The sequence below is a fragment of the Streptomyces sp. NPDC048416 genome, assembly GCF_043200435.1.
Taxonomy (GTDB): Bacteria; Actinomycetota; Actinomycetes; order Streptomycetales; family Streptomycetaceae; genus Streptomyces.
Map to the genome: position 1 here is coordinate 1 of NZ_JBICXU010000012.1, position 113740 is coordinate 113740.

Annotated in this window: 99 protein-coding genes, 1 tRNA gene and 4 pseudogenes (1 of these 104 cut by a window edge); 44 read left to right on the top strand and 60 right to left on the bottom strand. The window is 70.9% G+C overall.

Annotated elements, in window-relative coordinates:
- Positions 1 to 162 precede the first annotated feature (162 nt).
- On the top strand, positions 163 to 1152 hold the full coding sequence (locus ACGFW5_RS17395; RefSeq protein ID WP_393835089.1) for a phospholipase: 990 nt from the start codon (positions 163 to 165) through the stop codon (positions 1150 to 1152).
- 47 nt (positions 1153 to 1199) lie between these two features.
- On the opposite strand, the gene ACGFW5_RS17400 is transcribed toward ACGFW5_RS17395, so the two are convergent.
- Complete coding sequence (locus tag ACGFW5_RS17400) at positions 1200 to 2312, bottom strand: glutamate--cysteine ligase (protein ID WP_393835090.1); 1113 nt, start codon at positions 2310 to 2312, stop codon at positions 1200 to 1202.
- Positions 2313 to 2653: 341 nt separating this feature from the next.
- Here ACGFW5_RS17400 and ACGFW5_RS17405 point away from each other — a divergent pair, with 341 nt between their 5' ends.
- Entirely contained in the window at positions 2654 to 4063 is a 1410-nt protein-coding gene (locus ACGFW5_RS17405; RefSeq protein ID WP_393835091.1) for a hypothetical protein, read from the top strand.
- A 36-nt stretch (positions 4064 to 4099) separates the two neighbouring features.
- Here ACGFW5_RS17405 and ACGFW5_RS17410 read toward each other — a convergent pair whose 3' ends face one another.
- A complete protein-coding gene (locus ACGFW5_RS17410; protein WP_393835092.1) occupies positions 4100 to 5296 on the bottom strand; it encodes an acyl-CoA dehydrogenase family protein in 1197 nt (398 codons plus the stop codon).
- Positions 5297 to 5319: 23 nt separating this feature from the next.
- Positions 5320 to 6882 (bottom strand): class I adenylate-forming enzyme family protein, encoded by a 1563-nt coding sequence (locus tag ACGFW5_RS17415; protein ID WP_393835093.1) that lies wholly within the window; start codon positions 6880 to 6882, stop codon positions 5320 to 5322.
- 152 nt (positions 6883 to 7034) lie between these two features.
- Between ACGFW5_RS17415 and ACGFW5_RS17420 the strand changes: the two genes are divergently transcribed.
- Positions 7035 to 7631: a TetR/AcrR family transcriptional regulator gene (locus tag ACGFW5_RS17420; RefSeq protein ID WP_393835094.1), complete on the top strand. Its 597-nt coding sequence runs from the start codon at positions 7035 to 7037 to the stop codon at positions 7629 to 7631.
- A 26-nt stretch (positions 7632 to 7657) separates the two neighbouring features.
- Here ACGFW5_RS17420 and ACGFW5_RS17425 read toward each other — a convergent pair whose 3' ends face one another.
- A complete protein-coding gene (locus ACGFW5_RS17425; RefSeq protein ID WP_393835095.1) occupies positions 7658 to 8893 on the bottom strand; it encodes an MFS transporter in 1236 nt (411 codons plus the stop codon).
- Between the two features lie 338 nt (positions 8894 to 9231).
- On the opposite strand from ACGFW5_RS17425, the gene ACGFW5_RS17430 reads away from it, so the two are divergent.
- Positions 9232 to 9633, top strand: a complete 402-nt coding sequence (locus tag ACGFW5_RS17430) for a hypothetical protein (RefSeq protein ID WP_393835096.1) — start codon at positions 9232 to 9234, stop codon at positions 9631 to 9633.
- A 17-nt stretch (positions 9634 to 9650) separates the two neighbouring features.
- Here ACGFW5_RS17430 and ACGFW5_RS17435 read toward each other — a convergent pair.
- Together ACGFW5_RS17435 and ACGFW5_RS17440 are read right to left on the bottom strand one after the other, a co-directional pair.
- Positions 9651 to 10018, bottom strand: a pseudogene (locus ACGFW5_RS17435) (WhiB family transcriptional regulator).
- Positions 10019 to 10261: 243 nt separating this feature from the next.
- Positions 10262 to 10993 carry a ferritin-like domain-containing protein gene (locus ACGFW5_RS17440; protein WP_393835097.1) on the bottom strand — a complete coding sequence of 244 codons (732 nt, stop codon included), beginning with the start codon at positions 10991 to 10993 and terminating at the stop codon, positions 10262 to 10264.
- 255 nt (positions 10994 to 11248) lie between these two features.
- Here ACGFW5_RS17440 and ACGFW5_RS17445 point away from each other — a divergent pair, with 255 nt between their 5' ends.
- On the top strand, positions 11249 to 11899 hold the full coding sequence (locus ACGFW5_RS17445; protein ID WP_393835098.1) for an HAD family hydrolase: 651 nt from the start codon (positions 11249 to 11251) through the stop codon (positions 11897 to 11899).
- A gap of 259 nt (positions 11900 to 12158) precedes the next feature.
- On the opposite strand, the gene ACGFW5_RS17450 is transcribed toward ACGFW5_RS17445, so the two are convergent.
- The gene (locus tag ACGFW5_RS17450; RefSeq protein WP_393835099.1) at positions 12159 to 12998 is read right to left on the bottom strand and encodes an SDR family oxidoreductase; all 840 of its coding nucleotides are present in this window, start codon (positions 12996 to 12998) and stop codon (positions 12159 to 12161) included.
- A 92-nt stretch (positions 12999 to 13090) separates the two neighbouring features.
- On the opposite strand from ACGFW5_RS17450, the gene ACGFW5_RS17455 reads away from it, so the two are divergent.
- On the top strand, positions 13091 to 13462 hold the full coding sequence (locus ACGFW5_RS17455; protein WP_393835100.1) for a winged helix-turn-helix transcriptional regulator: 372 nt from the start codon (positions 13091 to 13093) through the stop codon (positions 13460 to 13462).
- 23 nt (positions 13463 to 13485) lie between these two features.
- Here the strand turns inward: ACGFW5_RS17455 and ACGFW5_RS17460 are convergent, their stop codons facing one another.
- The 8 genes from ACGFW5_RS17460 to ACGFW5_RS17495 form a co-directional block, all read right to left on the bottom strand.
- The gene (locus ACGFW5_RS17460; RefSeq protein WP_393835101.1) at positions 13486 to 15507 is read right to left on the bottom strand and encodes a TOMM precursor leader peptide-binding protein; all 2022 of its coding nucleotides are present in this window, start codon (positions 15505 to 15507) and stop codon (positions 13486 to 13488) included.
- Positions 15500 to 16921, bottom strand: a complete 1422-nt coding sequence (locus ACGFW5_RS17465) for a hypothetical protein (protein ID WP_393835102.1) — start codon at positions 16919 to 16921, stop codon at positions 15500 to 15502. The genes ACGFW5_RS17460 and ACGFW5_RS17465 overlap by 8 nt, the downstream gene beginning before the upstream one ends.
- Before the next feature lie 50 nt (positions 16922 to 16971).
- Positions 16972 to 18186 (bottom strand): hypothetical protein, encoded by a 1215-nt coding sequence (locus ACGFW5_RS17470; RefSeq protein WP_393835103.1) that lies wholly within the window; start codon positions 18184 to 18186, stop codon positions 16972 to 16974.
- A gap of 95 nt (positions 18187 to 18281) precedes the next feature.
- The gene (locus tag ACGFW5_RS17475) at positions 18282 to 19559 is read right to left on the bottom strand and encodes a thiopeptide maturation pyridine synthase (RefSeq protein WP_393835104.1); all 1278 of its coding nucleotides are present in this window, start codon (positions 19557 to 19559) and stop codon (positions 18282 to 18284) included.
- 52 nt (positions 19560 to 19611) lie between these two features.
- Entirely contained in the window at positions 19612 to 20601 is a 990-nt protein-coding gene (locus ACGFW5_RS17480; protein WP_393835105.1) for a lantibiotic dehydratase C-terminal domain-containing protein, read from the bottom strand.
- On the bottom strand, positions 20595 to 23294 hold the full coding sequence (locus ACGFW5_RS17485; protein ID WP_393835106.1) for a lantibiotic dehydratase: 2700 nt from the start codon (positions 23292 to 23294) through the stop codon (positions 20595 to 20597). Before ACGFW5_RS17485 ends, ACGFW5_RS17480 begins: the two co-directional genes overlap by 7 nt.
- Positions 23294 to 24607 (bottom strand): hypothetical protein, encoded by a 1314-nt coding sequence (locus ACGFW5_RS17490; RefSeq protein WP_393835107.1) that lies wholly within the window; start codon positions 24605 to 24607, stop codon positions 23294 to 23296. The genes ACGFW5_RS17485 and ACGFW5_RS17490 overlap by 1 nt, the downstream gene beginning before the upstream one ends.
- On the bottom strand, positions 24604 to 25989 hold the full coding sequence (locus ACGFW5_RS17495) for a hypothetical protein (RefSeq protein ID WP_393835108.1): 1386 nt from the start codon (positions 25987 to 25989) through the stop codon (positions 24604 to 24606). Before ACGFW5_RS17495 ends, ACGFW5_RS17490 begins: the two co-directional genes overlap by 4 nt.
- Positions 25990 to 26203: 214 nt before the next feature.
- On the opposite strand from ACGFW5_RS17495, the gene ACGFW5_RS17500 reads away from it, so the two are divergent.
- Both ACGFW5_RS17500 and ACGFW5_RS17505 read left to right on the top strand, forming a co-directional pair.
- Entirely contained in the window at positions 26204 to 26395 is a 192-nt protein-coding gene (locus ACGFW5_RS17500) for a thiomuracin/GE37468 family thiazolyl RiPP peptide (RefSeq protein WP_393835109.1), read from the top strand.
- 136 nt (positions 26396 to 26531) lie between these two features.
- Entirely contained in the window at positions 26532 to 27662 is a 1131-nt protein-coding gene (locus ACGFW5_RS17505; RefSeq protein ID WP_393835110.1) for a winged helix DNA-binding domain-containing protein, read from the top strand.
- Positions 27663 to 27725: 63 nt separating this feature from the next.
- Here the strand turns inward: ACGFW5_RS17505 and ACGFW5_RS17510 are convergent, their stop codons facing one another.
- A complete protein-coding gene (locus tag ACGFW5_RS17510) occupies positions 27726 to 28367 on the bottom strand; it encodes an MBL fold metallo-hydrolase (RefSeq protein ID WP_393835111.1) in 642 nt (213 codons plus the stop codon).
- Positions 28368 to 28447: 80 nt separating this feature from the next.
- On the opposite strand from ACGFW5_RS17510, the gene ACGFW5_RS17515 reads away from it, so the two are divergent.
- A complete protein-coding gene (locus ACGFW5_RS17515) occupies positions 28448 to 28867 on the top strand; it encodes a MarR family winged helix-turn-helix transcriptional regulator (RefSeq protein WP_393835112.1) in 420 nt (139 codons plus the stop codon).
- A 110-nt stretch (positions 28868 to 28977) separates the two neighbouring features.
- Complete coding sequence (locus tag ACGFW5_RS17520; protein ID WP_393835113.1) at positions 28978 to 29589, top strand: endonuclease; 612 nt, start codon at positions 28978 to 28980, stop codon at positions 29587 to 29589.
- Positions 29590 to 29877: 288 nt separating this feature from the next.
- Here ACGFW5_RS17520 and ACGFW5_RS17525 read toward each other — a convergent pair whose 3' ends face one another.
- The gene (locus tag ACGFW5_RS17525) at positions 29878 to 30315 is read right to left on the bottom strand and encodes an ATP-binding protein (protein ID WP_393835114.1); all 438 of its coding nucleotides are present in this window, start codon (positions 30313 to 30315) and stop codon (positions 29878 to 29880) included.
- A 189-nt stretch (positions 30316 to 30504) separates the two neighbouring features.
- Here ACGFW5_RS17525 and ACGFW5_RS17530 point away from each other — a divergent pair, with 189 nt between their 5' ends.
- The 3 genes and pseudogenes from ACGFW5_RS17530 (at position 30505) to ACGFW5_RS17540 (ending at position 33570) form a co-directional block, all read left to right on the top strand.
- Entirely contained in the window at positions 30505 to 31146 is a 642-nt protein-coding gene (locus ACGFW5_RS17530) for an ArsR/SmtB family transcription factor (RefSeq protein ID WP_393835115.1), read from the top strand.
- Positions 31143 to 32504, top strand: coding sequence for an MFS transporter (locus ACGFW5_RS17535; RefSeq protein ID WP_393835116.1), 1362 nt, complete (start codon positions 31143 to 31145; stop codon positions 32502 to 32504). The genes ACGFW5_RS17530 and ACGFW5_RS17535 overlap by 4 nt, the downstream gene beginning before the upstream one ends.
- Positions 32461 to 33570, top strand: a pseudogene (locus tag ACGFW5_RS17540) (GNAT family N-acetyltransferase). Before ACGFW5_RS17535 ends, ACGFW5_RS17540 begins: the two are co-directional and overlap by 44 nt.
- A 138-nt stretch (positions 33571 to 33708) precedes the next feature.
- On the opposite strand, the gene ACGFW5_RS17545 reads toward ACGFW5_RS17540, so the two are convergent.
- A complete protein-coding gene (locus tag ACGFW5_RS17545) occupies positions 33709 to 34392 on the bottom strand; it encodes a histone-like nucleoid-structuring protein Lsr2 (RefSeq protein WP_393835117.1) in 684 nt (227 codons plus the stop codon).
- A 361-nt stretch (positions 34393 to 34753) separates the two neighbouring features.
- Between ACGFW5_RS17545 and ACGFW5_RS17550 the strand changes: the two genes are divergently transcribed.
- Positions 34754 to 35284, top strand: a complete 531-nt coding sequence (locus ACGFW5_RS17550; RefSeq protein WP_393835118.1) for a VOC family protein — start codon at positions 34754 to 34756, stop codon at positions 35282 to 35284.
- 45 nt (positions 35285 to 35329) lie between these two features.
- Here the strand turns inward: ACGFW5_RS17550 and ACGFW5_RS17555 are convergent, their stop codons facing one another.
- Complete coding sequence (locus tag ACGFW5_RS17555) at positions 35330 to 35827, bottom strand: DUF1772 domain-containing protein (protein ID WP_393835119.1); 498 nt, start codon at positions 35825 to 35827, stop codon at positions 35330 to 35332.
- Between the two features lie 668 nt (positions 35828 to 36495).
- A tRNA-Met gene (locus tag ACGFW5_RS17560) sits at positions 36496 to 36569 on the bottom strand.
- Between the two features lie 497 nt (positions 36570 to 37066).
- Here ACGFW5_RS17560 and ACGFW5_RS17565 point away from each other — a divergent pair.
- The 5 genes from ACGFW5_RS17565 to ACGFW5_RS17585 all read left to right on the top strand — a co-directional run bounded on the left by ACGFW5_RS17565 (position 37067) and on the right by ACGFW5_RS17585 (position 42952).
- Positions 37067 to 37204, top strand: coding sequence for a hypothetical protein (locus ACGFW5_RS17565; protein WP_393835120.1), 138 nt, complete (start codon positions 37067 to 37069; stop codon positions 37202 to 37204).
- Positions 37205 to 37359: 155 nt separating this feature from the next.
- Positions 37360 to 39342 carry a PIG-L family deacetylase gene (locus tag ACGFW5_RS17570; protein ID WP_393835121.1) on the top strand — a complete coding sequence of 661 codons (1983 nt, stop codon included), beginning with the start codon at positions 37360 to 37362 and terminating at the stop codon, positions 39340 to 39342.
- A gap of 409 nt (positions 39343 to 39751) precedes the next feature.
- On the top strand, positions 39752 to 40192 hold the full coding sequence (locus ACGFW5_RS17575) for a GNAT family N-acetyltransferase (protein ID WP_393835122.1): 441 nt from the start codon (positions 39752 to 39754) through the stop codon (positions 40190 to 40192).
- A 139-nt stretch (positions 40193 to 40331) separates the two neighbouring features.
- Complete coding sequence (locus tag ACGFW5_RS17580; protein ID WP_393835123.1) at positions 40332 to 41372, top strand: vWA domain-containing protein; 1041 nt, start codon at positions 40332 to 40334, stop codon at positions 41370 to 41372.
- 287 nt (positions 41373 to 41659) lie between these two features.
- Positions 41660 to 42952 (top strand): MFS transporter, encoded by a 1293-nt coding sequence (locus tag ACGFW5_RS17585; RefSeq protein WP_393835124.1) that lies wholly within the window; start codon positions 41660 to 41662, stop codon positions 42950 to 42952.
- A 126-nt stretch (positions 42953 to 43078) separates the two neighbouring features.
- Here the strand turns inward: ACGFW5_RS17585 and ACGFW5_RS17590 are convergent, their stop codons facing one another.
- Positions 43079 to 43381 carry a DUF6355 family natural product biosynthesis protein gene (locus ACGFW5_RS17590; protein WP_393835125.1) on the bottom strand — a complete coding sequence of 101 codons (303 nt, stop codon included), beginning with the start codon at positions 43379 to 43381 and terminating at the stop codon, positions 43079 to 43081.
- Positions 43382 to 43581: 200 nt separating this feature from the next.
- On the opposite strand from ACGFW5_RS17590, the gene ACGFW5_RS17595 reads away from it, so the two are divergent.
- Entirely contained in the window at positions 43582 to 44151 is a 570-nt protein-coding gene (locus ACGFW5_RS17595; RefSeq protein WP_393835126.1) for a PadR family transcriptional regulator, read from the top strand.
- Complete coding sequence (locus ACGFW5_RS17600) at positions 44138 to 44956, top strand: SGNH/GDSL hydrolase family protein (RefSeq protein WP_393835127.1); 819 nt, start codon at positions 44138 to 44140, stop codon at positions 44954 to 44956. The genes ACGFW5_RS17595 and ACGFW5_RS17600 overlap by 14 nt, the downstream gene beginning before the upstream one ends.
- A gap of 259 nt (positions 44957 to 45215) precedes the next feature.
- Here ACGFW5_RS17600 and ACGFW5_RS17605 read toward each other — a convergent pair whose 3' ends face one another.
- Complete coding sequence (locus ACGFW5_RS17605) at positions 45216 to 46772, bottom strand: PH domain-containing protein (RefSeq protein WP_393835128.1); 1557 nt, start codon at positions 46770 to 46772, stop codon at positions 45216 to 45218.
- Entirely contained in the window at positions 46769 to 47287 is a 519-nt protein-coding gene (locus ACGFW5_RS17610) for a PH domain-containing protein (RefSeq protein ID WP_393835129.1), read from the bottom strand. The genes ACGFW5_RS17605 and ACGFW5_RS17610 overlap by 4 nt, the downstream gene beginning before the upstream one ends.
- 204 nt (positions 47288 to 47491) lie before the next feature.
- On the opposite strand from ACGFW5_RS17610, the gene ACGFW5_RS17615 reads away from it, so the two are divergent.
- A complete protein-coding gene (locus tag ACGFW5_RS17615) occupies positions 47492 to 48112 on the top strand; it encodes a TetR/AcrR family transcriptional regulator (RefSeq protein ID WP_393835130.1) in 621 nt (206 codons plus the stop codon).
- Between the two features lie 168 nt (positions 48113 to 48280).
- Here ACGFW5_RS17615 and ACGFW5_RS17620 read toward each other — a convergent pair whose 3' ends face one another.
- Positions 48281 to 49927 carry an ArnT family glycosyltransferase gene (locus ACGFW5_RS17620; RefSeq protein WP_393835131.1) on the bottom strand — a complete coding sequence of 549 codons (1647 nt, stop codon included), beginning with the start codon at positions 49925 to 49927 and terminating at the stop codon, positions 48281 to 48283.
- A 323-nt stretch (positions 49928 to 50250) separates the two neighbouring features.
- Here ACGFW5_RS17620 and ACGFW5_RS17625 point away from each other — a divergent pair, with 323 nt between their 5' ends.
- Together ACGFW5_RS17625 and ACGFW5_RS17630 are read left to right on the top strand one after the other, a co-directional pair.
- Positions 50251 to 50604, top strand: a complete 354-nt coding sequence (locus ACGFW5_RS17625; RefSeq protein ID WP_393835132.1) for a beta/gamma crystallin domain-containing protein — start codon at positions 50251 to 50253, stop codon at positions 50602 to 50604.
- 454 nt (positions 50605 to 51058) lie between these two features.
- Positions 51059 to 51754, top strand: a complete 696-nt coding sequence (locus ACGFW5_RS17630; protein ID WP_393835133.1) for a hypothetical protein — start codon at positions 51059 to 51061, stop codon at positions 51752 to 51754.
- 94 nt (positions 51755 to 51848) lie between these two features.
- Here ACGFW5_RS17630 and ACGFW5_RS17635 read toward each other — a convergent pair whose 3' ends face one another.
- From ACGFW5_RS17635 to ACGFW5_RS17660, 6 genes are read right to left on the bottom strand one after another with little or no spacing between them, the layout of a single operon-like run.
- A complete protein-coding gene (locus tag ACGFW5_RS17635; RefSeq protein ID WP_393835134.1) occupies positions 51849 to 52544 on the bottom strand; it encodes a formyltransferase family protein in 696 nt (231 codons plus the stop codon).
- A complete protein-coding gene (locus ACGFW5_RS17640) occupies positions 52541 to 52747 on the bottom strand; it encodes an MbtH family NRPS accessory protein (RefSeq protein ID WP_393835135.1) in 207 nt (68 codons plus the stop codon). The genes ACGFW5_RS17635 and ACGFW5_RS17640 overlap by 4 nt, the downstream gene beginning before the upstream one ends.
- Positions 52747 to 53985 (bottom strand): cytochrome P450, encoded by a 1239-nt coding sequence (locus ACGFW5_RS17645; RefSeq protein ID WP_393835136.1) that lies wholly within the window; start codon positions 53983 to 53985, stop codon positions 52747 to 52749. Before ACGFW5_RS17645 ends, ACGFW5_RS17640 begins: the two co-directional genes overlap by 1 nt.
- Positions 53982 to 55763 (bottom strand): beta-ketoacyl synthase N-terminal-like domain-containing protein, encoded by a 1782-nt coding sequence (locus ACGFW5_RS17650; RefSeq protein WP_393835137.1) that lies wholly within the window; start codon positions 55761 to 55763, stop codon positions 53982 to 53984. The genes ACGFW5_RS17645 and ACGFW5_RS17650 overlap by 4 nt, the downstream gene beginning before the upstream one ends.
- Positions 55764 to 55798: 35 nt before the next feature.
- Entirely contained in the window at positions 55799 to 57619 is a 1821-nt protein-coding gene (locus ACGFW5_RS17655; RefSeq protein WP_393835138.1) for an amino acid adenylation domain-containing protein, read from the bottom strand.
- On the bottom strand, positions 57616 to 63675 hold the full coding sequence (locus ACGFW5_RS17660; RefSeq protein ID WP_393835139.1) for an acyltransferase domain-containing protein: 6060 nt from the start codon (positions 63673 to 63675) through the stop codon (positions 57616 to 57618). Before ACGFW5_RS17660 ends, ACGFW5_RS17655 begins: the two co-directional genes overlap by 4 nt.
- Positions 63676 to 64709: 1034 nt before the next feature.
- Between ACGFW5_RS17660 and ACGFW5_RS17665 the strand changes: the two genes are divergently transcribed.
- The 4 genes from ACGFW5_RS17665 (at position 64710) to ACGFW5_RS17680 (ending at position 69062) form a co-directional block, all read left to right on the top strand.
- Positions 64710 to 66068, top strand: a complete 1359-nt coding sequence (locus ACGFW5_RS17665) for an MFS transporter (RefSeq protein ID WP_393835140.1) — start codon at positions 64710 to 64712, stop codon at positions 66066 to 66068.
- Positions 66069 to 66434: 366 nt separating this feature from the next.
- Complete coding sequence (locus ACGFW5_RS17670) at positions 66435 to 67667, top strand: sensor domain-containing protein (RefSeq protein WP_393835141.1); 1233 nt, start codon at positions 66435 to 66437, stop codon at positions 67665 to 67667.
- Positions 67658 to 68302 carry a response regulator gene (locus ACGFW5_RS17675; protein ID WP_393835142.1) on the top strand — a complete coding sequence of 215 codons (645 nt, stop codon included), beginning with the start codon at positions 67658 to 67660 and terminating at the stop codon, positions 68300 to 68302. Before ACGFW5_RS17670 ends, ACGFW5_RS17675 begins: the two co-directional genes overlap by 10 nt.
- A gap of 64 nt (positions 68303 to 68366) precedes the next feature.
- Positions 68367 to 69062, top strand: a complete 696-nt coding sequence (locus ACGFW5_RS17680; protein WP_393835143.1) for a DUF4097 family beta strand repeat-containing protein — start codon at positions 68367 to 68369, stop codon at positions 69060 to 69062.
- Here ACGFW5_RS17680 and ACGFW5_RS17685 read toward each other — a convergent pair.
- Positions 69049 to 69819 carry a TioE family transcriptional regulator gene (locus ACGFW5_RS17685; RefSeq protein ID WP_393835144.1) on the bottom strand — a complete coding sequence of 257 codons (771 nt, stop codon included), beginning with the start codon at positions 69817 to 69819 and terminating at the stop codon, positions 69049 to 69051. The genes ACGFW5_RS17680 and ACGFW5_RS17685 overlap by 14 nt on opposite strands.
- A 58-nt stretch (positions 69820 to 69877) precedes the next feature.
- Here ACGFW5_RS17685 and ACGFW5_RS17690 point away from each other — a divergent pair, with 58 nt between their 5' ends.
- The gene (locus tag ACGFW5_RS17690) at positions 69878 to 71083 is read left to right on the top strand and encodes an erythromycin esterase family protein (protein ID WP_393835145.1); all 1206 of its coding nucleotides are present in this window, start codon (positions 69878 to 69880) and stop codon (positions 71081 to 71083) included.
- A gap of 69 nt (positions 71084 to 71152) precedes the next feature.
- On the opposite strand, the gene ACGFW5_RS17695 is transcribed toward ACGFW5_RS17690, so the two are convergent.
- From ACGFW5_RS17695 to ACGFW5_RS17715, 5 genes are all read right to left on the bottom strand, one after another.
- Complete coding sequence (locus tag ACGFW5_RS17695) at positions 71153 to 71491, bottom strand: STAS domain-containing protein (protein ID WP_393835146.1); 339 nt, start codon at positions 71489 to 71491, stop codon at positions 71153 to 71155.
- Positions 71488 to 72777 (bottom strand): PP2C family protein-serine/threonine phosphatase, encoded by a 1290-nt coding sequence (locus tag ACGFW5_RS17700; RefSeq protein ID WP_393835147.1) that lies wholly within the window; start codon positions 72775 to 72777, stop codon positions 71488 to 71490. Before ACGFW5_RS17700 ends, ACGFW5_RS17695 begins: the two co-directional genes overlap by 4 nt.
- Positions 72777 to 73580, bottom strand: coding sequence for an alpha/beta fold hydrolase (locus ACGFW5_RS17705; RefSeq protein ID WP_393835148.1), 804 nt, complete (start codon positions 73578 to 73580; stop codon positions 72777 to 72779). Before ACGFW5_RS17705 ends, ACGFW5_RS17700 begins: the two co-directional genes overlap by 1 nt.
- A 450-nt stretch (positions 73581 to 74030) precedes the next feature.
- The gene (locus tag ACGFW5_RS17710) at positions 74031 to 74210 is read right to left on the bottom strand and encodes a CsbD family protein (RefSeq protein ID WP_393835267.1); all 180 of its coding nucleotides are present in this window, start codon (positions 74208 to 74210) and stop codon (positions 74031 to 74033) included.
- Positions 74211 to 74331: 121 nt separating this feature from the next.
- Positions 74332 to 75519 carry an ABC transporter permease gene (locus ACGFW5_RS17715; RefSeq protein WP_393835268.1) on the bottom strand — a complete coding sequence of 396 codons (1188 nt, stop codon included), beginning with the start codon at positions 75517 to 75519 and terminating at the stop codon, positions 74332 to 74334.
- 226 nt (positions 75520 to 75745) lie between these two features.
- On the opposite strand from ACGFW5_RS17715, the gene ACGFW5_RS17720 reads away from it, so the two are divergent.
- Together ACGFW5_RS17720 and ACGFW5_RS17725 are read left to right on the top strand one after the other, a co-directional pair.
- Positions 75746 to 76009 (top strand): GlsB/YeaQ/YmgE family stress response membrane protein, encoded by a 264-nt coding sequence (locus ACGFW5_RS17720; protein WP_393835149.1) that lies wholly within the window; start codon positions 75746 to 75748, stop codon positions 76007 to 76009.
- 296 nt (positions 76010 to 76305) lie between these two features.
- Positions 76306 to 77325, top strand: a complete 1020-nt coding sequence (locus ACGFW5_RS17725; protein ID WP_393835150.1) for a Ku protein — start codon at positions 76306 to 76308, stop codon at positions 77323 to 77325.
- A 75-nt stretch (positions 77326 to 77400) separates the two neighbouring features.
- Here the strand turns inward: ACGFW5_RS17725 and ACGFW5_RS17730 are convergent, their stop codons facing one another.
- From ACGFW5_RS17730 to ACGFW5_RS17740, 3 genes are all read right to left on the bottom strand, one after another.
- Entirely contained in the window at positions 77401 to 78804 is a 1404-nt protein-coding gene (locus ACGFW5_RS17730) for an aromatic acid exporter family protein (RefSeq protein ID WP_393835269.1), read from the bottom strand.
- Positions 78805 to 78930: 126 nt separating this feature from the next.
- Positions 78931 to 79818, bottom strand: a complete 888-nt coding sequence (locus ACGFW5_RS17735) for an SDR family oxidoreductase (protein ID WP_393835151.1) — start codon at positions 79816 to 79818, stop codon at positions 78931 to 78933.
- Positions 79819 to 80376: 558 nt separating this feature from the next.
- Positions 80377 to 80607: a DUF6479 family protein gene (locus ACGFW5_RS17740; RefSeq protein WP_393835152.1), complete on the bottom strand. Its 231-nt coding sequence runs from the start codon at positions 80605 to 80607 to the stop codon at positions 80377 to 80379.
- Between the two features lie 314 nt (positions 80608 to 80921).
- Here ACGFW5_RS17740 and ACGFW5_RS17745 point away from each other — a divergent pair, with 314 nt between their 5' ends.
- The 3 genes from ACGFW5_RS17745 to ACGFW5_RS17755 all read left to right on the top strand — a co-directional run bounded on the left by ACGFW5_RS17745 (position 80922) and on the right by ACGFW5_RS17755 (position 84820).
- The gene (locus ACGFW5_RS17745) at positions 80922 to 82550 is read left to right on the top strand and encodes a cytochrome bc complex cytochrome b subunit (RefSeq protein ID WP_393835270.1); all 1629 of its coding nucleotides are present in this window, start codon (positions 80922 to 80924) and stop codon (positions 82548 to 82550) included.
- Positions 82547 to 84250, top strand: coding sequence for a cytochrome c oxidase subunit I (ctaD, locus tag ACGFW5_RS17750; RefSeq protein ID WP_393835153.1), 1704 nt, complete (start codon positions 82547 to 82549; stop codon positions 84248 to 84250). The genes ACGFW5_RS17745 and ctaD overlap by 4 nt, the downstream gene beginning before the upstream one ends.
- 177 nt (positions 84251 to 84427) lie before the next feature.
- Complete coding sequence (locus ACGFW5_RS17755; protein WP_393835154.1) at positions 84428 to 84820, top strand: cytochrome c oxidase subunit 4; 393 nt, start codon at positions 84428 to 84430, stop codon at positions 84818 to 84820.
- A gap of 125 nt (positions 84821 to 84945) precedes the next feature.
- On the opposite strand, the gene ACGFW5_RS17760 is transcribed toward ACGFW5_RS17755, so the two are convergent.
- On the bottom strand, positions 84946 to 85338 hold the full coding sequence (locus ACGFW5_RS17760; RefSeq protein ID WP_393835155.1) for a phage holin family protein: 393 nt from the start codon (positions 85336 to 85338) through the stop codon (positions 84946 to 84948).
- A gap of 385 nt (positions 85339 to 85723) precedes the next feature.
- Between ACGFW5_RS17760 and ACGFW5_RS17765 the strand changes: the two genes are divergently transcribed.
- Together ACGFW5_RS17765 and ACGFW5_RS17770 are read left to right on the top strand one after the other, a co-directional pair.
- The gene (locus tag ACGFW5_RS17765; RefSeq protein WP_393835156.1) at positions 85724 to 85912 is read left to right on the top strand and encodes a DUF6381 family protein; all 189 of its coding nucleotides are present in this window, start codon (positions 85724 to 85726) and stop codon (positions 85910 to 85912) included.
- 258 nt (positions 85913 to 86170) lie between these two features.
- Positions 86171 to 87274, top strand: coding sequence for a glutamate--cysteine ligase (locus ACGFW5_RS17770; RefSeq protein WP_393835157.1), 1104 nt, complete (start codon positions 86171 to 86173; stop codon positions 87272 to 87274).
- A gap of 189 nt (positions 87275 to 87463) precedes the next feature.
- On the opposite strand, the gene ACGFW5_RS17775 is transcribed toward ACGFW5_RS17770, so the two are convergent.
- From ACGFW5_RS17775 to ACGFW5_RS17800, 6 genes are all read right to left on the bottom strand, one after another.
- Entirely contained in the window at positions 87464 to 89698 is a 2235-nt protein-coding gene (locus ACGFW5_RS17775) for a catalase (protein ID WP_393835158.1), read from the bottom strand.
- Between the two features lie 218 nt (positions 89699 to 89916).
- A complete protein-coding gene (locus ACGFW5_RS17780) occupies positions 89917 to 91101 on the bottom strand; it encodes a zinc-dependent alcohol dehydrogenase (RefSeq protein ID WP_393835159.1) in 1185 nt (394 codons plus the stop codon).
- A gap of 148 nt (positions 91102 to 91249) precedes the next feature.
- The gene (locus tag ACGFW5_RS17785; protein ID WP_393835160.1) at positions 91250 to 92065 is read right to left on the bottom strand and encodes a glycosyltransferase family 2 protein; all 816 of its coding nucleotides are present in this window, start codon (positions 92063 to 92065) and stop codon (positions 91250 to 91252) included.
- Positions 92050 to 93069 (bottom strand): glycosyltransferase, encoded by a 1020-nt coding sequence (locus tag ACGFW5_RS17790; RefSeq protein ID WP_393835161.1) that lies wholly within the window; start codon positions 93067 to 93069, stop codon positions 92050 to 92052. Before ACGFW5_RS17790 ends, ACGFW5_RS17785 begins: the two co-directional genes overlap by 16 nt.
- The gene (locus ACGFW5_RS17795; protein WP_393835162.1) at positions 93066 to 94133 is read right to left on the bottom strand and encodes a glycosyltransferase; all 1068 of its coding nucleotides are present in this window, start codon (positions 94131 to 94133) and stop codon (positions 93066 to 93068) included. Before ACGFW5_RS17795 ends, ACGFW5_RS17790 begins: the two co-directional genes overlap by 4 nt.
- Complete coding sequence (locus tag ACGFW5_RS17800) at positions 94130 to 95221, bottom strand: glycosyltransferase (protein WP_393835163.1); 1092 nt, start codon at positions 95219 to 95221, stop codon at positions 94130 to 94132. Before ACGFW5_RS17800 ends, ACGFW5_RS17795 begins: the two co-directional genes overlap by 4 nt.
- Positions 95222 to 95623: 402 nt before the next feature.
- Between ACGFW5_RS17800 and ACGFW5_RS17805 the strand changes: the two genes are divergently transcribed.
- The 3 genes from ACGFW5_RS17805 (at position 95624) to ACGFW5_RS17815 (ending at position 98018) form a co-directional block, all read left to right on the top strand.
- On the top strand, positions 95624 to 96079 hold the full coding sequence (locus ACGFW5_RS17805) for an SRPBCC family protein (RefSeq protein ID WP_393835164.1): 456 nt from the start codon (positions 95624 to 95626) through the stop codon (positions 96077 to 96079).
- Positions 96072 to 97661: a phytoene desaturase family protein gene (locus tag ACGFW5_RS17810; RefSeq protein WP_393835165.1), complete on the top strand. Its 1590-nt coding sequence runs from the start codon at positions 96072 to 96074 to the stop codon at positions 97659 to 97661. The genes ACGFW5_RS17805 and ACGFW5_RS17810 overlap by 8 nt, the downstream gene beginning before the upstream one ends.
- A 165-nt stretch (positions 97662 to 97826) precedes the next feature.
- Complete coding sequence (locus ACGFW5_RS17815) at positions 97827 to 98018, top strand: hypothetical protein (RefSeq protein ID WP_393835166.1); 192 nt, start codon at positions 97827 to 97829, stop codon at positions 98016 to 98018.
- Positions 98019 to 98079: 61 nt separating this feature from the next.
- Here ACGFW5_RS17815 and ACGFW5_RS17820 read toward each other — a convergent pair whose 3' ends face one another.
- The 4 genes from ACGFW5_RS17820 to ACGFW5_RS17835 form a co-directional block, all read right to left on the bottom strand.
- Positions 98080 to 98721 carry a GNAT family N-acetyltransferase gene (locus tag ACGFW5_RS17820; RefSeq protein WP_393835167.1) on the bottom strand — a complete coding sequence of 214 codons (642 nt, stop codon included), beginning with the start codon at positions 98719 to 98721 and terminating at the stop codon, positions 98080 to 98082.
- A gap of 235 nt (positions 98722 to 98956) precedes the next feature.
- Positions 98957 to 99151: a hypothetical protein gene (locus tag ACGFW5_RS17825; protein WP_393835168.1), complete on the bottom strand. Its 195-nt coding sequence runs from the start codon at positions 99149 to 99151 to the stop codon at positions 98957 to 98959.
- A gap of 31 nt (positions 99152 to 99182) precedes the next feature.
- The gene (locus ACGFW5_RS17830; protein ID WP_393835169.1) at positions 99183 to 99998 is read right to left on the bottom strand and encodes a SigB/SigF/SigG family RNA polymerase sigma factor; all 816 of its coding nucleotides are present in this window, start codon (positions 99996 to 99998) and stop codon (positions 99183 to 99185) included.
- Between the two features lie 350 nt (positions 99999 to 100348).
- Entirely contained in the window at positions 100349 to 100765 is a 417-nt protein-coding gene (locus ACGFW5_RS17835) for a CBS domain-containing protein (protein ID WP_393835170.1), read from the bottom strand.
- 277 nt (positions 100766 to 101042) lie between these two features.
- Here ACGFW5_RS17835 and ACGFW5_RS17840 point away from each other — a divergent pair, with 277 nt between their 5' ends.
- Positions 101043 to 101318 (top strand): isoamylase early set domain-containing protein, encoded by a 276-nt coding sequence (locus ACGFW5_RS17840; protein ID WP_393835171.1) that lies wholly within the window; start codon positions 101043 to 101045, stop codon positions 101316 to 101318.
- Positions 101319 to 101473: 155 nt separating this feature from the next.
- On the opposite strand, the gene ACGFW5_RS17845 is transcribed toward ACGFW5_RS17840, so the two are convergent.
- The 7 genes and pseudogenes from ACGFW5_RS17845 to ACGFW5_RS17875 form a co-directional block, all read right to left on the bottom strand.
- Positions 101474 to 103264, bottom strand: a complete 1791-nt coding sequence (locus tag ACGFW5_RS17845; RefSeq protein ID WP_393835172.1) for a glycoside hydrolase family 15 protein — start codon at positions 103262 to 103264, stop codon at positions 101474 to 101476.
- Between the two features lie 130 nt (positions 103265 to 103394).
- The gene (locus ACGFW5_RS17850) at positions 103395 to 103688 is read right to left on the bottom strand and encodes a hypothetical protein (RefSeq protein ID WP_393835271.1); all 294 of its coding nucleotides are present in this window, start codon (positions 103686 to 103688) and stop codon (positions 103395 to 103397) included.
- Positions 103665 to 103979 (bottom strand): annotated as a pseudogene (locus ACGFW5_RS17855) (ornithine decarboxylase); the annotation flags it as partial. The pseudogene ACGFW5_RS17855 and the gene ACGFW5_RS17850, both read right to left, overlap by 24 nt.
- A 144-nt stretch (positions 103980 to 104123) precedes the next feature.
- Positions 104124 to 104879 (bottom strand): DUF4239 domain-containing protein, encoded by a 756-nt coding sequence (locus tag ACGFW5_RS17860; RefSeq protein ID WP_393835173.1) that lies wholly within the window; start codon positions 104877 to 104879, stop codon positions 104124 to 104126.
- A gap of 15 nt (positions 104880 to 104894) precedes the next feature.
- Entirely contained in the window at positions 104895 to 106427 is a 1533-nt protein-coding gene (locus tag ACGFW5_RS17865) for a hypothetical protein (protein WP_393835174.1), read from the bottom strand.
- A gap of 206 nt (positions 106428 to 106633) precedes the next feature.
- The gene (locus ACGFW5_RS17870; protein ID WP_393835175.1) at positions 106634 to 107296 is read right to left on the bottom strand and encodes a chloramphenicol phosphotransferase CPT family protein; all 663 of its coding nucleotides are present in this window, start codon (positions 107294 to 107296) and stop codon (positions 106634 to 106636) included.
- 71 nt (positions 107297 to 107367) lie between these two features.
- Positions 107368 to 108012: a methyltransferase domain-containing protein gene (locus tag ACGFW5_RS17875; RefSeq protein ID WP_393835176.1), complete on the bottom strand. Its 645-nt coding sequence runs from the start codon at positions 108010 to 108012 to the stop codon at positions 107368 to 107370.
- A 262-nt stretch (positions 108013 to 108274) separates the two neighbouring features.
- On the opposite strand from ACGFW5_RS17875, the gene ACGFW5_RS17880 reads away from it, so the two are divergent.
- A complete protein-coding gene (locus ACGFW5_RS17880) occupies positions 108275 to 108922 on the top strand; it encodes a TetR/AcrR family transcriptional regulator (protein WP_393835177.1) in 648 nt (215 codons plus the stop codon).
- Here the strand turns inward: ACGFW5_RS17880 and ACGFW5_RS17885 are convergent.
- The gene (locus ACGFW5_RS17885; RefSeq protein ID WP_393835178.1) at positions 108886 to 109374 is read right to left on the bottom strand and encodes a MarR family winged helix-turn-helix transcriptional regulator; all 489 of its coding nucleotides are present in this window, start codon (positions 109372 to 109374) and stop codon (positions 108886 to 108888) included. The two genes, ACGFW5_RS17880 and ACGFW5_RS17885, sit on opposite strands and share 37 nt — an antisense overlap.
- Positions 109375 to 109470: 96 nt before the next feature.
- Between ACGFW5_RS17885 and ACGFW5_RS17890 the strand changes: the two are divergent.
- Positions 109471 to 109862 (top strand): annotated as a pseudogene (locus ACGFW5_RS17890) (nuclear transport factor 2 family protein).
- Between the two features lie 270 nt (positions 109863 to 110132).
- The gene (locus tag ACGFW5_RS17895; protein ID WP_393835179.1) at positions 110133 to 111491 is read left to right on the top strand and encodes a phosphatase PAP2 family protein; all 1359 of its coding nucleotides are present in this window, start codon (positions 110133 to 110135) and stop codon (positions 111489 to 111491) included.
- 282 nt (positions 111492 to 111773) lie between these two features.
- On the opposite strand, the gene ACGFW5_RS17900 is transcribed toward ACGFW5_RS17895, so the two are convergent.
- The gene (locus tag ACGFW5_RS17900; RefSeq protein ID WP_393835180.1) at positions 111774 to 112511 is read right to left on the bottom strand and encodes a dienelactone hydrolase family protein; all 738 of its coding nucleotides are present in this window, start codon (positions 112509 to 112511) and stop codon (positions 111774 to 111776) included.
- Between the two features lie 435 nt (positions 112512 to 112946).
- Complete coding sequence (locus ACGFW5_RS17905; RefSeq protein WP_393835181.1) at positions 112947 to 113327, bottom strand: winged helix-turn-helix transcriptional regulator; 381 nt, start codon at positions 113325 to 113327, stop codon at positions 112947 to 112949.
- Positions 113328 to 113509: 182 nt separating this feature from the next.
- Here ACGFW5_RS17905 and ACGFW5_RS17910 point away from each other — a divergent pair, with 182 nt between their 5' ends.
- Positions 113510 to 113740: the 5' portion of a carboxymuconolactone decarboxylase family protein gene (locus tag ACGFW5_RS17910; RefSeq protein ID WP_393835182.1), read on the top strand. Its footprint extends 375 nt past the window's final position; 231 of the gene's 606 nt are visible here — the first part of the coding sequence; its start codon is at positions 113510 to 113512; its stop codon lies off the right edge, out of view.

Sequence of the window (113740 nt, forward strand, 5' to 3'; positions counted from 1 at the left end):
GTGATAGCGGAGCTATCGGGGCGTTTCGGCAACGCCGCGAGGTGCCGTGCCAGGCGCCGCACCCCCGGCCATGATCCACCAGACACCCCCTAGCTGCTTGGCAGGGCGCATCCCGCGCCCGGCCGCCCGAGGGCACACCGTCCGTACGAAGGAGTAGGTTCCTTGACCGCTCATCCCCGAAAGAGCGCCGGCCTGCGAGGGTTACTGGCCCTGTTGACCACGCTGTGCGCGATCGCCGGTGCCGCCGCACTCGGTACGGCTCCGGCTGCGGCAGCCGACCAGCGCCACGCCATCTACGCCATCGCACACCGCGTAGACACCCTGGACGGCGTGGACGCCGCACTCAAGCACGGCGCCAACGGCATCGAGATCGACGTCTGCTCCTGGTACAACCCGAACGAATGGCGCGCCTGGCACGACTGCTCCTCGGCCGGTGAGACCCGGCACGGCCCCAGCTTCGACAGCATGATCGACCGCATCGTCTCCAACGCCAGGGCGGGCCGTCGGCCGGCGCTGGTCTGGCTGGACATCAAGGATCCCAACTACTGCGGTGAGGCACCCAACCGCGCATGCAGCGTCGCCGGACTGCGCGACAAGGCGCAGCGCCTGACGGCCGCCGGAATCCAGGTCCTGTACGGGTTCTACGAGTACCACGGCGGCAGCACTCCGGACGTCGGAGGCCGGGGCTGGAAGAGCCTGGAGGGCCGGCTCGGCCCGCTGGAGGGCATCACGACCACCGGGACCCGCGACCAGGCCGTCGGCGCCTTCGACCGGTCCGGCTCGGGATTCCCCACCGGCCACCGAGCGATGGACTACGGCGACACCGACATCACCAACGGCTTCGGCAACTGCACGGAGCCGAGCCGAAAGACGTGCGCGGAGCTGAAGAAGGGCGCCCAAGACCGTTCGGCCAAGCGGCTCGCGGCAACGTTGTCGTGGACGACCACGTACAACGACCCGTGGTACGTGGACAAGCTGCTCGGCGACGCGCAGGTGGACGGGATCATCGCGGGCTACGGCGCCTTCACCGGCGTACGTGAGTACGACGACACCTGGAAGTGCGCCAACGCCATCAACCTCATCCGCGACTGGGTGGGCAAGCACAGCTCCACCCACCGCATGGCCACCGGCGCCGACCGCCTCTTCAGGTAGCGGGCCCGCCACGGCTCGTTCCGTCCGGCGGGCGCGAACCGTGGTGGTCAGCCACCGCCTTGCCCCGTGCCGAGGGCTGTCTCGTCCGTGATGAAGTCGATCAGGGCGGGCATCCCTGCGCGGGCGAGGACCTCGCGCTGGCGGTCGGCTCCGGTGCCCTCGCGCAGGAGCCGGTGGATCAGCGGCTCCACATGGCGGGTGTCGCCGTGTTCGTGGAGGGCCTGGGTGATGTGTTCGGCGAGCTGGTAGAGGACGTCACCTGCGGCATGCGGACGGCCTTCGGGGTCCAGAAGGGTCGCGCTGAGGCCGTACCGTGCGGCGTGCCACATGGCGGCCTGGAGGAGTTCGGGTTTGCATTCGGGTTCGGGTACGGCGTCCTTGTGTTCGCGCAGTGCGGTGGCCGCCAGGGCGCGGACGATCCCGGCGAGCATGACCGCGTCGTCGGCGCGCAGCTGCACGTCCATGCAGCGGACTTCCAGGGTGGGGTAGCGCTCGGAGAGCCGGGCCTGCCAGTACAGCTGTCCGGTGTCGCCGATGGTCCCGGACCTGAGCAGCGCGTCGATGCGCTGTTCGTAGTCGCCGAGGCCGTCGAAGTGCGGCGGGAGACCGCTGACCGGCCAGCGGCTGAAGACGGGGGTGCGCCAACTGGCGAACGTCGTGTCGCGGCCCTCCCAGAAGGGGGAGTTCGCGGACATCGCCAGCAGCGTGGGCAGCCATACCCGCATGCGGTTCAGGACCGCGACGCCCGTGTCGCGGTCCGGCATCCCGACGTGCACGTGCATCCCGTTGATCAGCAGGTCGTCGACCAGCCGGCCGCCCTGGTGCTGCAGTTGCAGATAGCGGCGTTCACCGGTGACGGGGACCAGTCCCGTCCCCGTCACCGGGGCGGCCGCGGTCGCGGCCAGCCGGCAGCCGGAACGCTCCGCTGCGGTACTCAGCGCGTGCCGCAGCCGCAGCAGATGACCGGCCACCTCCGTCAGCTCCCCGCACACGGGGGTGGCGACCTCGACCTGGGCCTGTAGCAGTTCCGGCTGGACCTCGCCCTCCGCGGCGAGCTGCTCAAGTCCGGCGGACCGGCGCACCTCCTCGGACAGGGCGGCCGGATGCCCGGTGCCCGGATGGAGCAGCAGATACTCCTCTTCGACCCCAACAGTGATCATGGAAGGTGTCTACCCGCGCCACGCCCTGTCCTATCGGTTCCCGTGCAGAACCCCGGCCCGGGCGTCCCGGCCGCCGCGGGGCCCGTCCGGCAAAGACTGATTCAACTCCCCTTCGGCCGGGCAGCCCGCGTCCGGCCCGCCGGGGCAGGCCGGACGGTCACATCATCCGGAAAACACGGTGTCCGACGCAGAAACGTCGTATTCCCCCCGGGCGCGGGCACGGCCACACTGCTTCCACGGTGCGAGCGCGTTCGGTGTGGTGAGAGGCCTTCGGGGCTCTTGCTCCCGTCGCACCGCGTCCCGCCGGAATCGGCCGCCGGGAGCATTGATCAGGGGGATCCATGCATTATTTCAACCCCGCGGGGCCTGCGGCGCCTGCGCCCACGTACACCTCGACGTCTCCACTTGAGGCACACGCGTGGGTGGCGGACGCGGCCGCCGGTGTCGGGTACACCTTCCTGAACGCGGGTGCGCCCAACATCGTGGGGTCGACCACGACCGGGCTCCGCGTCTCGGCCAATGGCCGCTTCGCCGTGGAGGACTCACCGGTGACGCGCCGTCAGGCCAAGCACTTCTTCGCCACGGCGGCGACCGTGGCCCAGTGGAACCGCACCCTGGCCCGCCAGGGCTCCATCTTCCAGTTCTTCACCGACCCCGCCCACACGGTCACCTTCACCCTGCCCGGCGCCGGGGCGCCGACCGTCCTGGACCGCGCCCACCCCGCCAACCTGAGTGCGCCGGTCCAGCGGATCGGCAACGAGATGACCACGACCGAGAACTGCGACGGCACCGTCCGCGAAGTGATCGGCTCCGGCATCCAGCCGACGCCACGGCTGGGCGCGCCCGTCTTCCTCGGCACCACCCTCGCCCAGCAACAGACCTTCTTCGAATACCACATCGCCAATCACCTCGCGCACGGTGCGCCCGTCGCCGACATCGTCGCCGCCCCCGCCGCGGCCCTCGCCGCCACACAGGACGCCATCGCCCTGAACTGGGGGCAGGACCTCGCCGCTCTGCTGGCCGGCGCGGTGCCCCCGCACAACGCGGCGATGGCCGCCCAGATCCAGGCGCTGGGAGTGAACGCCTTCGCCCGCCCCACCGCCGTCGGGCAGGGCCTCTACACGGGCTCGCTCGGCGCGCGGCATGTCGCCGCCGCCGGTCCCCAGGTCCAGGACCACACCAACGGCCGCCTGCTCACCGACCCGGTCAACCTCAACCGCGTGGCCTGGGGCTTCCACTGGGGCGGGGTCATCGGCATGGACGGGACCGATTACCTGACGCTGGAGAACTACGCCAGGAACGGGGAGAACGCGAACGGACTCGGCGCCGATCTCTTCTACTTCAACATGTACGGGACGGGAGCCGGGGAGAGCTGGCACGAGACGTGGGAGACCCCGAACGGTCTCAGCAAGGGTTTCGCCAACGGCATCTCGCTCGTGGTCGAGGCGGCGAGCCCTCCGGGCCTGCGCTACTTCGTCGCGGGCAGCAAGAACAACCAGGCCGACGTGACCGGGGCGGCCCATGACCAGGACGCCCAGGAAGCACTGTGCCAGGGCCTCAACTATGCCAACATGCACCTCTACGCCGACGGTCTGGCCGCCCAGTTCGCGGACCGGGGCCGTCGCAACGCCTGGATCAACGCGATCACCGCGAGGCTTGCCGCCCCTCCGGCCTGGCTGACCCCCACCACCACCGCGTTCGCCCAGCACGTCCTCAACGCCCTCAACCATGTCAGCGTGCCGCCGCTGTGACAGCCCCGGCCGTCGTGCCGGCCGCGTGGACCGAGGTCAGTGAGAGAAGGCCAGCAGTTTGGCGATGGCGTTGCGCTGGATCTCGGAGGTGCCGGTGAGGACACGGAACATGCGGATCTTGCGGAAGAGGTATTCGATCTCGTTGCCCTGGGTGAGGCCTTCCTTGCCGTGGATCTGGACGGCCTCGTCGAGGATGCGGAAGGCGGACTCGGCGACGAACAGTTTGCACATGAATGCCTCCGCGTGCGCCTCGCGTCCCGCGTCCAGGGTGGCGAGCGCGGCGTACGTCATGGAGCGTGCGGCGTAGAACTCGGTGGCCATGTCGGCGACCTTGTGCTGGATGGCCTGGAGCATGAGCAGGGGCTGTCCGCCCGCCACCTTGCGGGTCCTGGTGCGTTCCAGGGTGAGGGTGAGGGCGCGGCGGGTGGCGCCGAGGACGGTGGGGCAGTGCAGCAGCCGGTTGGTGGTCACCCGGCCGAGCGCGATGCGCATGCCGTTGCCCTCCTCGCCGAGGAGGTTGACTGCGGGGACGAAGCAGTCGTCGAGGACGATGTCGCTTTCGATGTGCTCCCCGGACATGGGTGTCGCCCCGTCCTCGACGCGGCAGCCGGGACTGTCCAGGTCGACGAGGAAAGCGGAGAACCGCGGCTTGTCGCCCTCCTGCTCGCCGGTCCCGGCCATGCGCGCGACGACGATCGCGAAGTCGGCGAAGGGACCCGCGGAGGAGAAGACCTTGTGCCCGGTCAGCCGGTAGCCACCGCTCGCGGGGACGGCGACCGTGCGCATGGAGCGGACGTCGGAGCCGGCGTCGGTCTCGGTGAGGGAGAAGCAGCATGCTCGTTCGCCGCGGATCAGCGGGAGAAGGTAGGTGTCCAGCTGGTGTTCGGTGGCGTACTTGAGGATGTCGCCCGCGCGCAGCGGGCCGCCCATGTCGCCGAGCACACTGTGGGCCAGGACGCGGCCGCTCGCCCCCGTCTCCTCCTTCAGGGCGGCGAGTTGGGTGTGGGTGAGGTTCTGGCCGCCGTACTCCTCGGGGAGGTGGATGCCGTAGAAACCGAGTTCGCGGCTGCGGCGCCACACGGGTTCGAGGTCGGCGCGGGTGAGCCGGGCGGTGTGGGTGAGGCCGCGTTCGCGTTCGTGGTCGGCGAGTTCGCCGTCGAGGTAGTCACGCAGCCGGTCGACGAGGTCGGCGGTGCGGGGGTCGGTGTAGGTGGGGCGGAGGGAGAAGGTCACGGCAGACTCCGAGCGGGGTGGGGTCAGTTGACGCGGCGGGCGGTGTGCGCCCAGAACTGTTCGCGTACGGCTCTGCGGTCGAGCTTGCCGTTGCGGTTGTGGGGCAGTTCGCCGACGAGGTCGACCGAGCGCGGTTTCTTGAAGCGGTCCAGCCGGTCGGCGCAGAAGGTGATCAGTTCCTCCGCCGTGACGGCAGCGCCGGTGTGGGGGACGACGACCGCCTTGACGGTCTCGCCCCACTGCTCGTCGGGCACGCCGACCACACAGGCTTCCTGGACGGCGGGGTGTTCGTACAGGGCGGCCTCGACCTCGGTGCAGTAGATGTTGAACCCGCCCGAGATGATCATGTCTTTCTTGCGGTCGACCAGGAAGAGGTAGCCGTCCTCGCGCATCCAGGCGAGGTCGCCGGTGTGCACCCAGCCGTCGCGGAAGGTCTCCGCGGACAGCTCCGGCGCCTGCCAGTACTCCCGTACGCAGTCCGGGCCGCGCACGATGACCTCGCCGACCTCGCGCGGACCCACTTCCCGTCCGGCCTCGTCGACGATGCGTATCTCGGTGTCGTAGGAGGCCCGTCCGCAGGACTGGAGCAGTTCGGGGTCCTGCCCGATCGCGCGGTCGATGTCCTGGCTGCTCAGCGCGGCGACCACACTGGTCGTCTCGCCGAGCCCGTATCCCTGGGCGACGACGGGGCCGAAGAACTCGACAGCGTCGCGCAGGCGTTGGGGCGAAATGGGGGCCCCGCCGATGCGCACGCTGGTGAGCGAGGACAGGTCGTGGCCGTCGGCTCCGGGGTGGGCCAGCACCATGTTCAGCATCGCCGGCACCAGGAAGGTCGCGGTGATGCGGTCCTTCTCGACCGTTTCCAGGAATGCGCGTGGGCTCCAGGCGGGCAGGACGTATGTCGTGGAGCCGCCGAACACCCCGGCCAGCAAGCCCATGCCGGTGGCGTGGGTGATGGGCCCGCACGCGAGGTAGCGGGTGCCGGGCCGGGGCCGGGACTCGTCGGTCATCAGCAGCTTGCGCATGTTGGCCAGGCGATTGCCGACGGTCTGCACGGCGGCCTTGAGCGCGCCGGTGGACCCGGAGGTGAAGTTCAACACGCACGGATCGTCCTCGTCGACCTCGACGTGGACCGGCTCCTCGTCTCCCTCGGCCATCAGGCCGGCGTAGGAGACATGGCCTGACGGCGGCGCGTCGTCGTCCAGGGAGACGGGCAGGCAGTCCGTGCCGGCCGCCTCGATCGCGGCGAGGGCGTCCTCCCGGTGCGCGGCGTCATGGATGAGGACGCGTACGGGTGCGTAGCGCAGGATGTGCTCAATCTCCCCGCGCCCCAGCCGGGCGTTGATCGGCGCACGCGTCAACCCGGCCTTGTACAGGGCGAATTCCACCTCCACGAGCTCACCGCGGTTCCAGGCGAGGCAGGCCACTGCGTCGCCGGGGCGCAGGCCCCGGGCGGCAAGGGCGCAGGCCAGGCGGTTGGCTGCCCGGTCCAGGTCGGTGAAGGTCCAGACGCGGTCGCCGCAGACGAGTGCGGGGGCCTGGGGCCAGTGGCGGGCGCTGCGCGACAGATACATGCCGAGATTCATGAGGGCCTACTCCGTAGGGACATCATAGATTTACATGCTGGCCAGTTCCAGACAGCTTGTTCATTAACGTGTGGCGTGTCAAGAGTCTCCTAGACTGAGCACCCCGGCACGTCGTCGGCGCGGCCGTGGGGCGACGATCGAGGAGGGGTGGCATGGCGCAGGACAGGCGGACCAGACGCTCGCGCAGGGCTCTGGGGGCGGCCTTGGTGGAACTGGTCCTTGAGCGCGGCTTCACCGCGCTGACCGTGGAGGACATCACCGAACGCGCGGATGTGGCACGCGCGACCTTCTACGCGCACTTCCGCGACAAGGAGGACTTGTTCGCGCGCGTGACCGGGGATCTGCTGGCCGAACTGTCCGAGCGCCTTGCGCCCGCGGTCGCCGACAGCGCGGTCGGCTTCACCGGCAAGCCTGTCCTCGAAATGCTGCGGCACGCGCGTGCGGAGCGTGACCTCTACCGGATCGTGCTGCGCGGCGAAGGCGACGGCAAGCCGCTCGCGATGTTCGTGGACTCCTGTGCACGGGCCACGGCCGAGGAGTTCCGTGCCCGGGCCGAACGCAACGCCGTCCAGCCACGCATCGATCCCGAGCTGCTGGCCCGGGTGTGGGTCGGCGAGCAGATCGCGGTACTGCGGTGGTGGGTCGAGCAGGACACGCCGTCCCTGCCGGCCGAGGAAGTCGTCCGCATGCTGCTCGACCTGGCGTTGCACGGCCGGTACTGGGCGAGCGGCTTCCCGGCGCCGCGCTGAGCGGCCCGCTCCGCCCCTCCCCCGGTTCAGCTCGCCGCGGCCAGTCGCCGCACGTCACGCTCGGGCCGGATCGCGCTCAGCGCGACAAGCCCGCAGACCATCATCACGGCGGCCGACAGCAGGAAGGCCTGGGTGTATCCGGCACTCTGGGAGGACGCCGAGTCCAGCAGGCGCCCGGTCAGATACGGGGCGATCAGGCCGGGCAGGGTCCCCGTCGCGGCGACGACGCCGAAGACGGCCCCGCGCTGCGCTGGAGGTACAACGGCGGCCGTCGTCATGTAGTGCAGCGGAAAGGCGATGGCGTGCGCGCCGAACGCCACCGCGAGCAGGGCCAGGAGCAGCCAGCGGGCACCGGCGAGCGGGAAGGCCGCCATGGCCAGCGCGGCAACGGCCACCGCGATCCCCTGCGGCGCGCCGCTGGACCAACGGCCGCTCACTCCCCGCCGGTTCAGCGCGTCGACCACGGGTGAGACGGCCAGCAGCAGCACGAAGCTGAACGCCGACACGCCGCTGATGAGCGCTGCCGACGCGCCGGGCGACATGCCCAACTGCGTGCGCAGGTAGGCGGGCAGCCAGGCCTGGCTCAGGGCCAGGGCCCAGGAGGCACCGAAGGCGCCCGCGATGCTCCCCAGCACCGTTCCGTTCAGGAGCAGCTTGCGGTACGGCAGCCGCCGCGGCGGTGCGGGTTCGCTCGCGGCGCCGGGGGCCCGCTCCTGGCCGTACGGTCCGTCGTGTCCCGCACTCCACCAGGCCAGGCTCCACACCACGCTCGCCAGGGCGAGCGCCGCGAAGGCGGAGCGCCAGCCGAACGCGCCGATCACCCACGTGAGGACCGGCGCGGCGATCAGCGTGCCGAGCGCGGCGCCGCTGATCTGGAGCGCCGAAGGCAGCCCGCGCCGGCCCTCGGGGAACCACTTGTACAGCGCGTGCATGGACATCGACGCCGCGGGCCCTTCGGCCGCGCCCAGGAGCACCCGCCCCGCCACGAGCGTCGGTACGGAAGCCACGAAGACGACGGGCAGTTGCGCCACGGCCCAGACCGCGGCCATCACGAACAGCAGCGCCCGGCAGGACACCCGGGCCGAGACGAACCCGACGACGAGACCAGAGAGGCTGAACAGCACGGCGAACGAGCTCGATATCAGGCCGTACGTGCTGTTGCTGATGTGCAGATCGTCCATGACCGGGACGGCCGCGAGGCCGAGGACGGACTTGTCCGCGAAGTTGACCAGCATGAACGTCACGACCAGCGCGGCGATCACCCAGGCGCGCCGGCGCTCGGCCCGTGGCTGTGGCGGAGGTCCCGGGGTATCCGGGCGGAGGACGGTTCGAGGCTGCGCTTTGACCATCGGGCACTCCAGCGGCTCGGGGAGCATGCGATCGCCGAGCGTTCTCATACACCCTGTCTGCTAACGATCGGCTGATGTGGCAACCTAGGCGCCCATGGGCCGTGAGGTCAACGCTTCGACGGGCCCCAGCCCCCGGGAGCCCGATGCGAAACAGGTGCGACGCATGCCGCGGACAACCCCGCTGAGCGATCTGCTGTGGACCCGCGGCGATGTGGATCCGGACTCGGTCCGCCGCTTCATGTCCCGGGGCCGTGAGCTCTCCAACCGACGGGCCTTGCGGGGCCGGGCGACATGCGGTCGAGACCCAGCGCTACGACGCGGTGATCGCTTCCCAGTTGCGGCCATTCGGCTACAGCCGGCCGACGAGCATCCGCGAGAACCCGCTGACCGCCCCCACCATCGGAGTTCCGGGAGCAGCGTTCTGCTACGAGAGCGGAACCGTGGGGGCACTGGCCGAAGTGGCGCGCCGGGCCACCGGAGAAGTACTGCGCCGAGTCATCGGATTGCCCACTTCGGCCTTGCTCAGCGACCTGCTGTGGACGAAAATCGGCGCGGCCGACGACGCGTACTGCATCCAGGACAGCCAGGACAGCGAGGGCAGCACGGGCAGCGAGGGCGTCGACGCGCGGCCCGCGGTGGCTTCAGCGGGCTGACAACCTACGCGCCCCCATCAGGCGGCGTGTGCCGTCCGGGCCGGCTTGGGAAAGCCCCGCTCCCTTTCTCCGGTCCGGCCGGCCGTGCGACTGACAGCCGGTCCGGCGTGCTCGGCCCGGGCTTCCTCCAGGAGGCCCCGCCAAGAGGTGACGGCGGGCCGGCGGCGCAGCAGGGCACGCCGCTCCCGCTCCGTCATGCCGCCCCACACCCCGAACTCGATCCGCTCGTCCAGCGCGTGTGCCAGGCACTCCGTGCGTACAGGACACCTCACGCACAGGGCCACCGCCTCGTGCTGTCGGGCACCTTCGGCGAACAACGCGTCGGCGTCGCCCTCATGGCATGCGGCCCGCTCGTTCCAGTGCAGCTCCACCCCAACGACCTCATTCTCTGTTCCCGGCCGGATTCCCTGTTCCCGGCCAGTGGAAGTGTCCGGCCTGCTTGCGCGCAGCGTGTGCGAACGGCGAACAGTCCGCATGGCCCGACCGCACCCTTCGTCGAGGCCACACGTACCCCCAAAACGTGATCTTGCACGGCACGACGGGCTTGCTCCTCCCCCGGCACGAGCGCCCCGGCCGCGCCTTCCCTCGGCGGGCGCGCATCGCGCGAACTCCACTCCCCGAGCCACCGTCAGCACGAGGCGCGCCACGCGTCCGGCCGGGGTGTGAGCACCGCGGAGACGACCGCGCGGGACGAGGCCATGACATCGGCCAGGAACCGTCCGCGCCCGACGCCGAGCCGGCGCAGCCCCGGGCCGTGGTCGACCGCGACCACCACGGAGACCGCGAACAGAAGGGCCCGCCACAGGAACATCGTCGGACGGCGTGCGGCGCGGGGCAGTTCGGCGAGGGAGGTGTGGAGCCGCTCGCAGTGGAACGGGACGTGGCGTTGCTCGTCGGCCAGGATCCGCCCCGCCACGTCGGAGGTGAGCGGGTCGCAGGCGCCGTCGCGCAGCGCCCGGTAGTAGCGAAGCGCCACCACCTCGGCGATCATCAGCACCAGCAGCTCCGTGCGCAGGCCGAGCAGACGACGCAGCCGTACGAAGACCGTGTCGCTCCAGTGCCCGCTCAGCGTCGACTTGCCTCCCGCGTCGAGCAGCCGGGCGAGGAGACGGGCATGGTTCTGTTCCTCCGCGATGAACAGCCGGACCGCCTGCGCGTAGTCCGCGTCACCCGCCTGGTCCGCCTTGCCGACGAGATTGGCACCGTCGCCGTCCTCGCCGACCTGGAACCGTTGGATGCCGGACCACACCGCGGGATGCAGTGTCGCGCCCCGAGCCCAGTCCGGATCCCCGCGACGCCGTCTGCGCTCGCGCTCGTCCTCGAACCTCTTCGTCCACTTGGCGAAGCCGTCCGTGCCCATCCGCTGCCCCACTCCCCGACACAGCCACTGTGCCTTGAGGAGTGAAGACGCAGGCGGCCACCACATCGTTCCCCTCGCCGGGTAGGTCCGGGCCACGTTCGGTCCGCTCGGACTGACCCGGCGCGGCGTACTGGCCGGCGTGGACGGGCTGCCCACGGCTCCCTTGCCGCCACCCAGGCCATCGTCTTCAAGCTCGAACGCCCTGGGCACATCAAAGCCATATGGCTGACCCAGCATGCCGCCTATGCTGCGGGAATGATCAAGCCGATTGAACTCGTCATATTCGACTGTGACGGTGTGCTCGTCGACAGTGAACGCATCGCGGTGCGCATCCAGATCGCGTTGGGAGCGGAGCTCGGCTGGCCGCTGACTCAGGCGGACGTCATAGACCGATTCATCGGGCGCTCACGGGAATCCATCTGCGAACAGATTGCCCAGCGGCTGGGGCAGGAGACCGCCGCCTTCTGGTGGAAGCAGCTGGTTCAGCGCCACCGGGAGGCGGTGGACGCAGGACTTGAGGCCGTGGACGGGCTGCCCGAGGCACTGGCCGGGATCAGCCTGCCGGTCTGCGTCGCCTCCAGCGGCTCCCACGAGAAGATGCGCCACACTCTCGGCGTCACCGGACTCTACGACCGGTTCATGGGCCACATCTTCAGCTCCACCGAGGTCTCCCGGGGCAAGCCGGCCCCCGACCTCTTCCTGCATGCGGCACGGCAGATGGGCATCGATCCTGCGGCCTGCGCCGTGGTCGAGGACAGCTACCCGGGCGTCCAGGCCGCCCGCGCCGCAGGGATGCACGCCTTCGGCTACGCGGGTGGGCTCACCCCGGCCGAACGACTCGAAGGCCCCGGCACCATCGTCTTCCACGACATGCGCAAACTCCCCGCCCTCATCAACGAGCGGTAGACCCGCCCTCCCTGCGTCATGCAGCCGAGCAGGCGCGGCGGTTGCCCGGGCATGATGCCCAAGAAGACAGCTGCGACCATCGAACCACCAGCGCGGCGGCGCCGCCGACCTCGCCCCGCTCACCCCATCCCCGCTCCTCCCGTCCCCGCCCTTCCCCTCCCCTCCCGCGGTTCCGCCCCGGGCCTCGATCCCGGCGGTTCGGGCGGCTCGGGCGGCTCGGGCGGTGCAACGGGCAGCCCCGCCCGCGGCGCGTCGTGTCTCAGCGGAAAGCGGCCAGGTTGCGAGCGACCCAGTGGTCGAAGGGGTGCGGAGCTCGGCCGAGGACGCGTTCCACGTCGGGGCTGATCCGCGATTCGGCCGGGGTCGGGGCGGCGATGATGTCCAGGGTGTCGTCGGCGAGTTCCGCCGGCACCCAGCGCGTCATCCCCTCCCTGGCCTGCTCCCGGGTGAGTTCGTGGAACCGCACCGGCGAGCCCAGCGCGGCGGCGATGGTCTCCGCCTGCCGACGCGGCGTGATCACCTCGGGCCCGGTCAGTTCGAAGACCTGACCGGTGTGCCGGTCATCCAGCAGGCAGGCTGCCGCGACCTCGGCGATGTCCACCGGGTCGACGACCGGAACCCCGACGTCGCCGAAAGGCGCGGCAACCGTCCCGTCCGTCCGGACCGACTCCGCCCAGGCCAAGGCGTTGGAGGCGAAACCACCCGGTCGCAGAACGGCCCAGTCCAGCCCGGACTCCCGCAACGCGTCCTCCACCGCTCGCATCGCCACCCGCGAGGGGCCGAGCGGCCTCGTCGCGACGCCCTGCGAAGACAGCAGGACGACCCGGCGAACCCCGCCTGCCGCGGCCTGGCCGATGATGTCGGCCGGCCGGGCACCGGGCGCGTGCAGGTCGCCGGACAGCAGAAGGAACAGCGCCTTGGCCCCCTCCCACACGGGCGCGAGACTCGCCGGCTCGGACAAGTCCGCCACCACGTGACGGACCCCGGCCGGCACGTCCGCCGCGCGCCGTGACACCGCCGTCACCTGCTCGCCGGCCTCGGCCAGAGCCTGCGTCAAAGGTCGGCCCACATTCCCGGTAGCCCCGGTCACCACGATCATGTCCAGCTCCTCATCCGTTGATCAGTACGGGAGTTGACGCTAGGAGGTGGGCTCACTTCTGGTAAGGACGTACCCAGAGGTAAGCTCCGGACATGGGAGAAGGCTCGCAGCTGGGACAGGCCGGGACGGCCACGTCGTATGAGGTGTTTCACACCGACTGCCCGGCGCGCGGCGTGGTCGACCACGTGACCAGCAGGTGGGGCGTGTGGGTGCTGATCGCCCTGCGCAACAACGACCTTCGCTTCTACGAGCTGCGCGACAGCATTCAGGGCATCAGCGAGAAGATGCTCGCCCAGACCCTGCGCGGGCTTGTCGAGGACGGGCTGGTCCGGCGTCGGGTCGAGCCGACGACGCCGCCCCAAGTCACCTACGGGCTCAGCGAGTTCGGCCAGGACGTCGGCGAGCCGCTGACCGACCTGCTCGACCGGATCACGCGCAGGCTGCCGCCGGCCCCCGCGCGCTAGCGCGACGGGGGGCCGGGAGATGGTCACGGGAACGGGTGCGGGTGCGGGTTCACCTCCTCGGGGCTGAGCGGCCGTGAGGCGTGGCCGCGGTGGCGGGCGGCGGTCAGCACCCGGTCGAGCCCGGTGATGCGGCGCAGATGGTGCCCGAAGGTCATCGGCAGCAGACCGGGGACCAGCACCTTCACACACGAGAGACCGGACGCGGCGTGGACCGGGGTGGACTGGTCGACGACGATCGCTTCGAGGCCGCTCGTGGCGAACCGGCCGACCAACTCGTCGAGATCCGCGCGCACATCGCAGTGGCGCGGCCAGGCGTATCGGTCGGAGAGATCTCGCAGGTTCCGGCGCTCGGGCGGTCGGCCGCCGGGAGCGAGCAGGAAGTCGAGGCGGCGGGCGGCGGCCGGATCGCAGTAGAGCAGCGCATGGTCGTCCATCTGCCGGACCCGCTCGGGGTCCTCGCGCATTCGGGCGGCGTCGTCCGCGCGCTGCGGATAGATCAGTTGGTACGCCTCGATGGCGGTGACCAGTTCGTGCAGCGCGCCGAAGACACCCCGCTCGGGGTCGAGCCCCGAGCCGGCGGCGCACAGGACGCTGGGGCGGGGCGTCGCGGCGCCGGTTCCGGCGGTGGAGCGTGGGCGAGTGTCCACGGCGGCGGCCCAGAAACAGGGAATCCCTTCGGCGCCGGTCACATCGAAGACGTCGACGCGGTAGCCGGTGCGCTCGTTGAGCCGGTCGGCGAGCAGACCGATCCGCCGGTCGCGCGCGGTGTGCAGGTCGAGGGCGGGCGCCGGCAGCCGGGCGTACCAGGTGAGCAGGAAGGCGTCACGCTCGGCGAGTTCGAGGAGGCCGTACAGTGCGGCCTCCTCGATGCAGCCGCCGAGCGCGCAGCCGTTGGAGATCTCGGAGACGAACGGCCGGGCGGCCCGGGTCTGATGCCGGCCGAGACGGTAGTACGCCAGGCTCTCCGGGACCAGCACCGGCTGTTCGCGGGTGAGCGAGTAGCCCCAGACCCACGGCAGGACGAGATCCGGGTGGTAGGGCTGGAAGGGGAAGCCGGCTTCCGCATAGCGGTGGGGTTCGTGGCTGCCGGTGGTTGCCGGGTCCAGTACGGCGCCGGGGTGCCGGGCCGCGAGTGCGCGGTGGCTGCCGCTGACCACGGTGCGCCGCCCTCCTGGCCGGCCACCGCCCAGCCGCTCCAGTGCTTCGGCGATCGCGGTGACGCGGGCGGTGCGGAAGTCGAGCGCGCGGCCGTAGCCACCGTCGACCGACTCGGGCGGGCCGACGTTCGCCTCGGCGAAGGGCAGCGTGTGCAGTCCGCGAGACCTCAGCCCCTTGAGTACGCCGGTCTCGTCGTCGGCGTACCGGGCTTCCAGCACGCTCCGTTCGGCGCGCAGGTCCCGTACGCGCAGGACCGCGGGGTCCGGCTTGAGCCTGGTGACGCGTGGGATCGTGGCGTGGTCCGGGGAATCGTCGGGCAGGTTCCCGCACTGGGGGCAGTGGGGGTCGGGCAGAAAGCGGTGCCGGGTGATCTCCAGGTCGGTGAGACGGAGCATGGTGACGGACCGATCGCCGGCTGCCTCGGGCACGGTGAGCCGGTGCAGGGCCTCGGGGCCGTTGAGCCAGGTCAGGGCCTCGGCCCGCCGACGCAGCGCGAGGTTCGCGGCGAGGTCGGCGGCGATCGGGGTGAGCAGAGGGGAGACCGTGCCGGTGAGGCGGCTGCCGTAGGTGGTACGCAGGGCCGCTTCCTCGGCCGCGTCGGCACGTGCCCCGGCCCGGCGGGCGGCCAGACAGTGGTGACAGCCCGGTGTGCCGGGGCGGATCAGCGGGCCGATGACCACGCGGTCCAGCTCCGCGACGACGAGCAGAAGGGGATGTCCGGCGGCGACCAGGCCGCGCACCGGTTCTGCTGCCGCGTCGGGTGTGTCGGCGGCGAACAGCCCAACTCCGTTACCGGGTGCGGCGTGTGACCGGCGCGTGAGGGCCTGGCCGAGCAGGCCGCCGTCGTGGTGCAGCCACGCTGGGGCGGGCAGGAACTCTTCAGTCATCGCAGCGCACCGCTCTCAGCAGGTAGGGCAGTATCTCGGTGGCCGCGGGGTCGTGGTCGAGGGGCACGATCAGTGCGCCGGCGGCGTGGCCGCGCCGGTCGCCGAGCGCCGCCGTGACCGCCTCGTCGAAGGTGGCGCCCGAGCCGAGTCCGCGGGGCGCGCGCGTGCCCTGGGCGCGTACCGCGGCCGCTGGGACCAGGTGGGCCGTGCCGTGCTCGGGAGACCATGCCCACAGGGAGGGCCCCTCCGGAGCCTGGACGAACCGCCGGGGGTCGAGGGCGAGCAACGCGTAGTGGGCGAGGGCGCGTCGCGCGGTACGCAGGCGTGCCGTGGTGAAGTCGGCGCCGGTGGCGTGGACTTGGTGCTCGGCACTGCCGGTGCGCGGGTCGCGGACCAGCGCCCTCGATGCCTGCCGGGGGAACTGCGGCAGGGCCCCCTCGTCCAGGTCCGCGAGCAGCCCGCAACGCCGGTCGATGCAGCCTGCGGCACCCCGGGAGAACTCTTCAGGTCCGACGGCCGGCCCTTCGCGCAGGGCCGCGACTTTGGCGAGGAACCGCGCCGCGGACTCCGGTGCCGCCGGCAGTGCGGCCGGGTGGGGCCGGTAGGAGTGGCGCGTGGTGGTCAGGGTCGCGGTGTCCAGCCGTACGAGTGGTTCCGGCTCGCCCTGCGGTGCGTCAAGGGACGTGAGGTAGGCCTGTTGGAATCGGTGCGCCAGCAGCATGGCGGCGAACTCCGTTGCCGGGCAGGGGAGTTGAGAGGCATGCGTGACTGCTTTCGCACCGTGCACGCGCAGCCACGCCCCGAGCCAGCCACCTGCGGTGCGGTCCGAGCCGGGAGGAAGGGTCGGCCCCAGCCACCAGGCCTCCGCATCACGGACCCCGGCGGCGAACCACAGCCCGCGTGCGTGGCAGTCCTCGTCGAGCCGGGCCACGGAGCGCGGGTCGTCGCCGCCCGAGAGCATCAGCAGCGCGTCGTGGCCGCCGGCCGCCATCGCGGTCCGGGCCGCCGCCGGGTCCGACATGGGAACGATGGCCGGAAGGCCGGTCAGCCGTAGGGCGTTCGCCAGCGGCGTCGTCGTTTCCGGGGCGCCGAGGACCAGCACACTCAGCCTCGTATAGCGGGTGGCCGTCCGGGCCGGCCCGCCGGCGGCCCGGTCCTCCAACAGGCCGTGCCTGTCGATCAGTTGGAGGATTCGTAGCACCATGGCGCGCCGCGGGCCGTCGAGGCCGTCGGTCAGCTGGTCCACTGTGCGGGTGCCGTCCAGGAACGGAGTGAGCCGGTCCAGCCAGTCGGCGATGCCGGGGGCCGCGATCAGATCGGTGCCTCGGCTGGAGCGCACATATACGGTGCCGCTGCCGCTCGGCGTCACAAAGACGTCGGGGCGCAGCAGAGGGACGGAGTCGGAGGTGATCACAGGGTCCTCGGCCGGAGAATGGGGCGGCGTGGCATAGATGTCCGAGCACGTCACGACGGGGCGCGCGGGTGGAGCAGGGGGCAGGACGGTGTGCCGTTGCCGCGTTCCGGGCCGAGCAGGGCGGCGAGCAGTGTGGTGCGGTCGGGGGCTGCGCGCAGCAGGGCGTCGGCGGCCGGGGTGTCGACATCGCAGCGGAGCCCGGCGCCCAGCCCGGCGCGCGCCGCGGCCAGGCCGATCCGCTGGGCGACGGCGCCCGCCCGCAGATTGAGCATCCGGTACCAGCGGTCGCCGTGCAAGGGGTAGCCCGACTCGTAGTCGCCCGTCACCAGCACGGCGCAGGCGGCCTCGAACCCGGCCAGTTCGCCCGGCCCTCCGGGTGGGAACAGGGCCCGGGGCGTGACCCCTGCGGCCACCGGTACGAGCCGGCCCGTACGTGGGTCACGCCGGTGGCAGCCGGTTTCCAGGCCGGTGACGCGGTGGGCGATCACGTACAACTCGCAGTCGACGGGGGCGACATGGTCAAGGGGAAGCGGGCGGGCGGTTTCCGCCAGGACGGTGAGCACGGTGGCAAGGGGGACGGGGACGGGCTCGAAACCGGAGCGGGCGGTACGGCGGCGCAACAGCGGGGTGCCGGGCGCGATGTCGCGCGGCGCCCGGGCGGTGACGATCGCGTGGACGCGTTCCGCTCGGGGGTCGAGGCCGAGCAGGCGGCCCAGTTCCCCGTCGGCGAAGCGCGCGTGCGCCCTCGGTTCGGCGCCCGCCGACGCCAGCACGGTGAGCGCCTGTCCGGTGAGCACGCCGGTGTCGAGCGCCTGTAGACGGTGCCCGAAGGGCCCGTAGCGGGCGAGGTTCGCGCCCAGCCGACTGGTGATCAACAGGACCGACTCCGGTGGCGTGAGCGGTGGCCGTTCCAGTGTGCGGGTGACGTCGGCGCGCAGGTCGGTGCGGGAGAGGAGTTCGAGCGCGTGGGCCGACGGCACGTAGTGGCAGAGCCCGGCAGGGGTGGCCGCGTAGACCTCGCCCGGGTAGGCGCCGCCGCCGGACGGCACCGGCCGGCCGGCACTCACGCCTGCGCCGGACCAGTCGATCCGGGTGACTCCGTTGAGCAGCGCGAGGAGCACGCCCAGCCACTCCATGGAGCTGTCCGGCCCGTGCCCGGTGGAGGGCGAGCCGAACGCCGGTGGTGACGGCAGCGGGAGGACGGGCACGCCGGGGTGGTGCTTGGGCGCGGTGCTGCTCGCCGCCGGGTCGATGACGGGGAGCACGCTGCCGTGCCGTGCGTGGTAGTCGCGCGCGGCCGCCCCTCCCGTTTCGGCGCGCGGAGGGTATGCATCGGGCGAGGGAGCGGGCGCGGCGCTCCTCATCCGCGTGCCCGCGCCGCGAAGGTGGTGTGGTCCGGCGTGCCGGATGCTTTGGCGGCGGTGGCCTGCGGCGAGGCGGGAGCGCTCTCCGGCGCGCCGGGCACGCCTGCGGCGACGGCGCTCTCCGGCGTGCCGGAGCCGCTCGCGGCGGTGGCGAGTACCAGCTCCAGAGCGGTGACGCCGTAGACGTCCTCCACCGCGTCGGCCGCGAGGTGGCAGAGCAGATAGCGGGTCAGGCCGGACAGGCCGAGACGCGAGAGATGGAGGTAGGTGTAGTTGAGCATCAGGCGGTAGCGCAGGAACCGCGGATCCCGGTACATCATCTGCTTGTACGTGGCGCTGCCGCTGATCGCCCGGTGCAGCGGGCTGGTCGTGACCAGTTCGCCGATGCCGTTCTCCTCGTCGCTGGGGATGTCAGCCTCGGGTATCTCGCCTGCCTCGTACAGGGCGGTCCAGCGGCTGCCCAGCGGGTCGATCGTGGCCACCCAGCGACGCAGTGCCGCAGCCCCGCTGTCTGATGCCGCCCCGGGTCCGGTCGCGGCGGAACCGAAGGCCGCGACCACCGCACGCACCTGCTCGGTGAGCACGGCCCGGTTGGCCGCGTACCGCCGCTCGAAGGCGTCCCGTACCTCGGGGCCGACCGTGCTCAAGTACCCGTCGGCGTGCGAACGGAAGGAGACGAACCCGCGGCGGATCGATGGGTCCTGAGGGTGGCGGCACAGGGTGTGCGCGGTGGCGAGCATCAGGCGAAGGGCCAGCGTCTCGCGCGGCAGTCCCGCGGCGACCGCCTCCAGATGCTCGAACATCAGGCCGTTGGTGTTCCGATAGAAGAGGGCCAGCTCATCGGCGCCGACCGGACAGCCCAGCACGTCGACCCTGCGGTCGTGCTCCTGCCAGGTGATCGAGTTGTCCGGGTAGAAGGGTGTCAACGCGCCGGGTTCGCGTTCCGCCGCGGCGAGACGGCGGTGCAGCGGCAGCAGAGCGGACTCGTCGAGGGGCGCCGCGGTCGAGGGATGCGCCTTCAGGTGTCCCCCGATCAGTTCGGAAACGGCGGGCTCCACCAGCTCCGTGAAGACGGCCGGTGTGGCCCGCACGATCAGCCGCAGATGGGGTCCGCGACGCCAGTGCCGCAGCACATGGATCGAAGCGACGCGGTCGGCGCAGCGCTCGATCACTGGCCGTACGGCTCGCAGGATCAGCTGGTCGGTGTCGTCGGCGAAGTACGCGATGTGGGCCGCGCGCCATTGTGGCTCCTCCCGCTGTGGGACGGCTGTCACGGGATCCCTCCTTGGCGGTGCTGTGCTGTTCGGGGTTCTCGGCGCGGGGCCCTCACGGTGGTGGGCCTCCGTCGTTCCGCCCGCGGTCGCGGTGGTGACGCGTATCGCGCGGGGCGCTGAGCGCGGGAGGGGGGTCGTCGCCCGTCGCGTCTGCCACGGCGAGCTGGGCCAAGGCGCGCAGGGTGGCCTCCTGGCCGGGCCGCACGTCGAGGCGGTTGCACGCCAGGTGGGTGAGATGACCGGCCAGCCGGGCAGGGCGGGCGACATGCCGCTGAGCATTCCGGCAGGCCGCGAGCCATCTGCTCACGGGGTCGGCATCGAGCGGGTCTGCATGGCCCGGATCGATGTCGGCCAGGCCGCCCGCTCCGGCCCGCACGGCCGTCCGCGCCGCGCGGGCCACGGTGAGCAGGGCGGCCCGCTTGTCCTTGTACTGGGCCAGCGCATCCGGCGTGGGCCGTCCCGGCGGAGCAGGGGCGTCCGTGCTGCCGGCCAGCAGGGCGAAACAGTGTGCCGTCCGCTGGGCCGGGCTCCACGGGGCCAGCACTGCGGCGAGGGCGAGTTCGCTGCACGTGGCGAACGCGTCCTCGACGGCCCGCAGCGCGTCTCCATGGCCGTACTTGCCGTGCTCGGGCCGGTAGACCTGGAAGGCGAGGCTGTCGTTGGGGGCGAGGACACCGGGCTCGATGTCCGGTTCGGCAGCGGCCAAGTCCCGCGCCAGAGCAGCGTATTGACGCTCCGTCATGGGCCGTGACACCGGGAGTCCGGCAAACATCGCCGTGGCGTGGGTGTGCAGGGTGGCGCGTACTTGGGGCGCGGCGGCAGGCGTGGTCGTACGCACCCGCAGTCGCAGGTGCGGGCCGCCCTGCCAGTGCCGGAGGAAGAAGAACCGGTCGGCCAGCCCGCGCAGCCGCAGCTCCGCGACGGCCGGCGGGATCAGTTCCCTGACGACCAGGTCGAGCGGGTGCCCCGTGAACACATGGGCGCTGACCCAGCGGTCCTCCGGTGCCGGGTCGGGGGCGCCCTCGGGCGGACGGGTCAGCATCGCGGTCCCTGTCCCTCTGCCACCGGGATCGGTGCGGTGGGCAGCTCGATCAGGAACTCGGTCGCGTAACGGAGGCCGTCACGGTGGGCTGGTGCGTCGCGGAGGTCGGGCAGGGCCTCGGTCACCAGCAGGGGCCTGCCCGTGGCCGCTGCCCGTGCGAAGACGCGTCCCAGATGGGCGTGGGCGAAATCGACGTACACCGGCTTGCGGTCCTTGTCGTGCAGGGCCGGTCCGGTGAATCCACCGTCGGGGCGCGGCGTGAGGGCGCGCAGGAAGCAGCGTTGGGGCAGTCCGAGGGCCGCCCGCCACGCGTGCATGCGGACCAGGTGCGCGGCCTCCGACTCCCCTGCCTCGCGGACCGGTGCACGGCCGCCGTCGACGAACCAGGTCGCGCGGCGCAGCACCACGGCCCCGAGGGCGAGCCGGGGCATCTTCGTCCAGCCCGCGTGCGTGGCCTGCGCCGGATTTTCCTGGGGCGGGGCGGCCGGCGCCGACGGAAGGAGCCGCCACAGCTGGGGCCAGTCCGACCAGAAGGCGTAGGAGGTCTGGCCGAAGGCCTCCACGAGCAGCCGGGCCGCCATCGGGAGCAGCGGGGTGGCGAGCAGGCCGAGGTGGAGCGGCCGTACGGACCGGCCGGTGGGGTGGTGGACCAGGTGAAGTCGCTGTGTGTGGTGGTCGTGTACGACATCGAGGTCGGCGGGGCGGATCAGCTGCTCTGGGGGGCGGTGCGAGGTGGTCCCGTCCAGGTCGATCGCGTAACGGGTCGCGGGGGCGCGCTGGTTGAGCGCGCTGCCGAACGAGGCGTCGAACTCGGCGTGGAGCGGGGCGCTTTCAAGGCTGTCGTCGAGCGGCCCTTCGGGGGCTGCCCCTGGGTGCAGCGGCGCGTCGAGCAGGCGGGCGATCCGGGTGCGGCCGGTGCCGTGGCCGCAGGTGACCGTGTTCAGGACCAGTCCGAGCCCCGAGGCCGGTTCGGGCAGCGTCTGGACGTAGCAGGCGTGACGGTCGCCGAAGGTGTCCGGGTCGGGCCAGGCGGCGCAGAGCGCACGGACGGCCTGTGGTTCGAGACGGATGGTGCCGTCGGGCATCGGCGTCGTGGCGGCGATCAGGCGGCGCAGTTCGTCCTGGCGCCGCGCGTCGTGCTCGGTGGGATCGTGGGGCGCGGCGGCGGCCCACCATGCGCCGGTGTCCTTGAGGAAACGGGTGAAGGGTTGCCTGAATCCGGGGCCGTACGCTGCCACGGCATGCCGCCGGAGTGCTTCGCGTGGGGGTGTGAGGGTGTCGAACGGGGCGAGCAGCGCGGGTACGAGGGCGAGGTCGGCGAGCGCCGGCCGCCAGGCAGCAGGGTCGAGTACGGCGGCCGGGCCGACGGCGACCGTGTGGTGGAAGTACAGCGGTCCTGGCTCCAACTGATGTGCCGGGCCGAGCAGTTGGAGTCGGCGCGCCGCGTCCGTGATGTGCTGCCGCAGGCCGGTGGCGATGTCACGGTGGGCTCCCGGCGCCGCGTTCCGGGCGGCGTCGATGTGGTCGCGGACGGCGTGCAGGTCGGCGAGCAGCGGGGCGAGGCGGCCGTCGTCGGGCGGCTCGGGCAGGTTCTTGCCGAGCCAGTCGCAGAGCGTGGTGGCGTCGAGTTGCTGGTCGGGCAGGCCGAGGCGGACCTCCAGCAGGCCGAGCTGGACGAGGCGGCCGATGACGGCGTCGGCGCTGCTCCCCCGGCCCGCCGCGCCGAGCCGGGCACGGAGCTCCAGGGGGCTTTCGGCCTCGCGCGCCGCGTCCAGGATCGCGGCGAGCGCCGGCGTGGCGGGCAGGGCGCGCACCTCTCCGGACGGGCCGGGAGCCGTGAACAGCCACCGTTCCCCCTCCAGGCAGGACTCCGGGGTGGCCGACGGGTTGACGCGCAACCGTACGGCCGCGTCCAGTTCGGGCGCGTGGGCGAGAGCGGCGGCGATCCGGGACAGGGGCAGCAGACTCGCTTCTGCCACCTCGACCCGGCCGGGGCTTTCCAGGCGGACGGCCACATCATGGTCGTCCGCCCAGTGACCGAGACCTGCGGCGGCGAAGGTGGTCAACGGGCTGGGCTTGGCCATGGCGCGGCCGGCGTACTTGGCCAGCCGGACGGCCGCCTTGTCCAACGGCCGCCGTGCGGGCCCGTCGCGCCCGGTCCAGCGCAGCAGGTCCTCGTACAAGTCCGGACTGGCGTAGGCGAGACCTGCGGCGAACACCGGGTCCTCGACGAGAGCGGCGAGGGCCGTGGCAGCCGAGCGGGTCTCGGCGGGCAGGACGCGCTCCAGCTCGGCGAACAGGTCCGCCCGGGTGCGGTGCAGAGCGGCATGGTGGCGAAGCCTCTCGGTGAGGGCGGCGCCGAGCACGTCCTGCGGGGCCGCCGAATCGCACAGTGAGCGGAGGCGGGCGCCCTGGTGCACGGCTCGGCGCAGAGCCACCAGTTGGGCCTTGAAGGGGCGAGCCGGCTCGGTGCCGATCAGGGCGTACAGCGTGTCGCCGAGCCGGGCCGCGTCGAGGGCCAGTCGGCGGTCCAACGAGGTGATGCTCAGGGCGAGTTCGGTGCTGTGTGGAATGCGGGAGGCGTCGAGCGCCGTGGTGGGCAGCCCCGCGATCCGTACTCCTACGGGGTGGGAGACCGTGTCGGGGTACGCATGGTGGACGGCCTTGGTCGCTGATGGTGTGGTCCGGCTCATCAGAACACCACCGGGACGCGGAAGGCAGCTCCTGGCCGGGGCGTGCCGATGGCCACTTGGAAGAGCACGGTCTCCTCGTCCGGGGCCAGTTCTAGCAGGCGTTCGGCGGTGGTGGCGTCATAGCCGTTGTGGATCCGGGCGGCCAGGCCGTGCCGGGCGGCGACCACGCACAGCAGATGGGCTGCGGCGCCTGCCACCAGGTGCACTCTGCGGAAGGCGTCCGCGCCGTACCGCGCGACGGCCTCGCCGCGCCGCACGGCGATGTACGCGACACACGCCGTGGAGCGGAAGTTCATCGACACCCGGCCTTCGCTCTGTCCGATCTGTTCGAGCATGGCGAGCGGGTCGCCCTCGCCGACCTGGCACAGGCGGTCGCCGCTGTGGACGTAGTGCCCCGGGGTGAGGCCGGCGACGCGCTGGACGAGCACGTGGCAGGAGAAGTGGGTGAACGGCGCCGCGGCGAGTGCGGCTCCGAGATCGACCGCCAACTCGCCTGGTGCGAAGGCCGGTTCGGGGTCGAACAGCATGGCGCCGGAGTGGCGGGTGCGGAGTACCGAGGCCAGATCGGGCGGGGGCCAGGCCCGGTCCTGCGGATGGTGCACGGATGGCAGGATCTCCAGGTGACCCATCGGATGTTCCCCCAGGGCCGTCAGCCGGCCCGCGCACAGACCGCGCAACGTCTCCTGGTCCTGGCCCGGCCGGGTGCGCAGACCGAGTGCGGCGGCGACCAGGTGCACCGCCCCGAGCAGCATCCCCGCCTCCTGGGCGCAGAGCCGGGGAGCGTAGTCGCCGTAGAGCCGTTGTGTCCGCGCGAACCGGCTGGTGACCACGACGAACCTCGCCGCCCCGGGGCAGGCGGCCTGATGGCCCGTCATTTCTCCATCCATCTTGACGAGTTGATGGTGCAGCGGATCGAATCGGAACGCCGCGGTGGGCGTGACAAGCGTGAGCTCGCTCGGGTAGCGGCACCGCGCCGAGGCCACCGCGCGATGCAGCGGCCAGCCGCCTCGGGTCAAGTCGTGCTGGAGAAGCCCATAGGAATAGTGGAGCAGTGCGGCGAGCAGCGCCGGGTCCGAGAGGGAGGCCGGGGAGTGGGAGGGGGGCGACAGACGGAGCGTCGGCGACGCCAGCGGAACACGCCGTCCGTGCAGCGGCGGGTCCAGCTCCTCGGCAGCCTGTCCCGCTATCGGGTGGCCCGTCGCGAGAGTGGCCGGGATGGCGCTGCGCGAGTAGACCGCGTCCGTCCAGAGCGCCAGGGGGAACGGGCTCGCGTCCGACGTACTCCGGGAGGTCATGTCGGCCGTCCGGGTCACGTCGACTCCGTACCGAGGAAGCGGCCGGTGGCCAGCTCCAGCACCGCGGCGCCGGCCATCGGTGAAGCAACGGGATCGGTGCTCCTGGGGGCGCTCCCGGGGGCGGCACCCAGGCCTGCCACCTGGTACAGCAGGTGCAGACAGAGCTGGTTGGCGGCGAGGGCAGCGACTGGGCCGCCGAGGTAAGGACTGGGTTGACGCAAGGGGTTCGGCTCGCGCGGCAGTCCGGGGTTGCGCAGGGGGCTCAGCTCATGCGCCGGGGCGCCGAGGTGCGGGCCCGGCTCACGCATAGAGCTCGGCTCACGCAGCGAGCTCGGCTCACGCAGCGAGCTCGGCTCGTGCAGCGAGCTCGGCTCGTGCAGCGGACGGGGCTCACGCGTCGGGCCCGGTTCACGCACCGGCCCACTCAGGCGCGGGCTCGACTCATGCACCGGGCCCGGCTCACGCACGCGGGCCGAGCCCCCCGCACCCTCGGCGCCCCCGGCGCCCCCGGCGCCTTCGGCGCCCCCGGCGCCTTCGGCGCCCCCGGCGCCTTCGGCGCCCGCCGCATGGCCATCGAGTCCGCTGCCCAACGGCACGCTGGGGCAAGGGAGTTCAGTTGCGCTCCCCTCCCCATTCGGCTCCCCCACCGCACTGATCAGGACGTGTTCGGCCTGCCCCACCGCCTGCCCGTACGGCACCCCACCCCGTACCGCGAGCGCACGGGCCCGTTCCGCCGACTCCGGGTCGAACACGTCCGAGCCGAAGAGCACCACGCCGACGCCCTCGGGCCATTCGGAAGGGTCCCCGTCCACTTGTTCGTACCGGAAGCACCCACCCTCCTCCTGGAGCAGCGCGACACATTCCCGCAAGCGACCCACATCCGTGGCACCCCCGCGACTCGCCCCCGCCGCCGCCTCGTCCGCCGCCGCCTCCCCCACCGCGTCGAGTCGCAGGCGGACATGTGCCACACCTGTGGCAAGCAGGGCGAGCACCAGGGCGGTGGCGATCCGTCCGGAACCGACCACGAGGGGCGCGCAATCGCGGTACCGCTCGAAGCGGTGCTCGGGCGAATCCGCACGCGCCGCCACGAAGTCGATCAGTGCGGCGTGCCGTGCACAGATCTGCGGGCTCAGTCCGTGTGGCAGATCCTCCGTGGCGTCGCGTACGAAACCTTCCCTGGCCAACAGGTCCACCAGCGCACGGACGTGCTGCGCGGCCTGCGGCGGGAGGTCAGCGGTGAGGTGGTCCAGAGTGTTGCGGCCGTCGAGGAACGGCCTCAGCCGTTCCAGCCACGGGTACATGTCCGGCAGCGCGAACGCCGCCGTGTGCCGGGGTCCACTGATCACCACGCCCCGCTCGGAGGGCAGCAGATGTGTGTCGGGAAGCAGTCTCGGCCTCATCGCCACCCCTCCTGGAACGCCTCGACGGACACGGCTTTCGCGGGCGTGAAAGCGCCGGACGAGGCTGCGCCGACGGCCTCTGGGCGGCCGACATTAGCCCAGCCAAATGGTCTAGTCCACCCCCTTCCCAGTTCACCAACTGTCACGCTAGTGTCCGAACTGGGCGCCCACATCAGCCTGTTGATGCTTCATTAGGTTCGAAAGGAGGCCTTGGATGAACGAGAACAGCAACGGCTCACCGTCGCTCGCTGCCGCGGTAGCCGACCTCGCGCTGGACCTCGACCTGGGCACGCTGGCCGGGGACGAACACAGCCAGTCGCTCACCGCGGGTCACGGTATGACGGAAGTGAGCGCATCCTTCTGCTGCGCTCCGCCGCCGAACTGCTGTAACTGCAGCTGTTCCTGAGTAGGCAGCGCGTGCCGGGCGGCCACGCGGCCCGGCACGCGCGTCACTCCCTCCACCGACACCCTCCGACCCACCAATCCGCGCACCCCGTCGCGAGCTCCGCACGATCGGTCGGCCCTGTGTGTACCTTCGGCCCATGGGCGTACTCGACCACGAACAGGCCAGGACTCTGCGGGCTCGGGGGCAGGGCATCGGCGGAAACGTCAGGTTCGGTTCGGCTGCCGAAGTGGTCGAGCGGGTCCTCGCCGTGCAGGCGCAGGACTCCCGGGCCGGCGCACTGGGTATCCGCGTACGGGCAAACGGCCTCACCTGCGCCGATGTGCGGCGAGCCCTCGAAGAGGACCGGAGCATCGTACGCGGTTGGTTCCTGCGCGGAACCCTGCACATGGTGCCCAGCACCGATGCGCGCTGGCTTTTGGGACTGCTCGGTCCGCACTTCTTGCGGCTGAGCGCCCGCCGCTATCGCGAACTCGGCCTCGACGAAGCCCTGTGCGACCGGGCGGAGGGCGTTCTCGTCAAGGTGCTGGGGGACGAAGGTCCGTCCACACGGGCCCAGTTGACGGAACATCTGGCGAGCGTCGGGGTGTCTCCGCACGGTCAGGCCGTCTTCCACCTGATCCGGCGCGCCGCGCTGCGGGGGGTGGTCTGCCATGGCCCGGAGCGCGACGGCGAGGCCACCTTCGTGCTCGTGGCGGACTGGCTTCCTGCGCGAGCGGGCGGCCCCACGGGTGAAGCGGCCGAGAGTGAACTGGCCCGACGCTACCTGCGTGCCCACGCCCCGGCCTCCCCACAGGACTTCGCGACATGGTCCGGGCTGCCGCAGACGGCCGCGCGACGCGCCTGGCACACCCTCGGCACCACAGGGCACCTCACCCCGTGCCACATCCTCGACGAGTCGTCCACTCTGCCGCGCGACCGCGTGGCGGAGGTCGGTCTCGCGCCGCCCGCCGCCCCCGATGTGCGGCTGCTGCCGGCGTACGACAACTACCTCCTGGGCTACCGCTCCCGCGCCCTTTCCGTACCGCCCGCCCACGAACGTCAGGTGTGGCCGGGCGGCGGCCAGATCCGCCCCACGGTCGTCGCCGATGGCCTGGCGCGGGGCACCTGGGCCCGTGGCAGGGGCGGCGCGGACACCACTGTCTCCCTGTTCCCGTCGCAACCCGGCGAAGCAGCCGCGCTCGCCGGGGGGATCGCGGCCGAGACGGCCGACATCGCCCGTTTCCTGGGGGTGTCCGGCGGCAGAAACGTACGGCGTACGGGCCAATGACCGTGCCCGCCAGGGCAGTTGGGGCGGTCGGGGCAGTCGGGCCGGATGCGACCCCGCCCGGCCTCAGCCGACCGTGATGGACGCGCCCACGGTCAGGTGCCGGTAAGGCGCTCCTGTACCCGGGCCGTTGTCACCGAGGAAGCCTCCGACCATCGCGGTGCCGACCTCGTTGAGAGCACCGTCATGAATGGCACAGGTCTGGTGGGGGGCCACCGCACGCACGTAGTCGATGAGCTGTCCGGTCGTGGACCAGGGACCGTGCACAGGCAGCAGAAGGGTGTCGACGGCGGCGTCCGGGACGGTGAGCGCGTCGCCCGGATGGAACAGGGCGTCGTCGATGAGGAACCCGATGTTGCCGATCCGGGGAATGTCCGGGTGGATGGGTGCGTGCCAGGTCCCGTACACCTTCACGTCGAACCCGTTGGCCGTGAAGGCCTCCCCTTCGCCGACGGTGGTGACCCGCGCCCCGAGGCCGTCGAGCCGTCGGGCGACGGGGGTGTTCGTCCAGATTCTCAGCCCAGGGTTGTTCCGCGCGGCTTCACGAAGCGTGGCCTCGCTGAAGTGGTCGAAGTGTTCGTGGGTGACCAGGACCGCGTCGGCGCCGTCCAGCGCCTGCGGCTCAGTCAGGCCGCCCGGATCGACGACCAGGCGACGGCCGTCCTTCTCGATCCGAACGCAGGCATGGCCGAACTTGGTGAGCAACATGCGGTCTCCTCGACTCTTCCCATCATTTCTACAACCTGGTTGTACAGATAGGTTACACAGTTTGGGATAGGGTGGACACCATGGATGATGACGCGCTGGCTGAGGACCTACGGCAAGTGATCGGGGAGCTGGTCCGCAAGGTGCGAGCGGCGGACACGATGCCCCCCGGTGAGGCGGCCGTCCTCGGCCATCTCGACCGGGGCGGACCGCACACCACGGCCGACCTCGCCCATCTGCGCGGCGTGACCCATCAGGCAGCGTCCAAATCCGTGAAGGAACTCCTGGACAAGGGCCTGGTGAGGTCCGCGCCCCACCCGAGCGACGGCCGCAAGTTCCTTCTGCACATCACCGACCTGGGCCGGACCCACCTCCAGCGGGAACGCGCCCAGCGCACGCAATGGCTCACCTCGGCCATCACCGACACCCTCGGACCCGAAGCGCGGCCGCAGCTCCGGCAGTGCGTCACGCTCCTGGGCCGCCTGGCCTCCCACACCCCCTGACGGGCTCATGAGTCCAGGGCACGGGCCCGGGCTGACCTACTCAGGCACATGCGGCAGATATGTTCGGAGTGCGCTGTTGAGATCGGCCCCATCGAAGGAGCGAGGCCCTGATGAGCACCAAGGACACACTGGCCGAGCTGCTGCGTGAGCACGGCCGCAGTTACGCCGAGGAAGCCGGCATCACCCTTCGGGACAAGCCGTCACCTCTCTACCAACTCCTGGTACTGGCCGTGCTGTGCTCGACCCGCATCAAGGCCGACATCGCGGTCGACGCCGCACGCGAACTGTTCCGGACGCGCCTGCGTACCGCCCGCGCCATGGCGGACACGGACTGGCAGACCATCGTGGACGCGCTCGGCCGGGCCCACTACCGCCGTTACGACGAGAGCACCGCCACGGCCCTGCTTGAAGGAGCCGAAGTACTGCTACGGCGCTGGCACGGGGACCTGCGCCGCCTGCGGGACGAAGCGGCCGGTGACCCTCAGGTCGTGCGGGAGCTGCTTCAGGAGGTGCCGCGCATCGGCCCCGTGGGGGCCGGCATCTTCTGCCGCGAGGCACAGGGAATCTGGCCCGAGCTGCGCCCGTCCTTCGACGACCGGGCACGGGAGTCGGCGACCGCGCTTGGCCTTCCCTCCACCCCCGAGGGTCTGGCACGTCTCGTCCCTCCGGAAGAGCTGCCGCGCCTGGCCTCGGCACTGGTCCGCTCCAGCCTGGAACACTGACCCACGCGCTCGGTTCCCGCGGATGTGGGTCGACCCCCGGGCGCGTACGGCGAAGTGCGGGTGGCCTACCGCGACCTCCCGACGGCGTACCGCCAGGCCCAGGCGGCGTACCGCAACGACCGGACGGCGTACCGCAATGTCCGGCCGACGTACCTCAACGTCCGGACGGCGTACCGCAGGGTCCGGTTCGGCGTACCGCCAGGTCCGGCCGGCGTACGGCAACGTCCTCGCTGTGCACGGAATCGCCGGCAGTCGCTCACCGGCATCACTCGGAGTCGCGCACCGGCATCACTCGGAGTCGCGCACCTCGTGACCATCCAGCGAGGGCGGCTGGAAACAAGCGGTGACGTTCTTGCCCCGGGGGCACGGATAGGCGTGCCATTCGTCGGAGAGCGCATCGATCAACATGAGACCGCGCCCTCCCAACGCCTGCTCGTCCGGGGCCCGTTGCTCGGGCAACTGAGGTGAGGAATCGTGCACGGTCACATGCAGGCACGCCTCGTCCCAGGTGAGGATCAACTGTGCCGCACTGCGGGCGTGCACGTGGGCGTTGGTCACCAGCTCGGAGACGGTCAGCAGCACGGCGTCCATCACCTGCGGTGCCTGCTGAGCCCATTCGAGCGTCATGAGATGGGCGCGCGTCCAGTCTCTCGCCTCCTTCACGCCGCTGCTCAGCGGAAGGGAACGCGCCCATCCCACGGCTTTCAGTGATGAGTCCTTCTCCACTGCCTCTCCTTGCGCCGAACGGCCGGATACGTATCCCGTGTGCCCCAAAACGCCGCGCCCAACTGCATGCGGGGGTGGGTGTGGGGGTGGATGCGGGTGTGGGGATGGGTGCGGGTCAGCGCGCGCGGCTGGCATTTCCGGGGACGTGAGACTTGACTCTCACAATATGTGAGAGGAAGCTCTCACGTCATGGCTTCTGTTCCTCACCCCCTGGGCGACATCGAGATCACCGACCCGCAGGCGATGCGCGCACTGGCACACCCTGTGCGGCTGGCGATCCTCGAACGCCTGCGACGGCATGGGCCGGCGACCGCGACGCAACTGGCGCCCGATGTGGGCGCCACCCCGTCGGTGACGAGCTGGCACCTGCGGCATCTGGCGAGTTTCGGCCTGATCCGCGACGCCGAGCCCGGGCCGGACCGCCGTCAGCGGCGGTGGGAGGCGGTGGCACGGGGCTTCCGGTTCGAGACGCCCGAGGATCCGGCCGACAAGGAGGGGACTGCGGCTGCGCGCGTACTGTCCCGCGAGATGTTTCTGCGTTCGGGAGACCTGCCGAGCCGCTGGGCAGCAGAGGTCGAGCCCGAACTCGATCATGAGTGGCGGCGACTTGGCGGCCTGGCACACACCCGCGTCGTCGTCACCGCGGCCGAACTCGCCGCGATCGAGGCGGCGTTCGAGCGTGTTCTCGCGCCCTACGTGACGCGGGACGAGGCGGCCCGGCCGGCCGACGGCCGCGCCGTGCAACTACTGCGGTACACCTTGCCGGAAAGCTCGCCGGAGGAATCTGCCCTGCCGGAGACTCCTACGGCGCGGACTGGCGGGACGTCATGAGCGCGACAGGCCAGTCCCTACCGTTATCCCTGTGGCGAGATCTACGGTTCCGCCGCTTCTGGGCCGGCCAGTCGATCTCGCAGTTCGGCGACCGGATCACCGAACTGGCTCTGCCGCTCATCGCGGTGGGCGCGCTGCACGCCTCGGCCAATGAGGTGGCATGGCTGACGGCGCTCGTCTGGGTCCCGAACCTGCTCGCGATGGTCCTCGGTGCCTGGGTCGACCAGCGGGTCCACAAGCGGCGCCTGATGGTCCTTGCCGACCTGGCGCGGGCGGCGGTACTGCTTTCCCTGCCGGTCACCTACCTCGTGGGGGCCGTCTCGCTCGGCCAGTTGTATGTGGTGGCTTTGCTGACGGGCGCAGCCGGGGTCCTGTTCAACACCGCCTATCCGCCGTTCTTCGTCCGGCTGGTGCCTCGGTCGTCCTACATCGACGCGAACAGCAAGCTCAGCACCAGCCGCTCCGCTTCGTACGTGGTGGGGCCGGCCGTCGGCGGCGCTCTGATCCAGGCGTTGACCGCGCCCGCCGCCGTCGCCGTCGACGTCCTGACATTCTTGGCGTCGGCGGTTCTGATCGGCCGGGTTTCGATCGACGAACCGCCGGTCGCCGCCGGCCAGGCGGCACGCTCGGTGCTTCAACGTGCCAGGGAGAGCTTGGGGTTCGTCGTCCGCCACCCAGTGTTGCGAGCGAGCCTGGGGTGCGCGGCAACCGCCAACTTCTTCACCTTTGTCGGAGGGAGCGGCCTGATCGTGCTGTTCGCCGGCCGGAACCTGGGGCTGACCGCAGGGGTCATCGGTGCGGCGTTCGGAATCGGAGCGACCGGCTCGATACTGGGCGCGGTGATCGCTCCGGTGATCTCGCGAAGACTCGGCGTGGGCCGCACCATCGCCGTGGGCGCCGTACTGTTCCCAGCTCCGCTCGCCATCGCCGCCGCTGCGGGCGGCCAGCTCTGGACGCGCGCCGGAGCGCTGGCCCTGAGCGAGTTTCTTGCGGGAATCGGCGTGATGCTCTTCGACGTCAACCTCAACTCCCTTCAGAGCAACGTCGTTCCCGACGGCATGCGGAGTCGAGTCGCCGGCGCGTACAGCACGATCAATTACGGCCTGCGGCCCGTGGGCGCCGTCGTGGGCGGCCTCCTGGCCACCCTCATCGGCCTGCGGTCGACACTGCTCATCGCTGCTGTCGGCGGAGCCCTGTCGGTGCTGTGGCTTCTGCCCTCGCCGATACCGCGCATCCACTCGCTGACTCCTGACCTCCCTCAGGCAGCCCTCGACCGCGACAGGGACGGTGACAGTGACACGGACGGTGACATGGATGGCCACACGGGTGGTGACGCCGGTGCGAACGCACTGCTTTGACCGACTCCCCGACGGCTGGCAACTGACCGCAGACGTCGACGACTTCCTGGTCCGGGTGGGGGACTTCCTTCGCTCCCGGCCGGCCCTGCACACCACGCCGCTGACCGACATCGAGAAGCTGCGGAGACGTGGGAGGGCAGCACAGGGTGCCTCAGCCGCCGTCTTCGGCTCACTGGAGGCAGGAGGTGAGGTCCGAGCCGTCTGCTGTCGCACGCCCGGCGGGTACCTGAGTGTCACCCCTCTCGCCGCCGATCAGGCCCTAGGGGGTGTCTGGTGGATCAGGGTCGGTCAGGGTGCGGCGCCTGGTGCGGTGCATCGCAAGGCGCCGGAACGTCGTGATAGCGGAGCTATCGGGGCGTTTCGGCAACGCCGCGAGGTGCCGTGCCAGGCGCCGCACCCCCGGCCATGATCCACCAGACACCCCCTAGCCCTCGCCACTCATCTGACCCGCGTCAACCACTCCCCCACCGGCGTTCTCGCAGACCACGAAACCGCCACCGCTTTCGCGAGTCCATGGCAGGGATGTACGGGCGCGGTGCCGACTCCTCGCTGGCGAGCGCGCCTCTACCGTCTCGGCACACTCACCCCGCCGAGGCCGCGCCCAGAGGGCCGGGGGCGCATGGCGGGTGGTCAGGACCGTGAGCAAGTCGTGTGCTGGTGCCGTGAGTTCTGCGCCGAGCTCGGGGAGCAGCCTTCCATCGACCTGATCGACGCCGGTTCCTGGGCCGACTCGCGGTTCGGCGACCGACACTTCACACTCTGGGAAACCCCGGACGCAATCCCCGTCGCCATGGCGGCCAGGACCTCGATCGTCGGGGGCATGGTCCGGGTGGATCCCGTCTACACCCCGGCCCGCCACCGGGGCCATGGCTACGCGGGCGCCGTGACGTACGAGGTGAGTCGCGCGGCGCTGGCCTCGGGCGCGACGGACGTCGTGCTGTTCACGGACCCGGCCAACCGCACCAGCAATGCCCTCTACCAGCGCCTTGGGTATGTCCACCTCGCCGACTTCACCCAGTACACATTCGCCTACGGCCCACCAGAAGCCGGGCATGAGTCGGGATAGGACACGAGTCGGGACAGGAGGAGCGGGCCAGGGGGGGCCTTCGGCGTACCCACGGCACGACTTCACCTCACCGGCGACACCACCGGATGACGGCTCACGTGGTGCCGACTTCCGGTGGCGGGACGTCCCGTTCGGCGCTCACCGCGACGCCACATATGCCTCGCGGATGGCTGCGGGGATGCGACCACGGTCATGTACAAGGTAGCCATTCGCACGGGCCCAGTAACGTATGGGGTCATCCTCCGGACGGGGCCCGCGCGCCCTGCCGGGCCCACCCCAGTCGCCCGAACAGATCCCCTGGAGCTGGTCAGCCGCATCCTGAAAGAAGGCGAACAACGAGGCGTACTGGCTGTCTTCAGGGAACGCCCCCTCACTCCAAGACCCCACCGTTCCCGTGCTCGCGTTCACGAACTTCCCATGGAAACCGTCGCGCTCCGAGACGATCGGCACCCACTCCCTGCGCCAGGACGGGCACGCAGTCTCTCCGGACGGTGCCCTTTCTGCCTGATCCATCTTGTGGACGTAGACACGCTCGATGTCCGTGAGGCCCAGAAGGAGTCCGCCGCCGGGAACGACGCCCGGGCATCCCAGCGCCACCAGACTCGATCCGGCATGCGGCTGACCGGGGCCGATGTCGGTTGCCAGAAGCCACTGCCGCATCTGCTCAGGCAGTTTGAGGTCCATGCGCAGTTCGGCTTCGTCGATGGCCGCCTGACTCCCCGGCCTGTTGAGAGCGGCCAGAACGTCACCGGAATGATGTTCAAGCCACGCGGTCACCCGCCCCCACGCCTGCCGTGCGTCTCCTGCTCGCTGCTGATCCATGGGCAGACCGTACGCAATGCCACTGACATCTCATGGTCTCCACCTGCGCTGTTGCAGGCCACACGTGACACCCGGCGTCGCATCGCGTCAGGTCGAAGCCCCCGCGCCCCCACGGCTCCGCTCGCGCCGGCAGCCGGTCCGCTCTCGCACAGACGGCCTCTCCAGCCGCCGCTCGGGCCACATCGACCACGCAAATTCCACCCCGCCGGCCGACCGGCGGACGATCGGCGCTCCGGCGTGCGAACAATGGCCCGAACTGATTTAACCTTCAACTGCTTCACGTGCCATGCTGTTCACGGCGTCGGCGACCACACCGGTTTCCGGACCAACGCCTCACCCGGCCAAAGGAGTTGACCAAGACATGAGTCAGACCCTGCCCCTGCGCCTCCACCACCACGCCTGGGTCACCGACGACCAGGAAGCCAACCGGCACTTCTACGAGGATGTGATCGGCCTGCCCCTGGTGGCCACGTGGACCGAGCGCGAGGTGATGTCCGGGTCGGAGCGCGCCTACAGCCACGCGCTCTACGGCCTGGCCGACGGCAGCGCGCTCGCCTTCTTCCAGTTCGCCGACCCGCAGGACCAGAAGGAGTTCAAGACCCACATCAACCCCACCCCCTTGCGGCATATCGCCTTCAAGGTCGAGGCGGACACCCAGGAAGCCATGCTCCAGCGCATCACCACGGCAGGCGAAGCGGAGACGAACGCCCACGTGATCGACCACGGGTTCTGCGTCTCGCTGTACGTCACGGACCCCAACGGCCTGATCCTGGAGTTCGCTGTCGACCACCCGGACGCGGAGAAGATCGACGCCGAGATGCGTGCCACAGCCCACGCCGACCTCGCCCGCTGGCTCGCCGGGGACCACACCAGCAACAACCACTGGCGCTGACACCTGCCGCCGTACCGGCGTGACGCTCCAGGAGAGTCAACGGCTTCAAGAAGCGACGCCCTCCAGATACAGGGACCACGCCAGGAAACCGACGGCGGCAGTGGAGAGCAGAGCCCTCCAGATGTTGGCGCGTACCCAGGGACCTTCGAAAGCCGTGCGCACGGCGGCCGGGTCACCGATGAGCGCGGCCGGACCGGCCTCCTGCAAGGCGTTGTTCAGCGGAATGTTCACTCGGCCCGTGATGGCCATCGAGGCGCCGCAACAGAGCTGGGCCCCCACCAGCGCCGGCAGCACGTCGCGACCGTCGGACGGAATGTGCAGGGCGAGAGCCACGCCGGTGAAAAGGAACGCGCCCAGGTAGCCGAGAAGAAACCATCCGTTCAGGATGGCTGTGTTGATCCGCTGCATGACCTCGATGACCGTGAGGTCGCCGGTACGCCGCAAACCCGGCATCACCGCGACGGCGAAGCCGTAGAAGAGGCCGCTGACCAGACCCATCGTGACAGTGGCGGCTATGAGCGTGGCCCACCGTGCGGTTTCCATCGTGCCCCCCGTGCTCGTGTGTCCTCGAAGGTCCCGGGGCGGCGAGACCCGGGGACGGATCGTGAAATCGTCACGTCAGGAGGATCATACGGATGTGTTCAGTGCCTCTTCGGGGTGCTTGCTGGACCGCGTCCAGGTCGTCCACGACGCCGGTGACGAGAGTCGACGCAAGGCCGTGGCCTGGTGCGCACCGGGTTCGCGGGGGTGAGGCGGGGTGGTCGACATCCGGCCATCCCTCGCGAGGAGCTGTGCGCTGCGGGTGCCCATCGGCATGGAGCTCGATCACCCCGCCGGACCTGCTGCCGAACGGTGGCCGTGGGGGTTGCCGCAGCGCCCTCCTCCTGCGGGGTGGGCGTGCCTCCCTGCCGTGAGGGCGGCAGGGCGGGGCACAAACGGCAGGGGCACGTCTGGCTCCGGCCTGGGAGCGATGTCCCCCGGCCCCGGCTTCGCCCTGGTGAGCGGCTTCCCGGCCCTCCCAGGACACGTGGTGGGTCTCGCTGGCGTGGCGGGCGTCCCGACGGAACGGCGGTCAATACGGTTGCCGCCATGTGCGGTGTACGGCGCCGCGCTCGCCGCGTCACCGTCCCTCTTGCGTGCCAGTTCCCGCCGCAACGACATCGGCACGCGAGAGGGCCCGGATCCAAGTGGATCCGGGCCCTCTCGTGCAGTAGCGGGGACAGGATTTGAACCTGCGACCTCTGGGTTATGAGCCCAGCGAGCTACCGAGCTGCTCCACCCCGCGTCGGTGAACACCACCCTACGCCATCACGCGGCTGCCGAAGACCAGTCCCTGCTCGGCACCGTCTGCCACGCGACCGAGCCGGTCGGCATGCCGCATGCCCTATTCCATACCGCCCCAGCCGACCGGCGGCCCGCCACGCCGACACCCCGACCGCGTGCCCGACCCCACCCCGCGCCTACCCCGCCCGGCCCCACGCCGCCCAGCCCCGCTCCCGAGCCGCCATCACCGCTCACCTGCTCCTGAACAGGCGACGGCACGCTGCATGGCTCCATTCTGCGCATCCGAGAACCGCCTCACCCGCCCCATCGGAGCTCCCTCTCGAAACGGGGTCAACACTCCCGTATTGTTCTGGTGATCGTATGAGCGAGCGGTGGGCGGGGATGGGAACAGTCACTAGCGGCGGGGCAGCGGTCCTGCCCGGGGGGATACCGCCGACGGCACCCGTCTTTGGGGCCCACGCGACGCGACGCCAGGGGCGCCTTTGTGCCCTTGCCGGGGTGCAGCTCTTCCCGGCCCTCATGGTCGTCGTCCACCACTCCGCCCGGCTGGTGGACCGACTGGTGGGACGGCTGCCGGCCGGCAAGCTCCAACAGGGGCTGTTCCCGGCCATGTCCCCTCTGCGGACCGCTTCCTGACAACCCGTCATGCATTGTCCTCTGCCACAAGACTTACCCAGATCCGTCCTCGTCTCGAAAAGGCCTCGTTCGTGATGCGTTTCTTCCGTCGTGCCACTGCGTCCTCGTCGTTGGACGCTTCGAGCCGGCCGCTGGCCGGCCAGGCTGCCCCGCACATGCAGATCTGTGCACACACCGATGACGACCTGTACTTCATGACACCGGACCTGCTGCAGAGCGTCCGGGCCGGCGTACCGGTCGTCAGTGTGTACCTCACCACCGGTGAGGCCGACGGGCTGAACCTGGCCTCCGACGATCCCGCCCGCAAGACGGCCGCCCCCGACTACGCCGGGTACACCGCGGCCCGCCAGCACGGCATCCGAGCCGCCTACGCCGCCATGATCACCGGCAGTCGCCGGGCCACGTGGGTGCGCGAGACGCTGAAGGTGAGCGAGGGTGCCATCGCCGAGGTGAACACCCTCGAAGACGGCCGCGTCACTCTGATCTTCCTCAACCTGCGTACGTGTGTGGCCATGCCGGACCAGAAGGTCCTCAACCTCTGGGCCAACAAGATCGCCGAGCTGGGTACGCTGCGCCCCAGCGGCAGTCCCATTCCGGCACGCGGTGACGGCCGGGCACTCACCCGCGACGGCGTCATCACGACTCTCGCCGACCTGCTGACCGCCTACCAGCCGGCCGTGGTCCGCGTCATGAACCCCGACCCGGACCGCACCCGCTACGACTCCTCCACCGACACGGTCACCTACTGCGACAACAGTGACCACACGGCCGCCGCCCTGTTCGCCCTGGCGGCCCTGCGCGTCTACGAGGAGCGCGACCAGAGCCACCGGCCGGTCGTGGAAAGCTACTCCGGGTACTGCAACAAGCTGCAGCCCGACAACCTCAGCCCCACCGCCGCCGCCGAGAAGTTCCACTACCTCGCCATCTACGGTGGTGAAGACGGCCACGACTGCCTCAAAGGCCCGGGCGAATGCGGCGACCGCCCCCTGGGCAACCGCGCGTTCAACCGTTACTACGGTCAGAGCACCACCCACCGCTGGCGCGGAAGCACCACGTGGCTTCAGCCGCGCGGCGACGGCCGTCTCACCGCCTTTGCCGTCCTCGGCGGCCGTCCTGTCGTATGGACCCAGGACGTGCCGGGCGGCGAGTCCTGGAGCGGGCCGGAGCCCCTGGGCCGGTGGGCCGTCGACGACGAGGGCCGCTGCCTGCCCCGGCTCGACGCTGTGCGCGACGCGCAGGGCCGCATCCATGTGTTCGCGGTCCGCACGGTGATCGCCCCCGACCCCGAGGACCACCGCCGCGAGGTCATGCACCTCCAGCAGAGCGCCCCCGACGGCGACTTCGGGGCCTGGCAGTCGCTGGGCAGCCCGCACGACCAGCACAACGCGATCCGCCGCCGTGCCCTCGGCATGCCCACCGCCCTCGTCACCGCCTCCGGACATCCGCAGATCGTGCTGCGCAACTTCGGCACCGGCCTCAGCGCGCGCACCGCCACCGACGACGGCTGGGGGCTCTGGAGCGACCTGCACGGCGGAACACTCGAAGGCGCCAGCGCCATCACTTTGCGCAGCGGCCACACCGAGATCTACGCCACGACCAAGACGAGCATGCTCCGCTGGCACCAGGCCCGGCCCGAGGGCCCGCTGGTCCGCGACTACGCGACCCAGCTCGCCCGCCCGGCCGGCACCACGACCCTCGTGGAACAGACCGACGGACGTCTGGTCATGTTCTCGCGTCAGCCCGGCACCGGCTGGCTCATCGCCCACCGCCAGGTCGAGCCCGGCGGCACTTGGAACACCCAGCCCGAACTGGTCGACACCACGCCCGGATTCGGCACCGTCACCGCCACTGTGCTGCCGGGAGATGCCTCCGCCGTCCTCGTCCAGCGCCGGGACGACGGCACCCTGGCCCTCAGCCGCCAGCCTCTGGACGGTACGCCGTTCACCACCACATGGGCGCCGTGCGGCAGCACCCCCTTCGCCCACACCCATTCCGCAGCGCTCGACACCGAAGGCAACCTCGTCGTCTCCACCATCGGCATCGACGCCCAACTCCACATCCTCGCCGTCCAGCCGACGTCCGAGACCGTGACCACCTGGCCCGTCAAGGACCTGACCTCGGGTCCCGTACCGGCCTGACGTCCCTGCGCACCCCCAGCACGACCGACCCCACCCGTCGACGGGTGCACCTCACCCGGCCGGCCGCCCGCACCGCCACCCGCGGGCGGCCGGCCGGCCAGGCAGACCCAGGGCTGTCATGGACGGTCAGCAAAGACAGCCACCTTTGCTCGGTGCGAAGCGGAGGCGCCGCACTGGGGATACGCGGCAGCCGCACGGCCAACTCCTCACCGAGACGCCACATTGAGCCTCACAAGCCACCGGCTCACACGCCCGCGCCTCACAGGCCCCCGCCTCACGAGCTCCCAGGTTGGACCGCTTCCGCTCGCATACCTCCTCCACACCTGTGGGGCCTGGCCGGAAGCTGCCTCCAAGAAGCAGCTCCCCCAATGGATTTGACGTTCACGGTCGTACCCGATCTCCTGTTGCGATGTCTGATCTCCGCATCCAGCAACCGACCGGCGACGCCGCACTCGCCAGCTGGCGACACGTCCACAACGTGATCATTCCGACCCACCCCCTCTCCCTGGACGACGTACGGGAACGCGCCCGGCGCAATCGGCTGGAGATCGCGTACCTCGGCGACGAGGTCGTGGGTTGCAGCACCGTGCGGCCGCCGACGGACGACACGCAGACGGCCACCGTCATCGCCCGTGTCCTCGCCGCCCACCGCAGGCAGGGATTCGGCGACGAACTGTACGCACGCGGACTCAGCCGGGCGCGGTCCCTGGGAGCGCGGGTGATCGAGACCGTCGTCCTGTCCTCCAACGACGCCGGCCTGCGGTTCGCGTTGCGGCACGGGTTCGTGGAGACCGAGCGTTACCTCCTGCCCGGAGACACCATCCCCTGGATCGACCTGCGGCTCGCGTGACCCCCTGGACCCGCACGCGGCTCGGCCGGCCGTGCTCGGCCGGCCGTGCTCGGCCGGCCGTGTGGGATCCAAGATCGATTGTCAGTGGTGGGTGAGACGATCGATGTATCGAGTCGGACGACAACGAGGGGGAACAAGCATGTCCGGAAACCAGAACTACATCAATCACGTCGCCCTTGTTCTGGACGCCAGTTCATCCATGTCGCACCTGAGCCGAAAGGTCATCGAGGTAGCCGATCAGCAGATCGCCTATCTGGCCCGCCGGTCGAAGGAACTGGACCAGGAAACCCGCGTCACGGTGTACGTATTCGCCGATCGAGTCGAGTGCGTCGTCTACGACAAGGACGTGCTGCGGATGCCGTCCCTGAAGCAGTTGTACCGGACCGGTGGAATGACGGCGCTCCTGGCGGCCACACTGAAGTCACAGCGAGAACTGGCACAGACCGCGCAACTCTACGGCGACCACAGCTTCTTGACGTTCGTTCTGACCGATGGACAGGAGAACGCAAGTCACCGCTGCCCCGACGCCCCCGCCGACAACCCGCGTGATCTCGTCCAGGCGGTGGCGAACTTGGTCCGGACCCAGCAGGACAACTGGACCCTGGCCGTCCTCGTGCCGGACCAGATGGGCAAGCGCGAGGCCATGCAGTGCGGTTTCCCCAAGGACAACGTGGCCATCTGGGACGCCACGAGCACCCAGGGGCTGGAAGAGGCCGGGCAGGTCATCCAGCAGGCGACCGAGAATTTCATGATGGGCCGCACCAAGGGCATCAGGGGATCTCGGGCGGTATTCTCCACGGGCGCCGAGGCCGTCAACAAGGACACCATCAAGGCAGCCGGTCTCACTCCGGTGAATCCGTCCGAGTACCAGCTGATTCCGGTGGCCCGGGACGCGGCAATACGCGACTGGGTCATCGAATGCGGGCACACATACCGCACGGGTTGCGCGTTCTATGAGTTGAGCAAGCCTGAGAAAATCCAGGCTCGCAAGCAGATCGCTGTCTTGGAGAAGAAGACCGACCGGGTGTACACCGGGCCGGAAGCCCGGGCTCTGCTCGGCCTGCCGGACACGGAAGTGCGCGTAAAGGCGGACCACAACGACGAATTCACGATCTTTGTACAGAGCACGAGCGTGAACCGGAAGCTCGTCCCGCACACGCGGCTCCTGCTCATGATCTGACGAAGGGGCGCGTCACGGTCCGACGGTCCTCGCCGCGCACCCGGGCCACCAAGACGGCGCGCCACGCCGAGCCAACACGGCGGGCCACCACGCCGGGGCGGAGCGGCGCTCGGCGAGCGACCGGTGTCCGCCCACGCGTGCCCGCCCCCAACGGGCGGACACCGCAGCCCAGTTCACGGCCCGGGCCGCCCGCGCGGCCACCTTCTACCCGGACCCCTTGCCTCCAGAGGTAATAAGCACCTAGCTTGGTCATCCCTTACTGGTACCCCAGGAACGGGAACTCCTCGATGACCTCCTTACTGCCGGATCCCGGCCCACCCCGCACCCTTGCCGTGTCCAACTTCGTCTACACGATCGGTAGCGGCCTCTACCTCACAGCCGGAGTCCTCTACTTCACCGAGGACCGTCACCTTCCAGCGGCCCAAGTGGGTCTGGGGCTGGGCATCGCGGGGCTCTTCTCCCTCCTCGTGGGCATCGCCGCCGGACATCTCGCGGACCGGATCGGCGCACGCGGGGTGTACATGGCCGCCCTCGGCGTCCAGGCGCTGGCCACCGCCTGTTTCGTACTCGTGGACGGGTTCTGGCCGTTCGTGGCGGTGGTCGCCGCGGCGCTGGGGGCCAAGGGGGCCGGAAACGCCGCCCGCAGTCCGCTCATCCGGCACTACGGCGGAGTCCGGCCGCAAGCGTTCCGTGCCTACCTGCGCGCGGTGACCAACATCGGGATATCGCTGGGAGCCGTACTGGCGGGGTGGGCGGTACAGGTGGGCACCCACAGCGCCTACCAGGTGCTCGTCATCGGAAACACCGTCGCCTTCGTGGCGTCGGCGGCGCTTCTCCTGCTCCTCCCGCCGGTCGCACCGCTTCGGCCCGCCGCCGACGGCCCCCGCTGGATCGCGTTGCGGGACCGGCCCTACCTCGCGCTCACGTTCCTTGACGGCGTCATGGCCATCCAGTTCAAGGTACTCACCGTCGCCGTCCCGCTCTGGCTGGTCGCCGCCACCACGGCCCCCCACTGGCTCATCTCGGGCACCATGCTGCTCAATACCGTCATCGTCATCGCGTTCCAGGTGCGCGCGAGCCGCAACGTGGCCACCCCCACCGCCGGCGCCGTCGTCTATCGGCGATCCGGCGTGGCCTTCTTCCTCGCCTGCGTGATCATTTCGCTGTCGGCCGGCCTCCCGGCCTGGGCCGCCGCGGCGCTGCTCCTGACGGCGGTGATCGTCCACACAATCGGTGAACTCTGGCACTCCGCCGCAGGGTTCGAGATCTCCTTCGCCCTGGCCCCCCAACACGCCACAGGCCAGTACCTCGGCGTGTTCGGGCTCGGCGCGGGCCTGGCCGAAGCGGTCGGCCCGGCCCTGCTCATCTCCCTGTGCATCACTTGGGGCCGCCCCGGCTGGTATGTCGTCGGCGCTCTCTTCGTCCTCGCGGGGCTGGCGGCCCCCTTCGCTGTGAGGTGGGCCCAGCGCCAGCACCCAGCAACTCCCGGACAGCGCACGGAAACACCTTCACCGGGGCGGCTCGGCGAGCCTGCCCTCGACGGCACCGGGCCACGAAGCGCGGAAGAGCCTGCCGTATGAGGCAGGAGCCTGAACCGCCCCGCCCACGTCACAGCCACGCGCCCAGAGAGGAGATGGGCCCGGTGCCTGGGCGGCGGCATCGTCATGCGACAGCCATGCGCCCGCCCGTCGAAGAGCCGGTCCGGATCAGCAGGTGCGACCGACGTAATGGGCGCTCTGGATCTTCTTCGCCGATCCCAGCCAGGTCCTGCCCGGGGCCACACAGCGCTCGAAGTCGGGACCGAAGGCCACCCGTACCTTGATGACCACGTGCGAGCCGTCGCCGGTGCAGTGGTTGTAGAACGCGTCGCTTCCCGTCTCGTAGAACCCGCAGGGGTTCATGACGGCGGTGGGCACGGAAGAGGTCGCGGACGCGGCTGCCGGGAGGCCGAGTGTGAGGGCGACCGCGCCGACGAGGGCGGGGAGGGAACGACGAAGACTCAAGCTCATGGAGGCAACTCCTGTGTGCACGTGGGTACTCCACACCGACTGGTACACACGGAGAGTGTCATATCGGGCACCGTCCGCGATCGCCCGGCGGGCGCGCGTCGCCCGCACGAGTGAGGCAGTCCGTCGGGCTACTCAAGGATGAGACTAGTCATTTTCTGAGTATGATGCGGAGGCGGACGAGAAAACCAAAGGAGCACTCGATGGCTTTGCGGCATGCCGTGCTGGCGGCGCTTCTGGACGGTGAGTACAGCGGATACCAGCTGGCGAAGGCGTTCGACGTCGGCGTCGCGAACTTCTGGCACGCCCTTCCCCAGCAGTTGTACGCCGAGTTGACCAAGCTGGAGAAGGAAGGCCTCGTGGCGGGTCGGCAGGTGGTGCAGGAAACCCGGCCCAACAAGCGCGTGTTCCAGGTCACCGACGCCGGCCGCGCCGAGTTGGAGAACTTCGCCGTGGCCGTGTCCAAGCCCTCGTTCATCCGCGACGATCTCCTCGTCAAGGTCCAGGTCGCCGACCGCATCGGCACCGCACCCGTCATCGCGCAGCTGGAAGAGCGAGCATCGGCCGCCGACGCCAAGATCGAACTCCTCGGCAACCTCCTGCGACAACTGCGCGGTGGCGCGGAGGAGGAGGAATTCCTCCTCCGGGGCGAACGGATCGGGCCGTACCTGACCTGTCTGCGAGGCCTGGCCTTCGAGCAGGAGCACCGGGAGTGGTGCCTGCGCATCGCGGCTGTCCTCAAGGCAAGGCAGGCGAGCCATGCCGAGCGGTGAATATCTGCGGTACGTCGCCCTCGGTGACAGCCAGGTCGAAGGGCTCGGCGACGGAGACGACACCACGGGCCTGCGGGGCTGGGCCGACCGGCTCGCCGAGCACATCGCGTCCGTCAACCCCGGGCTTCACTACGCCAATCTGGCCATACGCGGGCGCGTCGCCGGCCAGGTCCACGCGGAACAACTGGGCCCCGCCCTCGCGTTGCGCCCCGACCTCGCCACTGTCGTCGCCGGGGTCAACGATCTGCTGCGGCCACGTTTCGATGCGGCGGAGGTGGCCGCCCACCTTGAGGACATGTTCGGTGCGCTCACCGCAGCCGGGGCCCAGGTGGCGACGGTGACCTTCCCCGACATCGGGAGGATCGTGCCCCTTGCCCGGCCCCTCAGGTCCCGGGTGTTCGACCTCAACACCCGCATCCGCGCCGCGGCGGCCAGGCACGGGGTCGCGGTCGCCGAGACCGGTCGGCAGGCCATCGCCACCGATCCACGGCTGTGGAGCGCGGACCGGCTCCACGCGAGCCCCCTCGGCCACGAACGGATCGCCGCAGCCGTCGCCCAGGCCATCCACCTGCCCCGGAGTGACGACGCCTGGACGCGTCCCCTGCCGCCCCAGGCTGTTCAGGGGCGCCGGCAAGCGGCAGCGGCCGAACTGCGTTGGGCGGCCACCTTCCTCGGGCCCTGGCTCGGACGCCGGTTGCGGGGCCAGTCCTCCGGCGACGGCCGCACCGCGAAACGCCCCCAGCTCCTGCCCCTGAAAGCCCTGCCGAGCTCTCCCGAAGGCACCGGTCGACGCGAAACGACGTAGGCCCCGCAGCATTGCCGAGCGGAGGTGGCGGGTGCCCCTGGCGGTGGACGTGGGGGGCGGGGCGATGTTCAAGGATGGGCTTCCGGCCGGCAACATGCCGGGGTGGGTCGCGCTCACCACCATCGCGGTCGGGTATGACGGCGATCGGACCGCGTTGGCTCGGCTCGTCGCATCGGCCTGCCGCAGCCCAGGATCCGGCGGGCGTCGGCGGCGTACGGACTCGGCCGACACGGCGTCGGCCGACACGCACCGGCATAGATCATCCCCGTCGCGGCTTCCCGTGTCGCCGTGTCGTCGCCCGAGCGGCCAGGAATTCGTCGAGCAGACCCGGGGTCACGGCCGCGGCGAAGGCCGGAGCTTCGGCGGCGGCCACGTCCCGGACGCAGTAGCCCTGTTCACCGGCCGCGACCGCGGCCGTGAGCGTGACCAGTCCGGACCGGCGGGTGAACGGTGTAGTGGTGAACGTCCAGGCCGCGATCGCCTCGCGCCGAAGGGCGACGGTGTCACGGCTGAACGTCCCCGAGCGGGCCACCAGGAAGTCGCCCTGTATACCGTGCCCGAGGCTTCGGTACGCGTCCCGCGCCAGCCACAGAACGATCGGCGTGCAGAGTGCCGCGTACATCCAGGCGCAGTGCAGCAGCACCGGGGTGTACGCCGCGCCAAGGCCCGCGAGGGCGGCCGAGCCGGGCACCACCACGCACAGGAGCCCGCGGTTCCGGCGCCGTCTCAGTGCGGCAGGCGGATGGGGCGCCGGCGCCATGGGCTCGGCGCTTCCCGGGAACGGTGAGCGCAGCGCGCCGTCGGCCACCCGCAGGGCCTGCGCCCGGGGTGCGGGCGGCAGCAGGCCGCTGCGTCTGCGGTTCTCCTCACGGTCGCCCAGTCCCCCGGCCACGGCACGGACCAGCGCGCCGCCGCCGGCCCTGAGCAGCAGCGGTTCACGTAGCACCACACCGCGCAGCCGGGTGCGTTCGATGCTGACCGAGCGGGTGGTGAGCAGTCCTCGGCGCACCCGCAGTGTGTTCGCGTCCGTCCACTCCAGGCGGTAGTTCCACCAGTTCTCGATGTAGAGCGCGAGTGCGCCGGCCGAACCGAGGGCCAGCAGGACCAGGAGCGCCGCGGGGATCGTCAACCAGAGCGCGCCGGTGCCGAATTCGGTGAACGCCCGCTGCACGCAGGCGAGTTGCCACAGTTCGATGCCGATGGCGTCCAGCATCCGGTAGACCGATCCGGCCGCGACGAACACTCCGCCGACGACCCAGAAGGTGAGCGGCGCGTAGCGCAGCCAGCGCCAGTCGATGCGGGCCAGGAGTGGGTCGCGCTCGGTCGCCCCGGTGCCGGCGCGGGACAGCAACTCGGTGCGCAGGTGGCGCGCGTCGGCGACCGTGAGCGCTTCCAGTGACAACTCGCCGCGCCCGTCGCCCGAGCCCGATGTGCCGGCCCGCAGCACGGTGACACCCAGGAGGCGGTGCAGGGGGGAGGCGGTCAGGTCGACCGTACGGATGCGGCGCAGCGGCACGCTGCGCAGCCGCCGGTTCAGCAGTCCGCTCCGCACGTCGAGGCTGTCGGCCGTGACCCGGAACTCCGTACGGGCCCAGCGGATCAGGCCGACGGCGGTGACGGCGGCGAACGAGAGGGTGACGGCGGCCCAGGTGATCCATGCGCCGGTGGTCATCCGGCCGCCAGTGGCCAAGGTGGTCAGCGCGAGCGAGCCGAGGGGAGCTGCCATCCAGCCGCAGTGCACCAGAGGGGTGCGGGGATGCAGCCGGCGCCAGCGGGTGTTCGTGTGTGTCGCGGGGAAGTCCGATGAAGCGCTCATGCGGCATCCCCCGGCACGTCCTGCGCGGCCTCGCCGATCCGGCGGCACAGCTCCTCGGCGTCCGTGTCGGACAGCCCCGCGATCTTGATGTCTCCGGCCGTGGAGGCAGTGGTGACGGTGACCGTCGCAAGGCCGTAGTGCCGTTGCAGCGGGCCGCGCACGGTGTCCACCGTCTGCACCCGGGACAGCGGCGCGATGCGTCGTTTCTGCCAGTACCAGCCACCTGCGGCGTAGACCGCTCGTCCGCCGAGCTCCCATGCGTGCACGGCGTACCGCCAACGCGGCATCCACACGAGGTAGCCGACGGCGGGCAGGACCAGAGCGACCACCAGGAGCGGTGCCAGCCAGGGCAGCGCACCGGGAAAGAAGAGCAGCGACAGTGCCGCCATGGCGCACGCGGTCAGCAGCATCGGGCCGCTGAGCGTGAGCAGTGCTTGGACGGTCCACCAGCGGCGGGCCCGGGGATCGACGGGGTGGCGGGGAGGACGCAGGAGCGGGGCGTCGGTTTGAGGCACGGGGCGTCACCGTTTTCCAAGTCAAGCGTATTGAATAGGCGTACGTTATAACAGTACGAGCGACTTGCAAAAGTGGGTCGGCACGGAGGGGCCGGGCGCCCGCTGCCCGGGTCGACGGACACACGGAGACGGGCCGGCAGAAGTCGCCGAGCCGTTCGTCGACGCCCGCCGAACCGAAGGACCGCGAAAGAGGAGGCCGTGCCCGTGCCCAAGAGGGTGGATCACGAAGCCAGACGCCAGGAGATCTCCGCGGCGCTCTGGCGGCTCGCCGGCACGCAAGGCCTGGACGGCACGAGCCTGCGCGACGTGGCCGCGGAGGCGGACATCTCACTCGGCCGGCTTCAGCACTACTTCCGCACCAAGGACGAGATGCTGGTCTTCGCCCTTCAGCACATCAACCGGCTCGCCGCCGACCGCATCCGTGAGCGCATCGAGGCACTTGCGGGCGAACCGACCCCCCGCGAAGTGCTGCGCGCCTGCCTGTCGGGCATGCTGCCACTGGATGACGAGAGCCGCACCGGCCTCCTGGTCGGCGCCGCCTACTACGCCCGCGCCGTACACGACGAGGGCGTACGCGCCGAGGCGAAGCAGGGCATCCCCCAGCTCCGTGCGCTCTTCGTCGACCAGCTTCAACTGGCCGCAGAACGAGGTGAGTTGGCGCCCGAACGCGCCACCGAGGACGAGGCGATGCTGCTGATCAGCATGGCCGACGGTCTCGCCACGTACGTCCTGCTCGACGTACACGACCCGGCGACGGCGCTGCGCCTGCTCGACCTCCATCTCTCGAACCTGTTCGGCGACCCCCTGCCCCCGCGACGGGCGTAACGCCGGAAGCCGGGGCATGGGCCCACCCCGGGGCACGCCGGTGGTGGCGCCACTCGCCCGCGGCCACCCCGGCCGCCCCGGCCGCCCTGGCCGCCCTGGCAGCCGTCCCGAGGTGCAGGCAAGACGGCGCCAGGCGCGGGGGCCTGAACGACACGTGCCGAGGAAGCGTCACTTGTAGGTGCGCAGCTCCGGCCACATCGCGCCCCAGGGGCGGCGGGGGCCTGTGCAGACGTAGACGTGGCCGCCCGACTCGACGTTGTGCACGCCGTCGGGGTCGGAGAGGGTGGCTGCCGGGCGGACATCGCTGAAGTACCGGCGCAGGTAAGTGGCGTACCCCGGCGCGTGATCAGGGCCGGGTGCGATGGCCACCACGGTCGTGGCGTGCGGGTTCCCGGGGCCCCACCACCAGTCGGTGTTGTGGGCGCTCACCGCGGTGGGCAGTCCGCTGCCGCGGCCGAGCTCGTTGACGGCTCCGGCCTCGCCGTAGTCCGCGGCGAAGATCACCGCGTTCGCTCGCTGCTCGGGCGGAAGCCCGGTCCACACCTGCCGTATGGTGCCGACCAGTTGGGGCCAGCCAAGGGACTCCCCCGTGTTCGTGTTGATGGCGTACGTCCAGCCCGCGTCGGAGGCCGGCAGCACCGGCAGCACGATCACGACGAGCAGCGCGGACGAGAGCGCGGTCGCGATCCACAGACGGCGGAGCCGGCGTGGGGACCGAAGCCATCCGTCGAGTCCCACCGCCCCGGCGGCCAGCAGGCACACATACAGTCCGCCCAGGTAGTACACCTGCGCACCGGTCGTCACGGCGAACAGGACGAACAGGACGAACAGGACGGCGTACGTGGTCACCAGGCACCGCCACAGCGGCCGACGGGAACGCCACAGGAACCGCAACCCCGCCACCCACACCGGCGTCATCGCCAGGCAGGACATGACGAGTTGGCCCACGGTCCAGGTGGGGATGTTCGCCGGGCCTCCGTTCTCGGCGTTCAGCGCCCGCGTCATCTCGAACATCGCCCAGCCGTGCCGCGCCTGCCACCAGACGTCGGGCAGCACGAACAGCACGGCGAGAGCAACGCCCACGAGCAGGTGGCGGCCGGACACGGTCCGGCGAGCCGGACCAAGCAGCACCACGGCGACCAGGACGATCCCGAAGATCGCCGCGAGATGGTTGAACTCCGTGCCGATTCCGACCAGCGCTCCCGCGGCGGGCCACCACCGCGTGTCACCGGTGCGGCCGATCCGGGCGACCACGAGCGCGATGGCCGCCCACGCCAGCACTTCGTAGGAGGTGGTGTTGGCGATGTGCGCGCCGCCCAGCAGCACGGGCATCGTGCCGGTCGCGATCGCCGCGAGCAGTTGGGCGCGCCGCTCGCCGCCGAACTCCCGCGCGCTCAGGCCTCCCACGACCACCGTGCCCGCCGCGGCCAGCGCCGGCCACAGCCGCAGGCCCGCCTGCGAGACACCGAACAGCGACAGCGAGACACGGCCGAGCAGCGGCGCCAGTGCGGGCTGGTCCACATAGCCTGCTTGCAGGTGCCGCGCGCAGTCGAGGAAATACAACTCGTCGCGGTGGAAGCCGTAGCGCGTGGACAGTGCCATCAACACGGCGAAGACCAGCCCCGCGACGGCGAAGACCCGCCGGTCCAGCGGCGCGATCCGCTCACCGCACTCACCGCGCTCCCCGGCACCGTCCACCCGCCCCGCGCCCGCCACGTCCCCCATGCCCGCCACCCCCGGCTTCGGCCCCTCGGTCGTGTCGTCCGTGCGACGGCCGGGGGCGGCCCGGCGCACACGGCCCCGGGCCGCGCGCATCCTACGCGCCCCACCTGTCCGTGCCCGGCGGGGTGCCGGGGGGCTGCCCGCGGGGGCGCCGCCGCGCCCCGCGACATCCGGGAGCGAACCGGGCAACTCCCCCCACCTAGCCCGTTCTGGACATTTGACGACACATTCCGGCCGGGTGCTTCTCGGGCGATTGCCACGTACATCGGCTTTACAGGATCGTTGCCGTGCAAGCGCACATCGGGGCAATTCGAAGGGCGCGTTGTACAGGTCTTCGCGCTGCCTTTTGCGCATGCCGCCACTCACAGCGGTGGCGAAATCAACTCTCTGTTCGACATTCGAATGAAAGGGAAGTTGTGATCTCACAAACGAAGAGGCTCGTGCGTTCCGCTGCCGTCGCGTGCGCGGCGGCCGCCGCGTTCACCATGGTCATGCCCACGGGCAACGCCTTCGCCATCGACCACGTCCAGTGCCGCGGCGGAGAGAACTTCCTGAAGATCTGGTCACACAGCGGTGGACGTCAGAGCGTCGACTGCTACGCCAACCGCGGGAGGACCGACTTCGGCGGCTGGTGGGTGGACAAGATCTCCACGGGGAACAACGACCTGATCTACTTCGACGCCAACGGCGACTCCGTGAAGATCGAACGGTGGCACGAAATCTCCTTCCCGAACCGGCCTCCGAAGGTCAACGCCATCGAGATCCTTTGACGAGTCGAGGAGAGCATCGACCGAAGTGGATGGTTTCGGTCTCCACGCTGTCATGAAATGCATCCGCCTTACCAGGTCGGTATCTGATTTACCGTCACTTGAATCAGGTCGACCCGAATGACTGACACCGACCATGCCTCGCCGGGGCATGGTCGGTGTCAGTTGGGGCGAGCACGGGCGGCACGGGCGATCGCCTTCCCGCGTTCGCAGGTGGTGCCGCCGAGGCGCGGTGAGACGACGGGCCCGGCGCGGGTCTCGACCACTCCTGCCGGACTGCCCGACGGTGGGGTGACCCGGCGCCGCATTCATGGCGCCGCATGCGTCACTCCCCGCTGGCGTGCGGGCCACCCAGCGGGCGGAAACCACCCTCCGTCCGGTACGGGTTCTCTCAGTAAAGTGGTCCCGGCATGAGGCCAGTTGACGTCATGTCGGTCCGGACAACAGTGGAGAGACGGTGGAGAACCCGTACGCCCCTGCCTCTGGCATGGAGCAACGGCCGGGGTGGTCCTGGCTCGACGAGCATCTGTGGCACTCGTGCGACATCATCGCCGACCTGGCCGAGGGCCGGATGCAGCAGCGTCCGCTGGTCGCCACCGTCGCCCGGCTCGGGCCCGGAGAACGCGCGCTCGCGGTCGGTCCCGCTCAGCGTTCGACGTGGCGAGCTGTCGGTGACGGCAGGTACACGCACCAAAGCGTCGTCGCCTTCGGCAATCCCGCATTCGTCATCGGCAGCCTGGCCACCTCGGCCATCGGCAACTCGGCACGCCGCCGTGCCGCCGCGCAGAACGCGCAACCGCGCTGGGTGATGGACGGCGCCGGTGACATCACCGTCACCACCCGCAAGGTCTTCTTCGGACATCCCTACTGTCCGCTCGACCTCTCCTGGGGTGGCCTGGACACGATCGACCTCATCGCTCCCGATGTCTTCCAGACCAGCTTCCACAACACCAACAACGGCGAACACACCACGGTCCAGCTCCGCACTCCCTGGGCGTCGCTGCTGTTCGTCCTTGCCGCGGTCACGGCGTTCCCCGCCCACCCCCGGCTGCTGGGACGCAGCTGGCTCCCCCCGGACTTCGAGAGACGCTGCGCGGACAGGGGCAGGCCATGCCGCCCGGCGGCCCGCCTTCTGCTCGACCGCAGCCCCTAGGGGGTGTCTGGTGGATCATGGCCGGGGGTGCGGCGCCTGGCACGGCACCCTGACCGACCCTGATCCACCAGACACCCCCTGGACCCCGCTTGTTTCAGGTCTGGTGGAGCGCCCATGTGCTGCCGTCGACCGGGGCGGAACCGGGCAGCGCGATGAGTTCGGGTTTGAACAGGGGCTTCGCGTCCATCGCCGGCTCCCAGGTCGCCAGGTTCTCGTCCTGGGGCACCTCGATCCGCCTGTCCTGGGCGAGGTCGGCGACCACCTTCAGGAGGAGCCGTACGCCCAGCGGGGCCAACTGCTCGCGCCACAGGCTCTGCGCGGTCGAGCCCGGCGGCACCAGCAGGTGTTCCTGGGCGGCGAGCGGGCCGGCGTCGGTCCGCTCGGTCAGGTGGTAGACGCTTCCGCCCGTCACCTTGTCACCGTCGCGGATCGTCCACCGGATCGCGTCACGGCCACGGTGCAGCGGCAGCAGGCTGGGGTGGTAGCCGATGCTGGCGATGCCCGCCCTGGCTCGTGTGCGGCGGCCGAGGAAGGCATGGGAATGGGCGGCGACGATGATGTCCACGCCGTCGGGGATGTGCATCGCCCGCAGCTGGGCGGAGTCCGTCCACGGAATGCTGCGCGGGTACGCCCACGAGCGCAGGCGGTCCCAGGACATCGCATTGCTCTCGTCGCTCTGTCCACGGCGCAGCCGGGGCGCGGCCGCACCCACGATCTTGTGTCCTTCTTCCAGCAGGGCGTCCCCGACCTGCACCGCGAACGCTCCCCGCCCCGACAGGTAGATGTTCACTCGTGCCCCCGGTGTGATCCCGTTCCCGTGGTGACGTGCTGCTCGACGTAGTCGAGTGCGGCCTCGCGGTCCGGGTCGCGGTGGACGATCCGCCAGCCCTTCGGTATCTCCAAATACGGCCGCCACAGCGCGTGGTGCCTGTCGGCGTTCGTCACCACGAGCCAGTCGGCTTCGCCGCCGGCGTCGAACGGGTTGCCACTCATCAATCGACCTCTTTCAGTCCGGAGTGATCGGGCCAGAACCGCACGGGCAGCGAGGAGAACCCGGTCAGGAAGGTGGACCGGATGCGTTGTGCCTCGCCGGTCCGCTCGAAGCCGGTGGTGAAGTCCCGCACTGCCATGAGGAGTTCGGCGATCTCCACCTTGGCCAGGTAGGAGCCGACGCAGAAGTGCGGGCCGTAGCCGAAGGCCAGGTGCTTGTTGGGGGCGCGGCCGAGGTCGAACGCGCCGGGCCGTGCGAAGACACGCTCGTCCCGGTTGCCCGAGGCGTGCCACAGCGTGACGATCTCGCCCGGCCGCAGCCGTACACCGTGCAGTTCGCTCTCGTGGACGACACTGCGCCCGAAGTGCATCGTGGGCGACGCCCAGCGCAGCACCTCGTCCACCGCGGTGTCGATCGCCACCGTCCCTTCCTTGAGGCGCTGCCACTGCTCGTGCTCGTCCGCGAGCGTGTGCACACAGTCGATCATCGTGAGCCTGCTGGTCTCGTCGCCCCCGATGATCAGGCTGTAGCAGTTGAGCATGACGTCCTCGTCGGACAGCGGCACCCCGTCGATGGAGCTGGCGATGAGCATGCTGATGACGTCGTCTCCGGGCGACTCGCGCCGCTCCTCGACGAGGTCCATGAAGTACATCAGGAGCTCGTTGCGGGCCATCTCCGACTCGACCTCGTCGACGTCCTCGTGGTCCGTCGACAGCGCCGCTCTGGTGAGGGAGAGCAGGAAGTCCCGGTCCTGCTCGGGCACGCCGAGCAGGTTCGAGATCGTGGTCATCGGGATCCGGCCGGCGATGTCCTGTGCGAAGTCGCAGCCGCCGGACTCGACCGCCTCGCGCATCAGCCGGCGGGTGTTGGTCCGTACCGTCCGGGCGACCTGGTCGAGCACCCTCGGCGAGAGCACCCGTTGAAGGATCTTGCGCAACGCGTGGTGGCGGTGCCCGTCGGTGACGGCCAGCATCCTGCCGGCGCCGGCGTCACCGCCCTCCAGCAGCGTGACCAGCACATTGCCGCGCTCGGACGTGAAGTTCACGTTGTCCCGGTAGACGGCCATGATGTCGTCGTGGCGGGACAGCACCCAAAATCCCCTGCGCCCGTCGGCCGGGGGGTGCCAGTACACCGGCGCGGTGTCGCGCAGGGTGCGCCAGAACCCATCGAGGTCGCGGTCGGCGAAGGTGCTGGGATCGCCCAGGTCCACGGTGTCCAGTGCCGAAGTGCGCACGCTCACCAGTCCGTACGCCAGAACCGGCGCGGCCGGAACGGGTAGGTGGGCAGCGGCACACGGTGGCTGGCCTCGCCGACGTGCAGGGCGTCGAAGTCGACCCGCTCGCCGCTCACCCAGGCTGCCGCCAGATCGGACAGCCCCTGCGCGTGCGTCCCGGAGCGCAGGATCCCGTGGTCGCCGCGCTGGAAGGAGCTCATGTCCACGTGTGGCGCGGCGGCGGTCGAGGTGGCGCGGCCGCCGGGGGCGTCGGCGAGCGCCGCGATCAGCTCCTCGCGGCTGCGTACGACGGCTGCCCACCGGCGGGGCATCACCTTGCGTCCCAGGTTCAGGCTGTAGCAGATGTCGTCCAGACGCTGGTCGGGGTGGGCCGCCAGCCAGTCCTTCAGCCTGGTGCGCTGACGGGCCAGCGTCTCGTCGTCCAGGGCGGACAGCGTGGCGATGCGCGGCCTGCCGGTGGCCTCGGGGGCGCGCTCGGCGAGGGTCGGCGGCTCCTCCAGGACCAGGTGGGCGTTGTAGCCGCCGCCACCGATCGAAGTGATGCCCGCACGGCGGATGCCGGACTGCGGTGCCCAGTCGGCCGCTTCGCGCTGCGGGACGAACGGGGTGCTGGGGAAGTCGAGGTCCTCATTGACCTCCGTCAGGTTGACCGTCTCGGGGAGTGTGCGGTGGTGGAGGGCCAACGCGGCCTTCATCGCACCGAAGCCGCCCGACACCACACCGCCGTGGCCCACATTGCCCTTGACTCCGCCGATCGAGGTGGTTGCGGTCTGCTTGCCGAACGCCATGTTCGCCGCGTGGACCTCCAGCTCGTCGGTCATCGGCAGGCCGAGACCGTTGGCCTCGTACATCGACACGGTGTCGGGGGTGACGCCACCGACCTCCATGGCGTTGGCGATGCACGCGCTGAGCCGTTCGGGCTGGGCCAGGCCGTAGGCCATCGCGCTGACACCGTTGTTGTTGACAGCGGAGCCCTTGACCACGGCGTAGATGTGGTCACGGTCGGCGACGGCCCGGGCCACCGGCTTCAGGAGCATCGTGACGACACCGCTGGACAGCGCGGTGCCGGTGCCGTTCGCGTCGAAGGGGCGGCAGTGGCCGTCCTTGGACAGCACGCGGTTCTCTTCCCACAGGTGACCGCGAGGGTGCGGCAGACGGACCATGGCGCCGCCCGCGATGGCCATGTCGGTCTGGCCGAGCAGCAACGACTGGCAGGCCAGGTGGACCGCGTAGTGGAACCCCGCGCAGACGGCGGCGACGGTGACGGCCTCGCCGGTCAGTCCCATGTAGTACAGCGCGTTCGACGTCATGGTGTCCGGCGACCACGCCAGACTGGCCTCGATCGCCTCGGGGCCGACCGAGACCCGGTCGGGCGGAGAGCTGTAGAGCGCGGCGGTCTGCGGGTTGTTGGCGCCGTACATGCCTATCTCGGCCGTGAGCCGGTCCGGGTCGTAACCCCCGTCCTCCAGCGTCTCCCACGCACTTTCCAGGAACAGTCGGTTCTCGGGGGTCATCGCCGCCGCCATGCGGTCACTGATGCCGAACACCGAGGGGTCGAACTGGTCGTACCCTTCGAGCACGCCACAGGCACGCACGTAGAACGGGCTGTGGATCAGGGTCTCGTCGACCAGGATGTCGTCCTTGGCCAGGAACGACACGGACTCCCTGCCGTTGACGAGGTTGTCCCAGAACTGTTCCTTGTTCCTGGCGCCGGGCGCGCGCAGGGACATGCCGATGACGGCCACATCACCCGGGTCGTAGTCCTGCTCGGGGCTGTCGGTCATGAGAGGGCTCCTGCTTCGAGTCGAGGGCGGATTGCTCAGCGGCCGCTGGGCGCCGCGCGGCCACGCAGCGCCGCGCGGCGGGTGCCGGCGCGCGCACGGGCCGACGTGACGGCCTCGGGTGCGGCGCCGCTGGTGTCGTCGAGCCACCCGGAGAGTGAGGAGATGTCGCGGAAGCTGAACAGGTCGGGCACCCGGACGCGGCGCTCGAACCGCCTGGTCATCAGCCTGGCGAGCCGGATGAGCAGCAGCGAGTCACCGCCGAGGTCGTAGAAGGCGGCATGGATGTCGATGCTCGCGGGTTCGAGGCCGAGGAGCCGGCCCCAGATCTCCGCAAGGGCGACTTCGGTCGGGGTGCTCGGGGCCGTCATGGGCCCGTCGGAGGCCGGGGCCGGGGGCTCCGGCAGCGCATTGCGGTCGAGTTTGCCGCCGGGCGCGAGCGGAAGTGCCGCCAGGAACACGACCGTTGCGGGCACCATGTAGTCGGGCAGCTCCGTGGAGAGCCTGCCGGTGATCGCGGACTGGAGAGCGGAGTCGGACCAGACCCCGTCGCGGCGGTCGCCCTCGGGCACGGCGTACCCGATGAGTCTGCCGGCGCGCACGACGGCGGCGGCCTCCCGGACCTCGGGGCAGCCGGTCAGCCCGGCCTCGACCTCCTCCAGTTCGATGCGGTAGCCGCGCAGCTTGACCTGGTGGTCGGCCCGGCCGCCGAACTGGAGCTCACCGTTCTCGGTGAACGCGACGACATCGCCCGTGCGATACATGAGTGCGCCGTCGAGGAACGGGTCCGGCACGAACCGTTCGGCCGTGGTGCGCGGCCGGTTGACGTAGCCGCGGGCGAGGCCGGCGCCGCCGATGTACAGCTCGCCAAAGACGCCGGCCGGCAGCGTGCGCAGGTCGTCGTCGAGCACATAGGCGCGGACCCCGGGTGACGGCGGGCCGATCGTGGGCTCATCCGTCTCGTCCTCGGGCACCGCCTTGACCGCGCAGAAGACGGTCCCCTCGGTGGGGCCGTAGGCGTTGTAGACGCGGTCGGCGCCGGTCTCCCGGTACGTCCGGTCCACCAGTTTGCGCCGCAGGGGTTCCCCGCCGAACACGACGGTACGCACGTGGGGTGGCAGCGAGCCCGCGTCCAGGAGGCCGTTCATCACCGACGGAACGACGTTGAGGTGGGTGATCTTGTCGGCGTATCGGCTGTCCGGCAGGTGGACGGCGCTCTCCACGAGCACGACGGCGCCGCCGCGGCACAGCGCGGCGAAGATCTCCATCACCGACATGTCGAAGCAGACCGAGCTCGCCGCCGAGACGCCGCTCAGGTCGCGCCCCTGGAAGAGCCGGTCCATCTCGGCCAGCATCGCGACACAGCCGGGGTGGTGGATGGCCACGCCCTTGGGCCGGCCGGTGGATCCCGATGTGTAGATGATGTACGCGGTGTCACCGGGCACGACCGGCCCGGGTTGCTCGCCGGGCACGGTTGTCACTGTCTCGCCCAGGACGACCACGGTCGGCCCGGCCGGGCAGGCGGCCCGGGACGCGGAGGTGGTCAGCAGCAGCCGGGTCCCGCTGTCGCGGACCATGAACGCCAGCCGCTCCGGCGGGTAGTTCGGGTCCAGGGGGAGATAGCAGGAGCCGGCCCGCAGGATGGCCAGGATGGCGACGAGCAGATCGGGGGTGCGCTCGATACAGATACCGACCGGCACTCCGGGGCCGGCGCCCTCTGCGACGAGCCGTTCCGCCAGCGCGCGGGAACGCTCGTTGAGTTCGTCGTAGCTCAGGATGCCTGCGTCCGAGTAGACCGCGGGCGCGTCCGGGTTCTTGACCGCCTGCTCGACGAAGGCAGCATGCAAGGTGTCGCTCACTGGTCCGCCCCCTCGGGGCGGCCGTTCGGTGCGATGTCCTGAAGTGGCAGGTCCTGAAGTGGCAGGTCCCGAAGTGCCAGATCCGGGTGGGCCATGGAGTCGAAGAGCACGGTGCGGTAGAGCGCGAGCAGGGCCGTCACGGTCTGCCTTTCCAGATAGCTCGGTTTGTACTGGATGTGGCCGACCACCTCGCCGTCGATGTCGGCCATCGAGATCTCCAGGTCGAACTTGGCGAGATGCCTGCGTACCTGAAGCGGTTCGAGCGGGAGGGCGCCGTCGGGTTCGATGGTGTCGCCGATGCCGTGGAAGAGCTTGACCGACCGGGGGAACGCGTCCGAGGACAGCCAGTTCACCACCACGTCGAACCACGGGGAGCGGCCTTCGGCCCTCGGCGGCTTCAGGGTGGAAGCCAACAGGTCGAGCGGGTAGTTCATGTGCTCCAGGAGGCCGAGCGAGAAAGCATGGACCTCGTGCAGCAGATCGCGGAAACTCCGGTCGCCGGCGGGATGTGCCCGCACCAGCACCGTGTTCAGGTAGTAGCCGATGGCGGACTCCCGACCGGGCTCGCCGCGCTGGGCGATGGCGGTGGCGAGTACGGAGTCCTCGACCCCGGCGGCGCGGTTGAGCGTGGCGAAGAAGCCGGCCAGGACGACACTGCTGATCGACACGCCTTCGCGCACCGCGAACTCCCGCAGCAGACGCGTCTCTTCGCGACTCCAGCGCAGGGTCAGGTCGCGGCCCTCGTAGGTGACGCCCGGTGGGCGCTCCTTGGAGGACAGGTCGAGACGTGCGGGTGGGTCGGCGAGTTCCCGCGACCACCATTCCAGCGCAGCCCCGGCCGCGGGGCCGGCCAGCCACCGGCGCTCCCACTCGACGAACTCCGTATAGGGGGCGGCCGGTTCACCGGCGGCGGGGTCGGCGCCCTCGTAGTACTCCTGGAGTTCCCGGATCATCACGTCGGCCGAGGCCGCGTCCGATGCGATGTGGTGCACGAGCACCAGCAGGTAGTGGTCGGCGGGGCCACGCGACATGAGGACCACCCGCACCAGCGGCCCATTGTCCAGGTCGAGCGGCAGGTGCCCGTACTCGGCCAGTTCCTCACGGGCCTGTTCGTCGTCCAGGTCGGCGCTGTCCACCACGGCGAACTCGTACACCGGCTCGTCCAGGATGACCTGGTACGGGCTGCCACCCGCCTCGACGAAGAGCGTGCGCAGCGCCGGATGCCGCTCCAGCACGGTGCGCAGGGCGTCTTCGAGCGCCGTCTCGTCGACCTTGGTGCGGATCCGGGCGGCCACCATGAAGTTGTAGGGCACGGCGTCCGGCGCGATCATCTGCATGAACCACAGGGAGGCCTGGCCGTGCGAGGCGGGCGCCACCTGGAGACCGAGGCCGCCGGCGCGCAGCCGCTCCGAGGCGGGGGTGTCGGCGGGTTCCATGAGCCCGCGCGCGACCAGTTCCTCCACCAGCTCCTCGGCGTCCAGCTCGGACAGGCCGTCCAGGAAGTCCCGCGGCGCCGACACCGGCGCCGGCTGCGCGGCGCGCGCCGGTTCCGGTGGGGGCGTGGCCGGGGGCGTGGCCCGTCCCTCGATGGTCTCCACGATGTGGGCGACCACTTCCGGGACGGACCTGCCGTCCAGGAACACCACGGGCGACACACGGTGTCCGAAGAGTGCCTGGAGCCTGTTCACCAGGCGGAGCGCGAGCATCGAGTCGAGGCCGAACTCGCGCAGGTGGGTGCCGTGGCCGAACTGGCTCGCCGGCACCCCCACCGCGTCGGCGATCTCGCCGAGGACGACTTCCGCCGGTGGCCGGCTCGGCGCGGGCCCGGCCGCCACCGCCCGGTGCGCGGTCTCAGCCACGGGCTCGGGTGTCGGCGCCGCGGAGAGCGCCCGGGGGGAGAGCGCCTGGGCGGAAAGCGTCTGGGGGCGGGGCGCCGTGTCGAGCCAGTAGCGGTCCTTCTGCCACTGTACGAGCGGAGTTTCCACGACCTCGACGTCGTCGGCGAACAAGGAGTCGTAGGTCAGCGGGATGCCTCTGACGTACAACGAGGCGACGGCGCCGAGCAGGCAGCGCAGGTCGCTCTCGTCGCGCCGCAGGGAGTTGACCGCGTGCACCTGGGCGCCTCGGGTCAGTGCGATCTCCTCGACCGCGCCGCGCAGCGTCTCGTGCGGGCCGATCTCGATGAACGTGCCGATGCCGTCGTCCACCAGTGAGGCGATCGTCTCGGCGAACCGGACCTGGTTGCGCAGGTTGTGCACCCAGTAGTCGACGTCGAGGAGCGGGTCCACCGTGTCGGCGAGCGCCGTGGAGCGGAACTCGATGGTGTGGGTCAGCGGGGTGATCCCGTCGATGCGTTCGCGCAGCAGCTCGATCAGCGGGTCCATGCCGGGGCTGTGCACCGGGCGCTCGACGCGGATGCGCCGGGTGGAGATCCCGTCCCGCCCAAGGTCGGCCTCAAGCGCGCCGATGGCCTCGGGCGTCCCGGACACCGCCGCACTGGTGGGGCTGTTCACCACGGCGATCGCCGCGTGTCGCGCGTACGGGGCGAGTCTGGGCAGCAGCTCGTGCTCCGGCAGGTCGACCGAGATCATGGCACCCGCGGCGGCTTTGCGTTCCAGCAGGTGCGACCGGGCCACCACGACCCGGGCCGCGTCCTGCAACGAGAGCCCGCCCGAGATACATGCCGCCGCGACCTCGCCCAGGCTGTGCCCCACGACGGCGGTCGGCTCGATGCCCAGGTCGAGCCAGACGTTCGCCAGCGAGACCTGTAGGGCGAACAGCACGGGCTGCTGGAAGTCCATCTCCTCGAACCTGGCCCGGTCGGCCGGGGCCGCGAGCTCGTCGAGCACCGAGCAGCCGCCTGCCGCGCGCACGGCCGCGTCGCAGGCGTGCATCCACCTGCGGAACCCGGCGTTCGAACGCAGGAGTTCCCGGCCCATGCCGGCCCACTGCGTGCCGCCGCCGGAGAACACCAGCGCCACCCGCCGGTCGCTGTTGCCGGCGACCGTTCCCGTGACGACGTCGGGGTGCGCCTGACCGGCGGCCATGCGGGCGAGTCCGTCGAGGACGTCCTGCCGGTCGCGGGCCAACAGCGCCGTTCGGTGGTTGTGATGGGTGCGCCGGGTCGCGAGCGTGTAGGACAGGTCGCTGACGCGCAGCCCGGGGCGCCGTTCGACGTGGCTGGACAGCTCGCGGCAGGTGTCGGTCAGCGCGGCGGGCGTACGCGCCGTGACGGGTATGAGGTGCACCTGCCCGCCCGCCGTGACGTCCCGGCCCTGGCCCTGGCCCTGGCCCGCGGTGACGTGGCGTCCCCGGTCACCCGCGAGGAAGGGGCTCGGGGTGACGCGGAGCCCGGCGGTGTACAGCGCGCCGAGCGATCCGAGCAGGGTCGATGCCTCGTCGGCGCCGCGCCGGAGGGAGGGGAGGGTGGCCGCCGTCAGGATCTCCGATGCGGACTTCAGGAGCAGCGGGTGGGGGCTGAGTTCGACGACCGCGTCGATGTCGTGGTCGCGCAAGGCCGTCAGGGCGCCGACCACCTGGATTTCCCGGCGCAGGTTGTCGGCCCAGTAGTCGGGGCCGAGTTCCGCGCCGTCCACGAGTTCACCGGTGACCGTCGAGATCATCGGGATGCGCGTGGTGCGCGGCTCGATGCCGGCGAGTTCGGCCTTCAGCGGGGCGAGTACGTGGTCGATCAGGGGTGAGTGCGGGGCGTGCCCCATCCGTACCCGATGGTTGGTGACGCCCGCTTCGGTGAGCCGCCCGGCGAGGTCGTCGATCGCCTGGGGAGCACCGGTCACCAGGGTGGAACGCAGGCCGTTGCGGCCGGAGAGGGTGAGTCCGTCGGTGAGGTACTGCTTGGTCGTGTCCGCGTCGGTCATGACGGCGAGGCCGTCGCCGCGTCCGACGGCCAGCTGCTGAAGGAGCCGGCCGTGGTGGGCGGCCAGCCGGGAGGCGTCCGCGAAGTCGAGCGCACCGGCGATGTGTGCGGCGGCGAACTCTCCGACGCTCTGGCCCACGACGACGTCCGGTTCCACTCCCAGCGAGCGCCAGGCGTCGGTCAGGGCGACCTGGAGGGAGAACAGGAGCGGCTGGAAGACGTCCATGTCGTCGATGCGGCCGTCGGGCGCGAGCAGTTGCTCGACGAGCGAGAAGCCGAGCAGCTCCCGCATCCGTCGGTCGGAGCGCATCATGGACCGGCGGAACACGGGCAGGCCGGCGAGCAGCTGCCTGCCCATCCCCACCCACTGGGAGCCGTTGCCCGAGAACAGGAACGCCACCCGCGGCGCACGAGCGGCCGACGTGCCGAAGCTCAGTCCTTCGGTGGACGTGCCGGCGGTGAAGGCGTCCAGCTTGGTCCTGAGCTCGGCCATGGAGCGAGCGGTGGCGGCAAGCCTGAACTTGCCCTCGCCCGGCGGGAGTTGGCAGACCGTACGCAGGTCGCTCTCGTCGCGCAGGGCCGCGGCCCGCTCGGCCAGAGCCTCGCGCGAGTCCCCGGCCAGCAGGACGAGCACACCCTCGGGGCGCGGCAGTTCCTCGACGACCACATGGCTGATCGCGCCGCCGAAGCCGAACGAGCTGACACCTCCGCGCCGTGCGTCGGTCCGCCGCGGCCATGGCGTCAGCCGGTCCTGGACGGTGAGGTGGTACGCGTCGAACATGATCTGCGGGTTGGGCGCGGCGTAGTGCAGGCTCGGAGGCAGTACGCCGTTGCGGATCGACAGGGCGAGTTTGACCAGGCCCACGATGCCGGCGGCCGCTTCGAGGTGTCCGACGTTGGACTTGACGGAGCCGAGCCGCAAGGGGTCCGTCCGGTCGCCGCCGAGGACCGCTCCGATGGCGTTGGCCTCGATGGGGTCGCCCAGGGGTGTCGCGGAGCCGTGACACTCGATGTAGTCGACCTGGGCGGGTGCGATGCCGGCCCGGCGGTAGGCGTTGCGGAGCATCAGTTCCTGCGCCTGCGGGTTGGGCGCGGTCATGCCGTTGCTCAGGCCGTCGTTCTGGGAGGAGCTGCCCTTGATCACGCAGTACACCGGCAGTTCGCGCTCCAGGGCCACGCTCAGCGGGGCCAGGACGACGACTCCGGCGCCCTCGCCGCGTACGTAGCCGTTGGCGCGGGCGTCGAAGGACTTGCAGCGGCCGTCGGGCGCGAGTGCACCCATCGCGTCCATGGCGGTGTAGTAGTCGGACACGAAGCTGAGGTTCACTCCCCCGGCCAGCACAAGCTCGCTCTCGCCCATCCAGATGGACTGGCACCCCGCGTGCACGGAGACGAGCGATCCGGCGCAGGCGGCGTCGATGGTCATGCTGGGGCCTTGCAGACCGAGCACGTAGGAGACGCGGTTGGCGATGATGCCGTCGTGCATGCCCGTCGCGGTGTGGGGGGTGATCTGGACGTCGGGTCCGCGGTAGTGCGCCAGCGCGGCGTAGTCGCCCCAGCAGGAGGCCATGAACACGCCGGTCTCGGTGCCGACGAGGCTGCCGGGTGCGACACCCGCGTCCTCCAGCGCCTCCCAGGCCAGCTCAAGGATGAGGCGTTGCTGCGGGTCCATCTGGACGACTTCGCGCGGTGAGATGCCGAAGAAGAGAGGGTCGAACTGGTCGATGCCGTCGATGAATCCACCCCAGCGCACCTTGTCGCCCAGGAGCTCGCGTCGCGCGGCCGGCACCGGACCGACGGCGTCGCGGCCCTCGGACAGCAGCTGCCAGAACGCGGCCGGGTCCGGCCCGCCGGGGAAACGGCAGCCGATGCCCACGAGGGCGATGGGTTCGTGCGACGCCACGCGGTGGTCCTTGTGCGGGGCGGACTCCCCTGCGGTACGCGGGCCGTCGACGAGTGCGCGCGAGAGCGCGTCGATGGTGGGGTACTGCCACATCCATGTGACGGGCACTTTCCAGCCAAGCAGATCGGACAATGCGGCGGCGAGCGTCGAGAACTTCAGCGAGTCGAGGCCGTACTGATGCATCGGCGACCAGCGGTCCACCGCCTCATCCGGTAAATCCATCAGCTCGGCGACACGAGACAGCAGGAACTCCGACAGGGCATGCGAATCTCGCACTGCGCGCTCTTGGGGCATTGCGGCTCCTCAGCAGGGCGGGCGGAATGGGCCGGTGACGCTTGCGGCCGAATGGTCAAAGAGTCGGACGCTCCGTCAGTCGGGGAATGACACCGCAATTCAGTGCGCCCATGGCGCGTACGGCCGCAGGGCGACGAAGAGGGCCGATGCCGACGGTTTCGGAACGTCATGATCAGCGCTTGCGCGGTCGGCCAGGGAAATGGCTCAGGACGCGGAAAACAGCGCTTCGATGTGTCGAGTGCCGTGAGGGGGTGCGCAGTCGCGGCGAGAACGCCGGGTCAGGGGCGGGAAGATGCGCCTGGGGGCGGGCAGGGGTGGCCGGTCTCGGACGTGAAGACGTGAGAATGGACGACAAGTGGCTGCACCGTGACCCGACCCCTCGTTGAGCTTTCCTGACCGCATCAGATCGTGCACTGATTTTCAGCGGGTGAAATATTCTCGATAAGGAATGACGTGAGTCTCCGTGGAACACACCGCATCGAGATGCGCTCGCCGGATCGACCACTTCAGACTGCCATCCAGCGAATGGTGAAACAAGTGTTCCCTGTGGGTCAGAAGTGCACTGGCGTGATCCAGACCGTAACGTGTCCGATTTCCTCCTTTTCAACTCGCCCTGCTTCAGCTCCGGTTAAACCGGTGGCTCGGTTTGGTACGGCCGAACAACGGTCGGTGGCCCCCTGCTTCGGGTGGACAGCGCACGAGGGGGACTGCAAGCTGCTTGGCATGAAAATCATGGACCACGAGCCGGCGCCGACCGACGTCCGCGCCCTGGTGGTGAGCACCGGCCGAATAGAATTCGCCACCACGAAGCGGCCACGAGCGGGCGTGGCGCTCGCCCGATTACAGCGCGGCCGCCACCACCTCCCCACGGCGTCATGCCCGTTGCACGACGACATTGCAGGCACCCGGCTTTCCGGCTCCGGCAGCGGCAGCGGCTCCGGCAGCGGCCCAGGGGCGGGCCCCGGTGATCGCGTACGCATGGCCCCGGCCGACGGCGAGCTCCCCGGGAGGCCCCGATGACCACGACCGAAGTGATGCGGCGACAGAGGCCGGGCCTGGCACTTGGGGTACTGGCCGGGGCGCTCGCCCTCGACGTGAGCGGCCTGGGTGTCCTCAATGCCGCACTGCCGTCCGTCGGGGAACGCTTCCACCTCGACGAAGTCACCCTTCAATGGGTCATGATCGCTTACGCCGTCACCTTCGCCGGATTCCTGTTGGTCGGCGGCCGACTGGCCGATGTGTTCGGACGCCGCCGGGTCTTCGAGTGCGGCATCGCTCTGTTCACGGTGGCCGCGCTGGTCGGAGCCGCGGCTCCGAGCACCGCGATACTGCTCGGTGCGCGGGCGGCCCAGGGCATCGGCGCGGCCCTGTCGGGCCCGGCCGCGCTGGCCCTGCTCACCGAGGTGTTTCCGGCCGGCCCGGCACGCAACCGGGCCTTCAGTGTGTACGCCGCGGTCGGCGCGGCCAGTTTCAGCGGCGGCGTGATGCTGGGCGGTGTACTGACCCAGTTCTTCGGCTGGCGTTCGGTGCTGTGGTTCTCGGTGGCGGTGGGGCTTGCGGTGCTGTCGGCGACCCGCGCCGGACTGCCCGGCGGGGTCGGGCGCGGCGGCCGACTGGACCTGCCCGGTGCGATCACGGGCACGATCGGCCTCACCCTGCTGGTCGTCGGCGCGAGCAGCAGTGGCGCGCCCGCGTGGGCGGCACTTGGCGGTGCGGTGCTCTTCCTGCTGCTCTTCGTCGCACGTGAGAGCCACACCCCCGACCCGGTGCTTCCGCTCGGCCTCTTCCGGCTCTCGTCGGTGCGCTCCGCGAGCCTGGCCGCGTTTCTCCAGTACATGGGCTCGGTAGGGATGCTGTTCTTCGCGCCGCTGTATTTGCAGGGGATGCTGAAGTACTCGCCGGTCGAGTCCGGTCTGGCACTGGTACCGATGTCGGCGGCCGTGTTCCTGACCGCCAACTTCGCCACCGGGCGGCTCCTCGCCAAGTACACCCCGCGCACGCTGATGACCGTCGGGTTGGTCATGATCGGGGTGGGAACGGCGCTGTGGATCAGCACACCGCATCAGGGCACCTATGTGCTGCATGTGTTGCCCGGCCTGGTGATCAGCGGCATCGGCCAGGGGCTGAACTTCCCCTCGATGACATCCGCCGGACTCACCGGCGTCGAGCCGGAGCGCCACGCGGTCGCCGGCGCGGTGAACGTGGTGGCACAGCAGATCGGCGCGAGTGTCGGCGTGGCCGTCATGGTCCTGATAGCGGCAACCAGCACCAACCAGCTCACCGGCTACCACCTCGCCTATCTCGCGGCGGGTGTCGCCTGTGTGCTGGGGGCGGCGGTCATCGCGACGACGGGACGTCACGACCCAGTGTCCTGACCACCCGTCACACAGGTTCGGCTCCTGGAGGGTGCGGACGCCCCGTCCCGCCCTCCCGCCGACCCCCTGGACCCATCGGCTCGGGGGTGGGTTATCCCTACCCCTGACCCGTCGGTCTGCCCTCCTGACCGGGCCGGCGCCGCTCGGGTTACGGTCCTTACGACAGATCGACACGTCGGACGGGTGACGTGAGACCGGCGTTGGGTGATGGGTTCCGCCTGCGCTCACGGAGCGGGAGCAGGCGATGAGTTGACCGGGAACAGCGCCGGGCGCGTACGGGACGCCCGTGTGGATGCCCGGCCGGCCGGCCGTACGGGTGTTACCGGGCCCACCCACCCGCAGATCCCCCGCCATCCGTTACGGGCGTTGACATCGGCCGCCCTGTGGCGTGCCGGCGCCCACTTGGCCATGGACGGCGTCGTCGCCGTCGCCGGCCTTGTGGTGCTCACGGTGTTGGGAACCGGTCTGTGCGCCCTGCCCATCGGGTTGGTGGGACTGCCGGTCACGGTGGCCGCCGCCTGGGCCCTTCACCGGCTCGCGGCGTTCGAACGCACCCGCTTCTCGGTCGCCTGCGGCGTCACCCTCACCGAGCCGCCCCAACCACCGTGGTCGTGGCGGTCGTTGCGGACGGTGGTGGAGATCGTACGCAGTCGCTGCACATGGCATCTCGTCGGCTATTTCGTTCTGTTGCTGGGCGTGTCCTGGGTGACCACTCTGGGTGTGGCCCTCATCTGGGCGCTCCCCCTGGTGCTGGCCCTGCTGCCGGTCTACCGCGGGTTTCTGCCGACCGGCGAAGCAGGGTTCGGAGCCTGGCTGGTGAGCGGGTTCCCGACGAGCCTGCTGGTCTCGGTGATGGCGGCGCTCTTCGGCGCCTTCGCCTCTCCTGCGCTGGTCAGGGCGCTGATGGCCCTGGACCTCGCCCTGGGCACAGCCCTGCTGTCCCGGCCTCGCGGCACGGAACTGGCCGACCGGGTCAAGGTGTTGACGGAGAGCCGGGCACGGGTCGTCGACGCGGCGGCGGCGGAACGCAAGCGCATCGAGCGCGACCTCCACGACGGCGCACAACAACGCCTGGTGGCCATGTCGATCACTTTGGGGCGCGCCACGTCACGGCTCAGGAAGTCCGGTGACGAGGCGACGAAGCAGCTCGTGGAGGACGCCCGCCGCGAGACCTTGGAGGCCGTCAGGGAACTACGCGACCTGGCGCGGGGGCTGCACCCGCCGGTCCTCACCGACCGCGGTCTTGAAGCGGCGCTGTCCGGCGTCGCCGCGCTGGCACCGGTGCCGGTCCGCCTCGACGTGCGGGTCGATCCCCGGCCCTCCCCCACCGTCGAAGCGGTCGCCTATTTCATCGTGGCCGAGGCACTGACGAACGTCGCCAAACACGCCCACGCGAGCCGCGCCTGGGTGGAGGTCCGGCGCGACGCCGGTCACCTCCGCATGCGGATCGGTGACGATGGGCAAGGCGGAGCGGACCCCGCCCGGGGAAGCGGTCTCACCGGGCTCGCGGGCCGGGCCCTCGCGGTGGACGGGCGGCTGCACATCGACAGCCCGGCCGGCGGCCCGACCGTGATCGGGGTGGACCTTCCGTGCGGGTAGTGATTGCCGAGGATTCCGCGCTGCTGCGTCAGGGGATCGTCCTGCTCCTCACCGAGGAGGGTATCGACGTCGTCGCCGCGGTCGCGGACGGCGAAGCCCTGCTGCGCGCCGTCGCCGAACACCGGCCCGACGTCTGTGTGGTGGACGTCCGCATGCCGCCCACGTTCATCGACGAGGGGCTGCGCGCGGCGCTCGTCATCCGCGGCCGCTGGCCCGACGTCGGCGTACTCGTGCTGTCGCAGTACGTGGAGGAGCGGTACGCCTTCGACCTGATCGACGACAACGACAACGGCTTCGGCTATCTGCTCAAGGACTGCGTGTCCGACGCCGCCGAGCTCGTGGACGCGCTGGAACGGGTGCATGCCGGCGACACCGTCCTGGACCCCCAAGTGGTCAGGCAGTTGCTGTCGCGCAGCCGCAGAGTGGATCCGCTGGCCGCCCTGACCCGCCGCGAACGGCAGGTCCTCACCGCCATGGCGGAAGGCCGCTCGAATGCGGGCATCGCGGCCGAGCTGGTGGTCGGCACGGCGGCGGTGGAGAAGTACATCCGCAGCATTTTCACCAAATTCGGCCTGCGGTCCGAGGCGGCGGACCACCGTCGCGTGCTGGCCGTCCTACGTTATCTGGGAGCCTGACATCAGTACGTCATCGAGGAAGCGCCGTGGGGTCCTGTACACCGGACTCGTCACCCTCGTCGGGGTGGTCGCCCTGGCCGGCTGGGGAATCGTCGAGATGCTTCCCCCGGACCACCCCTATGCGGGTTCCTGGCACGCCGATGCGGACAGGAGCACGCTGCTCGACGTCCATACACAGGGCATGGGCGTCACCCTGCATGCGGGGAACACGTCACGCGTGGAGGTCACGGCCGACGGCGGATACGACGACCAGGCTCCCGAATTCAGCATGACGGCGTCCGGGCAGACAATCGCGGTCGTGGGCACGTGCGCCGGAGGCTGCTCGGTCCAGTTGCACATCACGCTTCCGGCCGCGCTGGCGGCAACGGTGGAGACCGGCGGCCCCGCCATCTCGGCGGCCGGCCTGTCCGGCCGGCTCGACCTGCACACCACCAGCGGCGCCATCGACGTGGACAACACCTCGGGCCCCTTGACCCTGCGAAGCGACGACGGCGCGGTCACCCTCTCCGGCAGCCGCTCCCCCAGCGCGAAGGTGACGACCGGCGACGGCGCGGTCGACGCCACGTTCTCAAGCGCTCCGGCCACGGTGGACATCAAGACGCACGACGGAGCGGTCGACCTGCGTCTGCCCAAGGACGCCGGGTACTCCATCGACGCACACAGCTCCGGTTCCACGCCCGAGGTCGCACTCCCCACCGACCGGAACGCTTCTCATGCCATCGACGTGGAGACACGGGGCGGAGGCCTCAAGGTGCACTGAGCGGGTCCTGCCCTCGCCCTCGGAGGTACGCCTCCAACTCGGCCGCCCCGCTCAGCATCGCGCGTCCACGGGCGGACAGCCGCTCGCGCCAGTCGGCCAGGGCCCCCGCAAGCGGCTCAAGCCCGCCGGCCGCCCGCACCTGGGTGATGAGCGGGGCGATCTGCTCCAACAGGTAGCCGCCGCGCCTGAGTTGGTGGGTCATGCGGGCGTCCCGTACACCGGCCTCGTCGTAGACGCGATACCCGGTGAGCGGGTCGCGGCTGGGGTGCACGAGCCCGGCGCGCTCCCACGTGCGCAGCGTCGCCGGGCGGATGCCGAGCTTCCCGGCCAACGGCCCGATGAACACGCCGCCGGGCCTTGACCGTTCGGTGTGTCCCGACGCGGTGACGGGACCGGACGTCGTGGCCGGCTCCAGATCGCGCAGGGCGCTCTCCACGGCCCGCAGCGTTTGGCGGTCGTCCAGGAGCTGGGCGTGGCTCTCGTCGATGAGGCGGAACGCCTCCTGCGCCGCGCCCTCGTTCACCGCCCGCATGATCGACGCCGCCGTCCCGTGTCCGTGGCCGGGCACCAGCGCGAGGAACGCCTTGAGTGCGTCCGCGTGCCGCGAGGTGTAGACGCGGTAGCCGTGGGGGGTGCGGTCGGCGGCGGGAAGGATCCCGGCCTCCTCATAGTTGCGGACCGCCTGGGTCGACAGACCGTGCGCACGTGCCAGATCGACCGGCCGAAGTCGCCCGGCTCTTTGAGACTTTTCTGCCATGAGCCCGACGATAACGAGGAAAAGTCTCAATCGAGCCTTCAACGATAGCGTTGAGGGCATGGCAATCGACATCAAGGACACCGTGCATGCCGTGGACGCCGCCGCTGTCATGCGGCTGCTGCCGACCAGGCCCCGGCTGCTCGCTCTGGGCGAGCCCACCCATGGCGAGGCCTCTCTGCTCGACGTACGCAACACGCTCTTCCGGCAGCTCGTCGAGCAGGAGGGCTACCGGACGATAGCCATCGAGAGCGACTGCGTGCGGGGCCTGCTCGTGGACGACTACGTCACCTTGGGCACGGGCACCCTCGACGACGTCATGGCACGAGGCTTCAGCCACGAGTGGTTCAACCGGTCGGCCGCCAACCGCGAACTCGTGCGCTGGATGCGCGCCTACAACGACACTCGGCCCGTCTCGCAGCGGGTGCGTTTCGCCGGTTTCGACGCGCCTTTGGAGATGACGGAGGCCGCGAGCCCCCGCGAGGCCCTGATGGCACTCCACGCATATCTCGCGGCTCACGTGTCCACGGAGCTGCTGCCCTGCACAGCGCAAACGCTCGACCGTCTGCTCGGTCCCGACGCGCGGTGGACCGATGGCGCCGCGATGCTGGAACCGGCCCGGTCGGTGGGGCGGTCGGCCGAGGCCAGGGAGCTGCGGCTGCTCGCCGACGATGTGGTGGCACTGTTCGACGAGCAGAGCCCGCATCTGATCATGACGACATCGCGGGACGACTGGGACCGGGCGCGCCTGTACGCGCGCACCGCCACCGGTTTGCTGCGCTACCACTTCTGGATGGCGGACACCTCGCCTGGACGCACGACACGGCTGACGAGTCTGCGGGACAGGATGATGGCCGACAACCTCCTGGCCATCGCCGAACGGAGCCCGGCCCTGGTCCACGCGCACAACTCCCATCTCCAACGGGACAAGAGCTCGATGCGCATGGGCGGCCGGCCTCTGGAGTGGTGGAGTGCGGGTGCTCTGGCGAGCGTCCGGCTGGGCGAGGACTACGGGTTCCTGGCCACGGCTCTCGGCACCCTCCCGCACCAGTCGGTGGACGCCCCGCCACCGGGCACCGTCGAGGCAATCCTGTACGCCCTCGCGGAGGACCACTGCCTCATCGACGCGCCCCAACTGGCCATCGCCACGGGCGACATGGGGCTCGGGCCCCGCGTGTCCCCCTGGTTCGGTTACGCCCCTCTCGACCCGGCCCACCTGGCCACAACCGATGGGATCGTATTCGTGAGGGACGTCGTGGAGGGCTAGGGGGTGTCTGGTGGCGTCAGGCCGGCGCGGCGTCCACCCCACCGGGAATCTTCGCCGACCCGTGGGCGGTCAGGAGCCGACGGCAGTATCGGCGTCGGGGTAGAGCGGGAAGATCTGGTCGAGGCCGACGATGCGCAGGATGCGCAGCGTGTTGGCGGGCACGGCGGCGAGCGCCGCGTCGGCCTGCGCCGCGTGGGCGTGGTTGTGGGCGGCGATCAGGGCGCTGACACCGCTGGAATCACAGAAGTCCATCCCGCCGAGATCCAGGACGAGGCGCTGGCCGGGGCGGAGGGCGATCGTGGGGATCAGTTCACGCAGCCCGGTGGCGCTGGCGTAATCGAGGTCGCCGAAGATCTCCAGGACGGGACCGGTTGCAGTGTCTCGGGCGGTGATCCTCAGGGGGCTCATTCGGGGTTTCTCGTCTGGGAATGGGAGGCTGGGACGCCGAGTGCGAGCAGAGCGGTGTCGTCGTCGAGACCTTCGCCGAAACTGTTCAGCAGGCCGGTCAGTGCCTGGATGACAGCGTCGGGCGGCTTCCCCGCATGGCCGGCGGCGAAGGCGAGCAGAGCCTCGTCCCCGTACAGGCCGGTGCGGTCCTCACCGGTGCGGGCTTCGGTGATTCCGTCGGTGTAGAGCAGGATCGTGTCGCCGGGGCGGAGCACGCTCGTGGCGGCCGTGAAGCGTGCGGAGGGCAGTATGCCCACGAGGAGGCCGCCGGGAGTCTGCAAGAACTCCGCGGTGCCGTCGGCCCGCACGATGATGGCCGGGGGGTGACCGCCCGAGGCGAGGTGCACGGCGACGTTGCCCGTCGCGGGGTCGGGTTCCAGCGTGCCGAAGACGGCCGTGCAGTAGCGCGGGTCGCCGCTGCTTGAGTAACGCCCGTGGAGCACCGTGTTGAGCGTGGACAGCGCCGATACGGGGTCCGGGTCGTGCAGGGCGGCGGCGCGCAGGGTGTAGCGGGTCAGGGAGGTGACGGCGGCGGCCTGGGGCCCCTTGCCGCACACGTCACCGAGGAAGAAGGCGTAGCGGTTTGCGTTGATGGGGAAGACGTCGTAGAAGTCGCCGCCCAGCCGCTCGGGGTGAGCGGTGTGGTAGTAGGCGGCCGTCTCCATCCCGGTCACCGGTGGCAGCGTGTCGGGCAGCAGGGACTGCTGGAGCACGGCGAGGGCGTCCTGCAAGCGGGCCCGGTCGGCTTCGGCCTGTCTGCGGGCTTCTTCGGCGGCCTTGCGTCCCCGCAGAAGCTCCTCCTCGTAGGCGCGCCGGTCCCGGGCGTCGAAGAGGGTGGTGCGGATCAGCAACGGCTCGCCGCCGCCTCCGTGCTTGATCGTGGAGGACACCAGCACGGGCATGCGGGTGCCGTTGGCCCGCTTGATGTCCAGGGCGATGCCGCCGAGTTCGCCCTGCATCCGCAGCAGAGGTGCGAAGTGCGTCTCGTGGTACAGCTTGCCGCCCACCGTCAGCAGGTCGGTGAAGCGCATCCGGCCCACCACCGCGTCGCGTTCCAGGCCGAGCCAGTCGAGCAGCGTGGCGTTGATCTTGGCGATGGTGCCGTCCATCAGGGTCGACAGATATCCGCACGGCGCGCACTCGTAGAGTTCGTCGGCGCTGTCCTCCAGAAGGGCGGCGAACGCCGCGTCCGACGTCTGCCCGCGGTCGGCCTCGTACGGGTCCGGATGTTCCCCGTTGCGGCACATCATCGCAGGCTGACCAGGAAGTTCCGGATCGCTTCGTTGGTGGCTTCGGGCGCGGACAGGTGGGGGCAGTGCCCGGTCGCGTCGAGCGTGACCAGGGTCGAGCCGGAAATCGCCTGGTGCACGAAGGCGCCGACCTCGCGGGGGGCGATGACGTCCTGCGTGCATTCCAGGACGAGGGTCGGCACGCTCACGCTCTTCAGGTCGTCCCGCGAGTCGGAGAGGAACGTGGTCCTGGCGAAGACACGCGCCATGTCCGGGTCGGTGGCGCAGAAGCTGTTCTTCAGCTCTTCGCCGAGTTCGGGCCGGTCCTCGTGCCCCATGATCACCGGCGCCATGGCGGCCGACCATCCCAGGTAGTTGGATTCGAGCGAGTCCAGCAGTTCGTCGATGTCCTCGGCGCTGAACCCGCCGCGGTAGCCGTCCTCGTCGATGTACCGGGGAGACGGCGCGACCATCACGAGCGCTCCGATCCGCTCGGGGGCGAGTCCGGCGGCCAGAACCCCGATCACCGCGCTGACGGAGTGGCCCACGAACACCGCGTCGCGCAGGTCCAACGCCTCGCACAGCTCCACCACGTCCTGGGCGTACCCGCCCAGGGAGCCGTAGCGCTCCTCGGAGAACGCGGCCGGGTCCGAGCCGCCCGAGCCCACGTAGTCGAACAACACCACTCGGTAGTCGTCGACCAGGGCGGGCACCGTGAGGCGCCACATGTTCTGATCGCAGCCGAAACCGTGAGCGAGCACCACCGTCCGCCCCTCCGGGTTGCCAGTGACGGTGACGTTGTTCCTACGTGCAATATCCATGAACACCATTCTCTCAAGTACCACCTGCTGCCCCTAGTCCCCCCAAAAACTCGTTTGATGCCCTCACGGGCGCGCCGATCGCATGGGAGCAGCGAGCCGGACCGTGCGGCGAGGCGTCGACGGGCCGGGGCCGGGGCCCAGGGGCTGCGCTGATCAACTCGTCGAGTTGACCATGGGGGGCACCCGGAAAGCGAGCGGGGTCGCACATCGGGCGGGGGTGTGGCAGGGCAGGTGGCACGGCAGCGTGCGAGGCGTGGGGGGGGGGGGGGGGCGGGGGGGGGGGGCCCCCCCCCCCCCCCCCCCCCCCCCCCCCCCCCCCCCCCCCCCGCGGCGCCGTCGAGCGGATCAGTGCTCTCGGATCAGCGCTCTCGGACTCGCGGATCAGTGCTCTCAGATCAGCACCTCGGATGAGCCCTCGCTGATCAGTGCTCTCGGATCAGCGCTCTCAAATCAGTCCTTGAAGACGTCCTTGATCTTCTCCTTGGCCTCACGGGCGTCCCCCTTGGCCTGCTCGCCCGCGCCCTCCGCCTCCAGACGCTCGTTGCCGACGGCACGCCCGGTCGTCTCCTTGACCTTGCCCTTGGCCTGCTCGACCTTCGACTCGGCCTTCTGGTCACCCGACACGGACATCACTCCCACACATGGATTGCATACCCTGACAGCCATACGTCTGGCCGCGTGCGTCCGCTCCAAACCCTCGAATTCGTTCTTCGGTCCCGGGTGATCGTGTGCAGTTGACCCCGCGTTCTGCTCACGCCGCCACGGACACCCCGTGTGCCGGGGAGCCTCGGTCGCGGCCGCCGGGATGGCGGTGGCGCCAGAACCAGAACACCGCGCAGGACAGCAGGGACCAGGCCGCCAGCACGAGGAACGGAAAGGCGTGCTGGGCGTCGGCGAAGTAGACGGCTGTGTGCTGGGCGTTCACCGAGGCGCCGGGCGGCAGCCAGCGCCCGAGGTGGCCGAGGAGCGACGGCAGCAGCGGCCAGGACACCGCGCCGCCGGACGAGGGGTTTCCCAGGAGCACCATGAGTCCCCATGTGGGCAGCATGGCCCAGCGCCCGATCAAGGTGTTGAACATGGTGAAGACCATCCCCGAGGTGAACATCGTGAGCGCGAGGATCATCCAGGACTCGAAGAACGGCAGCCGCACCGCGCCGAGCCCCCAGTCGACCACCGCGGCGATGGTGAACCCGCCGAGCAGTGAGTACGCCACCGTGAACGCGATCCGCTCCAGCGGGTTGAGGCTCCGCGCATGCACGCTCAGCTGGATCGAGCCCACGAACCCCAGCACCACGGCGGCCAGCGAGATGTAGAAGAGGGCGAGGCCGCGCGGGTCACCCCGTTGGAGGGGCTTCACGTCGGTGATCCGTACCGGCACGCCGATGGCCTTCGCCACCGGTGGCGCGGCCTCCGCGAGCACTTGGGCCACGGAGGCACCGGCGGCGCCCGCCACCTCCATGCGTACCCCGTCGGGCCGCACGTCGAGGATGGCGAACACGTTCTGCTCCTCCATCGCCGCGCGGGCCGAGCGCTCGTCCCGGTAAGGGCGCAGCGCTAGCGAGGTGTTGAGGGCCTTGTCCAGACCGGCCACGAATTTCTCGGCCTCGACGGAGCCGGGCGGCGCGACCAGCGCGGTGGGGATGTGGTGCGGTGTCGGATTGGCCATGGTGTACGTGTACGAGCCGGCGAACAGGCCCGCGGCCGCGGCCAGGATGAAGACCAGCACGACCGCCGGGAAGAAGGGCGAGCCCCTGAAGTCGGCCCATGCCTCACGTGTGCCGCGTTTCCTTGCGTGCGCGCCGTGCCCGGCGGTGGTGTCGCGCGGCGCGGACGGGCGGGTGGTGTCGCTCTCCGCAGGCGGGCTGTTGGTGTCCCTCTCCGCAGGCGGCCGTTCGGCCTCGCTGTCCGTGACCGAGTGCTTGGCGTCGTCTTCATCCATCGGCATGTGCGACCACTCCGGGACCGGGATCGGTTTCCGCGCCGCGTACCCCGTGATGTGGGCCCTGACCAGGACTTTCGGTCCTGGTCCGCGGACCGTAGGTCCCGTGAGCGGGTCCTCGCCGGGGGTACGGCGTAGAAGGCGAACGGGGGGGCCGGCTCCCCACTGTCACCGCCCGCCGGTCTCGTCGGCCGGGTCACGCAACGAAAGGAAGCAGGTCTCCGTCATGGGCATCATCGCCTGGATCATCATCGGACTCATCGCGGGAGGCGTCGCCAAGGCGCTGACTCCGGGCAAGGACCCCGGCGGGTGCCTGGTCACCATCGTGATCGGCATCGTGGGCGGCCTGCTCGGCGGCTGGCTCGGTCAGCTCATCTTCGGAGTCGACGGGATGAAGGGCTTCTTCCACCTGTCGACCTGGATCACGGCGGTCGTGGGCTCGGTGATCGTGCTCTTCCTCTACCGTCTGATCGCGGGGCGCCGCGGCTGACCGGACCGAGCGCGACGCGATGGCCTCGCTCACTCTCGGCGCTTTCCGGCTGTCCTGCCGGGAACGCCGAGAGTTTTCGCGGCGCTGGGCCGTCCGGGCGACAGGCGCCCCGGCCGGGCGACGCCGACGCACCGGGCCGGGGCGACAGCTGCGCGCACCGCTCGCCGTACCGCAAGCCCCACCGCTTCCCCGCAACGCTCAGCCCCGTCGGCGCCCTCGGCGCGACACGGCTCCCCCGGCTTGAGAACCTACCGAAGAGGGGGCTGACGGCTGACAGCAGTGAAGGCGGTGGCGTCGTGGCCAGACCCGTGTGGGCCGGAGTTCTGAGCTTTGGCCTGGTCAGCCTGCCGGTCGGTCTCCATACGGCGACCGACAGCCACACCATCCACTTCCACCAGCTCCAGCGCGGCACATCCGACCGGATCCGGAACCGGCGCGTGAATGAGCGCACCGGTGAGGAAGTGGACGCCAAGGACATCGTCAAGGGCTACGACACGGGTGACGAGTACGTCGTTGTCGAGCCCGAGGAATTGGACGACATCGCGCCCGGCCGCTCCGAGACGCTGGAGATCACCGGGTTCGTGGGCCTCGACGAGATCGAGCCGATCTACTTCGACCGCACGTATTACCTCGCTCCCCGCGGCAAGGGGTACGCCAAGGTCTACAGCCTCCTCGAACAAGCCCTGGGCCGTGCGGAGAAGACCGGCATCGCCACGTTCGTGATGCGTCAGCACGAATACCTCGTCGCCGTGAAGGCCGAGGACGGTCTGCTCACCCTGCACACGCTGCACTGGGCCGATGAGATCCGGGACCCGAAGCAGGAGCTCGACACCCTGCCCGGCAAGGCCTCCGCGTCGGCCAAGGAACTGAAGATGGCGGAGCAGCTGATCGAGGCGCTGAGCATGAGCTGGGACCCGGCGACGTTCCACGACACGTTCCAGGACAAGGTCGCCGCTCTGATCGAGGCCAAGAAGGCGGGTGACAGCGTGGAGAAGGCCGAGCCGGCGCCGAAGCCGTCGCCTGCCGTCGACCTGATGGAGGCACTGCGCGCCAGTGTGGAGGGGGCCCGCAGCCCCAAGGACACCCGGGAGAAGGCCGCGACCGGCGGCTCCGCCTCGCCGCGGACGAGCGGGCGGACGGCGACGAAGCCGGCAGCCAAGAAGCGCGCTCGGACCCAGGGCAAGGGGCACGACCCGCACACGATGAACAAGGCCGAGCTCTACAAGAAGGCGGCAGCGGCCGGGATCGAGGGCCGCTCCTCGATGACGCGCGACGAACTGATCCAGGCGCTCGACGGGCAGCGCCAAGCCGCCTGACGCCGGCGGCAGCCGTCCGGCCGAGGCGGCCGTGCTCGGCCCGCCGCCACCCCGGCGCGCCCGCCACCGGCCCTGCTACCGCTGGGCTCCGTCGTCGTTCTCAGCCGCCCGGCTTTCCCGGCCCCCTTCGTCCCGTGGCCCCCCCCCCCCCACGCCCCCCTGGACCGCCCCACCCTCCTGAGCCACCTCGTCCTGCGGACCGGCCCCACCTCCATGGGGTACGTCGTCCTGCGGACCCGCCCCGCCTCCATGGGGTACGTCGTCCTGCGGACCCGCCCCGCCTTCCTGAGGTACGGCGTCGTCCGGGCGGCTCCCCGCGACCTCCGACAGGTCGCCGAGCAGTCGGATCGTGTCGGCGGTCACCGCGGCGAGCGTGTCCTGCAATGCGTCGCCGCGCTCACGGAACAGTGAGGTCAGCTCCTTCTCGGCGGCGTACGCCCTGTGCAGTGCCTCGCGCCGTCGGTCTTGGGTCTGCCCGGACGCCTCGTCGTCGTCCCGTTCCGGTGCCTCCGAACTCTCCCCCGTGTCGTCGAGCGCGCACACGTCCCCGGCCGCCCGCAACAGCTCGGCCACGATGCCCGGCGCAGGCCCGGGCAGAAGCGTCCGGTCGGAGCGGCGCTCGGGCGGCTCGGCCAGGGTCCGGGTGATCGCTTCGACGTGGTTGGTGATCCGGTCCCAGGCGAAGTCCCAGTCGGCGGCCGGCGGCAGGGGCGTCGAACGGCGCAGTCGGCGGCCCGGGTTGAAGCGATAGCTCTCGTCCGACCAGCGACGGGCGGTACGCAGGTCCGTGACACGGTCGGTGAGGCGTCGGGCCCGGTCGTGCCAGGCCTGCGCGTCCTCGCGGGCCACGTCGCCCTCGCCGAGGCCGTCCGCGACGGCGTGCAGCAGCGCCGCGCTCTCCTCGGGCAGACGCCCGCGCAGGTGGCGCACGCTGCGGGAGTGCACCGGCGGAAGGACCAGGGCGTTGACCGCGAGTCCGATGACCGCCCCCAGCAGCGTCTCAAGGAAGCGGTGGATGATGTCGAAGCCCGAGTACGTGCCGTAGACCAGCACGAAGAGCGCGGCGGTCGGCGCGTTGAGACCCTGGGTGCCGAACCGGGCGTACGAGCCGAAGAGCATGGTCACCGGGAGCACGATGAGCATGGCGAGCATGGTGTCGCCGGTCAGCACGCCGGCGCCGGCGGCCAGAAGGGTGCCGACCACCACGACCACGAACTGCTGCAACGCTGTCTTGAGCGAGCGGTAGACCGTGCTCTGCACCAGAAAGAGCGCGGTCCAGGGAGCCAGCAACGCCATCGGCGCCTTCCACCACCAGCCCGCGAGGGCCCAGGCGATCAGCGCCGCCGCGGCTGCTTTCAACGCCTGGACGGCGGTGTCCCGTTCGGGTCCGGGGCCGCTCAGCGCCCGCCGCGCCGACCGGGACACCGCCGCGCACTCCCAGCCCGCCCACTGCCTCCACTGAACGAAGGCCTGGCCCACTTCTCTCAACGTTCCATCCTGTGTTCGCACCGGCGCTCACCACGGCCGGCGATGACGTGAAGCTCCGTCCGGTCCGTCGCAGTCGTTTCGGACGGGACCTTGAAGACGCGACCTTGAAGACGCGACCTAGGGAAGCGGGGAGCCGCCGGTGGCGTTCAGCACTTCCGCGGTGATGAAGCTGGCGTGCTCGCAGGCCAGGAAGACGTAGGCCGGCGCCATTTCGGCGGGCTGCGCGGGCCGCCCCAGCGGAGCCTGCTTGCCGAATTCGACGGTGTCCGGCAGCGTCGCCGGGATGAGCGGTGTCCATACCGGGCCCGGCGCCACGGCGTTGACCCGGATCCCCCGCTCGGCCAGCATCTGCGCCAGGCCCTTGGTGAAGGTGACGATGGCGCCCTTGGTCATGGCGTAGTCGAGCAGGTGGGGGCTGGGCTGATAGGCCTGGACCGACGTGGTGTTGATGACGGACCCACCCGCGGGGATGTGCGGTACGGCCATTTTCGTCAGCCAGAACATGCCGTACAGATTGGTGCGCAGCACGCGCTCGAACTGTTCGGTGGTGATGGCTTCGATGCCGTCCGGCTGGGACATCTGGTAGGCCGCGTTGTTGATCAGTACGTCGATGCGTCCGAATTCGGCGACGGCCCGGTCGATCAGCTCCCGGCACTGCTGCTCCTCGCGGATGTCACAGGCGACGGCGACGGCCCGTCGTCCCGCGTCCTCCACCAGGCGCACCGTCTCACGTGCGTCCTCCTCCTCTTCGGGGAGGTGTGTGAAGAGCACGTCGGCGCCTTCGCGGGCGTAGGCGAGGGCGACGGCGCGGCCGATGCCGGAGTCGCCACCGGTGAGGACCGCCTTGCGATCGGTGAGCAGCCCGCTGCCCCGGTATGTCTGCTCGCCGTGGTCGGGCGGCGGGTCCATCGGGCCGGTCCAGCCGGGGTGCTGCTGGTCCTGCTGTGGCAGGTCGGGCCGGGGGTGCTTGTCGGTCGGGTCCTGGGGGCGTGCCGGTTCGGTCATGGGATGGCGCCTTTCTCAGTCCGTGGGGCCGTGTGGATGGGTGGACGGGTGAACGGAGCGGGGTCTCGGGTGCGCTCGGGGACGTGCTTCGGCGCGCTGCCTTCTGCCGTCCGGTGGCGCGGATGTGTTGTTCTCGCAGCGGTGGGCCCGCGGGCATGGGCCCCCGCCCCGGCCAGGACCGCTGTCGGGCGGACTCCCCGGCGAACCCCCGGCCGGCCCTGTCCACTACGGGGGCGGCAGGGTCTCGACGGGCTCCTCTGCCCGTCTCCGCAGCACCTCTGCGCCCCCTTGATGGGGCACACGTCAGGTACCCCGATGTGCGCATGTATGCGCCGCTGCACACGCCCGAGATCGGCGAAAGGCGTCGGCGCCCCGCCCACGCCGGCTCCCCGCGCTGGGCCCAAGCGCTGAAGGAGAGCGGGCCGGTGCATGGCCGCAGGCCGCGTACTGGCGCGAAAAGGCTTGCCCGGAAGGGGTGTTGGTCACCTTCCGGGCCACTCGGACGGCGCCCGGGTCGCGGCTCCTACGGGGCGGCAGCCGGGCGCCGTGCCGTCGAGGTCACCTGCCCTCGTTCTGGTCCTTCGCTCCGGGGGACGAGGGAGGGGTGTCCCAGGAGTCCGCCCCGGGCTGGGGCGCCGAGGGGGGCGGCGACTTCCGTGCGGCCCGGCGACGGCCTGTCCAGAACATCGCGAGGAGCCCGGCCACCACCACCACTCCCACGATGACCAGGAGCAGCGCCGTGGCGGGCCCTGCGGCGACGACCTGCGTGGTCGGGTGAGCGATCACCATGTGCTCGAACTCCTCTGCATTGCTACCGAGGGCCGTTGTGACCCCTGCACTGCTGTACGGCATGACATACCTCTGCTACCCGAATATGCCGAGACATCTCGGGCGTGTGCCGACGTCTGCTCCAAAGGGACGATCGCCGTACTCCCGTCGGCGTGTGCCCGCTCCGGGCCCCGGCGGCTCAGCGCGCCAGGTGGCGGGTGCGAACGGGTGAAGTCTGTTTCACGTCCCGGTAAGTGGCAGTTTGGGCCGAGATTTCCGGTTGACTGTGCGTGGCTGGTCCTCCGTAGCCCGACACCAGAGAGCGGTGACGCATGCTGCTGTTCCGCAGGCGGCGACAGCACGCCCGTGCCGTCGCGCGTGAGGCCGTACGGACCGGGTTCACGGTGGTGGACCGGCGGGCACCGGTGGCCGAAATCGCCAAGGCGTTGCTGCGGAAGGCGTTCCCCGATCACTGGAGCTTCCTGCTGGGGGAGCTGGCCCTGTACAGCCTGCTGGTGCTGGTGCTCACCGGTACGTGGCTGACCCTGTTCTTCGAGCCGGGCACCAAGGAGGCGCTGTACAACGGGAGTTACGTCCCGCTCCAGGGGCTTCCCATGTCGACGGCGTACCTCTCGACCCTGCACATCACCTTCGACATCCGCGGCGGCCTCCTGATCCGTCAGATGCACCACTGGGCGGCGCTGATCTTCATGGCCGCGATCAGCGTGCACCTGTTGCGGATCTTCTTCACCGGTTCGTTCCGCAGGCCCCGCGAGTTCAACTGGGCGATCGGTGTGTCGCTGTTCTTCCTCTCCCTCCTGGAAGGGTTCTGCGGCTATTCGCTGCCCGACGACCTGCTGTCCGGCACCGGGCTGCGCACCGCCAACACCATCGTCATGTCCATTCCGGTCGTGGGCACGCATCTGGCGTACCTGCTGTGGGACGGCGCGTTCCCCGGGCACCTCCTGAACAACCGGCTGTACATCCTGCACGTGCTGTTCGTGCCGGGCGCGCTGATCGCTCTGGTCACGGTGCATCTGATGCTGGTGGTCTATCTGAAGCACACACAGTGGAGCGGCCGGGGCCGGACGAACCACAACGTCGTGGGCCAGCCGATGTTCCCGCACTTCATCGCCAAGTCGACCGGCCTGTTCCTGATGGTCTTCGCGACGGTGGCCGTGCTCGGCACGGTGGCCCAGGTCAATCCGGTGTGGAACTACGGTCCCTACCGCGCCGACCAGGTGAGCACCGGGGCGCAGCCGGACTGGTACGTGGGTTTCCTGGAGGGGGCCCTGCGGCTCATGCCGCGCTGGGAGCTGGCGGTGGCGGGCCACACGGTCATGTGGAACGTTCTCCTGCCCGCCGTCGTGCTGCCGGGCGTGCTGGCCGTGCTCCTCATCGCGTATCCGGTCTTCGAGCGCTGGATCACCGGGGACCGGGGCGAGTACCACCTGTGCGACCGGCCCAGGGACCAGCCGACCCGCACGGCTCTCGGGGTGGCGGGCGTCGTGGCCTACGCCGTGCTCCTCGCGGCGGGCGGCAACGACGTGATGGCCTTCTCCTTCCGGCTGTCGGTGAACACTTTGACGTGGGTGTTCCGCGTCGGGTTCTTCGTCTTCCCGGTGCTCGCGTTCCTGCTCACCAAACGACTGTGCCTGGCGATGCAGTCGCACGAGCTGCACGTGCTGACGCACGGCGAGGAGACCGGTTATGTCACACAGCGGGTGCAGGGCTCGTTGGAGCCGGGGCATCGGCCGGCGTCCCCGGTGCGGCTCTACCGCTTCCTCGTGCGGGACCTTCCGGAGCCGGCGCCCGCCCCGGGCGCGGGGGCGCCGCGCCGCAGTCGTCTGCGGGCCGCCCTGAACCGCTGGTACTTCCGCCGCCGGGTGTCCCTTGCCGCCACCGCTGACCAGGAGCGCCACGTCGAGGAAGCGCTGGCCCGACCGGAACGGAAGACACCATGACGCAGACCGGCATCACGGCGGGGCGGCCACAGTCGACGGCCGGTGTCTCGCGCGGCAGCTCGCTCGGCGGGCGGCTGCTGAACTGCCTCACCACCACGGACCACAAGGTCATCGGCGCCCTGTACTTCGTGACGGCGTTCGGGTTCTTCCTCTTCGCCGGGCTGCTCGCCATGGGCATGCGGGCCGAACTCGCCCGCCCCGGGCTTCAGTTGTGGAGCAACGCGCAGTACAACCAGCTGGTCACCATCCACGGCACGATCATGATGCTGCTGTTCGCGACGCCGATGTTCGCCGGGTTCACCAACGCGGTGATGCCCTTGCAGATCGGCGCGCCCGACGTGGCCTTTCCCCGGCTGAACGCGCTGACCTACTGGCTCTATCTGTTCGGCGCCCTCATCGTCGTGTCGGGCTTCGTCGTGCCGGGCGGCGCCGCGTCCTTCGGCTGGTTCGCCTACGCACCTCTCAACAGCGCCGTCCGGTCCCCCGGCGCCGGAGGCGATCTCTGGGCCATGGGGCTGATCCTGACGGGCCTGAGCACCACCTTGGGCTCTGTCAACTTCATCGCCACGATCGTCTGCCTGCGCGCACCCGGCATGACCATGTTCCGTATGCCCATCTTCACCTGGAACGTCCTGCTGACGTCGATCCTGGCGCTGCTCGCGTTCCCGGTGCTCACCGCGCTGCTCTTCGCCCTGGAGGCCGACCGGAAGTTCGGTGCCCGCATCTTCGATCCGGCCAACGGCGGCGCCCTCCTGTGGCAGCACCTGTTCTGGTTCTTCGGTCATCCCGAGGTCTACATCGTGGCGCTGCCGTTCTTCGGGATCGTCTCCGAGATCATTCCGGTCTTCAGCCGCAAGCCCACCTTCGGCTATGTGGGCATGGTGGGAGCCACCATCACGATCACGGCGCTCTCCGCGGTGGTGTGGGCCCACCACATGTTTGCCACCGGGGCGGTGCTGCTGCCGTTCTTCTCCCTGATGTCGTTTCTGATCGCCGTACCGACCGGGGTGAAGTTCTTCAACTGGATCGGCACGATGTGGCACGGCGCCCTCTCCTTCGAGACGCCGATGCTGTGGTCGATCGGCTTCCTCGTCACGTTCCTCTTCGGCGGCCTCAGCGGTGTGCTGCTGGCCTCGCCACCGCTCGACTTCCACGTCACCGACTCCTACTTCGTGGTCGCGCACCTGCACTACGTCCTGTTCGGGACGGTGGTGTTCGCGATGTTCGGCGGGTTCTACTTCTGGTGGCCCAAGTGGACCGGGCGCCTGCTCGACGAGCGCCTGGGCAAGATCCACTTCTGGACGCTGTTCGTCGGGTTCCAGACGACCTTCCTCGTGCAGCACTGGCTCGGCGCCGAAGGGATGCCGCGCCGTTACGCCGACTACCTTTCCGCGGACGGCTTCACGCTCCTCAACACCGTGTCGTCCATCGGCGCGTTCCTGCTCGGGCTCTCCACCCTGCCGTTCCTGTACAACGTGTGGAGGACGGCGGCCCGGGCGCCCCTGGTCGGCGTAGAGGACCCGTGGGGGTACGGGCGGTCGCTGGAGTGGGCCACATCCTGCCCGCCACCGCGGCACAACTTCCACGCGATGCCCCGCGTCCGCTCCGACTCCCCCGCCTTCGATCTGCACCACCCGGAGGTCGCGGCTCTGCCGGTCCCGGCGACGCCGCGCGGACAGGCGACCCCCGACCCCCTCTAGGGGGTGTCTGGTGGATCATGGCCGGGGGTGCGGCGCCTGGCACGGCACCTCGCGGCGTTGCCGAAACGCCCCGATAGCTCCGCTATCACGACGTTCCGGCGCCTTGCGATGCACCGCACCAGGCGCCGCACCCTGACCGACCCTGATCCACCAGACACCCCCTAGGAGAGGCGTTCCATGAAAGCCGAGGCATATCTCTTCGCGGGGGTGGCGGTGTTCTTCCTCGCCACCGGGGTGGGCTACGGGTGGTGGTCGGGGCGCGAGCCCGCCGGGACCGCCGCGCTCACCGTGGCGTTCCTCATGTCGTCGCTGATCTGCTTCTTCTTCGCGCACCATCACCATCGTCGCGGCGACAGGCCCGAGGACCTGCGTCATGCACACATCGCCGACCGGGCCGGACCCGTCGACTTCTTTCCCGCCCGCAGCCCCTACCCCGCCGTCACCGGGTTCGGCGCCGCGGTGACCGCGGTCGGCCTCGTCTTCGGGCTGTGGCTCTTCATTCTCGGCTTCGGCGTGCTCTGCGCCGGCGTCGGCGGGATGGCCTTCCAGTACGTCCACCGAGGCGCCTGACTGCCCTACGGGGCGCCGGCGCGGGCCTGTCCCGGAACTTCCGGGCGCGCACGGGGGGGCCTGTCCCGGAACCTCGGGGCGCCCGCGCGGCCCTGCCCCGGGTCCTCGGGGCCGAGGCGCGGTGATCAGTGCGGCGTCAGGTCCTCGCCTGCGCGGTGCAGCGCGTCGCCGGACGCCCGTGCCGCCTCCCTGAGTTTCCACGCCCCGACCACCGAGAGGACTCCGGCACCCGCCGTGTAGGTGGCGGCGAGGGCCGCGGCCGCCCGCCCGGGCGGCATGGAGCGCTCCAACGTGCGCAGCGCGCTCTGGTGCGCCGACCACAGCGCGAGCACGGCGCACAGCCCGGCGCCGGCACATGCCGCTGTGCCAAGCCCCGCTCGCCTCATGGTGGCCGTCGCCTGCTCGCGCAACCGATCGACCTCCTGCTTGAAGAGGTCACTCGCGTCCTGCGCCAACCGGTCGGCGAGGTCGCCGGACGAGCGGTAGGGCGCGCCGTCCGCTTCGTGGTTCCCGCTCATGTGCCGCTGCCTTCCTGAGTGCCCGGCCAAGGGCGCGCTCCGGCGCCGGTCCTGGGCCGTGTCTTCACCGTCGACATCGGCGCGCGGCGGCGCGGGGGCCTGCCTCGTCGCCTCACCGTGACACGCCGGGCAGGGCGCCACAACCCGTGCCACTCCGGCCCGGCGCGCCCCGGGTCACAGTCGCCGCGACGGGCCGGCACCACCCGGACCCACGGCGCCCGCTCGTCGCCCCGCGCATGGCCGAACCCCGGATGCTGCCACCCACGGGATCACCCAAGCTGTCAGCGAAGGCACGGCGTCCGCCGCGTCGTCGAACGGCAGGAAGCGCGGTCACGGGCACTCCCGGCAGCTGACCCCTTTTCCACCGCCCAACCCAGGAGTGATCATGAGCGTGGGAGACGAATACCGCAGCCGTGCCCGCGAGTTGGAGGCCCGGGCGCAGGAGTGGAAGGAGGCCGCCGAGCGCGCGACCGACCCGGAACAGCGCAAGCGTCTCGCGGACAAGGCTCGCCGGGCCCAGGAGCAGAGCGAACAGGCGAGCCGCATGGCGGGCCAGGGCGTCGAACCGGTCTGACCCCGGCGCCGTACGCGGTCGTGCGCCCGCGGCAGCCGCGGCGCCGTGATCCCCGTACGCCGCCCGCGGTGCCGTGATCCCCGTACGCCGACGGAGCGCCGCGGTTCGTGTTCCGGCGTCGTGCCGTGTTCCGGCGTCGTGCCGTGATCCCCGTACGCCGACGGAGCGCCGCGGCCGTGTTCCGGTGCGCCCCGGATGAGTCCCCGCCGTCGGGGCACACGTCTGTATCTGGGTACCGGCACGGATCGGAGACTGCGCATGCGCACCGTCGGGGTGGAAGAAGAACTGCTCATGGTGAGCGCGCGGACCGGAGAGGTTCTGGCGCTGTCCACGGTCGTCGTCTCACCGCCTTCCCCCCGGGAGGCGGATGACGACGACGAGCAGGGGTTCGAGAGGGAACTGCAGAAGGAACAGGTGGAGTTTGCCACCAGCCCGCTGACGTCGATGGCCGATGTCGAGGAGGAGATCGTCCAGCGTCGCAGGGAGGCCGCCTCCCGCGCCGAGGAGGCGGGAGCCACGGTCGCGGCCCTTGCCACCTCGCCCGTGCCGGTGCAGCCCTCGCTGGACCTCGGGGAGCGCCACCTCTGGATGGCGCGGAACTTCGGGCTCACCGCCCGCGAGCAGCTGACCTGCGGCTGTCATGTGCATGTGGCGGTGGAGTCCGACGACGAGGGCGTCGCCGTGCTCGACCGGATACGGCCCTGGCTCTCGGTGCTGACCGCGATCAGCGGGAACTCGCCCTTCTGGCAGGGCGAGGACAGCGGCTACAGCAGCTACCGCAGCCGGGTCTGGAACCGGTGGCCCTCCGCCGGGCCGACGGAGATCTTCGGCTCTGCCGACCGCTACCACCAGCACGTCGAGTCGATGCTCGCCACAGGTGCGCTGCGCGACGACGGCATGATCTACTTCGACGCCCGCCTCTCCGCCCGCTACCCCACGGTGGAGATCCGCGTCGCCGACGTCTGTCTTGAGCCGGGCACCACCGTCCTGATCGCGGCGCTGGTGCGTGCCCTGGTGGAGACCGCCGCGTCGGCCTGGCGCGCCGGGCGTCCGCCGGCGCCGGTCAGTGCCGGCCTGCTGCGCCTCGCGTCGTGGCGGGCCGCGCGCTCGGGCCTCACCGGCACGCTCGTCGACCCCCGCACGATGCGCGAAAAGCCCGCGTCCAGCGTGGTCTCGGCGCTCGTGGCCCATGTGGAGGACGCCCTTGCGGACAGCGGTGACCTGGAGCGGGTACGTCGCACACTGGCCCGGTTGACGGAGCGGGGCACGGGCGCGGAGCGCCAGCGCGAGATCTACCGGCAGCACGAGAACCTGGAGTCGGTCGTGCGGGAGTGCGCCCGCATCACCGCCCTGGCCGACTGAGGGTCCGAGCGGCGAGGGCGTTCTCGTGGTGGCCGCGACGGTGCGCCGTGTGCTCGCCCCTCGCCCGGCACGACAAACGGCCGGGTGCCCGCACCATCGGTGCGGGCACCCGGCTTTCGGCTGCGCGGGCCCCTGAGGACCCGTGCCCCGGAGCCCGTTCCCCAGAGCCCGTGCCCCGGAGCCCGTGCCTCAGAGAGCGGGCGGGAACCTGTCCCACGCCCGGTGCTCGGCAAGGGCGCCCCGGACGCTCTCCACGACCGCCGAACCGGTGTCACCCACCACGATGCCGGGCTCGTCCGCGCCGATGCCGGACGCGTCGAAGAGACCGCGTGCGTCGTTCCAGCCGCCGATCGCCTTGCCGTGCCGGTACGCCTCGGTGAGCAGCAGCAGGACGCGCGGGTCGGCCCCCCGCGAGGCGGGGGCGCCCGCCTTGGCGTCGCGTGCGCCGTAGGCGTCGGCGCCGGGCTCGGGCGATCCCGCGAACAGGAGCGCGTCGTACTCGACGGACCGGGCGGTGGCGAAGGTCCGCTGGACGGCGATCGGATCGCCGTCGGAGCCGAGGGTACCGCCGGTCGGCGCGATGACGAGGGGGACCATGCCGGCGTCAAGGACGGCCTGCCGCACACTTCGTACGCCGTCCAGGTCGGCGGCGGCGTCGGCGACGATGCCGATGACCCGGCCGTCCGTCGGCCAGGTGTTGCCGAGCTGCGACAGGGCGGGGCTCGGCTCGGCCGGGGCGAGCGGCACGGTGGCTTCGGGGGCCGGCAGACCGAGGCCCGCGGCGACCTGCTCGCACAGCTCCGGGTCGATGTTGGCCAGCACTTGCAGGTTGCGTTCCCTGACGGCCTGTTCGAAGCACTTGCCCAGTTCGAAGGTGTACGCGGCGATGATGTGCTCGCGCTCCGGGGCGCTCATGCTGAGCCAGAAGAGCCGGGGCTGGCTGAAGTGGTCCGCGAACGAGGCGGGCGCCTCGCGGACCTTGCTCGCTTCCGGGATGCGCACCGGGGTCTCGATGAAGGCGCTCATGTCGGCGCCGGCGAGGAAGGGGCATCCGCCGTCCAGGCTGTTGGGCCGGTAGGGCGCGACGCCGGTGTGCACGGCGCTCTGGTGCATGCCGTCGCGGAGCATGTCGTTGACGGGCGCGTGCGGCCGGTTGATCGGAATCTGCGCGAAGTTGGGCCCGCCGAGCCGGCTGATCTGCGTGTCGAGGTAGGAGAAGAGGCGTCCGGCGAGCAGCGGGTCGTCCGTGACGTCGATGCCCGGGACCAGATGTCCTGGGTGGAAGGCGACCTGTTCGGTCTCGGCGAAGTAGTTCTTGGTGTTGGCGTTCAGGGTCATCAGGCCGATGGGCTGCACAGGGGCGAGCTCTTCGGGGACGATCTTGGTGGGGTCGAGAAGGTCGATCCCCTCGAAGGTCTGCTCAGGGGTGTCGGGGAAGACCTGGATCCCGAGTTCCCACTGCGGGAAGGCGCCCGCTTCGATCGCGTCGAACAGGTCGCGGCGGTGGAAGTCGGGGTCCATTCCGTTGATGAGCTGCGCCTCCTCCCAGACCAGGGAGTGCACGCCCAGCTTCGGCTTCCAGTGGAACTTCACGAGCACGCTCTCACCGGCGGTGTTGACCAGCCGGAACGTGTGGATCCCAAAGCCCTCCATCATCCGGTAGGAGCGCGGGATGCCTCGGTCGGACATGTTCCACAGCGTGTGGTGGGTGGCCTCGGTGTGCAGGGACACGAAGTCCCAGAACGTGTCGTGGGCACTCTGGGCCTGCGGGATCTCCCGGTCGGGGTGCGGCTTGGCGGCGTGCACGATGTCCGGGAACTTGATCGCGTCCTGGATGAAGAAGACCGGAATGTTGTTGCCGACGAGGTCGAAGGTCCCTTCGTCGGTGTAGAACTTCGTCGCGAAACCACGGGTGTCGCGCACCGTGTCGGACGATCCGCGCGAGCCGAGGACGGTGGAGAACCGGACGAAGACCGGCGTCTCCACACCCTCGGCCAGGAAGGCCGCCTTGCTCACCTCGCTCGCGGTGCCGTAGCCCTGGAAGACTCCGTGGGCGGCGGCGCCCCGCGCGTGCACCACTCGTTCCGGGATCCGCTCATGGTCGAAGTGGGTGATCTTCTCGCGCAGATGATGGTCCTGGATCAGGACCGGCCCCCGCGGCCCGGCCTTCAGGGAGTGGTCGCTGTCGTACACCCGCGTTCCCTGGGCCGTGGTGAGGTACGCGCCGCTCTGCGCCATGCGTGCCGGATCGGCGCCCGTGGCCTGGCCGGTGGGGCTCACGGTTTCCGGGCCCTGCTGATCCGGCTTCGGGGGCAGCGGTTCGGCGGGCCGGGTGGGCTCGGCCACGGGCGGCGACACCGGCCCGGGCCTGCCCGGCAGGCTGTCGCTCGCGGTGGAGTCTGCGCTCGGGTGTTCTGTCGTCATGCTCTCTCCCAGTGGCGGTGGTCAGGACACCTCAGCCATGACCGTTGGGCCGTGAACCTCAAACGGACCACGGGCGGTTGTCACCCGCATCCGCAGGGGCCCATGGCATCTGCCCGGTACGTGGCGTGGCGTGTGCCGTCCACGCCGCGTACCCGCTCTTCATGGATGAACGCTCCCTCTCCCGGGGACGGCCCGATCACGTCCCCGGGAGCGCGTCCTCACGGGGTGAAGAGGACTTTGACGGCGCCGTCGCGCTTCTTCTGGAACATCTCGTACGCGTCGGGCGCCTGCTCAAGGGTGACGCGGTGCGTGGCGAAGTCCTCGACTCCCAGGGGGTCGCCGTCGGTCAGGAGCGGCATGATGTCGTCGACCCAGCGCCGGACGTTGGCCTGGCCCATGCGCACCTGGAGCTGCTTGTCGAACATGGTCAGCAGGGGCATCGGGTCGGCCGCGCCGCCGTAGACACCGGAGATGGAGATCGTGCCTCCCCTGCGGACGAGGTCGATCGCCGTGTAGAGCGCGGAGAGCCGGTCGATTCCGGCGCGCTTCATCATGGCCGATGCCAGTGCGTCGGGCAGGAAGGACGTCATGCCCTGGGCGGCGGCCGCGACACGGCTGCCGTGTGCTTCCATGCCCACCGCGTCGATGACGGCGTCCGGCCCGCGGCCGCCGGTGAGTTCGCGTACGGCGTCGGTGAGGCCGTCGCCGCACTCCGTGAGGTCGAGGGTGTGCAGGCCGCGGCGGCGGGCCCGCTCCAGCCGCTCCGGTACGAGGTCGATGCCGATGACGGTCCCGGCGCCGCGGTGGGCGGCGATGCGGGCGCTCATGTCGCCGATGGGGCCGAGGCCGAGGACTGCGACGCTGCCGCCGGGCGGGATGGCCGCGTACTCGACGGCCTGCCATGCCGTGGGCAGGACGTCGGAGAGGTAGACGAACCGCTCGTCCGAGGGGCCTTCGGGAACCCGGATGGGCAGCGTGTTGCCGAAGGGGACGCGCAGGTACTGGGCCTGGCCGCCCGGGACCTGTCCGTAGAGCTTGGTGTAGCCGAACAGCGAGGCGCCCGTGCCGTGTTCGTGCACCTGGGTGGTCTCGCACTGCGAGTGCAGGCCCTGGGCACACATGAAGCAGGTCCCGCACGAGACGTTGAAGGGGATCACCACCCGGTCCCCCGGTTTGAGCGCGGTGACGTCGGGACCCACCTCCTCGACGATGCCCATCGGTTCATGTCCGAGGATGTCGCCCGGGTCGAGGAACGGGCCGAGAACTTCGTAGAGGTGCAGGTCGGACCCGCACAGACCGGTCGTCGTCACCTTGACGACGATGTCGTCGCTGTCCTGGATGGTGGGGTCGGGCACGGTGTCGACGCGTACGTCGCGCCTGCCGTGCCAGGTGAGTGCCCTCATGATGCCTCCTTGTGGGTGTGTCGCCTCAGATCGCTCATAACCGCACCTTTCACACAGATCGCGCGTGCCCCGGGCGCAGGCCGCGAACCGGCATCGCGGGTGCTTTCCCGCGCGTGGCCGTCACGGGCCCCGCGGCGCCTTCGCCGCCTCATCGCCTGTGCCATGTGTCGGCGCCTGCGTCGTACACGGCGAGGCCGAGCGCCTCGAACGCGCGGAGCCAGCCGGCCATCGGCCAGCTGCCCCAACGCCGTTTGTAGAGCGCCCCGTTCCTGAGGATGTCGTCGAGGTGCTGGACGGGCGGCTCATGGGTCGGATGGTGCTGGTGGTAGGCGGGGGCGCCGCCCACCCACCACAGGTCCACCCCGCGGCGGGCGGCCGTGGCGCAGAAGTCGGTGTCCTCGCCGCCGTATCCGGTGTACGACTCGCAGAACCCGCCGACGCGGTCCCAGGTGCTCGCGGTGAGGGCGAACGACAGCGACCAGAACAGGTTCGGGTCTCCCCCGCGCAGGATCTGGCCCTCGGCGGGCGCCGGGCGTGCCGGGTGCGGGGGTGCCAGGCCGGCCAGTGCGGTCAGGTCGTAGCCCCCGGGCGGCGGGGGCGGCAGGTAGGCGACGGTTCCGCACAGCAGCGCGTCGTCCTCGGCCGCGCGGGCGTAGCCGTCCAGGAGGAGCGGCCCGGGTACGCAGTCCACGTCGAGGAAGACCAGGAGGTCCGCGCCGCCGTCCAGGGCGCGCACGGCTCCCGCGTTGCGGGCGGCGGCCAGCGGCAGGCGGCCCTCGGCCAGCGCCACGGTGATCACGTCCGCGGTGGGCTCCCGCCCGGCGGTGAGCGGGCCGATCTCCGGGTCGTCCATGGAGACGACCACGTAGTGGTCGGGGGTGCGCACGCCGGTGGCGAGCCCGTCCTGCTGGAGCAGCAGGTGGCTGTGCCGGCCGGCGGCGGGAGTGATCACCGCGGTGCGCATGTGGCCTGCCTCGTCGGGCGGCCGGCCAGCTCGGTGAGCAGGCGCCCCGCCCGCTCGGCGCCGTCGCCGAAGGACCAGCGGTCCCAGTGCTCCGGCCGGGCGGCCGCTTCCGCGAGCAGGGCGGGCCACTCCCGGGGGCCGGGCCAGGTGTCCCGCACGGTGGCGAGGCCAGCCGAGCGCAACGCCCGTGCGGTGGCGTGCTGTTCACCGTGGGGGCGCTCCTGCGGGATGACGACGGCGGGCACGCGGGCCGCCGCGCATTCCGCGATGGCGTTCTGTCCTGCGTGGGTGACGACGACGGCGGCGCGGCACAGCAGCGCCCAGGGGTCCTCGATCCAGGGCGCGCCGGGGCCGCCGAGCACGGTCCACGACCAGTCGGGAGTGGCGTGTGCGGCCTCGCGCAGCTGGTCGGGGGTGACCTCGGCGCCGCCGGCGCCGAGCATCACGACGACGTCGTTACGGGCCCGTTCGCGGCCGGCGCGGGCCGCGGGGCGTGGCCGGCCGTCGTAGCGCGACATGCTTCCGGTGTGCAGGGCCTTGGCGCGCCAGTGCGCGGGCCAGCCCGGTTCGGGCAGGGAGCGGGGCCAGGGGGCGATGAGGGCGTCCGCGAGGTCGTAGCCGAGGCGGTGCGCCGCGTCCAGGCGGTCACCGCGCATGGCCGCGACGACGACCGGGATCCCCATGAGCCGCGCAAGGGTGGCGGCCTCCACCGATACGTCGCTGACGAACAGGGCGGGGCACTCCCGTCTGATCCACTCGGCGATGATCCCCATGCGTTCGCGATGTCCCCGGTGGTGCACCGGCACCCAGTGCAGACGTCCTCGGGCGGTGTGGTCGAGGGGGTCGTCGGCGGTGTCCGCGGGCAGCGGGACCCAGGGCCCCCGCCAGTCCCTGGGCCGGGGCAGCGACGACAGGACGGTGACGGGCCCCGCCACATGCGCCGCGATGCACTGCGCGCGGTGCAGATGGCCGCGGCCCTGGTGGTGGACGTAGTAGCCGATCAACGCGTCACCTTCTCGTACAGGGTGGTGTAGGCGTCGGCGGTGCGCTCGATGGAGCAGAACCGCTCGGCCCTGCGCCGGGCCTGCCTGCGGTCGAGGCGCATGGCACGCGGGATGAGCGCGGCGAGGGCCGCCACGTCTGCGGGCGGGGCGAGCAGACCGCAGTCGGGGGTGAGGATTTCCGCCAGGGCGCCGCGGTCGAAGCCGCAGACGGGTGTGCCGCAGGCCAGCGCCTCGGCGACGACGAGACCGTACGGCTCGTCCCAGCTGGGCGTCACCAGGGCGGCGGCCGCCGTCCCGAGGAGCTGGGCCAGCTCCTTGCGGTCGAGGTGGCCGACGTACTGGACGTCGTCCTGGAGCAGGGGTGCGACCTCTTCCTCGAAGTACCGCTCGTCGGACATGGGTCCCGCCAGCCGCAGCGGCACGCCCGCCGCGCGGGCCGCCCTGATGGCCAGATGCGGGCCCTTCTCCGCGACCATGCGCCCGGACCACACCAGGTCGGATCCGCCGGGGCCCGGCGTCCAGAAGTCGGTGTCGATGCCGTTGCGTACGACCAGGGCCTCGGGCACCGTCGGCTGCCACGCGAACGCCGTGAAGCGGCTGACCGCGGTGAAGACGACCGGGCAGGCGTCCTGGGTCTGGATGGCCGACTCCAGCCAGGGCGTGGGCGGCGTGTGCAGGGTGGTGATCACCGGGACCCGCAGCGCCGACGCCATCGCGACGGGCAGGTAGTGCAGGCTGTTGTTGTGCACGACGTCGAAGCGGTGCTCGCCGTCCCGTGCCAGGTCCAGCATCAGGCCCAGATAGGCGTGGTGTTCCTCCATCCACGTGGTGCTCGGCATGCTGGCGTCCGAGCGGGCCGCCGAGCTCAACGCCACGCGGCGCACGGGCAGTTCGCGCGCTTCGAGCGCGGGGTCGGAGCCGGGCGCGGCGAAGAGTTCCACGTGGTGTCCGCGCCGGCTCAGGGCGTGGGCCAGGCCCCAGGTGTGTGCTTCGAGCCCCCCGGCGAACGGCTCGTTGATCGGAAAGCGCGCGGACGCGATCAGGGCCACCCGCAGCGTGCTCATCGCAGCAGGCGGGCGTAGAGGGCGCGGTGGGCGGCGGCGAGTTCGGTGCGCTCCTGCGTACGGTGCCGGGCGGTGGCCCGGGGCGCCGGCCTCTCCTCGTAGGCCCGCAGTACGGCCTTGCGCAGGGACTCCTCGTCGAGGCCGCCCTCCTGGGTGTGTCCGTACGTCAGGCAGGGGCGCTGCTGGGCGTAGAACCCGCAGTCCGGGGCCGCGACCGCGGTGCCGAGGTCGTGACACGCCTCAAGCCACCCGGAGTGGGTGCCGAACAGATAGGGCAGCACGGACAGGTCGAGTGAGGCCAGGTAGTCCCACAGCTGCTCGTCGTCGAAGTAGTCGTGGATGGTGAGCGTGAGCCGCCCGCGGTGCGCCAAGTCCCGTAGGGCGTCGATGAGTTGGGGTGCGTAAGCCGGGGCGTCGGGGTCGGCCACGTCCCGGTGGATGTTCACCTGGAACTCCGCGTCCGCGAGTTCGGCCACGGTGTCGGCGAGCACCCGCACGACGGGCAGGACGGACATGTTGGGCCGCAGGCTCTTGGCGTGCACGCCCACCCGGAACTGGTCGTGGGCGGGCCTTTGGTGAGCCAGCAGCGGCAGGTCCACCACATGGGGGTGCGGCAGGACGGTCGCCGTCCGGTTCCAGCGGCCGCTGATGGTCTCGGCGGCCCCCGGGGTGAGCGTGATGAGGTGGTCCGCTGCCGGGATGACGACGTTCAGGGCGGCGTCGTGGGTCGCGGGGTCGAGCTGGTGCGGGTTGCGCAGGTCGTGCACCGTGTAGACGAGCGGTTTGCCGTGCCGCTTCAGGGTGTCCACGAGGGCGGCCAGCTGGGCGGGGCTCTGCGCGTCGAACCCGAAGTGCAGGTGGAAGACGTCGAAGTCCTCGTGGTGGGCGCTCACCCAGTCGGGGTCGAGCATGACCGGGGGCCACCAGCGTTGCGATGTGCTCGGCGCGCCGTTGGGCCGTGGGTCGGTGAGGCGCCGCACACCGTCGGCCTCGGGTGCGGAGCAGTGCCGCACATACACATGGCCCGCGGGTACCGAGGCGACCCGGATCTCGCCGGGGGCTCGTAGGGACGAGGGTTGTTCGGCCACGGTGACACTCCTCCGGTGCGGGACGGGCGGCGCCCTGGGTCGCCTGTCCCAGTGTGGTGAGCGTCTTCGGATGCCGCACGTGGAGGGCGGGCCCGCTGGAGCACGCGGCTGTGTACCGCCGCAATCACCGGTGTCAGGTGTCGGCCGGCCGGGTGAGGAACCGGGCGGCGAAACGGCCGGTGGTCCACCGGCGCGTCACGCAGCTCGGTGATCGCCCCGGGCCCGTGGTGCTGCGGCCGGGCAGGATGCGAGCTCTCCTTCGGGCGCGCACCATGGGCTTGAGTGGGCGGCGAAGGGGTACGTCGTGTCTCTGACCACCCGGCCCCGCGCCCGCCCATCCGCTTCTCGCGCTCGGGCCCCGTATGCGTGGCACAGCCACGTCGGCAAGGAGGACCCCCTCTCATGGCCATCCGCCATCAGCTGATCCAGCGCTCCCCCGCCGCGGTGTGGGCGGTGCTCGCCGATCCCGAACGGTACGGGGACTGGGTGGTGGGGCCCGACAAGTCGTCGCCCATCGACCGGTCCTGGCCGGAGACGGGCGCGCGGCTGCGGTTCACCCTGCGCCTGGGCCCGTGGTCCGGGGACGGCACGACGACGGTCCGCCACAGCGAACCGTGCAGGGAACTGGAGCTGGAGGCCAGTTTCAAGGCACTGGGCAGTGCGAGGATCTTCCTCCAGCTCAGGCCGTGGGGAACGGGCACCCTGGCGATCTGCGACGAGCACCCGCTGCGCGGCCTGGGCGGCACCCTGCACAATCCCGCGACCGAGGTCCTGCTCCAGCTCCGGCACCGGGGCATGCTGGCCCGTTTGGCCAAGGTCGTCGAGCAGGAGGACGGCGTCAAGGTCAGCCATGCCTGACGCCGTGGTGATCGGCGCCGGCCCGAACGGCCTTGTGGCCGCGAACGTACTGGCCGACGCCGGCTGGAGCGTGGAGGTCCTGGAGGCGCAGGAGGAGCCGGGCGGCGCGGTGCGCAGCGACCGCGGCGTGCACCCCGACTACGTCTCGGACCTCTTCAGCGCGTTCTATCCCCTGGCGGTCGCCTCCCCGGTCCTGTCCCGCCTCGACCTCGCGGCCGAGGGCCTGCGCTGGACGCACGCTCCGCGTGTCCTGGCCCACCCGCTGCGGGACGGCAGGTGCGCGGTGCTGGAGCGGCACGTGCGGGACACCGCGGCCGGGTTGGCCGAATTCAGCCCGTCCGACGGCCAGGCCTGGCAGGACATGTACGACATGTGGTGCCGGGTGGGTCCGGACGTGGTGCAGTCCCTGTTCACCCCCTTCCCGCCGGTCCGCGCCGGGCTGCGGCTGGCGGCGAAGCTCCGCGCCCCGGGCGGCCTGCGGCTGGCCCGGAAGCTGGCGCTGCCCGTACGGCGCCTGGGCGAGGAGGAGTTCGCGGGCGAGGGGGGCCGGCTGCTGCTGGCCGGCTGCGCCCTGCACGCCGACATGGCCCCCGAGTCCGCGGTCAGCGGGGGCTTCGGCTGGCTGATGTCGATGCTCGGTCAGAGCCACGGCTTTCCCGTTCCGGTCGGCGGTGCGGGCGCTCTGACCGCGGCGCTCGTGAGCCGTCTCGAAAAACGCGGAGTCGTCGTGCGCTGCGGCGAACGCGTCGCATCCGTCGTCGTACGCGGCGGCACCGCGGTGGGCGTCAGGACCGCGCACGGGGAGACCGTCCGGGCCCGCAGGGCGGTGCTCGCCGACGTCTCGGCACCCGCCCTGTACCGGGAACTCGTGGGCGAGGAACACCTTCCGTCCCGTCTCGTGCGGGATCTGACGCGCTTTCAGTGGGACTTCGCGACGTTCAAGGTCGACTGGGCGCTCTCGGGTCCCGTGCCGTGGACGGCGCCGGGGGCCCATGGCGCGGGCACGGTCCACCTCGCCGACGGCGTCGACGGCCTGACCCGGTTCGCCTCGCAGATCGCGATGGGACAGGTGCCCAGCGATCCGTTCGCCCTGGTCGGCCAGATGACCACCGCCGACCCCAGTCGTTCGCCCTCGGGTACGGAGTCGGCGTGGGCCTATACGCATGTGCCGCAGGACATCACCTCCGACGCCGGACCCGACGGCATCACCGGCCGGTGGGACGCCCGGGAACAACAGGCCATGGCCGACCGGGTCGAGGAACAGGTGGAGCGCTACGCGCCGGGCTTTCGTTCGCTGATCCGCGCCCGGCGCATCCTGGCCCCCACGACGCTCCAGGCCATGAACGAGAACCTGCATCTGGGCGCCATCAACAACGGCACCACCGCCCTGCACCAGCAGGCCATCTTCCGCCCGGTGCCCGGCACCGGGCGGCCCGAGACCCCGGTCAAGGGCCTCTACCTGGCCTCGGCGGCCGCGCATCCGGGCGGCGGCGTCCACGGCGCCCCGGGCGCGAACGCCGCCCGCGCGGCGCTGCGGCCCCATGGGCTCCACACTCTTCTCCACCGTGCCCAGCGGGTCTGACATTCCCCGCGCCCAGGACCCCGGGGGCCGGAAGCCGGGGACCGGAACCGCATGGTCCATATGGTGGTTCGGGCCGCCACCGGGCACCAGGGGCGGCCCGGTCCTGGTATGAGTAGTCCCTTGGGGCGGATGCCGACCTTGATCTGCGACAGAACCGGACATCCCGTGGACGATAGCCATTCCAGCGACCCGTGGCCGAGTATCGCCACCCTCGTCGAAGCGATGGAGGGCGGGCCGGATCCCGGCGCGGCCGAACTGCTCGAACGGTTCGCCCGTGAGGCCGACCGTGCCGCCGTCTTCGCCCTCAGAGACGCCTTGATGGCCCGGGCCCAGCGCGCGGGCAAGCAGGACCTGTAGGGCGTCGCGCGGTCACGGGCGCGGCTTGGCGCGGGGCGGGCATCCGGGAGGTGACCCTTCCTCAGACGCCGGTGCTCGCGGGCCGGTAAACGCCCTCCGCCAGCGTGGCGTGCTTCTTCCAGCCCAGCGTCTCGTACAGGGCGCGCCCGCTGTCGGTCGCGCCGAGCACACCCAGCACCGCGCCGCCGTCCAGGGCACGGTTGGCAAGGGCGCGCATCACCACCTTGCCGAGCCCCTTGCGCCGGTGGGCGTCTTCGGTGCGTACGCGGTCGATGACGACGCTCTCCCCGAGGACGGCCATCTGCCCCTTGGCCGCCCGTTCGCCCGAGGCGGCGTGCAGGACGTTCACATGGACCACCGTCCCGGCCTGCTCGACCCGAACGGCGTACCCCTCGGGAACGTCCAGCCGCGCGGCCAGCAGGTCCACGGCCATGAGGTGGCCCGTGTCCTGCCAGGCCACCACCCAGCCGTCGGGGAGCCACGGCTCAAGGTCCTCCGGCTCGATGGGCGTCTTCAACCAGGTGCGCGGCTGCGTGACGCAGGCCGTGGCCGCGCGGACCAACTCCTCTTCGGCCCGGGGCAGTACATGGCGTCCCACCTCGTGCGGGTCGTCCGCGACCTGGATGTGGACGCCCCAGGGCCACTCGACGGGTGCGGGCGTCCGCCGCGAGACGGCCCAGCCCTCGGCCCAGGTCCTGACCATGTCCTCCACCATTGAGACCCCCCGTGACGAGTGGCCGCCGAAGCGGCCGGCAAAGAGTGCGAGTAATAGCTGAAAAGGCGTAGGGCACATTACGGCAGCGCCTTTCCGGCCGCCAGGCATGCCGCTCGCCATGGACCTGATCGCGCCATCCGGTCGTCCGCCCCCGACACTTCGGGAGGGCGGCCGCCATCGCGCGTGCGGGTGACACGCCCCGGCGCGATCCGTGCATGGCCGGTTACGCCTTTTTTCCGCCGGGCTCCGCGGGGCGGGCCGGGCGGGGCCGGCCCTCGATGTCCGCCCGGGCCTGTTTCACCCGCTCCTTGACCTCGTCGGCGTCGCCCGGGGAGCTCATGGACTCACCGGCCGGGACGCCGACCGGAACATCCTTCGCCTTGCCCTTGCCGCGGCCCTTCTTGCTGCTGTCCGCCATGGTGACTCCCTGTGTGACGATGTGTCAGGTCTCAGGCCGCGCCGACCCGGTGTTCCGCCAGCGCCTCGTCGCGCAGGCGCGCGCAGGTGCTGTTCAGGAGCCGCGAGACGTGCATCTGCGAGATGCCGAGCGCCGTCGCGATCTGATGCTGCGTCATGTCGTTGAAGAACCGCATGTAGAGGATCCTCGACTCCCGTTCCGGGAGGGCTCTGAGTGCGGGCTTGATCGCTTCGCGGTCGACGACGGCGTCGAACCCGGGGTCGGTGGCGCCGAGGGTGTCCGTCAAGGACAGCCGGTTGCCTCCGTCGCCGCCCTCCGTCCGGGCCTCCGCCTCAAGCGAGAGGCTCTTGAAGGAGTCGAGCGCTTCCAGGCCGTCGCGTACGTCCTGCTCGTCCAGTCCGCACCGGGCGGCGAGTTCGGCGACGGTGGGCTCGCCGGGCCGGGTGGCCTTGAGTTCCTGGCGGGCGACCCGGACCTTGTTCCGGATGTCCTGCACCCGGCGCGGGACATGGACCGCCCACAGGGCGTCACGGAAGTGCCGCTTGAGCTCGCCGTTGATGGTCGGGATCGCGTACGCCTCGAACGGGCCCCGCGTGACCTCGTAGCGGTCCACCGCCTTGACAAGACCCATGGCGGCGACCTGGTAGAGGTCATCGGTCTCGGCGCCGCGGTCGCGGTATCTGAGCGCCAGGCGCTGCGCCATCGGGAGCCACTGGGCCACGAGGTCGTGCCGCAGCGCGTCGTACTCCGGGCCCGGAGCGAGCGTTCTCAGCCGCGTGAAGGCCGCGGCGGTGTCGGGGGCGTCGTCATGGCCGCGCTGCTCGTGGCTCTGGTGAGTGGCCGACATGGCGGGCTCCTTGGACGTGGGTCGGGCTCCGGCCGCCGTCGCCGGGACGCCGGCGCGACGGCCACGTCCGGAGACGACGCGCCAGGACGCCAGGGGCCCCACGAACGCGCCTCCGGTCCGCGACACGCAGGGCTCCTGGCATCCTGGCGCCCCGGCACGCCGCGCGGCACACGGTGGCCGTGTTCTCGCCGACAGCAAGCCCCTTCAGCGAACCAGCACCGCACCGCGTACGCATCCCGAATCGTCACCCGCCGTGACGAGCCCGGGTGGGCGCCGCCCCTTCCGGGCCCGGGCAACGCCGTCCCGGTGGTCGCGGAACACGCACCCGCCACCCCTTGCTCCCCCGGACGTCAGTCGCTCGACAGCGCCTGGAGGAGGTCGCCGACCTGGGGATCGGGCAGCGCACGGGCCACATCGGCCTGGGCCACGATTCCGACCAGTTGGTGTCCGTCGATGACGGGCAGCCGACGCACCTTGTGCTCGGTCATCGTGCGCAGGATCTCCTCGACGTCGTCGTCGGCGCCGATGGTCACCGCCTCGTCCTGAGCCAGCTCCCCGGCCTCGGTCTTCGCCGGGTCCTTGCCCTTGGCCAGGACCTTGATCACGATGTCCCGGTCGGTCAGCATGCCCTTCAGGCGCTCGTCACTGCCGCAGATCGGCAGCGCACCGACGCCCAGCTCGGCCAGCTTGCGGGCCGCGTCCAGAACGCTCTCGTGCGCGCCGACGCACTCGGCACCACTGGTCATGATCTCTCGCGCGATCGTCACAGCGAACCCCTTCCTCGTGGGATCACCTTCGCAGTGCGGCTACCCGCCGCGGAAAGCGCCATACATCGCATCGCCCGTTCCCGAGAGGTCGACCTCACCACGGCCGTCCCGCCGCCACCGGTCGCGTTCGACCTCGTCACGGCCGCACCGCCCGGCCGCCACCGGTCGCGTTCGACCGTTCGGGCGCCCCCGGGACGGTGCGCGCGGCTGCCGGAGTGCGGGCCGGCGGTCCTGGCCCCAGGATGGGCCCAACCCCACCCACCCTCAGGAGGTTTCCGTGCTGGAACGCAAGCGGCGCAACGACAGCATCGAGATCACGTTCGTGCTCCCTGTCGACGCCCCGCCCGGCCCTGTCAGCGTCGTCGGAGACTTCAACGACTGGCGGCCCGGCACCCACGAACTGCGGGCCCGCAAGGACGGCAAGCGGGCGGTCACGGTGGAGCTGCCCGACAGGAGCACGCACGCGTTCCGCTATCTGGCGGCCGGTGACTACTGGTTCGACGACGAGAGCGCCGACAGCCACGACGGCGCCAACAGCCGCCTGCACACCTGAGCCCGGCCTCTGCCCCTGACGCCTGACACCTGCCCGCGGGCGGGCGCTGGCGCGTCGGGCCTCCGGCGCATGCGGTCCTCGGCTCCACCCCGTCCGCGGGTCGGCCCGAGGACCGCGCCGTAGGGGCGCCGCCACCGGTCGTCACCGGCGCGCGATCACGCGTTCCGCTCGGGCGGGCCCGCGAGGCGCACGGCGCTCTCCAGCATGATGGCGTGGACGAACGCCTGCGGCAGATTGCCGCGGAGCTGGCGCTGGCTGATGTCGTACTCCTCGGCGAACAGGCCCGACGGCCCGCAGGCCGATCGGTTGCGTTCGAACCAGCGCAGGGCCTCGGCCTCGTGGCCCTGCTGGTGCTCGGCCATGGCCACCACATAGCCGCAGAACAGGAAAGCGCCTTCGGCCTCCTCAAGCGGGCGCTGGTCGTGCCGGAAGCGATAGGCGTAATGGTCGCGGGTGAGGTCCGTCGTGAAGGCGCTCAGCGTGCTGGTGGTGCGGGGATCGTCGGCGGCGACCGCTCCGCGCAGCGGGGGCAGCAGGAGCGCGGCGTCCAGGGACGGGTCGCTCGTGGACCGCTGCCAACGGCCCGACGGGTGAAGGCCGTTCGCCGTCGTCTCCGCGAGGATGACGTCCGCGAGGGAGGCCCAGGCGGCGGCTCTGCTCGCGGACGGCGCCGCCTGCGCGACGGCGCGGAGTCCCGCGACACAGATGAGCCGGCTGTGGGTCCAGTGCTGTGCGTCGAGTTCCCAGATGCCCGCGTCGGCGTCGTCGCGGCGCCGTGCGATGGCGTCGACCGCGATCTCCACCGCCCGCCAGCCGTCGGTGTCGAGACGCCCGTGCCCGTGGGCCGCGGCGAACAGGAGCAGCGCTTCCCCGAAGGCGTCGAGCTGGAACTGGTCGCTGACCTGGTTGCCGATGCGGCTGCCCCCGCCGGGATAGCCCGGCAGCGCCAGCTCGGACTGCCGGGGCACGGGGCTTCCGTCCACCGTGTAGGCGGGCGAGAGCCGCGGCCCGTCCTGGTGCAGGCGGGCCGAGATGAAACGTACGGCGTCGTCGAGCAGGGGCTGCCCGCCCGCGGCGGCCGCGGCCTGGCCGGCATAGCACTGGTCGCGGATCCAGACGTAGCGGTAGTCGTAGTTGCGTCCGGCGTCCGCCCGTTCGGGCAGGCTGGTGGTGGCGGCCGCGACCATACCGCCGGACGCGCTGGTGAGGCCGCGCAGCACGGTGTAGGCACGGCGGGCGTCCTCGGGCGCGAGGGTGTGTTCCAGGGAGGGGACTTCGCGGGCCCAGGACTCTTTCGTTCCGCTCCACAAGCGGTCGGCGTCCGGTGCGTCCGGCAGGGGCTGCTCCGAGATTTCCAGTACGAGGTCACGCTCCTCGCCCGGCTGGAGCGTCAGGGCCGCCGTCAGACCGCCGCGGTGACCGTACCGGGTGGTGTGCGCCTCGGGCACGCCGCTCCAGCGCCAGCGCAGGTTTCCGGTACGGGCGCCCCAGGTGCCGTCCTCGGCGCGGTGCGGCAGCTGGGAGCGGTCGGCGCCGAAGCCCGCGGCCGGTGCCAGATCGACGGTGACCCGCGCCTCGCCGTCGACGGCACGCAGTCGGCGCAGCAGCACGGCCCGGTGCGGGTCCGCCGGCATGGCCAGCGCCTCGCGGCACTCCACGATTCCGTTCTCGGTGATCCAGCGGCTGCGCCAGATGAGGCTGCCGTCCTCGTAGTACCCGCCCCAGACGTACCGTCCGACGGGGGTGAGCGCGTAGTGGCCGGGCCCGCCGATGAGGGTGCTGAAGACGGCGTCGGAATCCCACCGGGGCATGCACATCCACGCGATGTCGCCGTGCGGCCCGACGAGGGCGCCCCGCTCTCCGTCGGCGATCAGGGCGTACTCGCGCAGGGTCTGCGGCGGCGGGTTGTCTGCGGAACGCGACGGTACGGAAGTGCGGCTCACCATGGTCCCTTGCGGTCAGGTCCGGTCGGTGCAGGCGATCACTCACATTGTGCTGTCTTCTGTCGTAAGACCACATCCCGGCGCGGGCACGCCAAGAGGCCGACGGGCATCCCGCACGCGGGCGACGTCGCGGTCACCGTGCCACGACCCGCACGCCGCGCACCTCGGTGTCCACCGCGTCCGGCACGACCATCCCCGCATCGACGCCGCTGCGCAGGTACCTCACGATGTCCGCGTCGATGCGTTCCCCGGGCAGCACGGCGGGGATGCCCGGCGGGTACGGCGTCAGCATCTCCGCCCTCGCGGTTCTTGAGGACTTCGGGGCGCACCGGGTCGCCTTCGGGGCGCACCAGGTCGCCCTGGAGGTGGAACACCGAGCCCTGCTCAAGGCCCGAGCCCATCCGTGCGGGCCCGCGACCGACAGCATGGCCGCCTTCACCGAGAGGGAGCTGCCGCAGGTGGAGAAGAAGGTGTGCTCGGCGCCGACGGCGTCGGCCATGAGTTTCTGCGCTTCTTCCAGCACGCCGTTGGAGGAACGCCGGTCGTCGAGCCCCGACATGGCCAGTACGTCCGAGTGGAACACCGCGTCCCGCAGGATTTTCCGCACCCGGGGATCCGCGCCGCGCGCCTGCTTGTGACCCGGCGGGGTGAAGGGTGCCCGACCGCTCTCGTGGTAGGCGGACAAGGCTCCCAGCACCGGCGCTTCCGACTGATCCATGACGTCCGCCTGCCCTCGTGCCCAACGAAGGAAACCGGCCGCGGCGGGCCCCCGGCCGGCGTCGGGGGGAGCGCCATCGGCCCTGCTCGGCGTCGCCGAGTCGTACCGATGGGTGGGAGCCGCATCCGGTGTGCGGGGTGCGGCTCATACCGGGAAGTAGCGGGTGAACGCCGAGCTGTCGGTGCCGAGGTAGCCGCCGAACGGGGCGTCCAGTTCGTGGATGAGCAGGACGAGGAAGGTGATGAGCGCGGCGAGGCCCATCACCATCACGATGTGGGTGAAGTTGCGCTGGATGCCGAAGAGGAACATGAAGGCGACCGTCAGCACTCCGCCCAGGATCAGCCCGACCCACAGGACGGGTGAGAGGCTGCTCTGGGCGTCCTCCTCGCGGCCGCGCCGTGCCTCGTCGAGCGTGCTGAGCTGAGCGAGGAGTTCCTGGGCCGCGATCTGCTGCGCGGGAGTGGCGTTGGCCGGGATCCGGGTCGCCGCGCGCAGCCGGCCCAGCATCGTCCAGCCGTCGGAGCCGAGGCCTTCGCGGGCCGCCATTTTGGGCCACTCCGCGTCGACGACGTGCCGGGCGTACTGCTCGGCGATGGTGCGCACCTCGCGCTGTCCGTCGGGCGGCAGGGCGTCCGCCACCAGGTACGTCTGATGCAGGGCGCCTGCTTCCGCCTGCACGTGGGAGGAGGCGTTGTCGCTGGTCTCCCACACCGAGACGAGGGCGAGCCCCAGCACGAGCGCGTACAGCACGCCCACCATCATCGAGATGTACTCGGCGACGTCCTCGCGCGGTTCGTCGGAGGGATCGGGAGGGAAGAAACGGTGTTTTGCCACCACCGTCGCAGCGGCGAACAACGCCACGGCGAGGACGATGGCAAGGGCCTGAGCGGCAGAGGACACCTGGGCTCCTTGGATTTACGGGCGGCGTGAGCCCAGCAGCAATGCCGCAAGGGCGGCCGGCAGGAGGAACAGGAGCAGCAGCGCCGCCATCGAAAGGCCGGGGTGCGACTGCGCGTGGCGTTGCAACCTGCCGAGGAACGAGGCCGATTGGGCAGGGGGGCGAGCCGTCTTCGGCCGGGCGGGGCGCACCGGGGGCACTGCCCCGGGCGGCTCCACCGGCACCGCGGGCCCCACGGGGACCTGGGGCACTGCGGGGACTGCACCGACGACGCCGCCCCCCGGCGGCTGCGCCCCGGGGGCCTCGCCCGGCGCCGCCGGTACGGGCGGCGGCGGGAGCGCGGCGCCCGGCTCGGCAGGACCGGGAGGTGCGGCGGGGACAGGGGCCGCGCCGGGACCGGCGGGCGTGCCGGGGCCTGCGGGGGCGCCTGGGCCGGCCGGGGCGCCTGGGCCGGCCGGGGAACCAGGACCGGCGGCGGCACCGGGGCCGGCCGGGGCGCCGGGACCCGCAGGTGCGCCGACGCCGCCGGGTACAGCAAGACCTCCGGGCGCGCCGAGGCCTCCGGGCGCCCCGAGGCCTCCTGGCGCGTCGGGCGCGCGTCCACCCGGTGGCGCCGCGCCGCCGGGGAGCGGAGCCGCGCCCGGGGGCAGCGCCCCGCCGGTGAGCGGGGCCGCACCGGCGGGCGGGGCTCCGGCGGGAGGCAGCCGGGGCGGGACGGCGCGGGGGTGGCGCGGCTCGGGCGGCGGGGCGGGCGGGGGCGGCAACGCGGGCAGGACGAACGACGCGGTGGACCGGGCGGTGAGGAGCGGGGGTCCCACGCTGTGACCGGCGGGATCCAGGGTGTCCGTCCGGTCGTTTCCGGTGGCTGTCCCCACACTTCGGTAGGAGCCGGGGGCACGGCGGACCCGCGTCGTGCACGTCACGGATGTTCCGGGCGACAGCTCCGGAACGTCCGGCCGTCCCCCGCAGTCGAAGGGGCCGGGCGCCAGCACCGGGTCGGTCAGCTGGATGTCGTACACCGTCCTGTTGCCGGGATTGGCCAGCACATAGTGGATCTCGGCCTCGGTGAAGCTGACGAGCTGCGCGTTTTCGGAGAGTACGAGGCCGCCGGAGACACCGGCGTAGCCGCTGCGCGCGGAGGCCCGCAGCCGCATGGCCGGTACCGGGACCAGGCCGGTCGCGACGACCCAGCCGGTGTGCGTGCCCGGGACGGCCGGCAACTCGGCGGTGCAGGTGGCGCTCGCCAGGGCGCGCAGGCCGGCGAGGCGGCCGGGGCCGCCGGCGCAGCGGATCAGCTCGCCCGGCACGCCCGGGTCCGTCAGCCGGACCGAGGACAGATCGGCCTCGCCGTGGTTGGTCAGCCGGTACACCTTCACGACCGGTGCGCCCACGCGGATCCCGGGCCGCAGGGCGCCGAGCCCCGGCCGGGTGTTCACGGTGACCGTCAACTCCAGACTGTGCTCGCCCACTCCCCCGGCCCGGGCCGTCGGCACGGAACCGCCGAGTGCCCCGGGCAGAGTGGCGACGGCCGTGAACGCGAAGAGAAGCACCGTTCGCCGAGCGGCTGGACGACCGCCTCGGAGCCCCATCCCGATACCCCTTCCGCCGGAAAGCGCCTTGCGCAGAGATAGTCACCGACGGAAGGGGGCGGGGCTCTCAGGCGTGCCGAAATGGTTGGTTAATATTAAAAATGCAACTCTTATGGGTCAGTCTTCGCCCATGACGGAGGCAGGCCCATGCCCATCGCTCCGGCCCGTCAGCCGATCGGCGGCTCGTCGCGCCGCGCCTGTTTCAGCCGCACCTGTTTCAGCCGCTCGAAGGCGGTCGGGCTTGGCCGTCGCGGCAGGAAGTCCCTGATCTGCCGAGCGCAGTCGAGCGGGCTCGTGGTGCTGGTGTCGCATTCGACGTCGTAGAGGCCATGAGCATGGACCTGGGCGAACTGGCGTGCCGCCAGCCCCGGCGGGCGATCGCCGCGCTGTCGCTCGCGCCGCTCCAGTTCGGGCAGTGGGCAGCGCACGGCGACCAGAACGACATCGGCGGGGGCGAACAGATCGAGGCAGTCGAGCAGGCGCCATCGTTCGCTCAGGACATGGTCCACCACGACGTTGTTGCCACCAGCGGCCATCCCGGCCACGGCCCGGTGAAAGCCCCGCCAGGTGCGTTCGAGCACCCCCCGGAGCTCGTCGGGGGCGAGGTCCCGCGGTGTCCTCCGCATGGCGTGAAAAGCGTCCACCGACAGGTAGAAGTACGTGTCTCCCAGGATCGGAAGGAGTTCCCCGGCGATGCTCGACTTTCCCGCACTCGATGTGCCGTTCAGGAAGATGATCAATCCGCCGGACGTCCGTGGCGCCTGCGCCGCGTCGGCGACCGGTCTGGAGGAGACCGGTCCGGAGGAAACCGGCCCCGGAGCCGCCGACATGACTTCTCCTTCCCCATGCCCCCGTTCCCCCATGAGCGCGGCCGGGCTCAGCGACGGCCCGTCGTCGGGGGTCACGGCGTGCGGCGCGCGAAGAGGACGGCTCCCTCGGCGCTCTCCGCCGAGCTGAGAGTCATCTGGGCCTCGACCGTGAAGCCCGCATCGGTGAGCCGGGCGGCCACGTGGCCGGGCCGGCGGAGGTGGACGTACACCTTCATCGGGTGGCCGCCGTAGCCCTGCGTCTTCAGGCGCGCCTCGTCCCCGACGTGGAAGCCGAGCAGCAGGGGGCCGCCGGGCCGCAGCACGCGGTGGAAGTGCCCGAGCACCGTGTCGAGTTCGTCGTCGGGGACGTGGATCAGCGAGTACCAGGCGAGCAGCCCGGCCAGCGAGGAGTCGGCGAGGTCGAGGTCCGTCATGGAACCGACGTCGAACCGCAGACCGGGGTGGTCACGCCGGGCCACCTCGATCATCGCGGGCGACAGGTCGATGCCGAACGCGTCCACGCCCAGGCCGTGGAGGTGGGCCGTCATCCGGCCGGGCCCGCATCCCACGTCCGCGACCGGCCCCCCGCCGGCGGACGTGACCATCTCGGCGAACAGGCCAAGGGCCGCGCGCTCGTAGGGGGTCCGGTCGAGGAGGTCGCGCACCTGGTCCGCATAGCCCACGGCCACGGTGTCGTAGGACGTGCGTGTGTCTGCCAGCCAGCTGTCGAAGGTCACCGGACCACGCTAGCCGGGCGGCACGGGCCCGAGCACACCACCCCGACCGGGCCCGGCCCCGAAGACCCGCCACGTCTTGCCCTGGCCGACCCATGCCCCACGAGCCGGCGCCCGCCGGACCGGGACCGGAACCTGCACCTGGCCGCCGTCCACCCAGCCGCCGCTCCCCCGCCCCTCCCCCATCACCGTGAGAGTCAAAAGGGGCAGTGATACCGTCTAACGGCAGACTGGGGACGCCCACTCGTGAAGCCTGGAGGCGGTCGTGGCCGAGCCGGAAGCAAGGACTCCGCGGGAGCGGTATCGCGCCCAGGTGCGTGAGGAGATCAAGCAGCACGCCTGGGAGCAGATCGCGAGCTCCGGGGCCTCCGCGCTGTCCCTCAACGCGATTGCCAAGCAGATCGGAGTGAGCGGGCCCGCCCTCTACCGGTACTACGCGAGCCGCGACGATCTCATCACCGAGCTCATCCGGGACGCGTACCGCAGTCTCGCCGACAGCTTCCGCGCCCACGCCGTGGCCGGCACCGACCTGGCGGGCCTGGCGGACGCCCTGCGTCACTGGGCGCTGGCGGACCCTCAGCGCTACTTGCTCCTCTACGGCACCCCGGTGCCGGGCTACGAGGCTCCCGAGGACACGACCCGGATCACGTCCGAGATCATGGACGTCCTTCTCGCGGCGTGCGCGGCCGAGCCGCAGCCGGGCACCACGAGCCCCTTTGACGAGCACCTGGCCGAACACCGTTCCTGGGCCAGCGACCCCAAGGCGCCGCCCTCGGCCCTCAGCCGGGCCCTGGCGTTCTGGACCCGTCTTCACGGCGCCCTGTCCCTCGAACTCGCCGGCCACTTCACGGGCATGGGCTTCGACCCCGCGGAGCTCTACCGGTCCGAGGTCCGAGCCCTGACCGGCCCCTGAGGTTCGCCCTGGCCGAACGGCCCCGCGGCGACGAAGCGCTGGAGGTACCCCGCGAACGCCGCGGCCTCGCCCGGCGCCCATGAGGCGAGGCTTGCGCTGATGTGGCCGGACAGTCGCCCACGCAGGGTTTCCACGGCACGCTCCCCTTCGTCCGTCAGGGCGAGGAGGGTGGCGCGCCGGTCGGCGGGGTCGGGTTCGCGACGTACGAGCCCGGCCGCTTCAAGCCTGGAGGCGCGGCGGGTCACGCCGGACCGGTCGAGGCCCACATCGGGAGCCAGGTCGGCCGCGCTGCGGGGGCCGGTCCGCTCAAGGCCGCTGAGGATCGGGTACGTCAGTTCGTCCACCGCCTCCCCCATGTCGGCGGTCAGCGTCCGGTGCAGTTCGATGCGGGTGCCCCGCTTGAGCAGCACCCCCAGAGCTTCTGCGATCTCCCGCCCGGCGTTCTCGTCCATGGCGACAGAATAGCGTGCGCACCGCACGCACATGAGGTACGGTTCCAGCGAAGCGTGCGCAACGCACGCATCTTCTCCCTTCTGAGGAGCCTTGCCATGACGCGTACGACCATCGCCACCGCTCTCACCGACCTCCTGTTCACCCCCGGGCTCGACCTCGACGAGGCGGCCGACCGGCACTTCGCGCCCGACTACCGCCGCGCACCAACGGCAACTGGGACGACCGTGAGGGCTTCCTCAAGCACATCGCCCATGTGCGCTCCGTCGTGGCGCAGGGCTCCGTCGAAGTCCACGACGAACTGTTCGACGGCGACCGCTACGCCGACCGGCACACCGTCCGCGTGACCAAGAAGGACGGCTCCACCGTGGTGACCGAGGTCTATGTGTTCGCCGACCTCGCAGCCGACGGCCGGTTCCGCCGCATCGAAGAAGTGACCTTGATGCTCAAGGGGAGCGACGACGACAGGAACCTGGGAAGCGCCCGCTGAGCAGAGATACGGCGAAGATCGCGCGGGATCAGGATGCGACGAATATCGGAGCGTCCCGCGCTCCGCTGAGCTGGGGCTCGGCGACTCGGACGGGGTCGCCGAGCCCCGGGTCCTTCGGCGACCGGCGAAACCCGCCTGTACACCTCCGTTAGCATGATCGAACCCTTACCGCTCGTCCGCACCGCCCGCGCTACACCGAAAACCCCGTGCCACCAGGCATGAAGAGCGGCTACTCCACTGGCATCCGACAACACCACATGGGCCAAACAATTGATACCTATAGCCTCGCGGATATCTTCCCGAACGCACCGCGCACAGTTGCTCGCCGCCTGGCGTAGGCCACGGGCGATCCTGTGGACCGCGGCGAGTGTGGTGGCCCTCGCGTTCCTCGTGATGCTGGAGATCGCCGCACGTCATTACGGGATGCCAGGACCCATCACCAACCAGGCGCGAGAGGTGATCTTCGCGCCCAAGTCGGGGCCGCTCCTGTACGCCGGGATGGCGTTGATGGCGGTGGTGCTCACCTGGCGGCAGCGCTTCATCGCCATCGGTGCCGCGGTCGGTATCGACCTGGTGTTCTTTCTCGTGCGCTGGCTGTTCGACGCCAAGATGATGTTCGGCAACGGCGCGCTGTGGGTCATCCTTGCCTGCGCGGTGATCGCCGTCACCCGCCGTACCGGTGCCGAACGTACCCTGCTGCTCAAGGGCGTGGGGCTCTCACTGCTGCTCGTGGCCGGCCGCAAGACGGGCGACACCTGGCTGCTGATCACGTCGAAGACCCGCCCGACCGTCCTCGACCAGTACGTGGCGACCGCCGACCACGCCCTGGGCAACCCCTCCTGGCTTGCCGGCCGGATCGTCGAGGCCACCGGCTCCGTCGGGGCCCACATCCTCGACTACGTCTACATCCAGCTCGCCGTCGCCGCGGTGCTCGTCGCTCTGTACCAACTGCGCCATGTGGCGACCGAACGCCGCTTCCCCGCCCACCACCTGGTACGCACCTTCCTGGTGATCGGCCTCCTCGGCCCCGCCATCTACATGATCTTCCCGGTGGTCGGGCCGGTCTTCGCGTACGGAACCGACGGCGGACACTGGGCGCTGGCCAACCTGTGGCCGCACACATCGCCCACGATCATGGCGCCGCAGCACATGCCGTTCGACGAGCACACCCCGCGCAACTGCATGCCCAGCCTGCACACCGCCTGGGCCACCGCGATCTTCGTCCACTCCCGCAAGGGCCCTCGCGCCCTGCGGATCGGGGGCGCGCTCTGGCTGCTCGCCACCCTCGGCGCCACCCTCGGCTTCGGCTACCACTACGGCACCGACATCATCGCGGGCGTCGTCTTCACCCTCACCATCGAAGCCGGACTGCGCGCCCTCGCGTACGGCTGGGACCGGGCGGCCATCCAGCTCGTCGTCCACGGCTCCCTCGTCTTCACGGCGCTGCTGCTGTCCTACCGCTACCTGCCGCTGCAAATGGCCCACCACCCGTGGGTGTTCGGCCCCCTCATGCTGCTGTCGGTGGCATCGGTCGTCCACCGCTACGTACGGACCGTCAAGCAGTGGGAACCCGTCATGGTGCCGGCGCCGCGGCAGCCGCAGCCCCAGCCGCAGCCCGAACTCGCCTAAGCCGAAGCGCCCCGGGGCGGCGCCGAGCCGAGCTTCCGCCGCCCCGGCCATGCCATTTCGAGCCAGGCCCGCCCGGGGGGGGCGCCGGCTCGCGGGGCGCTTCCGGGTCCAACCACGGGCGGGCCTGGACGGCAGCAGCCGGGCGTTCTCCTCGGCAGGGTGCACACGTCTCCGCAATCGACCAGCTGCTGCCCCGAATGCGGTTCTGCCGTGCGGTCGTGAGGGGAGGCACCTGTCAATGCCCGATGCCGACCAGGCCAGGCGCGAGCGTGTTGACCTGGGTCATGCCCCCGAGTCCTCCGTCACGGGCAGGCACTCGGCGAGCAGGTCGACGACGTCGCGCCAGGCTCGCTGCGCGTGCTGCGGGTGGTAGCCGACGCCGGGACGCACGGTGTGGCCGACCGTCGGGTGGTGGAAGGCGTGCAGGGCGCCGCCGTAGACCGTGAGGCGCCAGTCGACGCCCGCGGCCTGCATCTCTGCGGTGAACGCGTTCCGTTGCCCGGGCGCCATGATCGGGTCTTCCGACCCGACCCCGGCCCACACGGGGCAGCGAATGGCCGCCGCCTCGCCCGGTCGGCCCGTGATGGTTGCGTTGACTGTCCCGATCGCGCGCAGGTCGACGCCGTCGCGCCCGAGTTCCAGCCCGATGGCGCCCCCGGTGCCGTAGCCGATGGCGGCGATCCGGTCGGGGTCGGTCCGCGGTTCGGTGCGCAGCACGTCGAGTGCCGCGTGGCCGATGCCTCGCATCCGGTCGGGGTCGGCGAGCAGCGGCATGCAACGGGCCAGCATCTCTTCGGGGTCGTCCAAATAGCGCCCGCCGTGAAGGTCGAAGGCCAGCGTTACGTATCCCAGCTCGGCAAGAGCATCGGCCCTGCGGCGCTCGACGTCGCTGAGCCCCGTGCCCTCCGGTCCGAGCAGCACCGCGGGCCGGCGGTCGACACCGGCCGGGAGTGCGAGGTGCCCGATCATCGTCAGACCATCGGCCGGGTACTCGACCGTACGCGTCGTAATCGTTGTCATGCGTCTGGACTGTAGTGATCGTGGAGCCCGGTCCGGCCGCTGTTCTGCCGCCCGCTGAACATCCCGGTATCCCACTGGAATACGGGGGTGTTCTGTCGCCCGCTGAACATCCCGGTATCCCACTGGAATACGGCTGGAATACGGCTCCGAATACGGCGAGGGCACACAAGGAACCGTCACCAGCCCCATCCCCACGGCAGCCCCGTCGGATCACCTGCCCAGGCCACGGAGGTAACGGCTGGCCCTCGCGGCAGGACTCCGGGGCATACCGGCCCGTCCCGTCAAGGACGTCACCAGCTGGTCCACCTCTCGATTCAGGCGGCTTGGCCGAGTGACACGGGCGGCGCCTGAGCCAACGGACCGTAGTCGGTTCGCCAACCGCCCACCATGCGATGCCGCACCTGCCGACGCGCGGCGACCCGGCGGCCGAGCCCTCTACTGCGACGGCCGCGGCGCATCGGGCGAGCCCGCGGCGAGCTCCGCGGCCCAGCGTTGCGACCAGCCGTGCAGCCCGTTCAGCATGTCCAGGACCTCGTGGCCCAACGCGGTGAGGCCGTAGCTCTCATCGGCGCCTCGCCCCACCAGTCGAGCCTCCGACAGCTCGACGAGGCGCTGGCGGAGCACGCTCGACGACATGCCGTCACATCGCTGTTGCAGCGCGCGAAAGCCGAAGGGCTGTTCCCGCAGTTCCCAGAGGATGCGCAGGGTCCAGCGGCGGCCGAACAGGTCGAGCGCCGCCATGAGCGGGCGCCCCGTGACGGAGCCGCGTACCGGGTGACCCGGTCTGGGCGTGGAGGACATGGGCGTGGAGGACATGGCGTCGACATTCCTCTCCGAGCGGGCCGCGCTTGGCACAGCGAGCGGCACGGCGGCGGGCCAGCGCATGCCGAGCCGACCGACCGGTCTCGCCCAGGCTGGCGCTTCTCTTTCAGAAACAATATCCTCTGCCTGGTCGATTCGAAATTCGAAGCACTTCGAAGCACGGAGAGAGGGCCCGCATGTCGCAACGGATACCGCCTCTGGAGCCGCCCTTCCCGCCGGACACCGCCGCCGTACTGAGGCGGATGATGCCCGGCGACGAGGACCCGCTCGCGCTGTTCCGTCTCTACGCCCACCATCAGCAGCTCGCCGAAGCACTCCACGCCTTCGGCTCCTACCAGCTCAGCCGGCGTCTCAGCCTCGGCTTGCGGGACCGCGAAATCGTCATCGACCGCACCTGCGCGCGGTGC

Coding starts and splice junctions, on each gene's coding strand:
- ACGFW5_RS17400 (WP_393835090.1), bottom strand. CDS start 2,312: ATGATCACTGTTGGGGTCGAAGAGGAGTATCTGCTGCTCCATCCGGGC.
- ACGFW5_RS17405 (WP_393835091.1), top strand. CDS start 2,654: ATGCATTATTTCAACCCCGCGGGGCCTGCGGCGCCTGCGCCCACGTAC.
- ACGFW5_RS17415 (WP_393835093.1), bottom strand. CDS start 6,882: ATGAATCTCGGCATGTATCTGTCGCGCAGCGCCCGCCACTGGCCCCAG.
- ACGFW5_RS17420 (WP_393835094.1), top strand. CDS start 7,035: ATGGCGCAGGACAGGCGGACCAGACGCTCGCGCAGGGCTCTGGGGGCG.
- ACGFW5_RS17440 (WP_393835097.1), bottom strand. CDS start 10,993: ATGGGCACGGACGGCTTCGCCAAGTGGACGAAGAGGTTCGAGGACGAG.
- ACGFW5_RS17445 (WP_393835098.1), top strand. CDS start 11,249: ATGATCAAGCCGATTGAACTCGTCATATTCGACTGTGACGGTGTGCTC.
- ACGFW5_RS17450 (WP_393835099.1), bottom strand. CDS start 12,998: ATGATCGTGGTGACCGGGGCTACCGGGAATGTGGGCCGACCTTTGACG.
- ACGFW5_RS17455 (WP_393835100.1), top strand. CDS start 13,091: ATGGGAGAAGGCTCGCAGCTGGGACAGGCCGGGACGGCCACGTCGTAT.
- ACGFW5_RS17460 (WP_393835101.1), bottom strand. CDS start 15,507: ATGACTGAAGAGTTCCTGCCCGCCCCAGCGTGGCTGCACCACGACGGC.
- ACGFW5_RS17480 (WP_393835105.1), bottom strand. CDS start 20,601: ATGCTGACCCGTCCGCCCGAGGGCGCCCCCGACCCGGCACCGGAGGAC.
- ACGFW5_RS17485 (WP_393835106.1), bottom strand. CDS start 23,294: ATGAGCCGGACCACACCATCAGCGACCAAGGCCGTCCACCATGCGTAC.
- ACGFW5_RS17495 (WP_393835108.1), bottom strand. CDS start 25,989: ATGAGGCCGAGACTGCTTCCCGACACACATCTGCTGCCCTCCGAGCGG.
- ACGFW5_RS17500 (WP_393835109.1), top strand. CDS start 26,204: ATGAACGAGAACAGCAACGGCTCACCGTCGCTCGCTGCCGCGGTAGCC.
- ACGFW5_RS17505 (WP_393835110.1), top strand. CDS start 26,532: ATGGGCGTACTCGACCACGAACAGGCCAGGACTCTGCGGGCTCGGGGG.
- ACGFW5_RS17510 (WP_393835111.1), bottom strand. CDS start 28,367: ATGTTGCTCACCAAGTTCGGCCATGCCTGCGTTCGGATCGAGAAGGAC.
- ACGFW5_RS17515 (WP_393835112.1), top strand. CDS start 28,448: ATGGATGATGACGCGCTGGCTGAGGACCTACGGCAAGTGATCGGGGAG.
- ACGFW5_RS17520 (WP_393835113.1), top strand. CDS start 28,978: ATGAGCACCAAGGACACACTGGCCGAGCTGCTGCGTGAGCACGGCCGC.
- ACGFW5_RS17530 (WP_393835115.1), top strand. CDS start 30,505: ATGGCTTCTGTTCCTCACCCCCTGGGCGACATCGAGATCACCGACCCG.
- ACGFW5_RS17535 (WP_393835116.1), top strand. CDS start 31,143: ATGAGCGCGACAGGCCAGTCCCTACCGTTATCCCTGTGGCGAGATCTA.
- ACGFW5_RS17545 (WP_393835117.1), bottom strand. CDS start 34,392: ATGGATCAGCAGCGAGCAGGAGACGCACGGCAGGCGTGGGGGCGGGTG.
- ACGFW5_RS17550 (WP_393835118.1), top strand. CDS start 34,754: ATGAGTCAGACCCTGCCCCTGCGCCTCCACCACCACGCCTGGGTCACC.
- ACGFW5_RS17555 (WP_393835119.1), bottom strand. CDS start 35,827: ATGGAAACCGCACGGTGGGCCACGCTCATAGCCGCCACTGTCACGATG.
- ACGFW5_RS17570 (WP_393835121.1), top strand. CDS start 37,360: ATGCAGATCTGTGCACACACCGATGACGACCTGTACTTCATGACACCG.
- ACGFW5_RS17575 (WP_393835122.1), top strand. CDS start 39,752: ATGTCTGATCTCCGCATCCAGCAACCGACCGGCGACGCCGCACTCGCC.
- ACGFW5_RS17580 (WP_393835123.1), top strand. CDS start 40,332: ATGTCCGGAAACCAGAACTACATCAATCACGTCGCCCTTGTTCTGGAC.
- ACGFW5_RS17585 (WP_393835124.1), top strand. CDS start 41,660: ATGACCTCCTTACTGCCGGATCCCGGCCCACCCCGCACCCTTGCCGTG.
- ACGFW5_RS17590 (WP_393835125.1), bottom strand. CDS start 43,381: ATGAGCTTGAGTCTTCGTCGTTCCCTCCCCGCCCTCGTCGGCGCGGTC.
- ACGFW5_RS17595 (WP_393835126.1), top strand. CDS start 43,582: ATGGCTTTGCGGCATGCCGTGCTGGCGGCGCTTCTGGACGGTGAGTAC.
- ACGFW5_RS17600 (WP_393835127.1), top strand. CDS start 44,138: ATGCCGAGCGGTGAATATCTGCGGTACGTCGCCCTCGGTGACAGCCAG.
- ACGFW5_RS17605 (WP_393835128.1), bottom strand. CDS start 46,772: ATGAGCGCTTCATCGGACTTCCCCGCGACACACACGAACACCCGCTGG.
- ACGFW5_RS17620 (WP_393835131.1), bottom strand. CDS start 49,927: ATGCGCGCGGCCCGGGGCCGTGTGCGCCGGGCCGCCCCCGGCCGTCGC.
- ACGFW5_RS17640 (WP_393835135.1), bottom strand. CDS start 52,747: ATGAGTGGCAACCCGTTCGACGCCGGCGGCGAAGCCGACTGGCTCGTG.
- ACGFW5_RS17650 (WP_393835137.1), bottom strand. CDS start 55,763: ATGACCGACAGCCCCGAGCAGGACTACGACCCGGGTGATGTGGCCGTC.
- ACGFW5_RS17665 (WP_393835140.1), top strand. CDS start 64,710: ATGACCACGACCGAAGTGATGCGGCGACAGAGGCCGGGCCTGGCACTT.
- ACGFW5_RS17685 (WP_393835144.1), bottom strand. CDS start 69,819: ATGGCAGAAAAGTCTCAAAGAGCCGGGCGACTTCGGCCGGTCGATCTG.
- ACGFW5_RS17690 (WP_393835145.1), top strand. CDS start 69,878: ATGGCAATCGACATCAAGGACACCGTGCATGCCGTGGACGCCGCCGCT.
- ACGFW5_RS17695 (WP_393835146.1), bottom strand. CDS start 71,491: ATGAGCCCCCTGAGGATCACCGCCCGAGACACTGCAACCGGTCCCGTC.
- ACGFW5_RS17700 (WP_393835147.1), bottom strand. CDS start 72,777: ATGTGCCGCAACGGGGAACATCCGGACCCGTACGAGGCCGACCGCGGG.
- ACGFW5_RS17705 (WP_393835148.1), bottom strand. CDS start 73,580: ATGGATATTGCACGTAGGAACAACGTCACCGTCACTGGCAACCCGGAG.
- ACGFW5_RS17710 (WP_393835267.1), bottom strand. CDS start 74,210: ATGTCCGTGTCGGGTGACCAGAAGGCCGAGTCGAAGGTCGAGCAGGCC.
- ACGFW5_RS17715 (WP_393835268.1), bottom strand. CDS start 75,519: ATGGATGAAGACGACGCCAAGCACTCGGTCACGGACAGCGAGGCCGAA.
- ACGFW5_RS17720 (WP_393835149.1), top strand. CDS start 75,746: ATGGGCATCATCGCCTGGATCATCATCGGACTCATCGCGGGAGGCGTC.
- ACGFW5_RS17735 (WP_393835151.1), bottom strand. CDS start 79,818: ATGACCGAACCGGCACGCCCCCAGGACCCGACCGACAAGCACCCCCGG.
- ACGFW5_RS17740 (WP_393835152.1), bottom strand. CDS start 80,607: ATGGTGATCGCTCACCCGACCACGCAGGTCGTCGCCGCAGGGCCCGCC.
- ctaD (WP_393835153.1), top strand. CDS start 82,547: ATGACGCAGACCGGCATCACGGCGGGGCGGCCACAGTCGACGGCCGGT.
- ACGFW5_RS17755 (WP_393835154.1), top strand. CDS start 84,428: ATGAAAGCCGAGGCATATCTCTTCGCGGGGGTGGCGGTGTTCTTCCTC.
- ACGFW5_RS17760 (WP_393835155.1), bottom strand. CDS start 85,338: ATGAGCGGGAACCACGAAGCGGACGGCGCGCCCTACCGCTCGTCCGGC.
- ACGFW5_RS17765 (WP_393835156.1), top strand. CDS start 85,724: ATGAGCGTGGGAGACGAATACCGCAGCCGTGCCCGCGAGTTGGAGGCC.
- ACGFW5_RS17770 (WP_393835157.1), top strand. CDS start 86,171: ATGCGCACCGTCGGGGTGGAAGAAGAACTGCTCATGGTGAGCGCGCGG.
- ACGFW5_RS17775 (WP_393835158.1), bottom strand. CDS start 89,698: ATGACGACAGAACACCCGAGCGCAGACTCCACCGCGAGCGACAGCCTG.
- ACGFW5_RS17780 (WP_393835159.1), bottom strand. CDS start 91,101: ATGAGGGCACTCACCTGGCACGGCAGGCGCGACGTACGCGTCGACACC.
- ACGFW5_RS17785 (WP_393835160.1), bottom strand. CDS start 92,065: ATGCGCACCGCGGTGATCACTCCCGCCGCCGGCCGGCACAGCCACCTG.
- ACGFW5_RS17795 (WP_393835162.1), bottom strand. CDS start 94,133: ATGAGCACGCTGCGGGTGGCCCTGATCGCGTCCGCGCGCTTTCCGATC.
- ACGFW5_RS17805 (WP_393835164.1), top strand. CDS start 95,624: ATGGCCATCCGCCATCAGCTGATCCAGCGCTCCCCCGCCGCGGTGTGG.
- ACGFW5_RS17810 (WP_393835165.1), top strand. CDS start 96,072: ATGCCTGACGCCGTGGTGATCGGCGCCGGCCCGAACGGCCTTGTGGCC.
- ACGFW5_RS17820 (WP_393835167.1), bottom strand. CDS start 98,721: ATGGTCAGGACCTGGGCCGAGGGCTGGGCCGTCTCGCGGCGGACGCCC.
- ACGFW5_RS17825 (WP_393835168.1), bottom strand. CDS start 99,151: ATGGCGGACAGCAGCAAGAAGGGCCGCGGCAAGGGCAAGGCGAAGGAT.
- ACGFW5_RS17830 (WP_393835169.1), bottom strand. CDS start 99,998: ATGTCGGCCACTCACCAGAGCCACGAGCAGCGCGGCCATGACGACGCC.
- ACGFW5_RS17845 (WP_393835172.1), bottom strand. CDS start 103,264: ATGGTGAGCCGCACTTCCGTACCGTCGCGTTCCGCAGACAACCCGCCG.
- ACGFW5_RS17850 (WP_393835271.1), bottom strand. CDS start 103,688: ATGCTGTCGGTCGCGGGCCCGCACGGATGGGCTCGGGCCTTGAGCAGG.
- ACGFW5_RS17870 (WP_393835175.1), bottom strand. CDS start 107,296: ATGTCGGCGGCTCCGGGGCCGGTTTCCTCCGGACCGGTCTCCTCCAGA.
- ACGFW5_RS17885 (WP_393835178.1), bottom strand. CDS start 109,374: ATGGACGAGAACGCCGGGCGGGAGATCGCAGAAGCTCTGGGGGTGCTG.
- ACGFW5_RS17900 (WP_393835180.1), bottom strand. CDS start 112,511: ATGACAACGATTACGACGCGTACGGTCGAGTACCCGGCCGATGGTCTG.
- ACGFW5_RS17905 (WP_393835181.1), bottom strand. CDS start 113,327: ATGTCCTCCACGCCCATGTCCTCCACGCCCAGACCGGGTCACCCGGTA.